Below are 112,656 nucleotides of genomic sequence, written 5' to 3'. Positions count from 1 at the left end.
ATCATGTCAAATGGCGATGCAGGTGAGAAAAGCGTGCCGATGGGTGAAGGTTTTGCCGGTAAGGTCTGGCGGGATTATCTGGGTAACCGTGAAGAGACGATTACCGCCGACGAGCATGGCACAGCGGTCTTTGCCTGTAACGGTGGCAGCGTCAGCGTCTGGGTCATCGCAGAATAAGTTAGCAGCAAAATTAGGGATGCAGTAAAAACGAAAACCGCCCCGGCAGACAAGTGCGTGAACGGCACTCTACCTGTTGGGGCGGTTTTGCTATGGATCGACTGTTATGACTTCGCGTTATTCTCGGTAATCGCCGTGCGCAACAGTTGCGGTTCGATGTTCTGAATCACGGCGGCTTTTGGCTGCTTTGCGACTTCTTCCAGTGCCTGCTGACACTCTACTGTCGGACGCGCCACTTTGCGCAGAGTCATCCTGTCGTAGCTCAGCTCGCCATTATCGACCACCAGCGGCATCACCCGCATTTTACGTGTTACATTCACATAATCGCCATTTAATCGGGTCAGTTTGCCCGGCTTCGCGATCACCCGCATCCACTGACGGCAATCCAGCGTGCTGCCATCGGCATTAATGATCAGACTGGCTATCGCCTTGTCGCTGATCAGGCTGCTCTGTGGGCCGACGGTTTGCCAGGTCCCCTGCAGATCAGCAGGTGCCGGTGTCTGCACCGCATTTTCATAATCGTTGATTTGCGCACAACCACTCAATGCCAGCGCGGCAATCAGCATCCACTTTTTCATATTAAATCCCTAAGATCACGTCAATGGCGGCTACGTTATAATTTTTCCACCGCGTTACGCAAGATATCTGGATGTTAAGACGCCACACAGACGATGATTGCGGCAGAACGAAACCCGTAGTGAGGTCTGCATAAAGCATTTTAACCGGAAAATTGTTGGCGAAGCAGGTTCATCTCTTATCTTTGCCACGCCTGACAAGCAGGAGACAACCCGCTACACTGACGCGCTGCAACAGACTTTCAGGAATATGAATATGAAAACGCCAGAAGCTTACTATGCCCAGGCTCGCGAGATGTTTTTTACCGCGCATCCAGACTTTCAATCCGCACTTGACGAATTAACTGAAAGCGATGCCCGCGCCGCCAACCTGTCATTGCGCCAGCTGCGCGAATGGCATGCCGAACGTATCTATGCGGCCTTTTTGCGCCAGAAGAATCTGGATGGAATGATCTTCTCCATTCAGCTCGCTGAGCCAGATAAAGCGGTGGCGGCTGAAGCGATCGAGACTTATCTCAAATCTCACGCTGAATCATTGGGTATGAGCTGGGAAGAATTTTGCATTAAAAACGAATTGTAATACGCGCTGCTGAGAAGAGGCCTGCAAAGCACAACGCCTGCCAGCATAAAGTAGCGGAATAATGTATACCCGGTTAAAAGAGTAGTGACTTCTCTGCGGGATTCAGGTCGTCACTTTTCCTGAACGACCCCTGCGCCTGCACTGCCTCTGAAGATGTTGATGGATATCCATCTCCAGAGGCGAATTTTTCCTGCCCTACTCTCTCTCTTCCGTTGCTTTACCCTTCACTTCGACATAACTTGCCACAGCCAGCAGACGATTAATGTGCGTCAGCAGCAGATCAACATCCGATTGCAGAAACCCGGTCGACGATTGTGAAGCCGTAATGATGGCATCCTGCACCGTTTCTGAAATGGTCAGCGAGTTGTCCTGTTTCGCCTGCACCAGCAGCGCTGCAACCAGCAGGGACTGCGCTTCAAGCTGCGCCGTCAACTCTTTTGCATCGACATCCATCTTTGCCAGTTTTAGCAGAATATCTATTACCAGTTGTCGCATCGCGGACCTCCTGAAAAGTAAGCCGTCATTATGTCGTGATGCGTGCGCATTTTTCCAGTTGAAGATCGTGTTTAACGCGACATAAAAATTTACGCGAAATCACGCGTCACGCCTTGCTACTGTTTTTATTTACAGTATTATATGTCAGCGATTTTGCCCTGAATGGATTGCCATCATGTTTGTTGAGTTGATTTATGACAAGCGCAACGTTGCCGGTTTACCGGGTGCCCGCGAGATGATTCGTGAGGAGCTGGAAAAGCGGGTGCATCGGGTGTTTCCTGACATTGAAGTTAAGGTCAAGCCGATGGAACGTAACGCGATTGATACTGATTTGAGTAAGAACGATAAAGCGACGGTTGCGCGGATTGTTGAAGAGATGTTCGACGAAGCGGAGATGTGGCTGGTGGCCGATTAATCCTTTACCGGCCACCGCATCAGTTAGCGGGAGATGACTTAGCTCTCCTGCTCGCTGTGATTAATTTCAATCTCAATGTCCTGGATAGCCGCATCCAGATCTTCCAGCAGTTTACCCTGCTTATTAAGCAATGCATCGATACGGTCGGCGTTAGTCTTATCTTTATACTCACCGGCATCAAACGCTAACCAATGACTGGAAAGCGTTTCGGTGTTAGTCTGGGCATAGTGACGCATCTCTTTTAGCTGAGACGTCACATCACGCAGATAGTCAGTTTTGGTCTTGGTTTCTGTTGAATCGCTCATGCTAAATTTCCTTCTGGTCAGTTATCCAAAGTGGTTAGGCTTAGCGGTTCATCGACCGGCCAATCATCGGGCCTGCATTCAGGTACAAAATGTTGCCCGGAGATTTAAAACTAGTCGATAATAGCGAAGCCGCACTAAGAATAATCGGAAGTTACGGTGTCTGGCCCGGTTTTGCGGACGTCTGGTTGTCTTCAGAAACGACCTCTTTCACTCTACTCAGTGTTTTATCAGCGGTACGATCCGGTATCACATCAAGCTTATGTTGTAATGCTGTGACCTTATCCGTCAGCACCTCGACCCTTTCATCACGTCGTGCCGCTATTGCCCGGTAATCCGCCCTAATCTCCTCGACTCGTTTGTTTGCGGTATTACTGACAAAAAGAAAAATAATCGTCATCAGGATGCAAATCATCGAACAACTGAGAAGAATGCAGCCGAGGATAACTTTACGCCTGTATGATATTGGAGCCCTGGTATTATCAATCATTGCCATTGCTGCGATCCTCCAGAGTTGAGATAAGCCGATCAACTTCATTACGAAATTTGTCGTTTTGATCGGTTTCGGTCATTGCTAGCAAAATCCCTACCGCATTCTTGATTAACCGAAGATCGGTTTCGAGTGTCGAGATTCGCCGCAAATTCCTGTCGTGCCGTTCGCGTAATTCATCGTTTTCCTCCCGTATCAGCAGGTTGCTCTCTTTCAGCAACACCACCTGCTCTTTGTAGCTGGTAATAATTTCGCCGCCCGCTCGGTTACTGGTTACGATTGACGCGATACCCGCCAATAACGGTTTCCAGAACAGTGCTGCTGCGCCTCCACCCAGAACTAACGCTCCCATACTGGTAATCAGACTACTTTCCATGCCATACCCCTTTTTCCGGTTAGGTCGCTGGAACATATTGCGTGCTGAAAAGCCACGTCCTCCGCTTGAAATTTAAGTTTACTTAAATACCATGCTTAAGTATACTTAAATCACTTTCAACCAATATGTCAAGCTTATGAAAAACGAAACGCTGGGTGACCGAATCCGCCTCCGACGGAAATCACTGCAATTAACGCAGAAGCAATTGGCACAACAGGTAAAAGTGTCCCATGTAGCGATTTCGCAATGGGAAAAAGAGGAGACGCTTCCGCGCGGTGAGAATCTGCTACGGCTCGCCGAAGCGCTGGGTTGTGCCCCGGCTTTTCTGATAGATGGGGATGGCCCTGTTTTCAGCGAAAGTGCTTATGGCGGTCTTCACCAGATTCCGCTGCTTAATCAGCGTGATGTGACACGATGGCTGACGGATGACAGTTCAGTCCGACACGAATTGCTGATGCACAACGATATGGCGCTTTCACAACAGAGCTTTGCCTTTCGTGTAGAAGAACAGGCAATGATGCCCGCGATTGTGCGGGATGATGTGGTGATCATCGATCCGCAAGTTTCACCCCAGCCTGGCGATAGCGTGCTGGCATTACAGCAGCAGATTGCTCTGATCCGTACCTGGCGGCAACGTAGTAGTGAAGGTGGCGTTACGCAGTTTGAGCTGGCCCCCATTAACATCAACTTTCCTGAATTGCATTCCAGTCGGGAGAACCTGAAGCTAATTGGTACGGTGGTGGAACTGCGCCGCTACCGGCAGTCATAAAAAACCCGCCAATGCGGGTTAATTTTTTATCGTACAACAGTGCACAGCGTCCGGGTCTGGTAACTACAGGGCGTCGGTGAGTTGATCCACGACCACATTGCCCTGCAGATCGGTCTGCATAATGCGGTAGTTCACTGGCCATGAGCGGCGGGTACTGAGTTTATCGAACAGTGTGACACCGCCTTTTTTAACGCCCTGACGGTTAACGATAATCCACTCGGTCACCTCTTCCTGACCACTATTTCTCAGGCTTAGGGAGCGTTGTTCAATTAACTGATCTTCTGCTTCAATCTTTAAATGGTCTCGTAACATATTTTCTATCTCCTGGTAACGGAGGCCACTATATGCTTTTCATTAATCAGTTCAATCGAATTTATTTATCGATGTTTTTATCGACCTGGAATGTGACCTGTCGCAAGCGATATGGCAAGTTTGTCCATTTCTGCATCAGGAATTTCCCGTTAGCATGGAGCTGCTGTACACCAAAACTTCGAAAGATAACATGTTCAGTATCAGAGAAACTCCGATTAGCCCGCTTCTGGCGGGCTTTTTTTTGCCTTTAATTCAATGCTAATGCGGGATCTCAGGGCTGGTCTAAACTTAAACGACTGGGACAACAGGAGTGAATTATGTTTAAGCACAATACGAATGAAGAACGTAAGAAAGAAGGTGATGTCAGCAAAGGCCTGCCCGAAGCAGCACCTAACGCCGGTAATGCGTATGAGGAAGATGATCATCCCGCCACCGATGCACCAAAAGACCATGGTGAAGTGCCGCGGAAAAATGATGACAGTCAGGATGATAAAAAAGATCCCTACAAAGCAACCTGAAGGACGAGAGGCGCGCCCGGTGGGCGCGCTGGTCAGCATCAGGATTTAATAAAATCAGTCAGCTGATGCTGATGTGTAACCAGCCACTCAGGAAAATGTTCAGCGGTAATCGGCACTATTTCCATCCTTCTTGGGCAATTCCAGATATCAATGTTGTTCTCAACGCAGCGCCGGATATGATCCGGGTTATTGAATTCAGGACAGTTATGTTCGGTATGTGAAATCGACGCCATTTTTTCACTTATGCGTTCATCGCTCATCACCCATGAAAAATGCCATCCTCCATCCTTAATGACTTTCGTTCGCCAGCCGAGCCATTTCCAGCGCCACCAGCTGTCGCGTATGGGTGTTCCACGGCGCTTAACGTTGCGCAGTAATTCCGGTTGTCCCATGAAAAAGGTTCGTAATGTTTTAAACGTCACCATTTTTGCCAGTGTAACACAACGCGGTGTACCGTCATTGTTCAATACACGTACATTATATTTAAAATTGAAATATTGCTGGTGCAATGTTGTACAGAGGTGACGATGGCTAAAGGCTTTAATCGCTTCAGGTCGGGGAATTTCATCGACGTCTGACACAATAATAATATCATCATCCTGCGCGCCAGCCAGACCTGGCATAATCTGATTCCGTGCAGTGGATTCATTCTCCCAGGGATCGGTCTCGCCCGCCTTAACCAGAGAGCTATTCGACTGAAAGGCGTGCTGATAAAATACTGGCGCAATATCGTTGACGACATAAATAATTTTATCGCGAAAACGGTCGAATTTCTCAATGTCAAAATTAAGCTTGCATCGGCGTTTACCCGTAAAGGTATAAAGCGATTCAACAATGACAAACCGGTCAACAACATGCTCAAGCGTGTTCAGACGCATTTCAAGCAAAACATCTTCATCGTAGTATAAAAAACAGTCATAAATCATAGTCATCAGAGGCACTTAAGTAGAAAATTTTCATCAGGAAACCTCTGTCTGGAAGGCATAACAGAGTTGAACCACCTGTTTGTAAAGGCGGCTTGGTTATACCTGATAGAGGCTGCAATTTACTGAGTGAAATTTCCGTGTTTATAGTAAGCGGGCTAACAATATAACCGCGCAATAAAAAAATGTTAAAATTCAGGAATATCCAATGCTTGTTTATACGGCAGAATGTTACATTTACTTAGCCAGGCTGGCAATATTAAGCCCCTTTTTTGAGTAGAAAAGAGCGATACAGCGGATATCCGGATGTTATTGGTCTACAAAATCATGATGGTTTAGCTGATGAAAATGATAACTATTGCCCTGAGCATCACTTTGCTGATCGAATGCGTGCAAAAGTGACGGGCTGGTTGTATCCGGAACCTAGTGCGCCTGTTTAAAGGCCCATCCTTCTCAGGTTGAGTCTTGCCTACGCGAAGTGGCACAGAATCGAAATCGCTTCTTAGAACAGTATGATTACCTGTCGAATCGCATGAAACGATTTTATTTAGTGCATGATAATGAAACGGTGGTCTGGGTTGACATTGCATGGTCAGTCATCATCAGACCAGTGCTACATTTTAGTATGATTCAAAAGTACCTGATATATGCGAATCTGTTTCAGCAATGATCGCCAGGTGCAAAATGTCTCGTTAACTTCATCGCCTGAATGCTTGGGGTAAAATCAGATGCTCAGATGAATAAAATGTAGTTAACAGGTCAGAAGGCGCACAAGCTTTAGCGAGACAACCTGCTTTATTCCTTATTAAACGGCAATTATCAGCATTACTTCAGGACAGCGATAACCTCATTTTTTGCAGTGATAACTCAACTTATTTAGCCACCTCGCAGTCATATTTGCCCCGAATACGAGTCTGACTCTGGCTGGTGCGGAAGATTTCCGCTCTCAATAATCCTTTACAATGGCACGTCGTCTGCTCCATCCTCAGCGCTTTGCTGTTTCTCACCCGCAGTTTGACCGTGGCGTTGTCGTAATTCCCCTTTTTTTTGCAAGAGTCACTTCTGTGTTTCAGCACGTTACCCATTGACTTAAAACCAGCCACTTTTGTCTGGTTTAATTTAGAGCGACCCACATTGCGTGGTGGCTAAGGTTGGCACTCATAAGCTCATTAATGACGTTACGCAGATGAGTTTTTAATTATGAGGTGGCGTCCTGCTGATAGGTAATAAGTCGGCAGCACCGAAATATGATTTCCTCATTGCACGACTCTCAGTAATGAGCAGCATAGTCAATGACGCCTGCATTATCGTCAGTACAGGATCACATGCTCAGTGAAGAGAGCGGCATTAATAGTGACTTTTCAGTGCGCTTATCTTCTTACAAGTAGTAGATTTCCAAACGATAAAAATTCAACTACGCCTGCATATTCATAATTTCACTTTGCAGTTTTGCAGGGGCTCATTGATTCAGGCTGATTAAAGGTTTATCAGAAGCATACTGCAAGGCAGATTTTTCTCATTGGTTAAATACAACATGTTTTGCGGTATTTTTTGTGCTTCATGTATGCTGCGAGCTACGGTAGCGACATTTCTGCTTAATTAGATCGTCGGCCGGTACTAATCGTCATCGTCATCGTCCAGAATTGTCGCTGTTACTTTATCCAACACGATGATACATTCAAGCCCCTCCCTGTAGAGAGTTTAAACATCCCTCGTAATAAACCAGAATCGAATAGCTTGCCAATCATGGGATAGCTATAAAACTGGAACATAACCTCGTCGCCGGGCTTCATTTTCACGCTGCGGTCGACAATGACAAACCCACCAGGCGTCGGAACGCGCTTGACGAATGAGGTCCGAAACTCTCTTCTGCATATTCAGCGTTCACTTTACGTACCTCATGCTTCTCAGCTCCCACATTTTTTTCTCGCCACCATCAGCAACGAGTCAAAAGAAGAAAAGCTTATAGCACTTAATTCAGCTGTTGCACTCCTCAACAGGCCAGTGATAATTGTACTTTTCGAGCGCTAATCGAAAGTCATCAGTTGTCACTATCCGCCGGCTTTAGGCGTCCAGTCTGAACTCATATTTGAAAGCCGCTGTTATTTCATAATCGCCTAGCATAGGGTTGCTCTGAAAACCACTGTATTTAAAAACAGGAGCCTTTAGTCATGTTTTGGCAAGCCACTGTGGTTGGGATTTTTGTAAAGTTGACTCTGGCACAGAGTTAAGTCTGGATAAGCAAAGGGTGAGTGGTTAAGCGTTAGCCACTATATCCCGTAATCTGCTCAGATCGACGTGGCATACCTTTTCCCCATCGCTGGGGCTTTTTTATGGGCTAAAAAAGCCGTATAGTGAATCTAAATCTTTACGTATGGAATAATTGATGAACGAGATTAAGCCGTTAACTTCAATCAGGGGATTATTTGCACTATACGTTGCAATCTATCATATCTTCCCAAGAACAAATGCATTCTTAAGTAATGGGTATCTATCTGTAGATTTATTTTTTGTATTGAGTGGCTTTATAATGAGCTATGTTTACAAAGTTAAATTCTCATCCACAATTAATATTAAAACATACCTAACATATCTTAATGGTAGATTTGCAAGAGTTTATCCTCTTTACGCATTTATGATAATTTTGACAACCTTCTTTTATTTTAAAAATAAAATACCACTCCCAAACACCACTGAATATATTATTCTTTTTTCATTCCTTCAGTCTATAATGGATGTGACTAACAATTTAATCCCCCACGCTTGGTCCATCTCGGTTGAGTTTATTGCTTACCTTACATTCCCTTTTGCCATATTCTTACTATCAAAAAAACATGGAATTATCTCTCTTGTAGTGATAACTGCATCAGCATTCACTGGCCTTTACTTGGCATCATTAAAAGGCTATTGGGGTCCACTGGATGTTGTCGGTGGGAAATTTGCTATCGTACGTTGCCTTAGCGATTATGTACTAGGGATAGTCAGCCTCTTTGTATTTCAAATGGTAAAGGAGAAGTTTAAATGGATCACTTTAGAGATTGCCCTTATCTTTTCAATTGCGTTAGCATTTACCACTTTGAATTTCAGAGGTTACGATCTTCTCGTTGTTGTATTCTTCACTATAATGATCCCTCTTCTGTCAGCATCTCAAGGCATAATATATAAACTTATGTCTTTATCCCCGATAGTTTATCTTGGTGAGATATCTTACTCAATTTACCTTATCCACTACCCGCTTTGCCGCAGGTTAAGCTTTATTCCAGCATGGTTCCACAACAAATTACCTTTTATCGATTTTAATTACATTGCATTGATAATAACAATTTCAATATCAATCCTTACATATCACTTTATCGAAGTTCCCTTCAGGAAATTTATTAGAGGTTCGCCAAAAAGAACTAACGTTAGGGTTTGAGAAAGCAAGCAATGTTAGGTATATAGGACAAATCAGGCTGTTAAGCTGATTGTTATAATCCCGCTAGCTTTGAGTAAATGGCTTGTTAAATGCAGCGTCTATTTTATGTTAGCAAGGCATAAAAACACCTGTCAAATTGACCTGACCCAGAATTAGATAAAACCTTCAGTTAGTAATGTCGATTGGTTTTTCTTCATATTTCCCGTTTCGCCAGTCCGCTGCACATTCAGCTGGCGTCTAGTAATCCAACGATAAATGTGGGCGGCACTCGGCACTCGTTATAGTCCTGCCGCCAATCATTAATGATTTCCGGGGATGAAGAATATCGCTGAGTCAGTATTCATTCAGGCATTCATCCCGAAAGCGACTGTTGAGACTCTCAATAAATCCGTTCTGTGTTGGCTTACATGGGTAGGTAAGTCGCAACTCCACACCATGTTCAAAGGCCCATTGATCGAGCGCGCTGCAGGTAAATTCCGGGCCCTGATCGGTTCCTATCGTCGCCAGATAGCTTTGAGACAGCGCGATGCTGTCCAGAATACGCGTGACCTTAACGCATGAAATACCGAATGCAGCGGTGATTGTCAGACACTCCTTTGTGTAATGATTCGCACAGATCAGGCACTTATTACGATGGCTGCAGGCAAGTGCATTCATGACAAAACTCATCGACCATGTCAGGTCCGGCGCATCCGGGCGAAGAAGCAGAAGCCGCTCAGTCACCAGACCTTTACGACGTCGTCTGCGTTTCACACTCAGGTTGTTAAGGTGGTAAATGCGGTATACCCGCTTGTGATTGACGTGAAGGCCCTCCCGACGTAATAAATGCCAGATGCGTCGCTAACCAAAACACCTTCGTTCGAGTGCCAGTTCTGTGATACGCCATGATAAATGTGCATCAGCCGCCGGACTACGGGGCTCGTTGCGGCAGGTCGATAGGGACAAACTTGTAAGCATGCAGGCACGACGTTGCGACAGATCGGTCGCATCACACATATACTTAACGGCTTCCTGCTTCTGCTTTGTCGTCAGTACTTTCACCCCAAAGCCACCTGAAGTACCTCCTTATCCAGCATGCCTTTGGCCGGGAGCATCTTAAGCCGGGCGTGCTCTTCATCAGGCGACTTCAGCCGCTTAACTTCGGGCTCTTCCATGCCTCCATACTTATTTAAGCCAGGTGTAAAACGTGGAATCGGAAATGGCGTTATTACGGCAGAGCTCGCGGGCAGAGACTCCGGCTTCGGCCTCGAGGAAAATACTGATGATCTGTTCGTCGGAAAAGGCTTCTTCATGGGGATGTCCTCATGTCGCTTATGAAGACATTATTAACATTGGGGTGTACTAATCAACGGGGAGCAGGTCATCGATGATAATCATCGAAGATTTCTTTTACCTTACGGCATCAAGCTCGCTTTCAGTTCTTACCACTAACTCGTTCATAGCTAATTTCTCAATGTCAAATGATTCACAACACCTAAGAGATATCATAGGCTATTTGGCATAAAAGTTAACACTCTATCATCAGGCGCAATCGCAAATGCACCTTGTGATCACGCTGCAAGTGACTAGTGAGAATGACTTAAATTAGAGTTGTAAGCGGGGAAGGAGTTGTCGTGCTTATAGAAGAAAAGTTACCCACACCATTTAATGCTTCCATGTATACAGAGTTCAAGCGCTTAAGCTCATTATAACACCACGCTATCAGGACTAATCGACATTGCGGAGAATCGTCCCTCATCAATAAATGTCGCAATTCAGAGGTTAGTTCTGAAAACGGCCTGCCATCTGCTTCTATCAGCAACTTTATGGCTTGGTGTTTCAAAACAATGTCGGCCCTAATGATGCCAAGTTTTTGGATGCGATTTTCCACGTTTGTATCCCATACGATCACATAATCACGCAATCATACAATTAAGAATCATCTCATTGAAAGTGTTTTATCATAAAAAAGATATAACCCCCCCCCCCCATCTTTCTTGCATTTTGATTTGCAAGGAAATTAATACCGGATTTAACTAGAGTTTTATTTTCATTAGATACACAAGGTATATTTTCCTGCTTACTTTAACCATTACTCTCTGATGTATGCTGGAGATAGTTCAATTGCACGGTGATTGTGGAGATTCGCTCTCTGAGAGGGAAATAATCACGTTAAGCGGAGTCGTTAAGTCTGTCGGCGACATCATCGCCCATACTTCTGGTGCCAGAGGCGGATTGTTTCAGACAGCTGGCGTTGAGCTGCAGCCGGCGCTTGCCAATAGAAACATCATCATGCAGCTGATCGATAATCGCTTCAGCATCTGCTAACTCCTTGGTGTATTTCTCATCGAGGGTGGTCACATCATACTGCCGGGTCTGCATGTCGGTGATGGTGTCTTTTGCCAGTTTGAGGTTAATGGTTGCGGTGTCATGCTGAACTTGGTAGTCAATGGCATTGCAGCGGTAATAAAGCGCGAATGCTACTGACGTGGCTAAGAGCAACAGAACCAGCAGAACCAGCAGAACCAGCAGAACCAGCAAGATGAGCATAGTGGAAACTTTAGCCTTTAAGCTAACCAGCACTCTCCGCCAGACAACTTGAGCGCTCCATGACGCGACGGTTCATTAATCCCCGTCATTTCTGCCCGCCAGCATAAATCCAGCGGCGCAGCTCATCGCATGCTCCATCGACATCATCCAGTTCAAGCGCTTTAACAGCGTGGGTTTGAAGAACGCGCTGGAGTCAACGGTGTAAGTGAAGCTTTAGAGCGCAGCACGCTGATATACTCCCACCGGCACTTTCACCAGACCGTCTACCGACTTTTTAACCAGTTGCATATCATTCCATAGCAGCCGATCACATTTGTGGTCGGTGTACTTCTCCCCCTTATGATGTCGGTTCCGGTGTGACCATTGCAGACAGTCCTGACGCCAGCCACATCTTTGTAACGCTAGTATATCCTGCCCTCAACTCCATCCTTTTGACCAAGGAATACTGTAGCGATAGCAATAGCTCCGCCACCCGCGACAGCGATCAGCTTATTGCGCAAGCTGTTTGACAAAGCCATGGGTCATTCCTCGTTGATGTCTGCAGCGGTGGGCAATCGCTGCAGGACTTTAATCTGCGCTACCGTAATGCCACGAGTCTAGTTTATTTCCTGAACAGCCAGGCTTGCACGCCCACTTACCTGCCAAGATTATTTCACCCACCGCTTTATTAATTTCAAAATCAGCCATCTAGCTAAGATTCATCTTTAGCTCCACATTGGGTTATTATACTGACAACTCGGCTTTGGCTCTTCACGAAACTCAGGCAGCAAGACATTCTTTGCTACAGGCGTGGGTCTGCTGAGTTTTGATATTACGGGTGGCGTAATGGGAAAGGAGTTCGGCGGTTTTTCGGTGTCTACAGGGTCATGAGTGAATCTTGTTTTCATGGCGATTCCTTACTTTTGAGAGCAGGCTATCCACTATCGCCATGTTGTAGTTGCGATCAGACCCAACGCTGACCATTCCCATGCGGTAGTGGTAGTGGTAGTCATGGTCAGTGCTGCCAAACTACTGGCGATTAATCTAGATGGCTTCGGTCATATTGTAAAAAGCGACGTAAGCGTTGCCACTTTTTGAGGTAGTCATTGCGCACGCGCGGTCGATTATTTCTTTCGGTACATGCCATTCTCCATCAGAAAGCAAGTCCATAATTTCAATAGTTAATTTACACATCCTGTTATCCCTAAGTTTCTAATACTCGAAGTCTGCGGGGATAGTCAGCGCTAGGCCGAACTGCGCACACCACCGCTTACCCTGATTCAGGAAGAAATGCATCTCGCCTTTATCAAGACTGGATGTGTGTCGGAGTTCCCATGTGCTGACCTTCTCGCCTGTAATAAATTGGGTATATTCGACCTGCTCACAACCCAGATAAATTTTCTTGAGGTTCTGCTTTAACCACTTTAGCGTGGCCTCAGTGCGCCCGGACTTAATCAGGTATTCACTGATTTAGTCTTACCACATGTGAGAAAGGGAGTTCTAGTTGAAACTGCGTTTTTCTTTCCAAGGCTTCAAGATAAGCCGATAACAATCGCCGGATTCGAGCAGAGGTGACGCTGTTGCCCGATGGCATTGAAATTTGATCAGTGAAGCTTTATGCCCTTTTTTGGTATCTCCATAGCATTACTGGTATGATCGGCAGCTGCCTAACTTAAGGTTACAAAAGAAATTAAAGCGTTGCGCTATACAACCAATAACATTATCAAAAATCATTTTAAAATACATTTCAGGAGCTCCAATGTCAGTGTCAAAAGATTTTCTGATGTCAGTTTATGAAAGATGTAATGAACACATAAAAGAGCAGTCTTCTAAAAGAGATCAAACCATCGCTTTCTATCTTGTTATCTTGTCGTTTTACATTGGTTCATATGCATCATTCAGCAAAATGATATCTAGCCAATATTCAGCAATATTTTTAAATTTAATCATATGTATGATTGGAGGAATGACAATAAGGACCCTCTCTGGATTGCGATCCTGGCAAATGCAATACACCGACTCAGCTCTAGCACTTAACAAAATACTTGCAAGGGATAAGCTTGATTTTGGTGATGTTAATCAAAGCATCAAAGATTTTTTTCAGAAACAGAACCAAAAATATAGCAATATGGATTTTGAGGGGATGTTAAAAGGCATTGAAAATAGAGTCATATTTTGTATAATTCTAATCTCAGGATTCCCGACTGCTATACTTGTCAAAGAGATTTTTTCACTATTTAAGGTTAATAATGATTTCTTGACCGCTTCCGTCAAGGTATTGATGTATTGTACGTATATCTTATACTATCTCTATAATACACGTAAGATTATACGCCGCTCTGCTAACCAACCAACTTGGATAGTCAATTTTGAATAAGGTTATTTTCGAAAACAATATGCTATTAGTTTCAATTGATAAACTGAGGTACCTTAAGCTGCATCAAAAAAATGGTGGTGTTGTAATAATCCCCTCCTTCAAAAATAAATATGCAATTATTCAACACTCTAGAAATGGTGAGGTTTTATATGAATTTCCCCGCGGATTTCTTGAGTTTGGTGAAACCCATTTAACTGGCGGCGAAAGAGAACTGAAAGAGGAACTGAATTTAGAATCTTCTAACAGTTGTTTACTTGGACAGCTATTGACCGACTCAGGATTAATCTCAGATAACATCCAAGCAATCCTTTGTGAAATAGATGATATAAGCCACCTATCCCTTCAAATGAATGAAGGGATCGTGGGCTGTAAATTCCACTCACGCAAAGAGATATTTAATATGATAAAAAAAGATTTAATAAAAGATAACTTCACCCTATCATCATTTTTGTTATTGATTGCTAAAATATCAAATTGAAATTACTTGTGGAGACTGAACAAAAAATATTACTGCTCTTTGTAAGGTGAGTTATTAAGGCGCATGCATGAGTAGATATTATACTTTCCTGATAATTACTCATGCTGCCTTCCGATTTTATGATCAAATTGCTGCTAAAACTCAGCATCAATAATTAGGTCGTGCGCCTCACGCGTCAGCATGTCGATAGCGTCCAGAAGCGTACGGAACTACTCTGGCTTAAGGTCGCGTTTCATAGCCAGGTCGATGATTGCCTGATGCATAGCGTTGATGTGATTAGCAGTTGGGTTACCTGAGTCAGGCTGCGCTCTCCATTCCCTCAAATCAGAAGGAAAATGCCCGATCTGCCATGGCATCATGATATCCAAGACGTGATGGGGTCAGGCTGTGTTTGTCACCATGAACCCTGCTATACAGAAGCTCAAAGCGGATGTGATTCATCTTAGTCATGGTGGCCACCTTTCAGACCCAAGCGGCGACTAATATCGGCGAGGTGGTTCAGTGCCTTTACGTTACCAGTCGGGATGTGGAGTTGAGGTCTCTGTTTGCGAGGCGGCGGGATGATTTCGCCAGCTTCAATGCGGCGGGAAATCATGCGCAGCTGATCACCCAAGCGCTTACGACATTCAGAATCCCTCAGGTTGAATGATCGCATCTGGTTGTAGACCGCTGTCACCATGGGGAAACAGGCCGGGCGATATCAGAAAACAATACCGACCAGCTATCACTCATCAACACGAAAATGAGCGATCTTGTGCTACATACGTGCTCCACGAAAGTGGCAATATGATAAACCTCAACAGCTTCAGACAGTTACCTGCCTAAACCTGCATATTCATAATTTCGCTGTACGCCGACACCAGTTTGTTCCTGACCTGAATCCCCATCTGCATTGAGATTGAAGACTTCTGCAGATCGACCATCACATCATTCAATGCGATGCCGGGTTTCCCCATTTCAAAATCCTGCGCCTGGGTGCGTGCGGTAGTCTGCGTCTCGCTGATCTTATCCAGCGCCGCTTTCATGGTCGCGCCGAAATCGATCTGATTGGGTGCTTCACTGCTGCGATTACTGGCCTGCAGTGAGGTCGCCTGTAGCTGCTGCAGTACGCCGTCAATTGCCTGAATGGACATGAACGATACCTTTTAAAGAGGGTGACATTTTTGATGTGAGCAAAAGTTAGCACGTTGTCAATGAGACAAAGCCGCTAAATAACATCAAAAACCCTACCTTATCCAGCCATCGAATTTTGCTTATCACCTAATAATGCCTGGCATTGAAGTGGAAATTTTATCTACGCAGGTCAGGGAGTCTGTTTTGCCATCTCAACTTACCCGGTCAATTACGTCAGGCAGGAAACGGTCATGAATGCGAGTACAGCCGCCACAACAGAACAAGAAAAGAAAGGCTTCGGTGACCTGTTAGCTCGCCTGCGCGCAAATCCGCGTATTCCTTTAGTCATCGCCGCGGCTGCTGTCATAGCAATCGTGATCGCGATGGTGCTCTGGGCGAAACAGCCATCTTATAGCGTCCTTTATAATAACCTCACTGATGAGGATGGCGGTGCCATCGTCACGCAGCTGACGCAGATGAACATTCCCTATCGCTTCGCCGAAAACGGCGGCGCATTAATGGTGCCTGAAGCGAATGTGCATGAGCTGCGTCTGCGTCTGGCTCAGCAGGGTCTGCCGAAAGGCGGCTCGGTAGGCTTCGAGCTGCTGGATAAAGAGAAGTTCGGTATCAGCCAGTTCAGCGAGCAGGTTAACTACCAGCGCGCGCTGGAAGGCGAACTGGCGCGCACCATCGAATCGCTGGGCCCGGTCAAAAGTGCCCGTGTTCATCTGGCGATGCCTAAACCAACCTTATTTGTGCGTGAGCAGAAAGCGCCCTCCGCCTCTGTCACCTTAACGTTGCAACCTGGCCGTGCGCTGGACGAAGGCCAGATTCAGGCCATTGCCCACATGGTCTCAAGCAGCGTCGCCGGTTTACCGCCGGGCAACGTGACGGTGGTCGATCAGACCGGACGCCTGCTGACCCGTTCTGATTCTGCCGGTCGCGATCTGAATGACGCGCAGCTGAAGTACTCCTCTGAAGTTGAAGCGCGTTACCAGCAACGTATTGAAGCGATCCTGAATCCGATTCTTGGCCAGGGCAATGTGCATGCGCAGGTTACCGCGCAGATTAACTTCGACACTGCCGAGCAGACTGACGAGAAATATCAGCCTAACGCTAATCCGTCGAACTCAGCGATTCGTTCGCGTCAGACTAGCACCAGCGATCAATCAGGCAGCCCTTATCCGGGCGGCGTGCCGGGCGCACTTTCTAACCAGCCGGCGCCAGCCAACACCGCGCCGGTGACGACGCCGAACAACAATGCAGCCAACGGTCAGGCCGCGAATGGTCAGAATAATGCGGCGAACAACGCCAGCCAGACCACCAGCACTGCACCGGCCAGCTCAGGCCCGACGAATTCACGTCGTGATGACACGGTGAACTACGAGCTGGATCGCACCATCCGTCACACCAAGGTTAACGTCGGCGACGTACAGCGCCTGTCGGTTGCGGTGGTGGTGAACTTCCGTGCAGATGATAAAGGCAAAGCCGTTGCGCTGAACGAACAGCAACTGAAGCAGATTGAAGACCTGACCCGCGAAGCGATGGGCTACTCCCAGAGCCGTGGCGACAGCATTAACGTGGTGAACTCGCAATTTAACACCACTGAACCTGTGACCACTGATTTGCCATTCTGGCAACAGCAGTCCTTCTTTGATCAGCTGATGGATGCCGGTAAGTGGCTGCTGGTTGCTCTGGTCGCCTTCGTCCTCTACCGCAAGATGGTTCGTCCGCATCTGGTTCGCAAGCAGGCCGCAGAGAAAGCCGCTGCTGAAGCCGTTGCCGCCCGCGCCGCTACTGATCAGCCGCAGGAAGAAGCCTTTAATGTGCAGCTCAGCAAAGATGAGCTGGATCAGGAACGTAAGTCAAACAACCGCATGAGCGCAGAAGTGATGAGTCAACGCATCCGCGACATGTCAGAAAACGATCCGCGCGTCGTCGCGCTGGTAATTCGCGAATGGATGAGTAAAGAGCTATGAGTCTGACCGGAACCGAAAAAAGCGCCATCCTCATGATGACCATTGGTGAAGAGCGTGCTGCGGAAGTTTTCAAACACCTGAATCAGCGCGAGGTGCAGCATCTTAGTGGTGCGATGGCCAATATGCGTCAGGTGTCGCACAAACAGCTGACAGAGGTGCTGCGTGAGTTCGAAGCGGATGCTGAGCAGTTCGCGGCACTGAGCCTTAACTCTAACGAATACCTGCGTTCGGTGCTGACCCGGGCGCTGGGCGAAGAGCGCGCCTCCAGCCTGCTGGAGGACATTCTCGAAACGCGCGACACCACCAGCGGCATGGAAACGCTCAACTTTATGGAGCCGCAGGCTGCCGCCGACCTTATTCGCGACGAGCATCCACAGATCATCGCGACCATCCTGGTCCATCTCAAGCGTGCTCAGGCGGCCGATATTGTGGCGTTGTTCGACGAACGTCTGCGTCACGATGTGATGCTGCGTATTGCCACCTTTGGCGGTGTCCAGCCAGCTGCGCTGGCCGAACTGACCGAAGTGCTGAATGGCCTGCTGGATGGTACCAACCTCAAGCGCGCGAAGATGGGCGGCGTGAGAACGGCAGCCGAGATCATCAACCTGATGAAAACGCAGCAGGAAGAAGCGGTTATCGAAGCCGTACGCGACTTCGATGGCGAACTGGCGCAGAAAATTATCGACGAGATGTTCCTGTTCGAAAACCTGGTGGAAGTGGACGACCGCAGCATCCAGCGTCTGTTGCAGGAAGTGGAGTCCGAGCAGCTGCTGGTTGCACTGAAAGGTGCCGAACAGCCACTGCGCGAGAAATTCCTCAAAAACATGTCAGCCCGTGCGGCCGATATCCTGCGCGACGATCTGGCCAACCGTGGTCCGGTTCGTATGTCGGCAGTGGAAAACGAACAGAAAGCAATCCTGCTGGTGGTTCGCCGCCTGGCCGAATCTGGCGAGATGGTGATTGGTGGTGGCGAGGAAACGTATGTCTGATGCATTTTCTGCCCGCCCATGGCAGCTGTGGCAACCCAATGATTTAGGCCGTTTTGATGCGCCTGAACCGGAGTTGCAGCCAGAAATTTACGACGCTGAAGATGGCGATGGCGTTAATGAGCAGCAACAGCAGCTTGAACGTCTGCAGCAGCAGATGCGGAAAGAGGCACAGAGTCAGGGTTACAACGAAGGTTATCAGCAGGGTGTGACCGAAGGTCAGAAAGCGGGCTATGACGCCGGTTTTCAGCAGGGTCTGGCCGATGCCCAGCAGCAGCAGGCGCCCCTTCAGGCGCGGATGCAGCAGCTGGTAACGGAGTTCCAGAACACGCTGGAATCACTGGATAGCGTGATTGCTGCCCGTCTGATGCAGCTGGCACTGGAAGCGGCTCGCTCGGTCATTGGTCAGGCGACAACGGTAGATGGTACCGCCCTGCTACGCCAGATTCAGGGATTACTGCAGCAGGAACCAATGTTCAGCGGCAAACCGCAGCTGCGTGTTCACCCGGATGATTTACAACGTATTGAGCAGACCCTGGGTCCGACGCTGGATCTGCATGGCTGGCGTCTGATCGCTGACAGCACCCTGCATCCTGGCGGCTGCAAACTCAGCGCAGAAGATGGCGACCTGGATGCCAGCGTCGCGACGCGCTGGCAGGAACTTTGCCGTCTTGCTGCACCTGGAGAAATTTAATGACCACCCGTCTGAATCGCTGGCTTAGCTCGCTCGACGCCTTTGAGAAACGGATCGCCCAGGTGCAGCCGGTGCGCCGTTATGGCCGCCTGACCCGCGCCACCGGCCTGGTGCTGGAAGCGACTGGCTTACAGCTGCCACTGGGTGCGACCTGTGTGATCGAACGCAACGATGGCAAAACCATCAGTGAAATCGAAAGCGAAGTGGTGGGATTCAACGGGCAGAAACTGCTGATGATGCCACTGGAAGAAGTGGACGGCATTTTACCGGGTGCGCGTGTCTATGCGCGCCAGAACGGTGAGAACCCGCAGGCAGGCAAACAGATGATGCTGGGCCCGGAACTGCTGGGCCGCGTACTTGATGGCAGCGGTCGACCGCTGGATGGCCTGCCGTCGCCGGATACCGGCTATCGCGCACCGCTGAACACCCCGCCGTTTAACCCGCTGCAGCGTACGCCGATTACCGACGTGCTGGATACCGGCGTGCGGGCAATTAACGCCCTGCTGACGGTCGGTCGCGGACAACGTATGGGCCTGTTCGCCGGTTCTGGCGTGGGTAAAAGTGTGCTGCTCGGCATGATGGCGCGCTACACCAAAGCCGACGTAATCGTGGTCGGTCTGATTGGCGAACGTGGCCGTGAAGTAAAAGATTTTATCGAGAACATTCTCGGTGCTGAAGGCCGTGCCCGTTCAGTGGTTATCGCCGCGCCGGCCGACGTGTCACCGCTGCTGCGTATGCAGGGTGCCGCTTACGCCACGCGCATCGCGGAAGATTTTCGCGACCGCGGCAAGCATGTGTTGCTGATTATGGATTCCCTGACCCGTTACGCCATGGCGCAGCGTGAGATCGCCCTGGCAATCGGTGAACCGCCCGCAACCAAAGGCTATCCGCCGTCCGTGTTCGCCAAACTGCCTGCGCTGGTTGAGCGTGCCGGTAACGGCATCGACGGCGGGGGCTCGATCACTGCCTTTTATACCGTTCTGACCGAAGGCGACGATCAGCAGGACCCGATTGCAGACTCGGCGCGCGCCATTCTCGATGGCCACATCGTGCTGTCGCGCCGGCTGGGCGAAGCGGGTCACTATCCGGCCATCGATATTGAAGCCTCGATCAGTCGTGCGATGACGCATCTGATCGATGAGAACCATTATGCACAGGTGCGCCAGTTTAAGCAGTTGCTTTCCAGCTTCCAGCGAAACCGCGATCTGGTCAGCGTCGGCGCCTATGCCGCCGGCAGCGATCCGATGCTGGATAAAGCGATCACGCTCTATCCGCAGATGGAAGCTTTCCTGCAACAGGGCATCTTTGAGCGCAGCGATTACGACGACGCCACCCTGCATCTGCATGCGCTGTTTGGCCAGTCACGATAATTAACGCAAGGTAACGGCAATGAAAACTGCAAATGCCATTGATACGCTGCGCGACCTCGCGGAGCAGGATCTCGAACGTGCCGCCATCTATTTAGGCGATATGCGTCGCGGCCAGCACGCCGCAAACGAGCAGCTGACAATGCTGCTCGATTATCAGGATGAATATCGCAACAAGCTCAACGACGATATGTCATCCGGTATCGCCAGCACCCGCTGGACCAACTATCACCAGTTTATTCAGACGCTGGAAAAAGCGATTGAGCAGCATCGTAACCAGCTCAATAACTGGAATCAGCGGCTGGAGCAGGCGCTGATCAACTGGCGCGACAAACAGCAGCGGCTGAACGCTTATCAGACGCTGATAACGCGTGCAGCAGAAAATGCATTACGACAGGAAAACCGTCTCGATCAGAAACGGATGGACGAATTTGCCCAACGGGCCGCATCGAGGAGAGGCGAATGATTACGCTGCCAAATATTGCCATGAAAGCGTCGGTTAAAACCGACGCGGAACCATCAGTTTCAACTGATCTTGCAGCGGGTGAAGACGCGCTGCCTAAGGACTTTCTGACTGCACTGGGGAACCAGCTGCTCGGCCTGGCTAAACAGCATGGGAAAGTGGCGCAATCCGCTGACGCCAAAGCAGAAACAGCCGAAGATACCCGCGTAAAAGCCCCCCTCAATGCACTGATGGCGGCGCTGGATAATCCTGCTGCGCTGACCGCCCTGTTTAAACCGGAAAATATTAAAGCTGGGTCAAAATCAGCCGATGATAAAGACAAGCCGGACGTGGCACCCTTAAGCGCCACTGACATGCAAAATGTGCAGGCGTTGTTCGCCATGTTACCCGGTGCGGTGACACCGACAGCGACGCCTTCGAACCCAGTCAGCAGTGAGGCGGGCGAGCTGATTGCCCAGACCGACACCGGCCGGAAAAGTCAGACGTCGCTGACGCAACTGCTGAGCAGCGCACAGCCGAGCCACGAAGCAGGTGACGATGAGAAGGCTGAAGTCAGAAGCGACGCACAAAGCAAACCTGCCGTCACGACTTCCGCCAGCCAGAGCAACACCGCCGCGCAGAGTGCAACAGGCAATGGCCTGACGCTTGATAGCAGTTTTCAGCAGGCACTGAGCAATATGGTTAAGCAGGATGATCATGCGATCAAAGCCAGCACCAGCGATAGCACGATCAACGCGATGCCCGTCGCCACCGCCAGCAGCCTGCCCGCCGCGGTGACCGCCTCCGCGACCATCAGCACCCCGTCAACGCCAACGCTGAACTCACAGCTGGGCAGCGGCGAGTGGCAACAGGCGCTGAGTCAGCAGATTGTGATGTTCACGCGTAACGGCCAGCAGAATGCGGAATTGCGATTACATCCGGCAGACCTTGGCGCTATCCAGATCAGCCTTAAACTGGATAACGACCAGGCACAAATTAATCTGGTTTCCGGCCATAGCCACGTCAGAGCGGCACTGGAAGCCGCAATACCGCAGCTGCGCAGTGCGCTGGCAGAAAGCGGTATTAACCTGGGCGAGAGTCAGGTGAGCAGTGACAGTTCCGCGCAGGGCCAGCAATTCCAGCAACAACAGGAGGCGCGCCGCGATGGACAGCACGGCCGCTTCTCCCTCACCCAGGACAGTGATACCGACATTACGCCGATTGCCGTTCCCGCCGCCCTTCAGGCTCGTGTTAGCGGCAACAGCGCCGTCGATACTTTCGCCTGACAGCGGCAAACGCTGAAGGTAAGCGTAAAACCCGCGTCTTTTCTACCCATTGGTTTGACTTAAGACGCGGATAATCTGTCCCGTGAGCCGAGAGGCTTGCCCATAATTCACAGGAAGTAACTGCAACCATGTCTGATAACGCGAAAGCAAAAGGCCGCAAACGTAAACTCTTAATACCAGTGTTGCTCATTGTGACGCTGGCTGCTTGCAGCGCGGCAGGCTATGCAGTCTGGCGAATGATGAATAAACATGAGGGCGATAAGCCTGAGGTGGCGAAAGTTGAACCGCCTCCCGCTCCGGTCTTTTTTGCACTTGATACATTTACGGTTAACCTGGTCAATCCCGACAACGATCCCGACCGCGTGCTTTACGTAGGCTTTACCCTGCGTCTGGCCGATGAGGATACCCGGCGTCGGTTGAATGACTATCTGCCTGAGGTGCGCAGCCGTTTGCTGCTGCTGCTCTCGCGTCAAAGCGCTGCGGCGCTGGCGACAGAGCAAGGAAAGCAGGCGCTTGTTGAACAAATCAAACAGGCGCTGACACCCCCGCTGGTAAAAGGTCAACCTCCGCAGGCTGTAAGCGACGTGCTGTTTACTGCCTTCATTTTGAGGTGAATCAATGGGCGATAGCATTCTTTCCCAGGCTGAAATTGACGCCCTTTTAAACGGCGACAGTGGCAGCGCGGAAGAAGAAAAGAAACAAAACGGACCGGAAGGCGATATTCGTCCTTACGATCCGAATACCCAGCGCCGCGTGGTGCGCGAGCGTTTGCAGGCGCTGGAGATTATTAACGAGCGTTTTGCCCGTAGTTTCCGTATGGCGCTGTTCAACCTGCTGCGCCGTAGCCCGGATATCAGCGTCGGGGCGATCAAGATTCAGCCGTACCATGAGTTTGCCCGCAATCTGCCGGTGCCAACCAACCTGAACCTGATCCACCTGAAACCGTTGCGTGGTACAGCACTGGTGGTGTTCTCACCAAGCCTGGTGTTTATCGCTGTCGACAACCTGTTTGGTGGCGACGGACGTTTTCCGACGAAAGTTGAAGGCCGTGAGTTTACCCATACCGAGCAGCGCGTTATTCGCCGCATGCTGAAGCTGGCGCTGGATGGTTACAGCGACGCATGGAAAGCCATTTATCCACTGGACGTTGAGTATGTACGTTCAGAGATGCAGGTTAAGTTCACCAACATCACCACTTCACCGAACGATATCGTGGTTAACACGCCGTTCCAGGTGGAGATTGGTAACCTGGTGGGTGAGTTTAATATCTGCATCCCGTTTTCAATGATTGAACCGCTGCGCGAGCTGCTGGTGAACCCACCGCTCGAAAACTCTCGTCAGGAAGATAACCACTGGCGCGACAACCTGGTCAAACAGGTGCAGCACTCTGAGCTGGAATTGATTGCTCACTTTGCCGAAACCTCACTGCGTCTGTCACGGATTTTGCAGCTGAAACCCGGTGATGTGCTGCCGATTGAGAAGCCGGAACGCATTATCGCCCATGTCGATAGCGTCCCGGTCTTAACCAGCCAATATGGCACGATGAATGGTCAGTACGCGCTCCGTGTCGAACACCTGATTAACCCGATTTTGAATTCGCTGAACGAGGAACAGCCCCATGACTGACAGTAATAAACCGTCTGACGATATCTCTGCGGACGATCTGTGGGCTGAAGCGATGAATGAGCAGGTCGGCAGCAGCAGTGCGCCGCAGACCGACGACGTCTTCAAATCATTCGACAGCGCCAACGTTGCTGGATCGCTGCAGGATATCGATCTGATTATGGATATCCCGGTGAAACTCACCGTGGAACTGGGTCGCACCAAAATGACCATTAAAGAGCTGCTGCGTTTAACGCAGGGTTCGGTGGTCTCCCTGGATGGCCTGGCAGGTGAACCGCTTGATATTCTGATCAACGGCTACCTGATCGCTCAGGGTGAAGTTGTGGTGGTGAACGACAAATATGGCGTGCGCATCACTGACATCATCACCCCATCTGAACGTATGCGTCGTCTGAGTCGCTAAGAGTCACATTATGAATAGCCAGAATCAAACGCTGCAACCGGCTGCACCGCACGCTCAGGCGATCTCAACCGGCTCTATGCTGGCTCAGGTCAGCAGCGTATTAGCCGTGATTATCTTATTGATTCTGGCCTGCGCCTGGCTGGCGCGCCGTGTCGGCTTCGCGCCGAAAAAGGTCAGCAGCCAGGAGCTTAAACTCACCGCCAGCGTATCGGTGGGCCAGCGTGAGCGGGTGGTGATTATCGATACCGCCGATGCCCGTCTGGTGCTGGGCGTCACCGCACAGCAGGTTACCCATCTGCACACGCTGCCGCCGGGTGAACCGGTCGCTGTGACGCCGGTGAACAGTGCGCCACAGGATTTTCGTCAGCTGTTACAGAACCTGGTTAAACGTCCCGGAAAACCACAATGATGCGTCGACTGCTTCCTCTACTGCCACTGCTGTTACTGGCACCGGTTGCCCATGCCCAGCTGCCGGGCCTGGTGAGCCACTCACTGCCGAACGGCGGTCAGAGCTGGTCCCTGCCGGTTCAGACGCTGGTTTTTATCACTGCACTGACCTTTATTCCGGCCGTGCTGCTGATGATGACCAGTTTTACCCGCATCATCATCGTGTTTGGCTTACTGCGTAACGCCCTTGGCACGCCCTCGGCGCCGCCTAACCAGGTACTGCTTGGACTGTCGCTGTTTCTGACCTTCTTTATTATGGCGCCGACGTTCGACAAAATTTATCAGGACGCTTATCTGCCATTCAGTCAGGACAAGATCAGCATGGATGTGGCGATTGATAAAGGCGCCCAGCCACTGCGCGAATTTATGCTGCGTCAGACCCGCGAAGCCGATTTAGCGCTGTTTGCCCGTCTGGCGAATACCGCCCCGATTGCCGGCCCTGAAGCGGTGCCGATGCGCATTCTACTGCCCGCCTATGTCACCAGCGAGTTGAAGACGGCGTTCCAGATTGGCTTTACCGTGTTTATCCCGTTCCTGATCATCGATCTTGTGGTTGCCAGTGTGCTGATGGCACTGGGGATGATGATGGTCCCGCCAGCGTCTATCGCGCTGCCGTTTAAACTGATGCTGTTTGTTCTGGTCGATGGCTGGCAACTGCTGGTCGGTTCACTGGCGCAAAGCTTCTACTCCTGATCCCCCTTTTCTTACCGGAGCAACATATGACACCCGAATCAGTAATGGTAATGGGACAGGAAGCGATGCGCGTCGCCCTGATGCTGGCCGCCCCGCTGCTGCTGGCAGCCCTGGTCAGTGGCCTGCTGATCAGCCTGATCCAGGCGGCGACGCAGGTCAACGAACAGACCTTATCCTTTATTCCTAAGATTCTGGCCGTTGCCACCACCGGTATCATTGCCGGTCCGTGGATGCTGAATCTGCTGCTGGATTATATCCGCACCGTCTTTACTAACCTGCCATACATCATCGGCTGATGATTACTCTCGATAGCAGCCAGCTGGTTCATTGGGTCAGCCAGTTCTTCTGGCCTCTGGTGCGCATCATGGCATTATTCGCCACTGCTCCCATCCTCAATGAACGATCTATCAGCAAGCGTGTCAAAATCGGTCTGGCGGTGATGATCACCTGGCTGGTCATGCCGCTGTTACCGGCTGTTAATGTGACGCTGTTTTCACCTCCCGGCTTTCTGCTGCTGATTCAGCAGATGCTGATTGGTATTGCCCTCGGCTTCACCATGCAGTTCGCGTTTGCGGCTGTGCGCCTTGCCGGGGAAGTGATTGGTTTGCAGATGGGCATCTCGTTCGCCACCTTTTTCGATCCCGGCAGCCGCCTGAACATGCCGGTGCTGGCCCGTTTTCTCGACATGCTGGCGATGCTGCTGTTCCTGAGCTTTAACGGGCACCTGTGGCTGATTTCGTTGCTGGTAGACAGCTTTCACACGCTGCCGATTGGCGGTGAGCCGATAAATGCCAACGCGTTTATGGCGCTGGTGAAGTCGGGCGGATTAATTTTCCTTAATGGCATGATGTTAGCGCTGCCCTTAATCGTTTTGTTACTCATGGTAAATCTGGTACTGGGTTTGTTAAATCGTGTTTCACCACAGTTATCAATCTTCGCAATTGGCTTCCCTATTACCTTATCAGTTGGAATTTTAACCATCAGCTTGCTGATGCCCCTGCTAGCCCCGTTCTGTGAACGTTTGTTCGGTGAAATTTTTGATTTACTCGCCCTGTTCCTGACAGAACTATCCCGTCCCTGAACGTTAAGTTTCTAACTATCTTTGCATAGCGACACTTAAGTATCACAAAACCATCCATGCATCTTCAGAACCATGTTTTCAAGAATGCAACTAAGGAAATTCTGATAAACGTGCGCAGAGTCTGAAAATAATTCTTATTAAACCGGGCTTCGCGTATTTTAGTCGGGTGGTTCACAGAAGCGGTCAGACTGTGAATGTGCAGGCAAAACCGGCAAAACACTGTATTTACACGAAAAAATTCTTTAAGTGATTTTTCTTGTTAAAAAATGTTTTTTCCGGCATTGTCAACGCACGCTGAGACATCACACTTTCGTAAAACAAATGCTTTTGAGAATTGTCCTATCAGAAAACGCTTTGTTTTCGCGGATAGTGATACAGCTCTCAAAAATGCGTTTTACTGCTTCCGACATTTCACTGGCACTCCCCCGCCATGGTCGGAGAGTGTGTGACGTCATGGCGGCACAAAATTTTTGCAGAACGGGTCAGGGATGAAGACTTTTATGGGCGGTTGCCTGTTGCCAAACTGCACGAGCAGAATAAAAAGTATCTAAGAAATCTCTCTCGTACCGCAACGCGTATTCATCGTTGATTTAAACGGATAACAAATTGGTGAGGGTCGCTATTATGCCAACTATTATTATGGATTCCTGCAACTACACACGCCTGGGATTATCAGACTATATGTCTTTAAAAGGAGTTAAGAAGAAAAATATCTCTTCTGTCTCCGATATTGAGCAACTACAGCAGAAATGTGAGCAATTAAATCCTGGTGTCGTCTTTATTAATGAAGATTGTTTCATTCATGAGTCAGATTCCAGTGAACGTATTCGCAGTATTATTACGCAGCATCCGGACACGCTGTTCTTTATATTCATGGCGATTAGCAATATCCATTTTGAGGAATATCTCTACGTTCGTAAGAACCTGATTATTACATCAAAATCGATGAAGACATCGACCCTGGACTCCTTACTCGGCACCTATTTGCAGAAGAAGCTTAACCAGTCTGCACGCATCTCTTCAGGCATGGATGTTCATCCATTAACGTTGAGCCAGACTGAGTCAAACATGCTGAAGATGTGGATGTCAGGTCATGATACCATCCAGATCTCAGATAAAATGCAAATTAAGGCTAAAACAGTATCGTCACACAAAGGTAATATTAAACGCAAAATCAAAACCCATAATAAGCAGGTTATTTATCATGTGGTGCGTTTGACCGATAATGTGACCTCGGGTATTTACGTTAATATTCGCTGAACGTAAATCCTGAAGAACCGGCCGCTATGGCCGGTTTTTTTTTGCACTAAATTGCGATCCATGTCTCATTCTTACTGCTAACCTTTTTCGCTCTTTTGCCGATGTTATGCCTTATAACAACAGCCTCAAGAGAGCAAGGATATGAACACTGCATTAGATAATGATGGACAGAAAAGCGCTGGCATCTGGCAAAATCTCCGCCTGGTGCCGCTGTTTAGCCTGATCTTCGGCGGCATTTTGCTGCTGTTCGCACTCTGCATTGGTGTCGCCAGTTACTTTCTGATTTTAAGCAACCACTCACTTGATGATGCCACGGACGAAATTCAGGTTCGTATGGGCCTCTCTAACAGTTCAAACCACCTGCGCACTGCGCGACTGACCATTATTCAGGCCGGTGCCGCCGCACGTATCGGCGAAATGGACGATTTTCGTGCCAATATCACCGCCGCTGAAAAACGTATTCAACAGGCAAAGCAGGGGTTCGCGGTCTATATGGCGCGTGTAGTGAAGACGCCAGCAGACGTTGAACTGGACGCCACACTGCAGACCCGCTTCAACAATTACATCAATAAAGGCCTGATACCGATGATCGATTCCGGTAAACAGGGCAGTTTTGAGGGCATTATCGCTCAGGAGACGGACGTTACCCGCAAGCTGGATGACGAGTACAACGCGGTATTACTCAAAGCGATCAAGATTCGTACTGACCGCGCCAATGCCATTACCGCTGAAGCGGATCAGCAATCGCGCATCGGCTTTATCTCAATGGCTGTGGCGTTCAGTGCCGCACTGGTGCTGGTGCTGCTGACCTTTGTGTTCCTGCGCCGCGTGGTCATTAACCCCCTGCGTCAGTCTGTGCTGCGTATCGAGCGTATTGCGCAGGGCAATCTGACCTCCGCTCCCCTGCCCTTTGGTCGCAGTGAGATTGGTACACTGATCCACAATCTGCAGATGATGCAGCAGTCGCTGGTGACCACCGTCGGTACGGTGCGTGAAGGCGCAGTGGCCATTTATCAGGGTTCCAGCGAAATATCAGCGGGTAACACCGATCTCTCGTCCCGTACCGAGCAGCAGGCGGCGGCACTGGAGCAGACTGCAGCCAGCATGGAACAACTTACCGCCACAGTGAAACAGAACGCCGAGAATGCGCATCACGCCAGTCAGCTCGCCGCGGATGCCTCAGGCAAAGCGCGCAGCGGAGGCGATCTGGTCAATAATGTCGTGAAAACCATGACCAATATTTCCGGCAGCTCGAAGAAAATCGCTGAGATCACCAATGTCATTAATAGCATTGCGTTCCAGACCAATATCCTGGCGCTGAACGCGGCGGTTGAAGCGGCACGGGCTGGTGAACAGGGACGTGGTTTTGCGGTGGTAGCGAGCGAAGTGCGAAGTCTGGCCCAGCGCAGTGCGCAGGCTGCTAAAGAGATAGAATCTTTAATAGCGGAGTCGGTTACGCTGATCAATGACGGTTCGCATCAGGTCGGCGCGGCCGGGAACACGATGGGTGAAATTGTAGAAGCAGTCCGTCGCGTCACAGACATTATGTCAGAGATTGCCGCAGCGTCGGATGAACAGAGCCGCGGCATTCAGCAGGTGAGCCAGGCGGTTACCGAGATGGATAACGTTACCCAGCAGAACGCCTCGCTGGTGGAAGAAGCTTCAGCCGCAGCAGCCTCGCTTGAAGATCAGGCCGGTAAATTAACACAGGCGGTGGCCGCATTCCGCCTGCACGATTCCCCCGCTACCGCAGGTGTGGCTCCACGCGCTGCTGCACCACTCAAAACACCGGCACTGGCAGCACGTCCTGCGCTCGCCACCGGTACTGATAACTGGGAAACCTTCTAAGGTCATCGCCAGTCATCCCTGGCGGACGACGACTGCCGAGGGATGACCAACAGCAAAAAGCCGCGTTCCGGTATACGGAAACGCGGCTTTTTTATTGCGCGTCAGGTTCAGGAATCCTGGCAAGGCTCTACAAAAATGCCATCCGGCTGGTTTGTTTCATTAAAAAACCAGATACCCAATGGGTAATCTTCCAGCGCCACTAAAAACATAGTGCCTTCATTGAATGGCTCCATAGCCAGAATGTTGCCTGTGCGACGGGGGCCGCCATCGGTTTTAACGCTGACGCGGTCATTTACCTTCATTTCGGTTCTCCAGATAATATCCTGAATACAGTCTAAACGAAGAACCGTGCCAATGCAGCGCGTTACCGGCGGGCAATAACCCAGACGGCGTGAATGATGCCCGGGATATAACCACAGATCGTCAGCAGGATGTTCAGCCAGAATGCGCCGCCAAAACCAACCTGCATAAACACGCCCAGTGGCGGCAGCAATATCGCAATAATAATTCGTAAAATGTCCATAACCATTCCTTTAGGTATTGATAAAAATCAGATTTATTATCAACTATAGCTGAATCTGCTCTGTCAGGACAAAAAGTCAGGTAAATCTGAGTAAGGATAAAGTTTTGCAGTATCTTAACGTTTTACCGCAAGATTTCTTACGCGACTCGCCTATACACTTCTCTGACTGCATCAGCCCAATAGGTGCAGCCAACATGAAAGTAACAAGGATTTTGCCCGCGCAGCGCGGGCTTTTTTTTGCCTGAAATTTGCCCGCCCCCGCCTCTCTGCATCAGGTTCTATACTCAATATTCTGTTTGCTCTCAGGAGTCAGAAAATGAAAGACGAAATGCAGCACAGCGAGGGTCAGCCGTCAGATTTACAGGTTGATATCGAGGGTTTACTAACGGCTATTCAGGCCAGAACGTCTGGAGAGATTCGGGAGTATATGGATCAGGACCAGCAGCCACGGGTGGAAGTTGAAGGCCGGGTTTTTCACTCCTACACCGAACTGGCAGAGGCGTTTGAGATCGACATTTCGAATTATCGCGCCTGAGAATTTGATGGCTGAAATCGATTTCAAAAAAATACCCGGCGGGAAGGCCGGGTAAAAAATTCATTCGTTACACCAGGGAATTCTTAACACCTCTGCAGATTACCCTATCCCTGAATTGAAACAAGCATCAGATATGCACATTTTTGCAACATGTCAGACAGATATGGAAAAAATGTTACCGGAAACACCGCGCCAGCTGGTCATTGCGCCCCCGCACACTTCATGCATCCATCTGGTTATTGCGACCTGGTTTTAAGAATTATCCTGGATTTCAGGCCAATGGCACAGGAAAAAAAGTGTGAGCCATATTCAACTATAATATTGAAAAATCGCCGCTTTAGTCGCGAACGTGATGAAAGGAGCCTGTAAATGCCCGATCTCCACCAGCCGTTAATGGTTATTACCGATCTGGATGGTTCACTACTAGACCATCATACCTATCGCTGGGATGCGGCCACCGAGTGGCTCACCACCCTGAATCACCATGCGGTTCCGCTGGTGATCTGTTCCAGCAAAACGGCAGCCGAGATTATTCCGCTGCAAAAAAGGCTCGGCATCAGCGGTTCGCCGTTTATTGCTGAGAATGGCGCCGTGATACAGACACAGGATCAACAGCGGATTCGCCTGCCTGATAATACGCTGACTTATGACAACCTCTGTCTTCGTCTGGCTGCTTTAAAAAAAGAATTTCGCTTTACCGGTTTTCATGACTTCTCTGATCCGGAGGTTGCCTCAATGACTGGATTAAGCGAAGCAGAATCAGCGCTGTCCCGTCAGCGCGACGCTTCTGAAGTCATTGTCTGGCGCGACAGTGACGAAGCCTTTGACCGTTTTCATGACACACTGCGCGCTGAAGGTCTTGCGCTGACCCAGGGCGGGCGTTTCTGGCATGTCCTTCCCGCCGGGGGCGGTAAAGGCGAAGCGCTGCGCTGGCTGCTGGATCACTTCCCCGGAGAGACACGCACCACAATCGGTCTGGGCGACGGGCCTAATGATGCCCCGATGCTGGATGCGGTTGATTATGCAGTGGTGATTAAAGGCTACAGTAAAACGGCGGTGACACTCAGCCGGACAGACCCTGCTCAGGTTTATCACACGGCTCATCATGGCCCTGAGGGCTGGCGTGAAGGGCTGGACTATTTTCTGACTCAATCTTAATAAGCTGCCCACGGGCATTAAAAGGATGATGCGATGAGTGACTTTTACCAGAATGGCGTAATCACTAACTTCCACAACCTTACCCACCGCAGTGTGGAGTCGCTGGAAAAAGAGATGGTACGCTTTGCCCGCAAACGCAAAATGGGGCTGATCCTGCCATCGCTATTTTCCGAACTTGAAGGCCCGGCGCTGACAAAAATCGTTGATGAACTGGCTAAAGTGCCTTATCTGGATGAAATCGTGATTGGTCTGGACCGCGCCGACCGCGACCAGTTCCTGTTTGCCCGGGAATTCTTCTCCCGTCTGCCGCAACGGCATCGCATTCTGTGGAACGATGGCCCACGCCTCAAGGCGATCGATGCGGAGCTGGATAAAGAGGGTCTGTCACCCACCAATCCGGGTAAAGGCCGCAATGTCTGGTTTTGTACCGGTTATACCCTGGCGTCGGACCGCACCAGCTGTGTGGCATTGCATGACTGCGATATTGTCACCTATGAGCGCGGGATGCTGGCCCGTCTGCTTTACCCGCTGGCAAACCCGGCGTTTCAGTATGAATTCTGTAAAGGTTTCTATGCGCGGGTTGCGGATGGCAAGCTTAATGGCCGCGTAGGCCGTCTACTGGTCGGGCCGCTGCTGCGCTCGCTGCAGAAAGTCTATGGCCATTCTGAATATCTGGATTATCTGTCGAGCTTCCGCTATCCGCTCTCCGGCGAGTTCGCTATGCGAACCCATGTGCTGAACGGCATTAAAATCCCCGGCGACTGGGGGCTTGAGATTGGTGTGCTGTCTGAGATTTACCGTAACTACACCACCCGTCAGTCGTGCCAGGTGGAAATCGCCGATAATTACGATCACAAGCATCAGCCTCTGGCGGAAGATGATGGCACCGGCGGCCTGAAGCGTATGAGCAGCGATATCGTCCAGTCACTGCTGCGTAAGCTCGCCACCATGGGTGTGCCACTTACCAGCGACTCGTTTCGTGTGCTGAAGGCAACCTATTACCGTAATGCGCTGGATATGATGGAGACCTATAACCACGAGGCGGCGATGAACGGGCTGAAGTTTGATCAGCATGTGGAAGAGGCAGCAGTAGAGATGTTTACCCAGTCCATTCTGGAAGCGGGCCAGGCTTTTATTGAGCGACCTAACGATAAGCCGTTTATACCGAGCTGGAGCCGTGTCCAGTCTGCTTTCCCGGACGTGCTGCAGCGTATCTATCAGGCAGTTGAAGAGGATAACGACGGGAATGTCTGAAACAGGACGGCACAGGGACGTGCCGGGCCATCAATAAACTTTAAGCGGGCCTGGCGGGTCACTGGACCCACAGGCCTGTATGCTATTAGCTCGCCAGTTGCTCAGGATTCAGGGCGCTCAGCTCATCACTACGAAAGGCTTCACTGCGCACAGCATAACCGTCGTACCAGCGGCATTCCACCATGCCACTCGCGAAGCCGGTCACCACCATCGTCTGTCCCTGTTCCTTGTGCTGCACTTCTTCACTGATTGCGAAAACCATATTGCGCTCCTTTGATTACCTGTGTGTTATTAACCTGAGTGACTATTTTCTTTATAGCAGGCGAAGAAGGTTCCTGCCTGTTAAGGCACGCAAAAAAAGGGCAAATTCGGAATTAATCAGCTGGATATGCGGAAAATAAAAAAAGCGGATAAAAACTTATCCGCTTTGATGAAGTCTTGACGCTGACGTCAGATTTTACAGCCTTCGCAATCGGCTTCGTCGCCGAGATCATCCGGCACTTCGCTGGCTTTTTTCTCCGCTTTCGCTTCAGCCTGCTCAAGTTGTGCGTCGATATCAAATTCAAACATGTCGTCGTTCATCGTCATTCTCCTGACCGTAAATCACAGTGCGCTTTATACCGATTTTCCGCGCACTCTGGCAATAAGGTTAACCACTAACAGCACGATCGACCCAATGATAAAACCAAGCACCAGGTTTGCGCCATTACTCAGGAGCATGGCGATCCAGCCGTTAAAGCCGCTGCTGACTTGCCCGATGAGGTGATGCAGCGGTGCAATGCCATGCACCACGATGCCACCACCCACAAGGAACATCGCGATGGTGCCGACCACTGAAAGAATCTTCATCAACCAGGGCGCTGCAGCCAGCAGCACGCTGCCGATGCCCTGCGCAAGCCGCGAGGTTTTTTCACGCAGCCAGAAGCCAAGGTCATCAATTTTCACGATGGCGGCCACGATGCCGTACACGCCAATGGTGACCAGAATCGCGATGCCCGCCAGAATAATCACCTGGTTAAGCAGCGGTGCGTCCGACACAATCCCTAAGGTAATCGCGACAATTTCAGCAGAGAGAATGAAATCCGTGCGCACCGCCCCTTTGATCTTCTTCTTCTCGAACTCTGCCGCATTCTCTTTAGCCAGTGAGTCAAGTCGCTGCTTGCGCGCTTCCGGTGATTTGCTCTGCTTATCCTGTTGTAGCGTGTGCATGACCTTTTCAACGCCTTCGTAACAGAGATAGGCCCCGCCAATCATCAGCAGCGGCGTGATAAGCCAGGGCGCAAACGCAGAGATGACCAGCGCCATGGGCACCAGGATCAGTTTGTTGAGGAACGAGCCCTTGGCAACGCCCCAGACCACAGGCAGCTCACGATTGGCTTTTACGCCGGTGACCTGCTGTGCATTCAGCGACAGATCGTCGCCCAGTACGCCAGCGGTTTTTTTTGCCGCCACTTTCCCCATGACGGAAATATCGTCCAGAAGTGTTGCAATATCATCAAGTAAAGTCAGTAAACTGGTGCCTGCCAAAATTCTTATCCTTAGTCTGGTTCGTTATGTTGACAACATGGGCAGCGCTCAATTTCCGTAACGGTCATCTCTGCGATGCCCTCACAATCCCACTCCACCCGTACCGTCTCACCTGCTTTGCCTTCAGCATGCAAATATTTGCTGACCGGGCTTTCGGTCATGCCGGTAATCTCCTCCGTGGCAATAAGCCTGTCACCGCAGTAGACCCGCGCAGTCGCTTTGGTGTTAACCATCCGCTCGTCACGAATCTGATAGAGGCGTTTTACCGTCAGTTTTATGCTGCTCATTTAGGCTCCTGGCCACGGAGAAAGCGCAGATCTAACCAATTATGTTCCTGATTAGCAATCAGCGTTGTAATGATGAATACCCTGATGGTCGACCTCGGCACTCTCCGACATCGCCATCAGCCACTCCTCCAGCCGCTCCAGCAGATCCTGATCCGTCAGGCGCAGTTTGCCCCGTAGCGCACACTCCCAGATGATCAGTACTTTCCAGCCGCCCTCCTGCAGCTGGCGCACATAGCGCCGATCACGTTCAACATTGCTGTTGATTTTGCCGGTCCAGAACTCTGTTCGCGTCGCCGGCATCTTAAACAGATAGCAGTGATGGCGATGCCAGAAACAGCCATGAACGAAGATGATTGCCTGCTGTTCTGTCAGAACGAAATCAGGCCGACCCGGCAGGTTTTTATCCTGCACGCGAAAGCTGAATCCCCGGTCTTTCAGCAACAGTGCAATACGTTGCTCAATGGCCGTATCCTGAGCGCGAATAGCACGCATATTTTTGCTGCGCGTTTCGCTGGAGTGAACATCAGCCATAACCTCTCCTTTTTTGCTGGTTCTGTAACTTTAGTCTGCGCCACGAAAAGCGAAAGCTGTCGCCGGATGAGTTCGGAGAGTATGCCGCAAAAACAGAACTTTCCGGGGCGCTGGCACGGGGCACATCCCGGCAATTTCCTCATAGCGTCTGGAGTGATAGCATAGGCGCCTTACTGTTAAGGAAAAACGCATGCATTCCGCCGCTCTCGCTGCCCCACTCTCTGCTGCACCCTCATCTGCTGACGCGTCTGAGCTTGTTCAGCAGGTGCTGGCAATCTATTCAGTTCGTGATCTTACGGCCCGCCTGCATCAGGCAGGGTTTTCCTGCTGGACGCCATCACTGCTGAACCGGATCCGTCAGGGTAAAAGCGCCTTGCCGCCGTTGTGCGAGGCGGAGCTGTCGCTGCTGCAAAGTCTGCTGCCGACCCGACCGGCCCATTATGATAATCCTGAGTTTCGTTTCATCGATCTTTTTGCCGGGATTGGCGGCATTCGTAAAGGATTCGAGGCAATTGGCGGCAAGTGCGTCTTCACCAGTGAATGGAATAAAGAGGCGGTTCGCACTTACAAAGCCAATCACTACAGCGATCCGCTGGAACATCACTTTAATACCGATATCCGTCAGGTTACCCAGCCGGAAGGTCTGACCGATGACGACGCGATTTACCGCGCGATTGATGCGGCGATCCCTGATCACCAGGTACTGCTGGCGGGTTTTCCCTGTCAGCCCTTTTCGCTGGCGGGCGTCAGCAAGAAAAATGCGATGGGACGCGCGCACGGTTTTGAGTGTCAGGTGCAGGGCACGCTGTTTTTCGATGTCGCCCGTATTCTGGCCGCCAAGAAACCGCCCTTCTTTGTGCTGGAGAATGTGAAAAATCTCAAGAGCCACGATAAGGGCCGCACCTTCGCCATTATCATGGAGACGCTGGATGAGCTGGGCTATGACGTGGCCGATGCCGGAGCCGGTAGCCCGGATGCCAAAGTGATCGATGCGCGTCACTTTCTGCCACAGCATCGCGAACGCATTGTGCTGGTCGGTATCCGCCGCGACCTGAAGAAGCAGGACTTTACGCTACGCGACATTCGCCGTTTCTATCCGGCGCAGGTGCCCAGCCTGCAGAGCCTGCTGGAGCGCGCGCCAGACGACAAATATATTCTGTCGCCGGTGTTATGGCGCTACCTCTACCAGTATGCGAAAAAACATAAAGCGAAAGGCAATGGCTTTGGTTTTGGTCTTAACGATCCGCATAATCCTGATTGCTGCGTGCGGACGCTGTCGGCGCGGTACTATAAAGATGGCTCAGAAATTCTGATTGACCGCGGCTGGGACAGCGCTGTTGGCGAAGCAGCGTTTCAGGATGCAGACAATATGGCACGACGGCCCCGTCGTCTCTCCCCGCGCGAGTGCGCCCGTCTGATGGGCTTCGATGTGCCTGGCCGTGAGCCGTTCCGCATTCCGGTCTCGGACACGCAGGCTTATAAACAGTTTGGGAACTCGGTGGTTGTGCCGGTGTTTGCGGCAGTCGCGCAGCTGCTGCTGCCACATATACGTCAGCTGAAATCGTAATGGTTCTGAAATAAAAAAACCCGTCCTGCGACGGGTTTCTGTTTTATTTCTTCTTCTTGCTCTGTTTCTTGAGCAGCAGACGAATCTGCTTCAACTCGCTGGCGCTCAATCCATCGGATTTCACGTCACTGGCACCTGATCCCTCAGTCCCCTCTTCGGTGATGTCCTGATTATCAATCGCCGGATGGGGATGCGTTTCCAGACTGGCCTGCAAACGTTGCACAATTTCCTGACTCATTGAAATCTGGTTTTCCAGCGCCAGCTGTTTAATCGTTTCTTTCAACTCAGGATCAATTTTAATTGTTAAATTAACAGTTTCGGTCATCGGGCAGCTCCTTTTTGTTATCGCTACACGCTACCGGATGCCCGTTTCGATTAATATACTGTCATAAAAATTTAATATTCAGTTTTCAATGGGGTGAAGTCACGCAGTACGCCCTCATCCAGCCCCACCAGATTGCCCTGCAGTTCGGCATAAAGTTTCGCCATGTAGCGCACCAGGAAATCGGCGTTATGCTCAGCTAACATGCGGCCGGTTTCGGTGTGCATGGTTTCCGGCAGGCGCAACAGCTTCTTCTGGAAATGGTCCAGCGTCCACTTAACATCATTCAGCTCACGATCTCTGCCCAGCGGGTCCTGACTGTCAAATAACGGACGATTCAGCGCACCCGCCGTGTAAAAAACGCGCGCCAGTCCGATTGCGCCCAGTGACTCCAGCCGGTCAGCATCCTGGACGATTTTAGCTTCCAGTGTCTGAGGCGGTATGCCAGCACTGAAACTGTGAGTTTTAACGGCATGCATCACCGCATCAATCTTCTCAGCAGGGAAATCGAGAAAGTCCTGCTGCAGAATGCGCTGGGTTTCCGTGGCGGCATAGGTTGAGGCGAGATGACGTTCCGGATGATTTTTTGGCAGATTAACCACATCGTGAAAATAACAGGCGGTGAGCACTACCAATGGATCAGCGGGTGTACCCGTCATGATTCGCTGCGCGCTCATCCAGACGCGCCGTAAATGGGCAATATCGTGCGCGCCGTCGTCGTGGATCCAGTTCGCCTGAAACCAGCTTTCATAGCGAGATTGCCAGAGTGTGAGTGACATAGTCTATCTCCCTGTAGTGACCGACAGCAGATTCTCTGTCGTGTTCAGTGCACGAACGGCAAGCCATCATAGCGACTGGCTAATGACACTTTTTTTACAGTGCTGTTGAAAAGAGCGGCGCTGCCAGTTTTTCGGGCAGAAAAATGAGATCTGGATCATCTGTATAGCATCTCTGTTACACAATAACCGCAATTTCGGCGGTTTTCAGCCTTTCCTCAGTGAATTGCTGCTAAGAAAATTAGTTTAACAGCTGTAATGTTTTGTCGATGTTTAACCGATAATACAGACCCTGTTTAACTTTTTTTTGTCACGTGTTTAATTGTAAAACTGTGCACAAAAGCAGGCGAAAAAGTCTGAAAAGGTTCCTATTTTTATCGTTATAACGTACTGTATCAGGGCTAATCGTCGTGTTGCGTCCATGATATCTAAAGCGTTGGTGCGCTTTTTGCATTTTGCGTTTTTTTAATACCCAACGTGACAACTTTAAAGTGACTGTCAGGCGACAAATTATTAAGCAAAATGATTTAAAGCTTTTATGATGACTCTGAGATGTGACGTGAATGGATGTTTACAGCAGTAACCGGGTTCTACTAATAAAAAAGAGGTAATCAATGAAAGAACGGCCGATTCTTTTTTCCGAACAGCGTGTTCGTGCCCTGTTGGTTGGCCAGCAAACGCAAACCCGGCGCATTATGAAAACTCAGGCTTTCGGTCCGGGACAGGATCATCACGAGGGCGTGCACGCCTTCGATGTGAGTGCTAACCATCTGCACGGCTACAAAATGATGTCGATGGCTGACATCAGCTATCAATGCCCCTATGGCAAACCGGGTGACATACTCTGGGTGCGTGAAACCTGGCGTGGCCCAATGGTGCCAGAGAGCGATCTGGCCGAATATGAACGTGACCCGACGCCGTTTCGCCTGCCGGAATATTGCCAGTATCGGGCCGACAGTAATGAGCTGGGTCAGCATGCACTGAGTACGCCAGAGGCCGAAGAGTTTGGCTGGCAGACCGCCATCCATATGCCTCGCTGGGCCAGCCGTATCAACCTCGAAATTACCGGCGTCCGCGCGGAGAAAATTCAGGACATCAGTGAAGATGACATCCGGGCAGAGGGCGTACAGACCGATTCGCACTTCCTGAATAACTTCTTCACCATGAACGCCAACTCAGAATCGCCTAAAGAGGCGTATCGCAAAGCCTGGGAAAAACAGTACGGCGCGACCAGCTGGGAAGTGAATCCCTGGGTCTGGGTCATTGAATTTCAGCGCATCGAACGCAACTAATGCTTTAGCCCTGCGCTTTGCGGGTTGAATCACAGACAACGGTCGCGCTAACGGGTTGAATAGACAGCCTTCAGCCCTGTAGCCAGCAACTGGTGCCAGCATTCGATGCTGGCATTTTTATATCTGCCGCGTCAGGATAGTGAAATAGTCCGATTCTGTGCGGGAGTTGCGATGTTTAAATGGCCCTGGAAAACGCATGACGACATGCTGGCTACATTACCGTGGCAGCAGGGTCTGGCACAGCCGGTATTCAGCCTGCTCAGCAATGACGAGCAACAGGCGTTGGTTGAGCTGGCAAAGCGCTTTCTGCAGCAGAAAAAACTGGTGCCTCTCGAGGGTGCACAGCTTGATGAACTGCGCAGCGTGCGCATCGCCCTGCTCTTTTCTCTGCCTGTCCTGAAGCTGGGTCTGGAGTGGCTGGACGGTTTTCACGATGTGCTGATCTATCCCGAGCCATTCGAGGTCGACGATCACTGGCAGGATGAGCATGGGCTGGTTCACAGTGCGCCTGCCGTTCACTCAGGACAGAGCTGGACACAGGGACCGGTAGTCCTCAACTGGCTGGATATTCAGGACTCCTTTGACCTCTCCGGCTTTAATCTGGTTATTCATGAGGTGGCACATAAGCTGGATGCGCGCGGCAGTGGTTACACCAGCGGTGTTCCGGTGATACCGCTGCGAGACGTGGCGCAGTGGGAAAAGGATTTGCGTGCCGCGATGGCAGAAATTGAGAGTGAGGTCGAGCTGGTGGGCGAACAGGCTGCCACTATTGATCCTTATGCCGCCAGCGATCCGGCTGAGTGCTTCGCTGTGCTCTCAGAATATTTCTTTACGGCCCCGGTTCTGCTGGCAGAACGCTTTCCCGCCATGTATCAGCATCTGCGACAGTTTTATCAGCAGGATCCGCTGACCCGGATCGCTACTGACACGGCGCAAACTGCTTAAATCCCGATCGCTTTGCGTTAAACCTAGCCAGTTGAATGATAATGTATTTTTTGCTGTTGACACCTTAGAGCGACGCCGTTAATATTCGCCTCGTTCAAACGATTCCTCTGTAGTTCAGTCGGTAGAACGGCGGACTGTTAATCCGTATGTCACTGGTTCGAGTCCAGTCAGAGGAGCCAGAATTAGAGAAAGCAGATATCTTCGGATATCTGCTTTTTTGCTTTATACCCGTTGGATATCCCTTCCTTCATATTTATCCCCTTTCAATTAAAAACACGTCATCCCACACCCTTTTTCAGATATGCATTTTGGCAATGGTTGTTCCATTTCATTATTGGCCAATAAGCGGTAGATGCCGTTATGGCACAAACTTGTCTCAAAGAAAAAACGCCGGGCTTTTTAGATCTGAGATTGATACTCGTGGCGTAAGAGACGTTCAGGAGACGTCATTATTGTTTTGCCTGAGTGCATTTTTGCCAAATTGAACCTCTACTCATCAACGGACTCAGCCTCTCAATCCCCTTGCGTAAAAAAGCCCGCTCAGATTACGGGTCTTCAAACACACAAAACACAACAACCACTATTTTTCATGATAGCGATGCACAGCCGGATAATATTCCAGCCCATACAGCTGGCTCAGCGGCAGCAGCAGCTCGACATTGATATCATGCCCATGCTGACTCACTCCGGGGCCACTCAGCAGCTGTTCAAACCAGGCTATCAGTTTCTGTTTCATCTCAGGTTCTCCGCATCGGTTTATAACCTGAGTAAACCTGTTTGTGCGCGCAATCTGAAGCAAAAATTTCTGCGCTGCTTATGCCGGAGATGGCATAAGCAGCCTGCCCGGCTGATTAGTCAGCGCCAGAAACAGGTCTGTTACTGCGTAATCAGCGTCACCCAGTTCGCGCCTTTACCAGCAGGTGCTTCAGCGACCCGTTTCAGTTCGCCGCTGGCAGGATCGATAGCGTAACTGCCAATCACGGCACTCTTCTCGCCGCTGACGATCAGCCATTTGCCCTTTGCATCGATAGCTATACTGCGCGGCTGTTTTTCAACCGGCCAGCTGCCGATTAGCGTTAACTCACCGGATTGTTTATCCACCCGGTAGCCGCTGACGGTGCTGGAGGTGCGCTCGGTCACGTAGATAAATTGCCCATCCGGCGTAATTTTGATGTCTGCCGCCCAGATGCGCGGTGTCGGATCGCTGTAACCCGCCGGGCGCTGCTCGCCATGCTGCAGGTTATATTTCTTCGCCACCGCATTTGGCCAGCGTTTCAGCTCTGACAGCGAGCCATCCGCTGCACGTCGGAATTGCGTGATGGTGCCGCTCATCTCCGCGAGGTTGTAGAGAAAACGATTATCTGGTGAAATCACGGAATGTCGTGCGCCGCTGTTTTTCTCGCCCTGAACAAAACCGGTGCCCAGTGGCGTGATGGCCCCGTCACTGGCAAAGGTATATTGCAGCACCCGATCCGCGCCAAGATTGCCAACGTAGAGTGAATGGTTAGTGACGTCGGTAATTACGGAATGGGCATGGGGCCCGGTTTTCACTTCGCCCGTGACCTGCGCGGTCACAATCCCTTTGTCATCAATCCGGTTGCTGGTGACGATATCGCTGTCATAGGAGGCGGCCAGCAGATAGCGTCCGCTCTTATCAGTGGTAATCCACGGGAAGCTGGCTGCAACCGGCGTTACCGCCAGTTTCTGCAAATCACCCTGCGGCCCGGTAACGCGCCAGCTGATGATCGAATAAGGCGGACTGCGCAGCGCACCATAGAGATGTTTACCATCCGGGCTGGCCGCCAGCGGCATGATTTTTTTTCCGGCCGGCGTATCGCCCCACCATTTCAGGCTGCCGTTCGCCTCACTGAGCTGATAGCGGGAAACGGTGCCGGATTCAGCATTCGACACATAGACAAAGGTTGTCGCCCACAGCGGGCAGCTACACAGCAGCGGCAGAAGTGCCAGCGCCGTTTTGAGACGGATCATAGGGTCACCTTGATAAGTAGTCTCTGCGTCAGTGCGCAGCAGGCATTACGCTAACCCCGTCTGATGAGGCTGGCTTTGTGCAACTGTCTGAATTTAGGACCAGAAGTCTGGAGATGTGACGGAGATGTTATTTTTTGGGGCGGGAATGAGATTTAACGCCTCCCCCAGAATCAGGGAAGGCGTAAGCAGAACGCTAACCGGTTTTGGCGATCATCTTCCGGTAGCGATCGAGCCACTTACCGCTATTGAGCCGCCACCAGAAGAAGATGCCGCGCACCGTCCAGTCGAGGAACATCCCCAGCCAGACACCGGTGACGCCCATCCCAAGCACAATGCCGAGCAGATAACCGGCCACCACACGGGCGCACCACATGCTGAACATTGAGACATACATGGTGTAACGCGCATCACGCGCGCCCTTAAGTCCGGCGGGCAGCACCCAGGACGCGGCCCATAGCGGCATAAAGAGCGCGTTAAGCCAGAGCAGGTGCTTCGTTACGTTTATCACCTCCGGATCGCTGGTATAGAAGCGGGCCAGTAACCCGGCCAGCGGTACGGTCAACAGCGCTATCGCACTCAGACATGCCGTCGCCAGCCAGAAAACATGCCGCACCTGGCGTTCCGCCTGGAACACCTGATTCCGGCCTAATCGTGTGCCGGTAATAATGGTGGATGCAGAGCCCAGCGCATTGCCCGGCAGGTTGATCAGGGATGCAACAGAGAACGCGATGAAGTTACCGGCAATTTCACTGGTGCCCATCCCTGCCACAAAGACCTGGGTCAGGAGTTTGCCGCCGTTGAACAACACAGACTCGATACTGGCAGGCACACCTATGCCTAAAACTTCCATCAGGATGCTGCTGTTCCAGCGCCGGAAATAGCTCGATAGCGTGATTTTCAGCGAGGCGTTAAAGCCGATCATCAGCACGTAAATCACCGCGATCGCCCCGATATAGCGGGTGATGGTAAGTCCGAGTCCGGCCCCGACAAAGCCTAAACCGTCCCACGAGAAGCAGCCATAAATCAGCACGCTACTGATGATGATGTTCAGGATGTTCATGCCGCCGTTAATCAGCATCGGAATTTTGGTGTTGCCTGCACCGCGCAGCGCCCCGCTGCCGATCAGTGTGATGGCCGCAGCCGGATAGCTCCAGGCGGACGTCTGCAGATAGCTCAGCGCCAGTTCTTTCACTTTGGGATCGGCTGCACCGGCGATCGCATCGACAATCAAATGACCCCAGAACTCAATGGCGATCACCAGCACAAAGGCAAGTATCGTCATCATAGCCAGCGACTGTCGCGTGGCGGCGCGGGCGCGCTTCCCGTTGCGTTTTGCCAGGCTGAACGCCACCACCACCGTGGTGCCGAGATCGATGGCGGCAAAGAATGAGATGATCACCATGTTGAAGCTGTCAGCCAGGCCCACGCCTGCCATCGCCTCTTTACCCAGCCAGCTGACCAGGAAGGTGCTCAGAACGCCCATCAACAACACACAGGCGTTCTCGAAGAAGATAGGCACTGCCAGTGGCGATATTTCACGCCAGTAGAGCGTGCGATAAGAGCGGCGTTTTGGATACCACGCCGTGCGCCTGATCGCCTGCATCACTGCTACGCCGGGATTTTGCAAAGGATTACCAAATCAGAAGTGACTGGATAGGAGATCTAATGATGATAGGGGGCTGAGAAATATGCAAAGTCTTTCCGGCGCAAATTAATCATGGTTACAAACTTTTTAATCCCGTTACGGCAGATTCTGCCTCACCGCCCTGTCCGCTGTAGCAATTCTGATTATTTACCTGACGTTATGATAGATTACCGCCGGCTTGCATAAGGCTGCTTTACGGCGCATTCGTCATCCGTAACGCAGTTAATGACGGCTAATCATCCTGTCTGATAGTAAAGATTTACTTAACGGACCTCAGTGCGACTGACTCATCCTTAAAACCGTACTGCTCAGATTTCCCGCTTCGTTAGCGCGAAAAATCAGCAATCACAGATTCTTCACCAATCTCTGCAGCAAACCCGCTAAGCTTGGGGCAAATTGCGGAAAAAAATGGAAGGAGAAACCATGCCGACACTACGGAAAAACCTGACCAGCCAGCAGGCGCTGGATGAACTTGAACGCCTCTACGACAGTGCCGTTGATGCGCTGCGTGCGGCGATTAAAGTCTTCACCGAAAACGGCACGCTGCCGGATGAGGCCGATCGGGCAGCGGGACTGTTTGTCTACCCCGAGCTGCGCATCACCTGGCACGGCGAAGGCCCGCAGCAGAACCGCACACGTGCCTGGGGACGTTTTACCCACACCGGCAGTTACAGCACCACCGTCACCCGTCCGGCGTTGCTGCGTCACTATATTGCGGAACAGCTGGCAATGCTGGAGAAGGAGTATCAGCTGGAGATTGACGTGGTGCCGTCCAGCCAGGAGATCCCCTATCCTTACGTGATCGACGGCTCCGATCTGTCACTGGATCGCACCATGAGTGCCGGTATTGCACGCCACTTCCCGACCACCGAGCTGTCACAGATTGGCGATGAGACCACCGACGGTCTGTTCCACGCTGACGCCAAATTCCCGCTGTCGCATTTTGACGCACTGCGCACCGACTTCTCGCTGGCCCGCCTGCGTCATTACACCGGCACCAGCGTGGAGCACTTCCAGCCGTTTGTGCTGTTCACTAACTACACCCGTTATGTTGACGAGTTTGTGCGCTGGGCGATTGAGCAGGTACGTGATCCCAATACCCCTTACGACAGCCTGGCCTGTGCCGGCGATGTAGTGCTGACCTCGGACACCGCCGACAGTGAGTCGATGCTTTCTGATCTGGCGTGGAAGAAGCACCAGATGCCAGCCTGGCATCTGACTTCGCCGAATCGCCGTGGTATTACGTTGATCAATATCGGCGTCGGCCCGTCGAATGCTAAAACCATCTGCGATCATCTCGCGGTAATGCGCCCTCACGCCTGGCTGATGATTGGTCACTGTGGCGGTCTGCGTGAGAGCCAGCGAATTGGCGATTACGTGCTGGCCCACGCCTATCTGCGTGACGATCACGTGCTCGACAGCGTGCTTCCGCCAGACATCCCGGTGCCTAGCATTGCCGAAGTGCAGCGCGCGCTCTACGACGCCACAAAAGCTGTGAGTAATATGCCTGGCGAAGAGGTGAAGCAGCGTCTGCGTACTGGCACCGTGGTGACCACTGACGATCGCAACTGGGAGTTACGTTACTCCGCGTCGGCTCTGCGCTTTAACCTGAGCCGCGCCGTCGCAGTCGATATGGAGAGCGCCACTATTGCCGCGCAGGGTTATCGCTTCCGTGTGCCGTATGGCACGCTGCTGTGCGTTTCGGATAAGCCGCTGCACGGCGAGATTAAGCTGCCTGGTCAGGCGAACCGCTTCTACGAAGGGGCGATTTCGGAGCATCTGCAGATTGGCATTCATGCGGTTGAGTTGCTGCGCGCCGAGGGTGATAAGTTGCATTCGCGTAAGTTGCGGACGTTCAATGAGCCGCCTTTCAGGTAAGTTTTTCGCCGCTGGCGAGGGGGAGTGTTCGCTGCGCGAACGGGCGGGCTGCGGAGCTGGGGCTGGTGTTAGTTCGCTGCGCGAACGGGCTATGAGAGGGTTTCGTTCGCCTGGCGGGCTGCGTACGCTAAAGCCAGGGTGTTCGCTGCGCGAACGGGCTATGAGAAGGTTTCGTTCGCCTGGCGGGCTGCGTACGCTAAAGCCAGGGTGTTCGCTGCGCGAACGGGCTATGAGAAGGTTTCGTTCGCCTGGTGAGCTGGCCAGTTTCAGTTACGCCTCTGCAGGCGACCAACAAGGGGGCGCCAGTCGCCGCGCCCCCTTGACCCCGGGCTCCGGCCTGCTTCACCGCCGCTTCGCGGTTCCTTCGCTTCTTCCGGATTTCTTACGGACCGGCGGGACGCGCCCTCCCTGGCGCGAACCCGCCTCTTCGCGGCATCCCTGCCGCTCGTCCTGAAATCCCTCATCCGCTCAGCGGTTCTGACGGCCTCCCTTCCCCGCTTTTATCTCTTCTGTTTGTGTTGGTTACGTCATCGCTGTAAGTCCGGAGGATTGTCTGCGGCTCTCTGCCTGGCAGGAAGAATGGCTCTTCACCCTATCAAATGTTGCCTCTTCTTTTTAATGCTGGTGCATTGCCGCTGATGGTTTTCAAAATTAGCTTTGGCTTTCAAACCACCAGACAACGCTATGTCCGATAAAAACCAGGATATTAAAGGCGGGGGTTTACCTGAGGCATCCGAAGCGCTGAGGAACAACCGGAGGCAAGGATGAGCCGACAGGACGTCGGCGAAAGGACGGAACGCGCCAGGGAAGGCGCGTCCGGACGGTCCGCGGGCCGCAGGGCGTGACGAAGGCACCCCGCAAGGCGGGGCGCGCAGGCTGCCGGACGCCGGGATTGTTAAGGGGCGGGCGTACGCCCCTTAACGCGTCCGCCTGCACAGGCAACCTGAAACTCCCCACCGCCTGGCGGGCGTAACCCGCTCAGTGGGCAGGCACCGCGCAACGTAATCTTCTCAATATGAACACGCCGCAAAGCGAGACCCGCTCAGTGTCAACCCGCTGCAAAGCGAAACCAGTGCAGCTCTTCCCCCGCTTTCAGCGGCCTGAACTCCCCCACCGGGCAGGAAACCTACCGGCTGGGGTTTCCCCGAGGCATCCGAAGCGCTGAGGAACAACCGGAGGCAAGGATGAGCCGACAGGACGTCGGCGAAAGGACGGAACGCGCCAGGGATGGCGCGTCCGGACGGTCCGCAGGCCGCAGAGCGTGACGAAGGCACCCCGCAACGCGGGGCGCGCAGGCTGCCGGACGCCGGGATTGTTAAGGGGCGGGCGTTCGCCCCTTGACGCGTCCGCCTGCACGGGCAACCTGAAACTCCCCACCGCCTGGCGGGCGTAACCTTCTCAGCGTAACCCGCTCAGCGCCAGCCCGCCGCAAGGCGTAACATCCCTGCCGCCAGGCAACAGCTAAGCACTCAGCCATCCCAGCTTAATCACAAACAGAATCGACAGAATCACCAGCGCCGCATTTATCTCTTTCACACGACCGCTCAGCAACTTCACCAGCGTCCAGGTAATGAAACCAAACGCAATGCCGTTAGCAATAGAATAAGTCAGCGGCATGGTCAACGCAGTCACGGTGACTGGCGCAGCGGTAGTAATATCTTTCCAGTCAATATCAGCCAGACCGGATGTCATCAGCACAGCCACAAACAGCAGCGCAGGTGCGGTGGCATAGACCGGCACGCTGGAAGCCAGCGGCGAGAAGAACAGCGCCAGCAGGAACAGCACACCTACTACGATCGCCGTCAGGCCGGTACGGCCTCCAGCACTCACACCCGCCGCCGATTCCACATAACTGGTGGTGGTCGAGGTGCCGAGCAGCGAACCAAACAGTGCAGCGGCACTGTCGGCAATCAGCGCACGGCCCATCTTCGGCACGTTACCCTGCTCATCAGCCAGACCGGCACGTTTGGTCACGCCCAGCAGTGTGCCGGTGTTATCAAACACATCGACAAACAGGAAGGCAAAAATCACGCTGACCAGGCCAACGTTAAATGCCCCGGCAATATCAAGCTGCAAAAAGGTCGGTGCAATCGATGGCGGAGCTGAGAAAACGCCCGCGAACGGCGACAGGCCAATGCCCATGGAGATAAAGGTCACCAGCAGAATGCCGATCAGCACCGCACCGGTTACGCGGCGTGCTTCCAGCACCACGATCACCACAAAGCCCAGCATTGCCAGCAGCGGGCCGGGTTTAGTCAGATCGCCAATACCCACCAGCGTCGCCGGGTTATCAACCACGATGCCTGCCCCTTCCAGCGCAATAATTGCCAGAAACAGCCCGATACCAGCGCCAATCCCGGCACGCAGCGGCAGCGGGATACTGGCAATAATCCACTCACGAATCTTAAACAGTGACATCGCAAAGAAAATCACTGCTGAGAGAAACACCGCACCCAGCGCAATCTGCCACGTGTAGCCCATATGCAGCACCACGGTATAGGTGAAGAAAGCGTTCAGTCCCATACCCGGCGCCAGCGCAATCGGATAGTTGGCAATCAGCCCCATCAGCACACAACCAATCGCCGCCGCCAGACAGGTCGCGACAAATACCGCGCCCTTGTCCATGGCGGTTGCGCCCAGAATGCTCGGGTTCACAAACAGAATATAAGCCATCGCCAGGAAGGTGGTGATCCCGGCGATAATCTCGGTACGAACCGTCGTGTTATGTGCTTTGAGTTTGAATAGTTTTTCTAACATCATCATCTCTCGATACAGGAGACAGGAGTCTCACTTGCCAAAGGGGTTTGCATGCTGATTTATTCTGTTTCCGGGACATTGTCCTGGCCGCTGCATACTTGCTTGCCAGAACCGCCTGAAATCCCTGTGTAACCTGTTGGCCTAAGCAATTGCCATGCCACCCGCCGACGCAATCGATTACCTGGCAGAGCCGGCCACGCCTAAGAAGATTCCGAATCAAAACAGGGCGCGATTATGGTGCAATGCACCGATTCCGCGCAATCGTTTTCCTGCGGCAAATGCGTCACCCTGAAAAACTCTGCGCCAGCGCACGCTTCCGCACTCTCACAGGCGAAGCTGGTCACGTTTCAGCACGCTGCCTCAGCAACCATTTCTGGCCTGTGTAGACTCCAGAATTAACTCCTTCGTAACATTGAGGCCGCGCCATGAAGCCAGCGATTTTGGTGGTGGATGATGATCCTGCTGTCTGCGACGTCCTGCAGGATGCGTTAAGTGAACATCTGTTAACTGTCTACAGCTGTCATCAGGGACGCGAGGCGCTCTCCATGCTCAGCGAACACCCGGAAATTTCGCTGGTGATGCTGGATATGATGTTGCCCGATACCAACGGATTGCTGGTGTTGCAGCAGCTCCAGCGTCAGCGGCCGGACGTGCTGGTGATTATGCTGACGGGCATGGGTTCGGAAGCGGAGATGGTCGTGGGTCTGGAGATGGGCGCAGATGACTATATTGCCAAACCTTTTAATCCACGCGTGGTAGTGGCGCGCGCCCGTGCAGCACTGCGTCGCAGCGGACGCATTGCGCAGGCTCACCCCGAACAGGCGGGCTGGCGTTTTGGCGGCTGGCAACTGGACGATGGCCGCTGCCAGCTGTTTAATCCGCAGCATGAACTGGTGCCGCTGACCCAGGGAGAATACAGCCTGCTGCACGCGCTGGTGCGCCATGCCCGCAAAGTACTGACCCGTGATCAGTTGCTGGAGCTGACCCACAGCGAAAGCCTGGACGTATTTGACCGTACCATCGATGTGCTGATCATGCGACTGCGCCGCAAAATCGAAACTAACCCGCATCAGCCCGACCTGATTCGCACCATTCGCGGGCTGGGCTATGTCTTTTCCGCTGACGTGATGAAACCCGAAGCCGCGCTACGCGCCAGCCAGATCGCCTGAATCACTTTACCCGGCCTGCGTTCCGCTGGCCGGTACTCATCCCTCATAACTTCCGCCATAGGCGCGCGGCACCAGATCGACCTGCGCCTCTCCGCTCTGAATGACGGTGAGAATCGTTTCAGCCACGCGCTGCGGCGTATGCGCAATTGCGGCGCTCTGCTGTGCCTGCGCAATCGCAACGTCCTGCCCCGATTTCACCGACTGGTAAAATTCCGAGACGGTCATGAATGGATAAACAGCAGATACCGTTATCCCGGCGTCCGCCAGTTCCAGCCGTGCCACGCCGGAGAGCATATTCAGTCCCGCTTTGGAACTGGTATAGGCCGCCGATCCCGGCCAGGTTGCCAGGGTTGCACCGGAACTGACGTTGATAATGCACCCCTCGCCCTGCGCCCGCATCTGCGGGATCACCGCCTGCATCATCATCAGCGGCGCGATCAGATTCAGGTCGAGCAGCGCTCTGAACTCGCTTGCAGCAATCTCCTCAACCGCCGCGAACAACCCCTGCCCGGCATTGTTGATTAACACATCAATCCGGCCAAAGCGTGCTATCCCCTGCCTGACAGCATCTGCAATCTGCTCTGGCTGCGTCACATCGCAGGCCACAGCCAGTGCTTTGCCTGATTCTCCCACGAGGGCAACCAGGCGGTCTTTGCGTCGTGCCAGTAAAATAACCTGCGCACCCGCCTCCAGCGCCGCACGCGCGGTGGCTTCTCCGATGCCCGACGATGCACCGGTAATCATAATCACGGCGTTCTCAATTCTCATGTCATCCCCTCCAGTAAAATGGTCAGAGAGCGAGAATAATCCTCAGCCGATTGTGCGGCGGCTGTAATCCTGCCTAAAATTTGCCTGTTACTGCTTTTCTCACTCTGCACACGGCAACCGCCGGAGAGGTGTCCCATAAACAGGCTTGATGCGATAAGAGATGAAATGCTGGCATGCACGGCTGATGAACTCACGGCGACGGCGATTCCGCGCGTGGATTTTTACCGCGTCAGTCAGCCGATGCCCCTGCCGCCGGAAATCTATTCGCCTTTCGTCAGCCTGATACTGCAGGGAGAAAAAAGGCTGCAGATGGGCGAACGCTCTCTCCGCTATTCCGCCGGAGAGATGTTCACGGCGTCGTTCGACCTGCCCGCCACAGGCGAAATTACAGAGGCCAGTGAAATCTCACCTTATCTGGCGGTGCGCCTGACACTGGATTTCACTGCTATCAGCGAACTATTGCATCAGATGCCCATGACCGATGCGCCCAAAACAAAGAGTGGCATGTCAGTCAATCGGGTGGATGAGGCGCTGGTGGATGCCTGGCTGCGGATGGTGCGCCTGATAGCAAAGCCTGGCGAGATTAGGGTGATGGCGCCGTTAGTAGAGCGCGAGATTCTTTATCGGCTGTTGCTGAGCCCACAGGGCGGTTTACTGCGTCAGGCAGCAGAGGTGAACGGGTATTTCGCGAAGATCAGAAAGGCGCTGGTCTGGTTGCGTACACACTATGCCGCCGCGCTTCGTATTGAGGATATGGCGGCGATTGCGGGCATGAGTCTCTCAGCCTTTCATCGTGGTTTCCGGGCCAGCACCGGACTTTCCCCGCTGCAGTATCAAAAACATCTCCGGCTTTACGAGGCGCGCAAGACGCTTATGTTACGCCCCGGTAATGTCGCCGCTGTTGCGGCAGATGTGGGCTACGAAAGTCTGACGCAGTTTACCCGTGAATATGCACGCCTGTTCGGTGAGCCCCCCGCCCGCAGTATCAGAAAACTCAGGCTGAATAACGCTGAACACCTCGCGAAATCATTGAGGTGAACACAGCGCACGCTCAGCGCGGCCTGACGCCGTGAGGCCGGCAATGTTGCACTGAGATTTTGCACTGAGATTGATTGAAAAGATTCAGGGAATGAACGCAATAAATGCGGCTCAGAGAAAGGCATGCGCATAGTCATTACACAGCAGCCAGCGCGGCGCTTCATCCTCATCCAGCGGGTTGAAACGGGCCAGCGGTGTCAGAAACACATTGTCGTTCTCGTCATCATTGGGCATCGACACTTCGCCCACCAGCACGTCACCAAAGCCGCTTTCGCCCCAGAAGCTGTGCCAGATCCCCGCCTCCAAAGTCACACTTTCACCCGGTGAAAGCCGCAGCTGTGTTCCGGCCCCATGGGTCTGTCGCATGCCATCCAGCGACACCACCACCGGCGAGTCGGCCAGCCCGTCTCCGTCGCGGTTATGCAGTTCAACAATCAGGTTGCCACCACCGCGATTGATGATGTCCTCCATCTTGCGCGGATGGTAGTGCATAGGTGTCAGTTGCCCTTCACGTACGTGCATAATTTTTTCGGCGTAGGGTTTATGCCAGGGCTGTCCGCCAGGGGAGCCATTACGCAGAGTAAACAGCGTCAATCCGGTCTGAAAAAAATCAGCCGCACCAAAACTGGTGAGATCCCAGCCCAGCCGCAGCGCCAGAATCTCCTGTATCACTTCACGATCCTGCGCGCGCCACTGACGGATGCTGTAATCGGCCCAGGACGGAAGATGCACATCCTGCTGCCGGAAAAATTCGCGGGTATGTTGCAGGTAGTCGTTAACCTCTGAACGTTGCATATTGGCCTCCTGAATGCGGCACCCGAAGGTGCCGCTCTAACGCTTATTTCACCGTCCAGCCCTGATAGCTGCCGATATTATTACGATCAATCAGCTTCACCGGGATCAGCACAGGTTTATCCGGAGCCGGTTTGCCCTGCAGAATGTCATAGCCAATCTCAACCGCTTTGGCAGCCATCACCTGCGGGTCCTGAGCTGGCGTGGCGACAAACAGTGAGTTTTTACGCTTCAATGCCTCTTCCCCGTCCGGCGATCCATCGACGCCCACGATAAAGAACTCGCTGCGCTGCGCCTGTTTCGCCGCTAAATCCGCACCGATAGCCGTCGGATCATTGATGGCAAATACCGCATCAATTTTTGGATTAGCCGAGAGCAGACCGGTCATCACTTCCAGTCCGCCTTCACGACTGCCTTTGGCGTTCTGGTTGGAGGAGAGCAGCTTGATGTCCGGATGGGTTTTCAGCTCGTTCATGCAGCCTTCCACACGGTTCTGCACGGCAGAGACAGGCGGTCCGTTGATGATCACCACATTGCCTTTGTTCTTCAGACGGTCAGAGATATATTTACAGGCCATTGCGCCTGCCTGGGTGTTATCGGAGGTGATGGTCGCATTCGCGCCATCGGCTGCCACGTCAACCGCGACCACTACGATACCGGCGTCACGCGCCCGTTTAACGGCTGGGGCGATCCCTTTTGAGTCGGCGGCGTTGAGGATAATCATGTCGACTTTTGCTGCAATAAAGTTATCAATCTGGCCGACCTGCTGACCAAGATCGTAACCGCTGGAGACCAGCGTGACGTTAACTTTATCGCCCGCCAGCTGACGCGCCTTCATCTCTGCGCCTTTAGTGATCTGCACGAAGAAGGGGTTAGCCAGATCGCCGACCGTTACGCCGATAGATTTGAGTTCTTTTGCCTGAGCCAGGCCGGTGCTGAACAGCGTTGCCGCCAGCAGCCCGGTTACAATCGGATTAAAACGCATAGACCTTCTCCTGCTGTTTTCAAGGTGCCAACCACTTAATGGCGTTTTTTAGGTGGCGGAGGCCAGATAACGCATCCGCCCTTTTAAGCCTCAACTCACATGATGACGGGTACGGTATTTGTCGATCAGAACGGCGATGATGATCACTGCGCCTTTGATCACCAGCTGCCAGAAATAGGAGACACCCATCAGCGTCATGCCGTTATTCAGCGTGGCGATAATCAGTGCGCCAATCAGTGTGCCGGTGATGGTGCCGATACCACCGACAAAGCTGGTGCCGCCGAGAATCACCGCGGCAATCGCATCCAGCTCATAACCGACGCCCAGGTTGCCGTTGGCGCTGTAGAGCCGCGAGGCACTCATCAGCCCGGCCAGCCCCGACAGCAGGCCACTCATGCCGTAGACAAACAGCAGCACGACGCCAACCTTGATGCCCGTCAGGCGTGCAGCCTGGATATTGCCACCGACGGCGTAGATATGGACGCCCAGTGTGGTGCGACGCAGGATGAACCAGCAGATGGCAATCACCGCAAAGGCAATCACAATCAGCCACGGCACCGGCCCGAGATAGCCGTTGCCAATCCATTCAAAGTTAATATCGGAGTTGATCACCGTGGTGCCGTTCGCCAGCAGATACGCCGCTCCGCGCAATGCGGTGTAGGTACCCAGCGTGACAATAAAGGGGGGCAATCCGGCCCAGGCGACCAGGATGCCGTTGAACAGCCCCATCACCAGACCCGCGCCCAGCGCCATCGGAATGGTCAGGGAGGCGAGCATCGGGTCCAGCGACGCCACCAGCGCCACCACCGCCGTGGTGCCCAGCATCGACCCCACCGACAGATCGATACCGCCGGTGAGGATGACGAAAGTCATGCCCGCCGCCAGCACAATGTTGATCGACGCCTGACGGGTAATGTTGAGCAGGTTGGCTTCAGTAAAAAAGTTTGGCGTGACGAAACCAAATACCGCCACGATCAGGATCAGAATCGGCAGGATACCCACCGTTTGCAGCAGATCGCCCATCAGGGCGCGTTTCAGCGTCGGCGCTTTGGTGCGGGCCAGTTGTGTCATGGTGGTCTCCTTAGATTTCGCCTGTTGACGCGCTGTGCGCACCGGTTGCCAGCGTCATAATATTTTCCTGACTGATGTGGCTGCCCTCCAGCTCACCGACGATGGTGCCTTCGTGCATCACGTAAACGCGGTCACTCATCCCGACCACTTCCGGCAGTTCGCTGGAGATCATTAAAATCGCCACGCCCTGCCGCGCCATCTCCTGCATCATGCGGTAGATCTCGCTTTTAGCGCCGACATCGACGCCGCGCGTCGGCTCATCCAGAATCAGGATGCGCGGGCCAATCGCCACCCAGCGCGAGATCAGCAGCTTTTGCTGGTTCCCGCCGGACAGACCGCCCGCCCGGACCTGAGCATGCGGAACACGAATATTGAGTGAGGCGATCGCCTCATTGGCGATGGTCTGCCCTTTGCGTCGGTTGAGCATCCCGTAACTGGCGTCACGTTCCAGCGTCGCCATCACAATATTCTCCTGCGCGGCCATCTCCAGAAACAGTCCCTGCTCTTTGCGGTTCTCGGTGAGGAAGCCGATGCCGCGCGCAATCGCATCACGCGGCGAATGAATGGTGACCTTCTCACCGTCGATCCAGATCTCGCCCTCTTTCGGCTTATGTACGCCGAAGATCAGCTGCGCCAGTTCGCTGCGACCGGCGCCTACCAGCCCGGCCAGCCCGACAATTTCTCCGGCCCGCACTGCCAGACTGCTGGGATGCACTTTGCCGCCATCAGTAAGGTGATTCACCGCCAGCCGGATGTCGCCTAAAGGGATCGCACGGTCTTTGTTAAACAGGTCGCTGAGCGGGCGTCCGACCATCATCCGCACCAGTTCACTGGCGTTAAGCTGGTCACGGGTCAGGCTGCCCACATATTGCCCATCACGCAGCACGCTGACGCGATCAGACAGCTCATACACTTCCGCCATGCGATGGCTGATGTAGATAATCGCCATGCCTTCGCTGCGCAGCCGTTTGATTAGTGCAAACAGCTGTTCGGTTTCGCGGTTAGAGAGCGCGGCGGTCGGCTCATCCATTACCAGAATGCGGCTGTTGCGCTGCAGCGCACGGGCGATCTCCACCTGCTGCTGCTCGGCGATGCTCAGACGACTGACTAAATCCCAGGCGCTGAACTGTGCGCCGAGCCGATCAATGACCCGCTGCGCCTCTTCAGCCATCTGTCGCCGCTTCACCAGCCCGCCAGGCGCAATTTCGCTACCCAGAAAAATGTTCTCTGCCACCGTCAGGTTGGGTGCCAGATTGATCTCCTGATAAATCAGGGTAATCCCGGCAGCCAGCGCCTCTTTCGGCCCTTTCAGTGCCCAGGGCTTACCTTCAATTAAAATTTCCCCGCTGCTGGCGGTATAGGCACCGGCCAGAATCTTCATCAGTGTGCTTTTACCCGCGCCGTTCTCACCCATCAGTGCGTGAACCTCACCGGGCCAGACCGTGAGATCGACACCCTTCAGGGCATAAAAATTGCCGAAGCGTCGGGTAATTCCCCGCATTTCCAGTATTGGTGTGGCTGTCATCGCCTCGCTCCTGCGGACTGTGGATAGCCGCCAGTAAAACAACGCCAGATAAACGGAAAATGTCAGCGGCCGTTCATATTTGTCATAAACGCCTGACATCACGCTCCTATACTCGGCGCATCGTTGCAGTGATTAAGAGGTCGTGGGATGCAGCGCAGTTATCCGTGGCAGGCCGGGGCGCGTGGACGCCTGTTGATGTTCAATCTGCTGGTGGTGTCAGTCACGCTGATGGTAAGCGTGGTGGCGATCATCGGCTTTCGTCATGCCGGGGCAATTCAGGAGCAGGCGCAGGCGCAGACGCTGGCAGATATGAATGGCAGCCTGGCGCTGGCGCGCGATACCGCCAATGTGGCGACGGCGGCCGTGCGGCTGTCGCAGGTGGTCGGGGCACTGGAGTATCAAAGCGAATCGCAGCGCCTGCAGCAGAATCAGCAGGCGTTGCAGCAGTCGCTGAGCCTGCTGGCCAGCGCACCGCTGGCGGCCCGTCAGCCGGAGCGCATCGCGCGGATCCGCGCCCGCAGCCTGATGCTGGAGCAGACGATTAATAGCCTGCTGCTGAATGGCCATCAGCGGCATCTGCAGCGCAACAACATGCTGAGTGATCTGTGGCAGACCCAGATTCTGCTCAGCCATATCAACCAGCTGGTGCAGCGGGAACAGCTCACACTGCCGGATGCCGCACTGCGTGAGCAAACCGAACGGCTGATCACCATCGCCATTCGCACACCCACGCCCATTGCCGTCATTGAACAGCTTCAGCAGGTGATGAATCAGTGGCGCACTGTGCCGCTGACGGGCGTCACGGGCGAGAACGTGCAGCGACTGCTGGCCACTCAGCAGCGCCTGCTGCCGCTGGCGGAGGCGCTGGAACAGAGCGACCTGGCGATCGCCTATGCCACCTACCGGATTAAAGCACTGGTGGCGATGCTGAATGACGATATCAATGCGTCAGTGCAGCAGGTTGCGCTGCAAAGTGAGGCGCGTACCCAGGCCACTCACCACGAACTTGATTCGATCATCGGCTTTATCGCGCTGTTTGTGCTGCTGGCGCTGGCGATTACCGGCTATGCCGGAATCTACATCTACCGCAATCTCGGATCGAGCCTGACAGCGATTGCCGGCGCGATGACGCGTCTGGCGCAGGGCGAACAGAACGTCAGCGTGCCGGGGCTGCAACGGCGTGACGAACTGGGTGAACTGGCGCGGGCCTTTAACGTCTTTGCCCGAAATACCGCCTCGCTGGCCCACACCTCACGGCTGCTGAAAGAGAAGAGTAACCAGCTGGAGTCCACCTTCCTGGCGATGCGCGACGGCTTTGCTCTGTTTGATCACAATGGTCAGCTGGTGGTGTGGAATGCGCAGTATGCCGAACTGCTCGGCCTTGCGCCGCGTGAGGTCCATCGTGGCGTCCACTATCAGCAACTGCTGGCCCCGCTGGCGGTGGATCTGCACGATCCCGGTGAGCAGCAGGAGATCCGGCTGGCCGATGGCCGTACGCTGGAGCTGCGTTTCAGTCCGATTCCGCGGCGCGGCATGGTCAATACCGTGCTGGACCGCACCTCACGTAAAACCCTGGAAGAAGCGCTCCAGCACAGCCAGAAGATGAAGGCGGTCGGTCAGCTGACCGGCGGGCTGGCGCACGACTTTAACAATCTGCTGGCGGTGATTATCGGCAGTCTGGCGCTGACTGAAGGCCAGCTGATGCCCGGCCCCCTCGCCACCCGCATTGAGCGGGCGCGGCAGGCGGCCGATCGCGCCGCCCAGCTGACGCAGCGCCTGCTGGCCTTCTCGCGCAAACAGGCGCTCTATCCGCGCGCAGTGTCGGTGGTGACGCTGGTGGATAACCTGCAGGGCTTGCTTCAGCACTCGCTGCTGCCGGGACAGCAGCTGATTATTGATGCCCAGCGCCCCGGCTGGCCCGCCTGGATCGATGCCAGCCAGCTGGAAAATGCGCTGATGAATCTGGTGGTGAATGCGCGCGATGCCATGCACCAGCAAAACGGCGAAATCCGGCTGCGCATCTGGAATCAGCGTCGACTGGAGGGGGGAGAAAAACGTGACCGCGTCACAATTGAGGTGATCGACCACGGCTGCGGCATGTCCGCCGACGTGCGCGAACAGGTTTTCGAGCCTTTCTTCACCACCAAAGCGACCGGCAGTGGCAGCGGGCTTGGACTGTCCATGGTTTACGGCTTTGTGCGGCAGTCAGGCGGACAGATAGAACTGGAAACTGCGCCGGGCCAGGGCACCACGGTGCGTCTCTTGTTGCCGCGCGCAGCGGAAGCCGCCGTCATCGCCCCGCCACCGCCTGTGCCCGGTGAGGCTGACCTTGCAGCAGATGTTGAAGCGGCCAGTAACCGGCTGGTGCTGGTGCTGGATGATGAACCGGCGGTGCGGCAGACACTGTGCGAGCATCTGCATCAGCTGGGTTATCTGACGCTGGAGTGCGGCGACGGTGAAGAGGCGCTGGCGCTGTTGCGCCAGACTCCGGATATCGACCTGCTGATCAGCGACCTGATGCTACCCGGCGAGATTAACGGCGCAGAGGTGATCCGGCAGGCCCATCAGAACTGGCCGCAGCTGGCGACATTGCTTATCAGCGGTCAGGATCTGCGCCACCAGCCGGTCACGCTGCCGCTGTGTGAACGGCTGGCGAAACCCTGGCAGCAGGCACAACTGGTGCAGGCGCTACAGCGCGCCTGGCAGCGCAGCGAACGGCTTAACCGCGCGCAGCAGGCTGCCACAACGGCACCGGTTTCCCACTGATGTATCGCTTACGCAGGCGGCTGGAGATCACATCCATGACCATCACCACCACCACCAGGATCAGCGTCAGAAACATCACCACATCCCAGTTCCACAGGCGCATGTTCTCGGCGTAGACCAGACCGACACCACCCGCGCCGACAAAGCCCAGCACCGCTGCCGAGCGGGTATTGGATTCAATCTGGTAAAGGCTCAGCGCCAGAAACTGCGGGAATGACTGGGTAAAGATGCCGAAGCGGTGTTTCTGCAGACTGTTGGCGCCCACGGCACTCAGTCCGCGACCTGGCGATCGCTCCACCGCTTCGTGCCCTTCGGCGTAGAGTTTGCCGAGCAGACCGACATCCTGCAGGATAATCGCCAGCACCCCGGCCAGCGGCCCCATGCCGACCGCACGCACGAATATCAGCCCCCAGATCGCCATGTCGATGCCGCGTAACACATCGAACACACGGCGCATCAGAAACGCCAGCGGTTTTGCCGCGCCATCGTGCATGACGTTGCGTGCCGCCAGAAACGAGAGCGGCAGCGCCAGCAGCGAGGCGGTCAGCGTCCCGGCGAACACAATGCCTAAAGTGATCCCGACCTGCGAAAAATAGTAGCCAAACGGCCAGTTCATGAAGTCATGCCAGACAAACATTCGCAGGAAATAGCGTCCAAGTTGCTGGCAGCCCATCAGCAGGCGCGACCATTCCAGGCCAAATACGGAAAAGAAAAAGAGATAGTAGAGCAGCACCACCAGCGCCATCAGTCCTATGCGGCGCAGATAGCGCGGCTGCGCGGCAAAGAGTTCACGATGCTGCTGCTTCATTAGCGTGACATCAGGTACGTGGCTCATCATGTCCGATCTCCTGTCACACGGCGACGAAGCTGGCCAGATAGCGTATCCAGCAGCAATACCACAATCAGAATCAGCAGCAGCGTGATACTGACCTGATCGTAGCGGTCCAGTTTGATATTGGTCATCAGCTCCTGGCCGATGCCGCCCGCGCCAACCAGCCCGAGGATGGTTGAAGAGCGGAAGTTAATTTCCAGTCGCATAAAGCTGTAAGAGAGAAAGACCGGTTTCACCTGGGGCCAGAAGGCGAAGCGCATCCGCTGCAGCTTGCTGGCGCCACAGGCGGCCAGGCCGCGCACCGGCTTGTCGGATGCCGACTCAATCGCCTCATAAAACAGCTTGGTCAGGCTGCCCACGGTGTGCAGCGCCAGCGCCAGAAAGCCGGGGATCGCCCCGATGCCAAAGGCCATCACAAACATCACCGCCCACGCCAGTTCCGGCATGGTGCGCAGAAAGGCGACAAAGGCACGAATGGTCATCCGCACGCTGACCGGCGTCTGGGTGTTGTCGGCGGCGAAAAAGGCCAGCACCGCGGCCACGGCCACCGCGACCAGCGTCGAAGCCAGCGCCAGCTGCAGCGTTTCCCAAATCAGTGGCAGCTGAATCGGCAGACGGTAGCCCCAGTAGGCCAGCGAACCTTCGGTTTTGCCATCGGCAAACAGCAGCGGCAGATGCAGCACCGGGAGGATTTCATGCAGATAGTCAAAAAAGTGCGGCAGCGACTGCCAGACGGTGAGCAGATTAAATTCTGCCACCCTGCCCGCCGCCAGATAGAGTGCCACCAGCAGCAGTGACCAGAGCAGCGTGTCACGTTTCTGCTGGCGTCGGATGCGTTGGTAGTAGTGTTCGAATTCGGTCAAAGGAGGATCTCCGGCGCTAAAGCAGCGGGACGCAGGCGGGGTTGCCGCGTCCCGCTCTCCCCGCCTCGACGGGGAAAGTCAGGGCACCGTCGGCCTTAGCCGCGGCTGCCTTTCATCAGGTCACGTTTCATATCGATGATGTTTTTATAGTCAGCGACCGTCGCCTCACCGATATGCTGTTCACCACCCACGGCTTTTACGAAGCAGGCGTGATCGTCCTTATCCAGTTTTTTAATCGCCGACACCACTTTCGCTTTGAAGTCAGCGGGCAGCTTGTTGCTGACCAGCACCGGGCCGTTAGGGATCAGCGGCGACTGCCAGATGATGCGGATCTGCTTCATCAGGTCCGGATGGTCCATGCGGATCAATCGGCCAAAGGCGCCAGAGGTGTAACCGCTGTTGTAGTCACCGACCAGGGACGTCCAGGTGACTGCGCCATCAAACTGGTTATTCAGCACGCCCAGGATGTCCTGCTCATGACCGCCAGAGAAAGTGACGCTGGAGAAGAAGTTGTTATATTTGTCATCCACCGTGCCGCCGAACATCTTCTTAAACGCCTGGTTTGGCATCAGGAAGCCGGACGTCGAATCGGGATCGGCCATACCGAATGATTTGCCTTTCAGGTCTTCCAGCTTTTTATACGGGCTGTCCGCTTTAACGATGACGACAGAGTGGTAGCCACGTGACTGATCTTTGTCATCGACGACAATACCCACCACATCCACCGCTTTCGGGTCCTGAATGTAGACCGACGCAAACGAAGCCGGTGACATGCTCAGCACCATATCGATCTTGCCGCCCAGCAGGCCCTGAATCACGCCGGAATAGTCAGAGGCGTTGCGCATCTGGGTATCCACACCCAGCTCTTTATCCAAGAAGGTTTTTACACACTGATTATCGCCAATCTGCTGGGTGGCGTTCTGCCCGCCCATAATCCCCAGATTAAGCTGTTTCGGCGCATCCGCTGCGCTGACACCAAACGCCATGACACTGGTCAGAAGTGCTAAAGAAGTCAGTTTCATTCGGAATTATTCTCTTGCTGTGGACGTTAATGGATTTGGTTAAGTTCATCGCCGTACAGCTGGTGCAACAGGCTGTCGGTGAGTCGGGAAGGATGGCCATCAAACAGCACGACACCGCGCTGAATGCCAATAACCCGGGTGCAGTAGCTTTTGACCAGCTCAATCGAGTGCAGGTTGACCATCACGCTGATGCCCTGCTCGCTGACCTGGCGCAGCACATCCATAATGCGTTTGGTATTTTTAGGGTCGAGTGAGGCCACCGGCTCATCAGCCAGCAGGATTTTGGGGTTCTGCATCAGGGCGCGGCAGATCGCCACGCGCTGCATCTGTCCGCCTGAGAGATTTTCGGCCCGCTGCAGCGCCTGCGGCAGCATGTTCATCCACTGCAGCAGTTCGATGGCGTGCGCGCGGTCCTGGTCAGAAAAGATTTTGAAGAAGGATTTCAGCGTGCTGGTCTGGCTCAGGCGGCCCAGCAGCACGTTGGTCAGCACGTCGAGGCGCGGCACCAGACAGAAATCCTGAAAGATCATGCCGCACTGACTGCGCCATTCGCGCAGCTGGCGGCTGTTAAGCGTGACCACGTTACGATCTGCTTCGCCCTGATGCAGACTGATAATCGCACCGGACGTCGCGTTAATTGTGCCGTTGAGCATGTGCAGCAGTGTCGATTTACCCGCACCAGAGCGGCCAATCACCGCCACCAGCTCACCGGCGTGCAGGTCGAAACTGACCTGATCCAGCACCTGCGTGTCGCCATAGGCTTTACTCAGTTTCTGCACCGACAACACTTTTTGTCCGCTGAGGCTGGCCGGTGGCAGATCGTTGTCGACCACCGTTTTCAGAAGTGCCTGTGCCATGGTGTTCTCCGTCATCGCTGATTGCGTTCTGCCGGTTATTAAGGCGTGACGCGATGAACACGAGATGACAGCCAGATGATCAAACCGTGACAGGCCAGTGCGCGCCGCACAGCAAAGTCTGGCCGTCGCGGGCTGGCAGCACGCCTTCTGGCAACGGGTTTTCGGCTAACCAGTTATCCATCTCATGACTGAGGTGAGTGAGCCAGGTCTGACGCGGCTTGAGCCTCTCTGCTATCGCCAGCGCCTGGGTCAGATCATTGTGATTTCGAGGCTCTGCACGGGGTGGATCGTTGCAGTCAATCACCAGTTGATCCAGCGGCTGGCCGCGCAGGAAGTCGGCGGTGTCGGGCGGCAGTCCGCAGGTATCACACAGCCAGGCGAGCCGGGTGTCATGCCAGTCAAACAGATAACCGTGCGTCAGCTTTGAATGCTGCAGCGGCAGCGGCGTAACCTGCAGCTCGCCAAAGGCATGCGCCACAAAAGGGGTTAAAGCGGGACGGAAATCCAGCAGGCCAGGGTGTTTGTAGAGATCGTCACAGCCACGCGGATCGGGCGGTCCCCAGACCGGAATCGGCGCGCCCACGCCCCAGCGCAGCGCAAACAGGCCCTGAACATGATCCATGTGATAATGCGTCAACAGAATGCGGGTCAGCGAGCCAGGCGGAAAGCGTGATGCCAGCAGCGGCAGACCGGCATCCAGCAGGATGCGTTCGTGGCCAGACTCAATCAGCGCACTGCAGGGCGCCCGTGCATGAGTGCTGTTACGCTGCGCCCGCTGACAGGCGTGACAGTCGCAGCCCGGCAGCGGCGCGGCAGTCACACCGCCAGTGCCAAGAAAAGTGAGTTTCATGGATGCGCTCCTGGTCGCGTATATCGCTGCCGGGCGCTTACTGCCCGTGCCGGAAAAGTCGATCTCATTGATGCGCCTCCAGTATCTGGCGAAGCTGGCAGACGGTTTCCGCCAGCGCGCCGTCGTTGCTGAGTATCAGACAGCCATCGGGCTGCGGCTGGGCGGCACGCGCCAGCCGCCGGGCAATCTCCGCCTCATCTTCCCGTCCACGCTGACGCAGCCGCGCCGCCAGCACAGCGGGCGACACCTGCAGGCAGACCGGCAGCAGCTGTGAGCCAAAGCGGGCCTGCGCCTGAGCCAGATGCAGCCGCGACCCGTTCACCACCACATTCTGTCCACGCAGCAGCCACTGTTCTGTCTCACAGCCAATGCCGTAGCGGAAACCGTGCGCTTCCCAGCTCACGGCAAACAGACCGAGCGCGGCGCGGCGGGCAAACTCCGCCTCGGTGAGTGCCACATGGTTTTCACCGCCCGCATCGGCGGCGCGGGTGATGTAGCGATGGGCGATCAACAGTTTTGGCGGCGGTGCCTCCCGCAGCGCATCCAGCAGGCTATCCTTGCCGGAGCCGGAGGGACCGGTGAGCCAGATCAGCCGCGCCATCAGTACACCTGCCGGCCTTTGCTCCAGACGTGCCGCACGTGCGGGTAGCCGTGTGCAGTGTGCGCCAGCACCAGGTCGGCGCGGCAACCTTCCGCGATGACACCGCGGTCCTCCAATCCTAATGCGCGGGCCGGATTACAGGTCACCAGCGCGATGGCCTGCGCCATGCCCAGGCTGTTGCGCTCGTCATCCGCCAGCCGGAACGCGGCATCCAGCAGGCTGGCCGGGTAGTAATCGGACGACAGAATGTTCAGCAGGCCGTGTGACGCCAGTTCCCAGGCGGCGACGTTGCCGGAGTGCGAGCCGCCGCGCACGATGTTGGGCGCACCCATCAGCACCTGCATGTTGCGATAGCGTGAGGCACGTGCCGCTTCCAGCGTGGTCGGAAACTCCGCAATGCGGCTGCCTGCCGCATGGGACTCTTCCACATGCGCGGCGGTGGCGTCATCATGGCTGGCAATGGCGATGCCATGTTCCCGGCACAGTCCCGCAATCGCCTGACGATTGGGCTGTGACCACGCTGCCGCAAGGGTGAGCTGGTCATGCTCGAACTGATCCATCTCGGCGTCATTAAGCTGATATTTGCCCTGATAATATTCGCGATATTTGGTCAGCGACGCGTACTGACGCTGGCCCGGCGAATGGTCCATCAGCGATACCAGCGCCAGCTCAGGCGTGCCCATCAGCGCTTCAAACAGCGGCGCAGTGGTAGGATGCGGCAGTTCACAGCGCAGATGCAGCAGATGCTCAGCCCGGTTCAGTCCCTTGCGGTTGCTGTCGCGGATGGCGTCGATCATCTTGCTGAGGTTATCCAGCCGGTGCCCGCCGTCGCGCACATCGCCCACGCCGATCGCGTCCAGCACCGTGGTAATACCGCTGGAAACCATCAGCGCATCGTGGCTGCTCATCGCCGAGTGTGCGGGCCAGTCCACTTTCGGGCGCGGGGTGAAAAACTTGTCGAGGTTATCGGTGTGCAGTTCCACCAGACCTGGCAGCAGCCAGGCACCTTCACCATCCAGCGCACCGGGCTGCTGGCTGGTGGTTTCGCTGAAGCTGCTAATGCGCTCATCGCGGAACTCCAGTGACCCGCTGACCACTTCGTTTTCCAGCACCAGTCTGACGTTATTGATGATCATGCCTGCACTCCTGTGTCGATCGGGTGCATCAGGTGCAGCCGGTCGGCGACCCGCTCGCGCACCGCCCGATCGTGAAAAATACCGACGATGGCGGCACCACGTGCGCGCGCCTGTTCAATTAAGCTCACCACCGCCTCACTGTTGACGTTGTCGAGCGAGGCAGTGGGTTCATCCAGCAGCAGCACCGGATAATCGGCGATAAAGCCGCGTGCGATATTCACGCGCTGCTGCTCACCGCCAGAAAAGGTAGACGGGGCGAGCGACCAGAGACGCTGCGGCACATTCAGCCGGCTGAGCAGTTCGGCGGCCCGCGCTTCGCAGAATTCTCGATCAACGCCGCGCTCCAGCAGCGGCTGCATCACAATCTCCAGCGTCGGCACGCGTGGGATCACCCGCAGAAACTGGCTGACCCAGCCCAGCGTGTCGCGCCGCAGGGCGATAATCTGGCGCGCTGATGCCTGCGCCATGTCGATCCATTCACCCTGATGTGCAACCCGGATATGACCGCTGTCGGGCTGATAGTTGCCGTAAAGCGCGCGCAGCAGCGTGGATTTGCCACTGCCGGAATGACCGTGCAGTACCACGCATTCGCCCTCGCCCACCGTCAGGCTGGCGTTGTGCAGCACCGGCAGCGCCGCGCCGTTCTGGTTGTGCAGCACAAAGGTTTTACACAGATTTTCTACCCGCAGGCGCGGAGTGAGCGTTGTCATTTAATTGAGCACCGAAGAGACCAGCAGTTGAGTGTAAGGATGATGAGGATCGTCCAGAACACGGTCAGTCAGACCGCTCTCCACCACCCGTCCCTGTTTCATCACCAGCAGGCGATGCGCCAGCAGTCGCGCCACCCCGAGATCGTGGGTGACAATCACCACCGCCAGATTCAGCTCGCGCACCAGGGTGCGCAGCAGATCCAGTAGTCGCGCCTGCACCGAGACATCCAGCCCGCCGGTCGGCTCATCCATAAACATCAGCTGAGGCTGCGTCACCAGGTTGCGGGCAATCTGCAGACGCTGCTGCATCCCGCCGGAAAAAGTGGTCGGCAGATCGTCGATGCGACTGGCATCAATCTCCACCGCCTGCAGCCAGCGGCTCGCCTCGGCGCGGATGTCGCCATAGTTCCGCTGGCCGGTCGCCATCAGCCGTTCGCCAATGTTACCGCCCGCGCTGACCTGCGCACGCAGCCCGTCCATCGGATGCTGATGCACCACGCCCCACTCGGTGCGCAGCAGGCGACGGCGGTCGCTTTCACTCATCTCATAGAGGTCGCGGTTCTGATAGTGAATGCTGCCCTGCTGCGGCGTCAGACGGGCCGACAGGCTCTGCAGCAGCGTGGTTTTACCGGAGCCGGACTCGCCGACAATCCCCAGTACTTCGCCAGGCCAGAGATCAAAACTGACCTGCTCAAACCCTTTGCCCGGCGCATAAAGATGGGTGAGCTGGTTCACCGCAAGCAGCGGCTGTTCACTGTGCATGTTGCTGTTCCTGCTGCTGATGGCAAAAGTCGGTGTCGGAGCAGACAAACATCCGCGTTCCCTGATCGTCCATCACCACCTCATCGAGGTAGCTGTGGCGCGATCCGCACAGCGCGCAGGGTTCATCCCACTGCTGAACGGTGAAGGGGTGATCGTCGAAGTCCAGGCTCTCCACGCGGGTATAAGGCGGCAAGGCGTAGATGCGCTTTTCACGCCCGGCCCCAAACAGCTGCAGCGCAGGCATCATGTGCATCTTCGGGTTGTCGAATTTGGGAATGGGCGACGGATCCATCACGTAGCGATCGTTAACCCGGACCGGATAGGCGTAGGTCGTGGCGATATGGCCGTAGCGGGCGATATCTTCATACAGCTTCACCTGCATGATGCCGTACTCCTCCAGCGCATGCATGGTGCGGGTCTCGGTTTCGCGCGGTTCGATAAAACGCAGCGGCTCAGGAATCGGCACCTGGAATATCAGGATCTGGTCTTCCTCCAGCGGCGTTTCCGGGATGCGGTGCCGGGTCTGGATCAGGGTGGCATCGGCGGTGCGTTCGGTGGTTGCGGCCCCGCTGACCCGCTTAAAGAACTGACGTATTGACACCGCATTGGTGGTGTCATCAGCGCCCTGATCGATCACCTTCAGCACATCCTGATCGCCAATCACGCTGGCGGTAATCTGGATGCCGCCTGTACCCCAGCCGTAAGGCATTGGCATCTCGCGTCCGGCGAACGGCACCTGATAGCCGGGGATCGCCACCGCTTTCAGGATGGCGCGACGGATGGTGCGTTTGGTCTGCTCATCGAGATAGCCATTGTTATAGCCGGTGAGTTCAGCCATGGTTGCGCTCCTGATAATCGTGCTGCAGCTGTTTCAGCAGTTCCAGCTCAGCCTGGAAATCGACGTAGTGCGGCAGCTTGAGATGCGAGACAAAGCCCGCGGCTTCGACGTTGTCGGCGTGCGACAGCACAAACTCTTCGTCCTGCGCCGGGCTGGTCACGCGCTCATTCTGCTCGCGGCTTTGCAGCGCCCGATCCACCAGCGCCATCGCCATCGCCTTGCGTTCGGCACGGCCAAACACCAGCCCGTAGCCCCGGGTAAACTGCGGTGCGGCATCGTCACGGTGAGCAACGCCGTTGACCATTTCACATTCGGTCAGCAACACTTCCCCAATCTCCAGCTCAAAGCCCAGCTCTTCGGGACAGATGCTGACGCTGAGATAGCCGGTGCGGATCTCGCCGGCAAAGGGATGGGTGCGGCCATAGCCGCGCTGGGTCGAATAGCCCAGCGCCAGCAGAAAACCTTCATCGCCGCGCACCAGCTGTTGCAGCCGTGCAGCGCGCGAAGCAGGAAAGCGCATTGGCTCGCGGGTGATATCAACCGGCTCGCTGCCGTCATCACTCTCGGCGGTGGCCAGTCCTTCTTCAGTCATCATGCTGAACATGTGCGGACACTGATCCGGCACCGAACGGTCGTCACGCGGCGCGGCAGGCGTTTCACCGTTTGCCAGCAGGGTGAAGTCGAGCAGACGGTGGCTGTAGTCATAGGTTGGCCCCAGCACCTGGCCGCCCGGCAGATCTTTATAGACCGCCGAGATGCGGCGTTCGATGCGCATCGAACCGGTCGCCAGCGGCGTGCTCTCTGCCAGACGTGGCAGCGTGGTGCGATAGGCACGCAGCAGAAAAATCGCCTCGACCAGATCGCCACTGGCCTGCTTAATCGCCAGCGCCGCCAGTTCAGGATCGTATATTCCGCCTTCGGTCATTACCCGATCCACCGCCAGCCCCAGCTGCTGCGCCACCTGATCGCAGCCGAGTTCCGCTACTGCCCGATCGCCCCGTCGCAGATCGGCCTGTAACTGATGGGCATTAGAGATGGCTTTTTCGCCCCCTTTCACCGCGACATACATCAGCACACCTCCACAACGGTGGTGCGCGGCACGGCCATGATCGCTTCGCCACAGGTGAAGATCAGATCCACGCCCTGCGGGAACGGATGCGGACGGGTGCGCAGATATTCCAGCACGCTTTCCGGCAGCTGTGGTGCAATAGCACGGGTTTCCCGCAGGCCAGGGCCGGAGAGGCGCAGCGTTAATCCGCCATTCAGCGACGGCACTTCGATAATCAGCGTGGTGCTTTTCTCCGGCGACATATTGTCACCCGCCGCGAACTGCGTCGGATCGGGCTGTGCTGTTGCATGGCTCAGGGCGAACGGTGCGTCCTGCTGCGTAGTGATGGGTGCACCGGTATGGAAGCGCAGATTGTTACGCAGCTGTTCATTGTCAATTTGCGCATCCAGCCAGACCGGACTTTCCTGATCGACCAGCGTCAGCAGCAATGCTGTGGCCGCCGGTGACAGTGCGCCCCAGCCCTGCTGCAGCGGCAGCGAGACCATCACGCCCGGCTCGCTCATCGCTTTCAAAATACGGCGAAACGCACGCTGCGCATCCGCGACCGGATGGTTAAAACTTGCCAGTAAAGTCATCAGTTATCTCCGCGAACCAGCGTAAAGAAATCTACTTTGCTGCTGGCGATTTCACGGGCGCGCAGCTGTCGCTGCTCCTCGCGCCACGCCGCCAGCGGGGTAATAATCTTCTCTTCCAGCAACTGCCGGGTTTCCGGCTGCTGCAACAGCGCATCCAGCAGGGCGCAGCGTTCGGCATGGGCTTTGTCGCGCCCCAGCAGATAGCTGTAACCCAGGGTACCGTCGCTCAGTTGCACCACCGCACGTGTCACCGTGGCATCGCCCATGACAAAGCGTTTGCCGGTAGCGCCCATCCGCGCCTGGAGTCGCGTCAGCCCAATCTCTGCCGGACGGACCAGGGTGAATTCGGGCTGGAGGCTAAGCGCCTGCCAGTGCGCTTCAAGCAAGGCGGCGCTGCTGTGCGCCAGTACCGACAGCCAGCGCTGGCGATCTGTTTGCTGTTCCATTAGTGCTCCAGAGTCAGTTCGATCATGTCGCCGCGCGTCAGGCTGACGGAGTATTCCGCCACCGCGCCATCACTGGTTTTGTTGAGCGTCCGCACGCAGAGCAGCGGCGCATGCAGGGCGATGTCGAGCTGCCGGCACTCTTTGGCCTGCGCCCGGCGGGTGCTGATACGCGTCTGAGTGCGCACCAGCTGTTTGCCGGTGTGTTCCACTAAGAAGTCGTGCAGCGAGCCGCTGTTAAATTGCTGAAGCTGCGGCCACCAGCTGAGGTCGGCGAGGAAATGATTAATCAGGCAGAGCGGCACGCCATTGGCGCGGCGCAGGGTGCGCAGATGAATGACGTTGTCGCCCTCTTTCACGCCCAGCGCATTGGCGACGTCGTTGCTGGCCGGACGCAGTACCGCCAGCAGCCGTTCGCTGGTCGGGTGACTCCCCTGCTCCATCAGGTTCTGACTGAAGCGCGCCTGGGCATGCAGCGGATAGTCATAAGGACGCATCAATACCAGGATGCCAACACCGTGACGGCGCTGCAGCAGCCCTTTGTGCACCAGCTCATCGACAGCCCGGCGCAGCGTGTGGCGGTTGACCTCGTAGTGATCGGCCAGCTGCTGCTCGGAAGGAAGATAGTCGCCGCAGCGGTAGCGCTCTTTCAGCGCCTGCTCCAGTTGTGCGGCAACAGCCTGATAGACAGTGGTCGGATGTCTGGATAACTCCATCACGATGAAATCCTCACGGGTTACAGAGTGGGAACGCAGTGATAAGACGCTGCGGGATGGTGTTAGCCTGAAGGGATCAGATGACAGAACGGTGACGGGGGAGTGAAGGAGTGGTGAATGTAGGGGCGTCTACCCTATTAGCGGGACGGTTTCACGCCGGATGCCGTGATTCAAACCAGGGCGTAATGAGCATATGCGGGATTGCCAGTGCGGCCAGTACAGCAAACAATGGCTGAATTCCCGCGTTGTCCACAGGATGCATCACCACAATGGTTCCCGCAGCCAGCAGAAGAGCCGCCGTCAGTACCGGCCAGGTGGCTTGCAGGTAGCGGAGATAGCTGGTGCACTTCAGCTGATCGCGCCGCTGTCGGGTTTGCGGCAGCGCATGTAAAATTAAGAATCCCATTGAAAAACCGACGAAAGGTGGAAGCAGTAACAACGCCAGTGTACCCGTCAGAAGACGCCTGTCCTGACGAACGAAACCCGCAAAAATAAGCCCTGACGCACAGAGTCCCCCTGTAATGGCAATGCCCACAGCAAGAGCGTCCGGCATTGAAAATCCTGGTGCCGCCTCATGCAGAATTGCGCTAAATGCCTGCAGATGCAGTGTCGCTGGGGCCGCTATCATACTTATCCCCCGCGCCAGACGTTCGGGGCTGCGTCCATCAGGGGCGTCTTCAAGCGCAAAATGCAGGGCAGATGCCAGAAGAAAAACGGGCAACGCCAGCGCCGGAGCACCGTGCCACCAGAACAGACAGATCAAGATGACCAGTCCATAGGCGGCAAGAAACGGGAACTGACGCTCGCGTTTAACGACGTCAAGATCGCTGGCACCGTGTGCCATGCCGATAACGCCAATGGCCAGGGTCGCAAACAGCACTTGCCCCGCAGGGGGGCTGAAAGAGGCAGCGAGCGCTGCCCCCCAGAGTCCTGCCCAGCCGAACCGCACCTGGGCTGTCATCTCCTCACAGCACCAACAGGCGTAGTATGAGAGAGCGCTTTTTTCATATTAGCCGCAGCGTAGAAGGCGTAGAAAACTTTAGCGATAATATCCAGAATCAGGAATGCCTGAACAGATGTCGCATCAGTGATGACACTGAGACCTTCCGGACCGACCAGAAAAACGATCGGATAGATAAACCACACGAGGGTCAGCAAGGCTACATTCTTGTTGTAGGCACCTGCCAGCGCGTTGCCTCGCGTCGCGGCCAGTGCGCGCAGTGGCCCCCAGAGCAGATAAACAACGCCCAGAAATGCCGCACACGACCATGAATACCACACCCATTTCGCGACAGGATTTTCCGCCAGGGAAGAGACCAGGCCGGTGATAATCATCATCACATCCAGCACAATGATGGCAGTCAGAAAGCCGCCCATTTCTCCTGGTTTACCCTGTTCATGGAAAGCCAGCATGACCAACCCGGCCAGTAAGAGAGGCGTGGTGATGGACCAGTCAGCGTAACGCGCCAGGTACACTATCGTGCCACTGTCCAGCGTGAGATTGCCAAACCCAAACGCCATGGCCAGATAGGCTGTGGCGGCAATAAACGGCACTGACGCGTGCACGAGTGTATGGTGACCAAAGGGATATTTCTTATCACCGGTCACGTAAATAATCAGTGACGCAATGGCCATGACCGAAAACCCAATCATAAATGCGGTTTGATCCATTTTACTCTCTCCTGTGCTAAAACGCCGGTATGGTGCCAGCCCTGCCGCTATGAATTAGCGTTAATAAAAGACGGTTATATTCGTTCAACGAATATGCTGTCAGTATATGGCGATATAGATAATTTGCCCGGCGAGCGAAATTTACACTGTTAATTTTAAGCAATCTGATTAAATTAACGTCTTTTACTGGCCTTCTGAGCGTCACATAAAAAAACCAATGTAAAGTTATGTTTCTCAGCGTTTCGCTTTCCTACCAAACCTTCCATATAGCCAGGATTCTTACACGCATAACTCTTTGATTTAATTGAAATATAATATTCTGAAAATCAGAACTCTTTGCCCCTGCATAAACTGACAAAAATGCAAAAATTTTATTTTTGAGTGGTAAATCTGAAACCAGCCGTTATGAAAACGGCGTCGTGTGACGCTTCACATTGGCGAAACGGCATTAATAAAATCGTTTCTGATTCTCTATGATTGATAATAAAGGGATGAACAGAGAATGAAAATTTTGCGTATTATTTATTCAGGCTCTAATAAGCAGCACATCAGGAAACGGAAGTTTTTCACAGTCAGAATCTATCCCTAATCATGATTACATTCTGTCTGTGAAAAGGACAACGGGCATTAGGGTGTACACTGGAACGACCTAAAGCCGCACGTAAAGGAGAGAATATGTACGGACCGGATCCGGCCAATCCCCATCCAATGGAAGGCTTCCCACAGGTTTGTTTTATTAAAAACAGGGTGAAAAACCCCAACATCATTATCGGTGATTTTACGTATTATGATGACCCTGAAGGCGCAGAAAACTTCGAGCGCAATGTCCTTTATCACTTCCCGTTTATTGGCGACAAACTCATTATTGGAAAATTTTGCGCTATAGCGAAAGGCGTTCAGTTCATTATGAATGGGGCTAACCACAGCATGGCAGGGTTCTCCACTTATCCGTTCTACATCTTCGGAAACGGATGGGAAGCAAGCCAGCCTCACGCCAGTGACCTGCCTGATAAAGGCGATACAGTGATTGGCAATGACGTATGGATTGGTTATCAGGCGCTGATTATGCCAGGCATTAAAATCGGTAACGGCGCGATCATTTCGTCACGTTCTGTCGTCACGTCGGATGTCCCGGCATATTCGATTATGGGGGGTAATCCAGCCAGGGTTATCAGGCAGCGTTTTAACGATGAGACCATATCGATACTCGAGAAGCTGGCCTTGTGGGACTGGCCTGTGGAAAAGATTACCCAAAACCTCCCGGCAATCCGCTCTGCTAATGTTGAAGCCTTGCCAGATAAATAGCTGTGCAGAATTACCCACGTTCGCTGCGGGCAAAGGGTGATGCGCATTCGTAATGTGTATGGATAATTGCGCGCAGCATGCTCTGCAAACATGTCAGCATTTAACGCTGGAGCGCGGATTTAAACAGGAGTCGTTATGCTGTACATATTCAGTGGCCTTCCCGGTTGTGGAAAAAGCACGGTCGCTAAAATGTTATCTGAAAAATTAAAAGCGGTGTATTTACGCGTCGATACGATCGAACAGGTACTGCGTAATGAATCAGCAGCGTTCAGAGAGATGGGCCCTGAAGGCTATTTCATCCTCTATGCGCTTGCGCGGGAGAATCTCAGACTGGGACTACCTGTTGTCACTGACTCAGTAAATGATCTTAATCTGGTGCGAGATAGTTTTCGTGATATCGCACTATCATCAGGTGTTCCCTTTCTGGAAATCGAAATCCTTTGTTCGGATCCGGAACAGCATCGGGCTCGTGTAGAGAACAGAATCTCAGAAATTCCTGGCTTAAAAGTGCCTGAATGGCAGGCCGTCATGGATCGTGATTATGAACCCTGGAGAAGGGATCATCTGCAGCTGGATACCGCAAAATTATCGCCTGCTGCGTGCGTCGATAAAATTCTCAAAGCGAGCCTTCCGTTTTGAGCGCATTTAGCCCGCATCCTTGACGGCAATAAATTTTTTTTGACCCTCAGGCTGCACCCTGCCCTACACGGGATTGAAACCGGTAAAACAGGGCCAGCCACGCTATCTTCTCAGCCTGTGCGTTAATAAACGCTGGCTGAAGCCGGATTGGCTCAGAGCTTAAATGAGCTGACCTCTGTCAGCAGCCTGCCCGCCTGCTGACTCAGTGAGCCCGCAGCGGCAGACATCTGCTCTACCATTGCGGCATTCTGCTGCAGATTGCTTTCCATCTGCGTGACCGCAATGTTCACCTGGTCGATCCCATAACTCTGCTCTTTAGAGGAAGTATTGACCTGATTAATCAATTGCGTCGTTTCATCAACAACACTCAGAGCTTCATTCATTCGCGACGTCACATTCGCTGCGTATACCACGCCTTTATCCACATTCTGGATTGCTTCTTCAATCAGACCCCGGATATCCTGGGCTGCTACAGAAGAACGCTGTGACAATGAGCGGACCTCGCCGGCGACCACGGCAAACCCCTTGCCCTGCTCCCCGGCACGGGCGGCTTCCACTGCAGCGTTAAGCGCCAGAATGTTGGTCTGAAACGCAATGCCATCAATAATGGAGATAATTTCTGAAACCTTATTTGAAGAGACAGAGATATCGTTGATGGCACTTGTTAAATCATTCAGCTCACGGTTGCTATGGTTGACGATGGATTGCACTTTACCGATGAAGTTATTCGCCTCTGTCGCGTTATCCATATTGTGTTTCACGGTGGCCGACAGCTCGTTCATACTGGCTGCGGTTTGCTCAAGTGAAGAAGCCTGAGACTCTGAGCGTGATGACAGATCATCATTGCTGTGAGCGATTTCCTCTGACGCCGTATCCACCTCTTTGCTGGCATCCCGGACGCCTGACAGAACCTCCCGAAACTTAGTCACAAGGGCATTAAAACTGCCAGCCGTTGCGCCCAGTTCATCTTTTTTATTGAGATTTACCCGAAGAGTCAGGTCCAGGGTTTCCTCGATGGTTTTCATGGTGCTCTGTAAATTCTGCAGGCCTTTTCTGATATAGCTCAGGACAGAGTACGAAGAAAGGGCTGTCATTAACACCGCAGCTGCAATAATGCTGCTCAGAAGCCATAACGTATGCAGATACTCGGCATGATTTTCCGCTGCAAATTTGTTGGCAACCTGATAGTTATAAGCCAGGATGTCCTTCAGATTCTGGCTTACCACAACCGATGCCGCCGCTGTCTCTCCCTGATCGGAAACCATAGCCCTGGCCGCATCAATGCCGCCGGTCTGATAAACGCCCACCATCTTATTCACTTTCTCGAGATAGACGCCGAAATCCTGAATAGTCTGGCTTATCAACTGGCCGTCGTTATCGTCTGTAATCAGGTGAGATTTATAATAATCCATTGCCTCGCGCGTTTTGGTCAGATATTCCTTTGCGGTGACCATATGCTTTTCAAATATCGCTTTATCGGTAACCAGAAGACCCATCAGTATCTGCCGTCTTGCTTCTTCACGAAGCTGAGAGATTTCACTGATTTTGTTAATGCTGGGCAGAGAGTTGGTCGCCACATACTCGAACCGATCCTGTGCGCCGCCCAGAGAGCGGATACTGATAATGCCCAAAAAAAGCAGCGCCAGAAGTGTAAAGGTAAAGACCAGCGTAAGTTTCTTTAAAATTGTCATGAGAGGTTACCCGAGGGAGATGTCAAGATACCTTTCTTTTATCGGCTATCCTAAAACACACTTTATGGTCAGACGGTGAAACTAAGCAGTTATTGTTATGTTTTTTGAGAGATATCGAAGTTTGCACTCATTACGATAATTGACCTTTTCCGGATAATCCGGCGACGCGGCACGACCGGCGACGCCCGTACATGACGCGACACCATGAGAGGAAAAAGCGAGAAACGCTGGCATATCACTGCCGGACACCATAGAGTGGAAAAAAGCTAAAAATCACGTGCAGGTTATAACCTGTCCCTTAAGCGGCTGTTTGAATTAATAAAATTACTGTGAAAAATGGGCCGCATCAGCCTCGGACCCGCTGAATACATCAAAATACTTACTGATATCTGTCAGCGATTTCACAGGCTTGCTTATCCGGACTGATACAGCTTACAGCCGGTAATGCGTTCAGCCACCGGGTCAGCCGTACCCTTTCCCTATGCTCGTCTGAACGAGCCTCGTTGCCAGGAAGATTGAGGATCACAGGAATAAATCTGAATGTTTGTTGCTACAGTAAATCGGGTGCGCCCGATCATTAATGCAGTGCGGAGGTTAACCACGTCCTCTTCAGATCAACCTCTCATCGCACGCAAAATTCTGTCGCCAGGGATTGTAGCAACCCGTTCACTCTCATTTTGTGGCGAACGGGTAAGTGAGCAGGCTGACTGCGCCTGCTATTTCGTTTTGCAGGATGCAGTCAGGTTCTTCATCTAACAACAGACATAGTTGGGCAATGACTTTTGCACGGGTGACTGGCTCGCCATCATAAAAAAGAGCCTCCACCGCCTTACCAATGTGAACATGCAGTGCATTAACGGCGTTATCGTCACACATTTACCACCTCCGATGACATAAACCCGAAAGGAGACCACCGGATGCCAGAAACGACGTCGGGCGGCCCCTCAGAATGCAGGACAACGATGATCAGAAGGTTTCCCAGTTTGCTTTCGACGCCATCAGGGATACTGAGGGTTGTACGTTGCGCCTGGTGGTCTGCGCCCTAGGTGTAAACGCCCCAGAAGACGGCACACGGAAAACGGAAACGGTTTTTTCAAGCTCAAGCGCCTGCTCTTCGAGACTGCTGGCCGCAGCAGAAGACTCCTCAACCAGCGCAGCGTTTTGCTGGGTTGTACTATCCATTTCCGTCATGGCCTGTGCAATCTGGGTAATGCCGCGATTCTGTTCGTCTGATGCAGCGGCAATTTCACCCATGATGTCCCTTACCTGCGTCACGGACCTGACGATACCCTCCATTGTCACGCCGGCGCGGTTTACCAGCTCAGTACCGTTACTCACTCTGTCCAGTGATTCCCGAATCAGCACTTCTATCTCTTTTGCGGCCAGTGAACTGCGCTGTGCAAGATTGCGCACTTCGCCTGCCACAACGGCAAAGCCCCGGCCCTGCTCACCTGCGCGCGCGGCCTCTACTGCCGCATTCAACGCCAGAATATTCGTCTGGAAAGCGATACCGTTAATAACGGTGATGATTTCGCCGATTTTGCCTGAGCTCTGACTTATTCCGCCCATTGTGGTTATCACCTCACTGATGATTTCCCCGCCGCAGCTGGCATTATGCGACGCATCCGTGGCCAGCTGACTGGCGTGATGGGCGTTCTCCGCATTCAACTTAACGGTGGAGGTTAATTCCTCCATGCTGGCAGCCGTCTCAACCACGGCAGCCGACTGCTGTTCTGTGCGCGATGAGAGGTCGGTATTTCCTGCTGCAATCTCAGACGAGGCGCGGGCGACGTTATTCACCCCATCCCGGACCCGGGAGATGATGTTACGCAGGCTCTGGTTCATGGCACCCATGGCAGTCATCAGTTCGCCAAGCTCATCAGTACGGGAACTGGTTATTTCGGCGGTCAGGTCACCTTCAGCGATACGCTGTGCCGAAGAAAGCGTCTCTCTCAGCGGAACGGTGATGCTGCGGGTCATTCTCCAGGCAATCAGGAGACTGAGAGTGATACAGACAAGGGTGGCAAAACCAATCTGCCACAGTGCGGTATGCATGTATTTCTGAGCCTGTTCAGACTGAAAGAACGCGAGGTCAGTGATTGACTGATTCAGTTTTCCCGCAGCTGCGGTCATTTCATCTGAGGCGCGTTTTTCGACCTGCACTGACTGGAGATAATTATTTAACAGCGTGGTGCCTGAGGTGGTTTTTTGCGCCACATCGGCCAGAAGCGCACCGAGTGAGGTGTCAGCGAGACCACTAAGCTGACTGACGAGTGGTGAAAAACCATCTTTGATTTCGTTAAACTTATTCAGTGTGGAAGCATCTGGCCCATGCATGAACGCCTGAACATAAAATGCAGCCTGTTCAGTTTTGAGGCTGAGAGCCAGCAGGGGTGCAGTAAGGTCTGCCGGGACATAAGCCTGTCGGGCAGCCAGTTTTTCCGCCACTGACGTCAGTCCGAGAGCCTGAATATCATTCAGAGAAAGGGCTGCACTGTGGTTGCTTGCGAGAAAGTGCTGACGCTTTTCCTGATACTGAGCCAGAGCAGTATTGAGCGCAGAAAGCTTTTCACGACCGCCTGTTGACCAGGAATATTTCTCAAGATTTTTGTACAAAGCAGACAACTGATTCATCGCCTCACCGTTGAGTTCGATGAATTTAGTGTCGCGGGTGTACTGAAATAGCGTGCGGTTCAGCCTCGCTTTCGCCAGTGCATCAACCATTTGTACCGTGACGTCGCGCTTTTCCGAGTTATCCTGGATTTTTAAAAAACAGAGGGCAGCAAGGACTGATATAGCCAGTGACGCCAGTATAACCAGCAAAAAACCCAGAGTAAGTTTCCTGCCTATATTGAGTTTTGACACTTTTTTTATAATATTCATTTTAATAATCCTGGTGTTGAAAAGTACCTGAGACTGACATTTCCTCAGGGTTACGTTACATATCGGCATAGCGACGATATTTATTAGAGCCACTTTCATCACCCGCCTTTAAATAATGATATTTATTGATGCAGATCACCTCTCTTAATATTCGTATCTGGCCGTGTAAATTAAGACCCTGATAATTTACCGGGTTATCATTCAGACTCTAACCTGAAAGGCTCTGGTGAAAAAAAAGCGATAAACTATTCCGCAGGCTTCTGATTTTGTAATACAAATTAAAAGGCATGAGACGGAATAGCATGTTAAATGAATAAATAGAGAGAAATAGCCGTCAGATCTTAAGGTTTTATTAAGCTTTGTGTTTTTACCTGGAAAGGTATTACCGGAAGGACAGGGACAAAGGGCATTTCAGCCTTCTTGTTTTCCAGAATAAGAATACGAGGTCAACGCGTTACTTAATTTTGTAAGCAGCCGATTATGCAAATGAAAAATCATTAACAGGCCTGCTTTAACATTCAGTCCGGAACCTGCGGGAGGATCTTTTTTCCAGCACGTGCATCAGGGCTAGCGGCTGCCCATCAGCTTTTCAACTTCTTCGGGTTTGTCATGCACACCAAAGCGGTCAACGAGAGTGCGGATCGCCCCGTTCATGCCTCTGACGTCCACTTCGGCACCTTTGACGGCGGAACTTAATTACGATGCGGTCCAGCACGCTGACCGACGTGATGTCCCAGAAATGGGTGAGCGACACGTCGATGACCACGCGATCCAGCGCCTCGTGGAAGTCGAAGTGATGGATAAACCGTTCAGCCGAGGCAAAGAAGACCTGCCCGGTTACGGTATAGGTGCGTGTCTCGCCCTTCAGCACCGAGGAGACCGCCATAAAGCAGGCCACTTTGGTGGCAAAGTTCAGCGACGCAATCAGCACGCCGGCCAGTACCCAAACGCCAGATTTTGGGTGGCCACCACCACGGCAACGGTCGCTACGCTGCGCTGGATGACTTTTTTCGGCAACAGCGCAATCTGGCTGATTGTGCAGCAGGGTGCCACTGACCTGCCGCAGACGATCGTGAGCGATCAGACGCTGGCACTGTTCAACTTCCCTGAGCACTTCCCCTTCAGCTCGCTGCTCTCCTTTATTGCCATGGCGATGGTGGCCGTGCTCTTTGTCACCTCTGCGGACTCAGGCGCCAGTGTGGTCGATACGCTGGCATCGGGCGGCACCGACAAGCCCCCCTGTCGGTATGGCCTGTTTAAGGCTTTACGCGTTGACGCCTGTTTGCAACAGTAAACGCCGTTCCGCACCTCAAAACCCGCTATTCAGCTATTTCCCTTGCTGACTTTTCACCCCCGCTATCCGTCAGTGACGCCCTCACCTGTGGCAGGCTTTCCGGGTAATTCTGCTGAATAAACTCAATCATCTTTTCCCTGACGTAACAGCGCAGATCAAAAGCGATTGGCGAGTTCTGGGCAGTCATCAGCATCCTGATGGTCATGGTTTTTTCGGTGGTATCCGTCACCTGAAGTACAGACGTTTCCCCATCCCAGAGTTTGGTTTCACTCAGGACTTTTTCAAACTGCCTGCGCAGCGGCTCCAGCGGCATGGAGTAATCCACGTAGAGAAATACCGATCCTAAAATCTGGGCATTATTACGCGTCCAGTTCTGAAACGGATTCTCAGTGAAGTAAGTAATTGGCAGCACCAGACGGCGCAAATCCCAGATGCGCACCACCACATAGGTCAGGTTGATCTCCTCAATCCAGCCCCACTCTTTTTCCACCACCACCGCGTCATCAATTTTGATAGGCTGGGTAAAGGCGATCTGAATACCGGCAAACAGATTAACCAGCGACTTCTGTAAGGCGAAACCAATAATGATACCGGCAACACCTGCACCGGCCAGAATAGTGGTGCCGAATTTACGGACGCCAGGAAAGCTCAGCAGTATCAGTGAAATGCAGAACAGTACCAGGATGACAATAACCACTTTTTTGACATAGATAATCTGCGTACGAATTTTTCGTGCACGAAGATTATTCGAAATATTAATGTCATAGCGGATATAGAGCATATCCTGCGCCACATTGGTCAGCCGTATCAGGACCGAACAGAATGACATAATAATAAAGACGTTGATGATGTTAGTGATTAACTCAAGCGACTCAGGGTGAAAGTTAATGTAGTTAATCCCGACATTGATCATTAATAGCGGTACGAAAAAGAACATGGACCCGCTAAGGTGCTTCTCAAGGGATTTGAACAGCTTTCTGTCGCGACTCTGCCAGTAGCGGATAAAGGCCAGCAGGATAAGCCGGGCCAGGAAGCCCACGATAAACGAAAGCGAGACGAGTAATACAACAGGCACCCATGACGGGAAACCAGATAACTCACCGAATAACAATGGCATTATTTTCCCTTATAGTCAGCTGGCAACCTCAGGCTGTCAGCGAAGTGACAAACTCAGTAACCGTTGTCTGCACGGCTATCCGTTCGTAACACATTTAGCGCCCATGAGTATGAACCATCGCAGCGAAGTTGGCAGGAAATGCGCGATGATACGGCAGATTTACCTCAATGGCCCAAGCGAGCGGTCGGACTATCCCGCCCGGCGTAGCGGAAAATTCAGTAGCAAGTATTGAATCGATGATGAAGCTGGGTCAGCCCATGGGCCTGGTGGTCACAGCAGAAGGCGTGGAAACACAGGGGCAGATGTCTGCACTGGCGGATGCAGGCTGTAATCAGCTCCAGGGCTATCTGTTCAGTCAGGCGGTGCCCGACCTGAGACGCTGATGAAGAGAGCTGCGCCAGACAGTCGGTATCATCGCCTGACGGGATAGCCTGAGCAATTTGTACGCTCAGGTTATCCGCCAGAAAGACTAACTGCCCAGGCTATCCAGCAGTGCGGCAGAGGTGGCAACCGCGCCAAAGATGCCGCCCTGCATATGGATCATACTCAGCGCCGCCTCATGATGACGCCGCTCCGTTGCGGCACAGCAATCAGATAACACCAGACACTCGAAACCGCGATCGTTGGCTTCACGTAGCGTGGTATGAACGCAGACATCGGTGGTTATACCGGTGAGAATCAGATTACGTATGCCACGACTGCGCAGTATCAGCTCCAGATCGGTGGCGTAAAATGACCCCTTACCTGGCTTATCAATCACGACCTCATCCGGCAACGGGGCCAGCTCCGGAATAATCTCCCAGCCTGGCTCGCCGCGCACCAGAATGCGGCCGCACGGTCCGACATCGCCAATGCCGGCATTCATCCGTCTCGAACGCCACCGTTTATTGGCGGGCAAATCGCTGAGGTCGGGCCGATGCCCTTCACGGGTATGAATAATCGGAAACTGCCGGGCGCGCATCGCGGCCAGCACCTGCTGCAACGGGGCGATGGGTGCGCGGGTCAGGCTGACGTCATAGCCCATGCTATCGACATAGCCGCCGACGCCACAGAAGTCGGTCTGCATATCAATCACAATTAACGCCGTGTCAGCCGGGGTGAAACTGCCGTCAAAAGGCCAGGCGTAAGGGGTTGAATTAACGCTGTAATCGGGCATTGCTGTTCTCCATTACCGGGCGCGGCATGCGCATTTTGCTGATCACGCTGTAGCTGATGGCGGCGGTCACCAGACCAATCACTGCTTCACCGAACTGCGGGAAAGCCACATGAGCGATCACCGCACACAGGCTACCTATTGCCCAGGCGGCAAACGCTGTACCACGGAATCGCTGAGCCGGACGCTGCTCACTGATGCGCGCCATAAAGATCAAATCCACAATCATCACAGCACCAAATGGTGGCACCACGATCCCGAGCAGGCTGAGCCACTCCAGGAAGTAAGACCAGACGCCCGCCAGTGCCAGCGCGCCACCAATGGCGCCGAGGATCAGCGTCCACAGACGCATTTTGCTGCTGAACAGATGACTGAAACCCACTGCGCCGTTGTAGAGGCAGTGTGTGCAGACCGATCCCAGATTGATAAAGACAAACAGGCAGGCCACCACCGACAGGATGGCACTGTGCCCCATCAGCATCGGCAGGAAGTTACCGCCATTGGTCAGCGGATCCACCGCCGCGCCCACGGCTACAATTACCACGCCGAACAGATACGAGATGACGTTCGCAACCGGAAAAGCGGAGAAGGCAGCGATGACCGCCGAGCGTCCATTCTTCGACCAGCGGGTAAAGTCAGCGGTCATGGTGCCGGAGTCGGCAAAACCGGCCACCACCATGGTGACGGCGGTGCCCATGCTCATTGCGCCGGCGGCGCTGGCGCTGCCTTTCCACTGCGTCACCACGGAGAAGTCGTGCTGTTTGCTGATCAGCCACAGTGCCACCATCCCGAGCACCACAAACAGCGGCGCGGCGATCATCCCCAGCACGGACAGCGCCCGCACGCCCAGGAACGTGATGCCGGTGTAGAGGATCATGGCAAAGGCCGTCACCGCCAGCGCATTCCAGCCGAAGGTCTGATTAATCACCGTGCCGGTAAGGCCGGTCTGGAAGGCATACCAGCCGATCACCACCGTCGAGAGAAAACCCGAGACCAGGATGTAGCCTTTGCTGCCAAAGGTGCGTCTGGCCTGTAAAGCAAAGTTCATCCCGCTGTTACCGGCGTACCAGCTCAGCGCGCCGACATAGGCGAACAGCACCAGGTTGCCCAGCAGAATGGCGATCAGCGCGGGCCAGAAGCCCAGATGCCAGGTAATGATGCCGCCAAACAGCGCATTGGTGAGGATCATCGGGAATCCAAACCAGACCGCTGAAACAGAGCGGGTTGAATGACGATGCGTCAGCGGCACCGGCTCATGTTCAAATTCCTGCTCCAGCGCAGGTGTGTCAGACGTTTTCATTGGGCGATTCCGGGTTGAAGGTGATTCCACGGCTGAATGCGCTCGAAAGCGGCACTGGCAGCCAGCACTAAAGCATCATCAAGATGACGACCAACAATCTGCATACCGACCGGCAGGCCGCTGGCGGTGAAACCTGCAGGCACTGACGCGGCGGGCTGGCCGGTGAAATTGAACGGGAAGCAGAATGAGAGCCAGTGATCGTTGCGAACCATGCGACTATCAATGATCTCCGGTCCCTGCATTCTCAGCGGAAACGGCGGCACGGCCAGCGTCGGCGTGATCAACAGATCAAAGCGCTGCATAAAGCGCCACAGGCTATTGCTGACCGCTTTGCGGGTGGCGATGGCATCGGTAAAGTTCTCTGCCCGCCAGTCGCGCTGTAACATAGCGACCAGATGCGGTGACATTGTGCTGCCCTGCTCCGCCATCATCTGGCGCATGCCGGTGAGATCACTTTCCATCGCCACCAGTGCGCCAAAAGCGGCTGACGGATCCGGGAAGCCAGGATCGGCCAGCTCCAGTTCCGCACCGATTTCAGCAGCAAATCGCCTTACCGCCGCGCTGACAACAGCGCGGACTTCCGGGTCAACGGCCACATAGCCAAAATCTGCGCTGAATGCGATACGCAACTTGCCAGGCAGATGTTCTGGTGCACCCAGCCAGTCAACGTCGCTGCAGGGGATCGAGTGGCGGTCCCGCATATCCGGTCCTGCCATCAGTGACATCATCAGGGCGGCATCGCGCACGCTGCGCGTCATCGGCCCGATATGCTCCAGCGACTCCCAACTCGACACGCCGGGATAGCGTTCATCACGACAGCCGGGCCATAACGGCACCCGCCCCATCGACGCCTTGAAGCCAAAAATGCCGCAGTGCGCCGCCGGAATACGCACTGACCCGCCGCCATCGCTGCCCAGTGCAATCGGGCAAAGGCGTGCCGCCACCGCCGCCCCGGAACCCGCGCTGGAACCGCCCGGCGTCATCGCCAGATTCCAGGGATTACGTGGCGACGGAAAAAGCGGATTGTGCCCGACGCCGCTGTAGCCGAACTCCGGCGCGGTGGTTTTACCCAGCAGAATGGCGTCGGCGGCCAGTAGCCGTTCCACCGTGATGTCGTCATCTTCCGGTACGAACTCTTTGTATGCTGCTGAACCGGAGGTAGTGCGGACGTTTGCGGTGCAGATGAGATCTTTTACCGCCAGCGGCACGCCTGCCAGCGCGCCCAGTGTTTCTCCCCGCGCACGTCGGTCATCTATGGCTTTAGCCTGTGCCATCGCAAGCTCGGGTGTCGGGGTGCAAAAGGCCTGCACCGTCGGTTCACGCTGTTCCATCCTCGCCAGCGCCGCAGCGGTCAGTTCGCAGGCTGATACTTCCCCGTTGCGGATCAGAGCGGCCATCGTGGTGGCATCGTCGTCTAAAAAGGAGTCAAACATGGGTTACCTCGCCAAAAGTGTACCCATGAGCTAGTGCATGAAGCGTGCCAGATAGCCGCGAACTCAAGGGGCTGGGTCAGGGATGCGAGGTGGAATACGGGCTGGGATACAAGATCGAATTCTTATGGTGTCAGAAGCGGGTCGCTGTTTATTTTTTCAGCACAGTGATGGCGCAGGGCTGCGCAATAAGGGTGCGTGCCAGGTGAATGGTTTGTGGGCTGGCTTACAGAACGGTGTTGTTAATGCGCAACAGCGGCTGAAATGCTGGAATGAATAACCTCACTTTTACCATGGATGTTTGACGGTGCTGAGCAGGAACTGAAAAATCGAGTTTCAGGGATTCATATGTTACGGCAGGGATGAGAAGTGCGTATTGAAGAAGATATTTATCTCGAAAACTACGAAATCAGACGAAAAAGATTTATTTATGACCGCCAGATTTATCACAGCTACGTTTTTGTTGGCGGCAGCGAAACTTACACTGTCATCGTTGGCGACCGGATAGATGAACAGACCTTTACCCGCATCGGATATCGGATGCCACCCGGTATCTCCTTTCCTGTTAACGGGCTGGCTGAGGTCTGTTTTGACGTGTGCGATGGTCTGGAGTGCATGAGCGATTTTCGCCACATCAGCATTCCCGGATTAGGTAGTGCAGTCGTTTTAAAAAGTGTAGTACTTGCGTTAATGGCACACCATGAAAGCTTCTCTATCGGCGGTTTTGTTTTCCAGCCTGCGTCTGGCGAGATCGTTGAACGCAATCGTCCGACTCCTCTGGAAGAGATCTACGACGCCATGCTTGGGTTAAAAAATGAACTACGCTACAATCGCCGAACAGGGTTGCCGAAGAAAGCGCCGCAACCTTTAATCCCGGACTGTTTCCAGGCTTATAAAGTAGTGACTACAGGGAGAGCTTGCTATGTCGTTTTATGATACACACGATGAAACAACCCCTTTAGCTCCGGTTGAAACCCGATATAAAGAGTTAAGGGCACTTTTGATTGCAGAGTGGCTGGCCCGGCCCGATCTGCCCGCCATTAAAGCTCAGTTAGCTCAGGCGAGAAAACGTTCGTCATCTGCCCTGTTGCGCCGCAAGCTGAAAGAACTGAATGCGCGCGACATGCAGGAAGCAAAGATTCCCGATTAGCACTCAAAGGCCCGATAAACGGGCCTTTCGTATTTTAATAGCTTCTGGTTCACCCGCAGGCGGCTTCCCGCCACCCACAATTCACCTCTATTCCGGAAAATCCGTCTCCACCGACGTCTGTTTCCACGCGTCTATCTCAGCCAGACGCTCTTTGAGCTTACCTGTCACGGCGTCATGGCCCCAGGCACCCATCACCAGATGACGTGGCGGGTTTTCATGCTCGGTAATAGCAATCATCGCCGCGGCGGCCCGCGCCGGATCGCCCTTCTGAGTGCCGCTGTATTCGGAGGTCGCTTTCATCCGCGCGGCGGCGGTCTCCGCATAGTCTGGCAGCGTGCTCGGCGTCTGATGCAGTGAGCGTCCGGCCCAGTCGGTGCGGAACGGACCTGGCTCAACACAGGTCACGTGAATGCCCAGCGGACCGGCTTCAAGCGCCAGCGAATCGGACCAGCCTTCCACCGCATGTTTGCTGGCAGAGTAGTAGCCTGAGCTGGCAAAACCGATTAAGCCTGCCACTGAGGTAATGTTGATCACGTGGCCGCTACGCGCCTTTCTCATTGCGGGCAGCACGGCGCGGGTCAGGGCAAACAGACCGAAGACGTTGGCATCAAACTGCGCGCGGATTTCGCTTTCCACACCCTCTTCCACTGAGCTCTGATAACCGTAACCGGCGTTGTTTACCAGCACATCAATGGTGCCGAACGTGTCCAGGGCCGCACTCACGGCCTGGTCAATACTCAACTGCTGCGTCACATCCAGCGCTACCGCCAGTGCGTTGTCGTGTCCCTCAACCAGATCGGCAATGGACGCGGTATCACGCGCCGTCACAACCACCTTAAAGCCACGCGCAATCGTCTGCTGCGCCAGTTCACGACCAAAACCGGTCGAACATCCCGAGATTAACCAGACAGGGCTGGAATGAGCAGTCATAACAAGACTCCCGTTGAGAATGATGAAGGGGTTTAAGACCCGGACGCGAGGGCATCCGGGAATAAAGGTTAGTGAGACGCGACCGCCCCACTTAGCCCTTAATGCTTTTTATGAAACAGCTGACTGGCGGTGTCGCTGATGATTTGCGCTGCGCCGCGATCGCCCTTCACCATCGACGCCATAAAGGCTTTCGCCTGCTTGAAGGTGATGTGTGGCGGTAATGGCGCGACTTCCGGATCGGTTTTCACCTCCAGTAATACCGGGCGATCGGCGCTGAGCGCACGCTGCCAGGCACCTGCCAGATCGTCAGGGTTGTCGACAAAAATACCGACCATTCCCAGCGACTGCGCAAACTCAGCGTACTTCACATCCGGCAGCTGTTGTGACGCGTCGAAGCGAGGGTTACCCTCCATCACGCGCTGCTCCCAGGTGACCTGATTCAGATCCTGATTGTTGAACACGCAGACAATCAGGCGCGGATCGGCCCACTGCTGCCAGTATTTCTGAATAGTGATCAGCTCGGCCATGTTGTTCATCTGCATCGCACCGTCTCCCACCAGCGCCACCACCGGTTTTTCCGGGTGAGCAAATTTCGCGGCAATCGCGTAAGGCACCGCCGCGCCCATACAGGCCAAACCGCCGGAGAGTGACGCGCGCTGTCCCTGCTTCACCCGATAGTCGCGGGCAAACCAGTTGGCGCAGGAGCCGGAATCCGAGGTGACAATGGCGTTGTCCGGTAACTGAGGTGACATCTCCCACACTACCCGCTGCGGATTGACCGGATTAGCCGGTGCCATGGCACGCTCTTCCATCAGCGTCCACCAGTCACGTACCTGAACCGCAATATCCTCCTGCCAGCTGCGATCCGCTTTATGCTCCAGCAGCGGCAGCAGCGCGCGCAGCGTTTCTGCCGCATCGCCATGCAGGTTCACTTCGCTGGGATAGCGCAGGCCCAGCATGGCGGGATCGATGTCTATCTGCACCGCACGCGCCTTGCCCTCTTCCGGCAGAAATTCCGTCCACGGGAAGCCGCTGCCAATCATCAGCAGGGTGTCGCAGTTTTGCATTAAATCGGATGAAGGTTTCGTGCCGAGCAGGCCAATCGAGCCGGTAACAAACGGCGCGTCGTCCGGCAGCACATCTTTGCCCAGCAGCGCTTTTGCTACTCCGGCACCCAGCACATTGGCAACCTGCACCACCTCAACGGCGGCGTTGCGTGCGCCCGCACCGATGAGAATCGCCACTTTTTTACCGGCGTTAAGCACGTCGGCAGCGCGTTGCAGGTCCGCTTCGTAGGGGATAACTTTGGGACGCTGATAGCCGCTGCCGGAATGGGTGAAGCCATGCAGATGCTGCGGCGGCTGCCACTCTTCATCCTGAATATCTTTAGGGATGATGATCACCGCCACGCCGTTTTGCGCTTTGGCAATGCGCACGCCACGATCCAGCAGATGGCGCACCTGTGTCGGGGTCGAAGCTTCCTGAACGAAGTTAGCGACGTCCGAGAAGATGCGGTCCAGGTTCATCTCCTGCTGATAACTGGCTCCACGCGCAGTCGCTTCTGCCTGTCCGGCAATCGCCAGCACCGGCGCATGGTCCATTTTGGCGTCATAAAGCCCGGTCAGCAGATGGGTTGCGCCCGGCCCGCCAGTTGAGAGACAGACGCCCAGCTCCCCAGTAAACTTCGCGTGCCCGGCCGCCATAAAGGCCGCCATCTCCTCGTGCCGCACCTGAATAAATTCGATGCCGTCACCTTTAGCGTTAGCGCGCTGGATAGCTCCCAGCACGCCGTTAATCCCGTCACCTGGATAGCCGTAGATGCGTGTGACGCCCCACTCTTTCAGGCGCTGGACAAAAAAATCACTGGTTTTCATGCTCATCGTCGCGTTGCCTTCATAGTCCATGCAGACTTAAAGCGTAGTCGACGATGCGCACTCTCCGTTAATTGTTCGCCATGGCCGGGTATCGCTGATGCAAATCACTGAATATTTGATTCATATCCGCCGTTTCGCCTATCTCCGCTACCGCCCGGAATACCTGGGTTTTCAGGAAATGACGCCAGCTGACCGGTGCGCCTGCCAGAAAAGCGGTCAGCAACTGGTAACGCTGAGGGGTCCAGAGCGTTTCAAAGCGATTCCGTGCCTCGCCGTGCTCAAAATGCTGCGCAGCGCGTTGCGGCATCGCGGCGCGAAGGCGCGCTGTGGCTGACTCATCCACACCGTCATCAACGATCACTACGCCATACTGCGCCCGGGCTGCTGCGACGCTGAGATAACCACAGCGCACATCCTGCATGACCGCCTCAGTCTCGCGCTGTGACGGCAGGCCATAACCGCCCGCGCCAGGGCCCCGCACTTCGACCACGTCACCCGGCTGGCAGTGGATTACGTCTGTGTTGCCGTGATTGATAACCTCGCCATTGCGCCGGGTGCAGAAGTAAGAGAGCGCCCCGTTCTGCCCGCCCACCAAGCCCGCCGAGGCAAACACCGACCGGTTACGGTTGCGCGCGGTAATCGTGGTGTTGGGCGAGAAAATCTCAAATGCCATTTCGGTCGCTAAGCCGCCGCGATAGCGACCTGGGCCGGCGCTGTCCTGAGCCAGCCCGTAACGATGAAAACGGATCGGGACTTCCGCTTCGTTGATCTCAATGGGCGTGTTTTTCAGGAAGGCAGACAGCCCGCCAGAGCCGTCAGGCCCGTCATGACGCGGCGTACCGCCCGCGCCACCACCCACTGGACCCAGAGAAGCAACCACGCTGCGGTTATGCGTCTGCGTGCGGATGTTCATGATTGAATTACCGCCCGGTGAATTGGCGGGAAGACGGTCCGGCATCGCCAGCGAGAAGACGCCGATTGTCGCAATCTGCGACAGTGCACAGGTCAGCGAGCGCATCCCCACCGCCGCCGGTGCTTCACAATTCATCACCGTACCCGGCGGCAGGATCGCCCGGGTCGGTCGCAGTGTTCCCGCGTTCAGCAGCAGCGAACGATCCAGTGTGGAGAGCACATAAGTGACGCCCACCAGCGCCAGCGGATGCCGTTCACGGCCGCCGGTCGGCATGTTCAGTGACGAGGCCAGCTGCGGGTCGCTGCCGGTGTAGTCCAGCTCCAGCTGATCGCGCTGCACCCGCAGTGTAATGGCGATACGGCAGGGATAACCGCCCTCGCCATCTTCATCGGCGTAGTCGGCATAAAAATACTCCCCATCGGGAATGGTGCTGATAATGCTGCGGGCCTGTGCTTCGGCGTAATCGAGAATCTCTTCTATGCCCTGTAAAAAATCGTCGATACCAAAACGGGCGATAATGTCGTGGATTTTACGCTCACCGACGTTAACTGAAGCCAGCTGTGCTTTGAAATCACCCCAGTTCTGGTCCGGCACCCGCACGTTGAGCCGCATGATGCTGGCGACCTCTTCATTGAGCTGCCCCTGCCGCATGATTTTCAGTGGCGGGATGCGGATCCCCTCCTGCACGATATCGGTCAGCGAGCGCGACAGTGAGGCGGGCACCGCGCCGCCGACGTCGGTGTTATGAATGTGCCCCACCACGAAGCAGACAATTTCGCCCTTGTAAAACACCGGCTTCCAGATGTGGATATCGGGCGAGTGCGTCGCCACATTGCCGGCGTAGGCGTCATTAGTAATGCAGATATCGCCGTCGGCGTAATCGTCAATCAGTGCCAGTACTGGCGCATAGTCGATGCCGCTGTACCAGGGTGCGCCAAAACTGCGCGGCGAGGCAAACGCCAGTCCGGTGCGGCTGACAATCTGGCAGGAGAAATCCTCCGTCTCTTTAACAAAGGTGGAGTGCGCGGTACGCATCAGGGTAAAGGCCATCGCATCAGCAGCAGCGGCGCAGTAGTTCGCCAGGATTTGTAAGTTACGTCCATCAATCGCCATGTTATGCCTCGTTCGCCGTGATCAGCAGGTTACCAAAGGAATCGACCGTCACGCCCATACCGGGCGGCACGCAGGTGGTGCAATCGTTCTGCGCAATGATGACCGGACCCCGTAACTGATGGCCGGCAAGCAATACGGTTCGCAGCACCACATCCACCTGATGCCATGCGCCGTCGATCCATGCATCGGTCTGTTTCAGCACTGGCACCGGTTCTGTCGCCGTTGCGAGCCGGTTAATCACCGGTTTTGGCGTGGGTGAGGCGATCACCAGCCGCAGGTTAATCAACTGCACCGGTGCCTGCGGGTCACTGTGACCAAACAGCTGCTGATGCTGGCGATCAAAGGCGTCATGCAGCGCAGTGAAATCTGCCTGCGTCAGCCAGCTCGCCTCCAGCGGCACGTCGATTTCAAACGACTGTCCGTGATAGCGCATATCCGCGCTGAACTGCAGGCTATAGGGCATGTCGCTGCCGTGCTCCTGCGTCAGCCAGTTGCAGGCGCGCTGCTGCAAGGCTTCGGCTTCACTGGCTAATGTGTCAGCCAGCGCAGGCGTCAGGTCGCCGTAGAGTGTGCGGATAAAATCGTTGCGGATGTCCGCTACCAGTCCGCCTAATGCGGAGAGCACGCCTGGCGTAGGCGGAACAATCACCCCTTTCATGTTCAGTTCGCGGGCAAGAAAACAGCCCATCATCGGGCCCGCTCCGCCAAAGGCGAGGAACCAGAATTCACGTGGGTCGAGGCCAAAGCGGGACAGCAGGCCACTGGTGTCGCTGTACATGCTGGAGATCGCCAGTTGAATAGCGGTTTCCGCGGTTTCCTCGACCGAAATAGTGAGGGCATCGGCCAGGGGCTGCCAGGCCGCCCGGGCGGCGGCAACATCCACCGTCACGGCGTTATAACCCAACGCACCGTGGCCCATCATGCCGCAGGCGGCAAAGGCATCGGTGGCCGTCGGCTGTGTGCCGCCGCGCTGGAAGCAGACCGGACCCGGCAGCGATCCGGCACTGTCTGGTCCCATCTGCAATACGCCCTGCCCGTCAATCCACGCCAGCGAGCCGCCGCCTTGCCCCACTGAGGTGACGGCGACAGAAGGAATAAAGATCGGGAAGTCGCCGATGATTTCGCCGTTGCCCTGCGCCACTTTGCCGTCAATGATCACCGCTACGTCGGCGCTGGTGCCGCCAATATCCAGGCTGAGGATTTTGTCAAAACCGCAGGCGCTGGCCAGATAGCTGGCCCCGATCACCCCGGAGGCGGTGCCCGAGAGCACCATCTGGACGCATTCGCGTTTCGCCTGCCCGACGCCCATTACCCCACCGTTGGATTTGGTGATACGCGGCGGCGGCTTTACGCCAAGCCGTTTCAGCGCCTGCTCAAAGGATTCCAGGTAGTGAATGACCATCGGCTGCACGTAGGCATTAATGGTGGCGGTGATGGTGCGTTCATATTCACGAATAATCGGCCAGATGTCAGCGGAACAGGAGGTCAGCAGCTCAGGCGCGACTTCCTCAATAATCGCTTTTACTGCTGCTTCATTATGCCGGTTGCGATAGCTGTGCAGCAGCGACACGACAATACCCTGACAACCTGCGGCGCGTGCCTGCTCAATGGCGTCCAGCACGCTCTGACGATCAGGCGCGTGCAGCACATTGCCGTGGGCGTCAATGCGTTCGCGGATGGCAAATACCCGGTCGCGGGTAATCAGCGGTGCGGCACGCCGGGAGAAAAGATCATGGATATGCGGAATTTTCAGCCGCGCCAGCTCCAGAACATCGCAGAAGCCCTCGGTAGCAAACAGTGCCAGCCGCACACCGCGCCGCTGGATCACCGCGTTAATCCCTACCGTCGTGCCGTGGGTAAAGTAGCCAATCTCAGCGGGATCAATGCCCTGATGCTGCTGAAATTGCGTCAGCCCGGTCTCGATTTCGCTGCCAGGTTTGTCCGGGCGTGACAGGACTTTGAGGGTATGGATCTGGTTCGTTTGCTGGTCCAGCACGGCGAAATCAGTAAAGGATCCACCAATATCCACGCCAACGCGGTATCGCATATCGGGTTAACTCCAGAGTTATGAGAGCGGAAATTCCATCAGCGTCTCGGGATGCTGCACAACACGCCAGCCGAGTCGCTGGTAGACCTGATGGGCATCCTGGGTTGAAAGCATCCAGCGGTGTACCGTTTGCAGCTCCGGATGTTCACGGACGCAGGTCGCCAGCCAGCTGCCCAGCCCGTGACCGCGCCAGTTTTCATCAATGATCACGTCGCACAGCCAGCCAAAACGGGTGTAGTCAGTGATCAGTCGGGCAAAACCTATCTGAGTCTGCTGGTGATAAAGACCAAACGGCAGCGAACCGGCAATCGCCCGCGTGGTTTTGGCCTGCGGCTGACCTTTGGCCCAGTAGGACTTCTCCGCCAGCTGAATATGGATCCAGGCAAGGTCCAGCCGCTGGCGATCGGTAGAAATGGTGAACATATCGCGCTGCCACTGCTGATCAGCAATCTGTAATGAGTCCATGGCAACTCCTTGTATCGGTTGAAATCATTTTAAAAGGGTTCGCACGACGGTTGAGGCTGTAGCGCGCCCTGAAACCGGGTGCAGCCACTGAATTTTGTAACGGAAAAAAATTTTATGCTGAGGGAAGATTGGGCAGATTAAAGCGGTATAGAGGTAACGGGATAACGGGTCAGGCAGGCAGCCAAAAAGCGGGATGGGTGTGACGGCCCTCTCTCCGGTGGACGCAGGAGAGAGGCAACGCCGGGCAGACATTTATACGCCGAACTCCACAGTGTGCTTCCCGATGAGCGATCGTAACGGCACGCTGCTTTTCATGATCGGGGATTTAATCACGATATAGCTGAAGTACTTATCAATGCCGATCTGCGCATCCAGCATCTTCTCAATCACTTCCTGATAATGTTCAATGCTGCGGGTAATAAAGCGCAGCAAATAGTCATAGCCGCCGGTGATCAGATGGCACTCCATCAGCTCATCGACGTCGCGCATCGCACTTTCGAACTTCATAAAATCTTCGCGGCGATGGCCTGACAGGGTGACTTCGGTAAAGACGGTCACCGAATCGGTAATGCGGGTGAGATTAATGTGCGCTTCATAACCGGTGATAAAGCCAGCCTGTTCCAGACGTTTGACCCGTTGCAGACAGGGACTGGGCGAGAGACCGACGGCGTCGGCGAGGTTAACGTTGCTGATACGGCCATCTTTCTGGAGTTGCACCAGGATGTTGATGTCGATGCGGTCAAGTTTCATTAAGCCGTTCATAGCACCCCCCTCATTGTCAGAGCCTGTTGGGCCAGGCGCTTAATCAAATGTTCAGAACCTCCCGAAGATATAACACGCTTTACCGTAAACGCGCCAGCGCTTCGCAGTGGTTATACCAGCGGGAGGCTTTCAAATTATTCTAATAAAATCAATGAGGAATGCAGATTTAACCCAACCGGCCCGTGGCGCGGGCCAGCGCAATATCAAAGATATGCAATGCCTCTTCCAGTTGTGAGTCGGTCGTGACCAGCGGCGCCAGGAAACGGATGGTGTTGCGATGCAGGCCGCATTTGATCAGCAGCAATCCTTCCTGGCAGGCGCTGTCGAGGATCTTCTGGGTAAGCGCCGCATCGGGACGCCCCGTTTCGAAGTCGAGAATTTCCACCGCCTGCATAAAGCCCACGCCGCGCACATCACCAATGCAGGCATATTTGTCCGCCAGTTGTCGCAGACGGGCGTTGAGCTGTTCGCCGAGCTGACAGGAACGCTGTAACAGGTTCTCATGTTCAAACAGATCCAGTACCGCCAGCGCCGCCGCACAGCCCAGTGCGTTGCCGCCGTAGGTGCCGCCTAACCCGCCTGGCGTTGGCGCATCCATGATCTCTGCACGGCCAACCACACCGGAAATCGGCAGACCGCCGCCAAGGCTTTTCGCCAGGGTAATTAAATCCGGTTTGATCCCCAACTGCTGGAAGGCAAACATGGTGCCGGTACGCCCAAAGCCGGATTGCACTTCATCGCAAATCAGCAGAATGCCGTGCTGGCTGGTGATACGACGCAGCGCCTGCATAAAGGCCGGTCCGGCTGGCAGGAAGCCGCCATCGCCCTGTACCGGCTCGATGATAATCGCGGCCACACGCTCAGGCAGGATCTGCACAGCGAAGAGCTGATCCATCGCTTTCAGGCAGTCCGCTTCGGTGATACCGTGCAGCGGGTTCGGGAATGGCAGACGATAGATGTCGCCAGGGAACGGACCAAAGTTCTGTTTGTAAGGCGCGGACATACCGGTCAGGGTGACGCCCAGCAGGGTACGCCCATGAAACGCACCATCAAACGCAATGATGCCGGGCCGCTGGGTGTGCGAGCGGGCAATCTTCACCGCATTTTCCACGGCTTCGGCGCCGCTGGTGAAGAAGACGCTTTTGAATGCCTCATCGCCGCCGACCAGTTTGTTCAGCCGCTGTGCCAGTTCAATGTAGCCCGGATAGGCCACCACCTGAAAACAGGCGTGAGAAACCAGACCCAACTGCCTGGTGACCGCATTGACCACCGCAGGGTGATTGTGGCCGACGTTCAGCACGCCGATGCCGCCAACAAAGTCGAGATAGCGATTGCCCTCCACATCCCATACTTCACTGCCTCTGGCGCGTTCGATCACCAGCGGATGGGCGGTCACTACACCGCGCGGCACATTCTGCTCACGTGCATCCAGTAACAGGCTGTTATCGGAATATGCTTGCTGCTCTGCCATGACATTCTGCATTTTAAACCCTCATCCACGTAACGTTCGGTTGGCTCAAGTATCGCAACCTGCTGGTTTCTTACGCTGCCGTAATTCCCCAGGCAGCGGCATTTCCTGTCAAAATCCCGCTGCATTCAGCAGGGAAATTTCTCTGCCAGCGCCTGACGAATCAGGGCGACAAAAACGTTAATGCCATGGGGGATCAGCGCATCATTGAAGTCGTAAGCGGCATGGTGCAGCGGCTTGCAGGGTGCCGATCCCAGCCACAGATAGGCACCGGGGCGCGCCTGCAGCATAAAAGCAAAATCTTCTGAGGTCAGCGCGGGCTGTGGTGCGAGGTCAGCCGGGATGCCCGCCTGCTTTAGCGCCTCAAGGGAAAACTGCGCTTCCGTTGCGCTGTTGATCGTCGCCGGGTAGTAGCGCCGATAGCTGACCTCTGCCTGCAGGCCGTGTGCGGCGGTGATGTGCGCCGCCATCTGGCGCAAACGCGCTTCAATCGTATCCTGTGCAGTCGGGCTGAAGGTGCGCACCGTGCCGGTGATGTTCGCCTCTGCCGGGATCATGTTGTGTGAAAAGCCACCCTGCATTCGGGTAACGGTGAGCAGCGCGGTTTCGCATGGGTCGAGTGCGCGTGAAACCAGGGTATTCAGCTGCACCACCAGCTCACTGGTCGCAAGAAGCGTATCGCATGTGAGATGAGGCTGCGCAGCGTGACCGCCGCCACCCAGCACCCGAATATCAAAGCGGTCGGCTGCCGCCATGATGGCGCCGGGCCGGGTCTGCACCTGACCGAGGGGCAGTTCAGGCCAGTTATGAATGGCGTAGACCGCCTCACAGGGAAAGCGGCTGAAAAGGCCATCCTCGATCATCGCCTTTGCGCCCGCCTGCCCCTCTTCGGCAGGCTGAAAGATAAAGCAGACGCTGCCGTCAAAGCTGACGTCGCGCGCCAGTTTTTCGGCGGCCCCCAGCAGCATCACAGTATGACCGTCATGGCCGCAGGCGTGACTCACCTGCTCTGCCTGGCTTTGCCAGTCTGTGCCGCTCTGATCCTGCATCGGCAACGCATCCATATCGGCGCGCAGGCCGATCATGCGGTCACTGCTGCCCTTTTTCAGTATCCCGACCACGCCGGTTTTACCGATGCCGCGATGCACCTCCATGCCCAGCTGTTGCAGGAAATTCGCCACCATCTCGCTGGTGCGCTGCTCCTGAAAGCCCAGCTCCGGGTGCGCATGCAGATCGCGGCGCAGTGCCACTAAATGTTCCATCTTAATATCCTCGCGAACGGTCAATTTCACCGTGCAGCGGTTCGCCACGCTGGTAGCGCCGCAGGTTTTCCAGCAGTGCCGCAATGGCGCTCTCATTCTGCGTCTGGCTGGCGATGTGTGGGGTGAGCCAGATGGCGGGATGGTGCCAGAACGGATGGCCCTGAGGTAACGGCTCCGGATCGGTGACATCAATCACGGCAGCAAGGAGCTGACCGCTCTCCAGCGCGTCGAGCAGATCGTCATGGTTCAGTTGCGGGCCGCGACCGGCCTGCACCAGCGCCGCGCCCTGGGGTAACTGATTAAACAGGGTGTGGTTCAGCAAACCCCGCGTCGTGTCAGTCAGCGGCAGCAGGCAGATCAGAATCTCGCTGTGCGCCAGGAAATCAGCGAGCTGATCAGCGCCGTGCCAGCAGCGTACGCCAGGAAAGTGGCGTGGTGTGCGGCTCCAGCCTGCGCAGTCAAAACCCAGCGCCACCAGTTGCGCTAACGCGGCCTGACCCAGTTCGCCCAGCCCCATCACGCCGACCCGCCGCTGCGAGGCGGGTAATGCCGCGTGTGCCAGCCACTGCTGCTGGCGCTGCTGATGAAAATAGCGCGGCATATCACGATGCAGCCCGAGCACCGCAAAGGTGACATATTCCACCATGCCCTGCGTCAGACCCGGTTCGATCATCCTGATTACTGGCAGGTCGGGCGGCAGCGCACTGAAGTCAAACTGATCGGCGCCGGCACCCACCGAGAAGAGCAGTTTCAGGTGTGGAAACCGCGCCGGAATGTCTGCCGGAGGCTGCCAGGCAACCAGCGCCTCAACCTGGTCTGGATCACCGGTCTCTGGCCAGATATGCAGGTGAATGTCAGGTGCATGTTCTGCCAGCCAGCGCTGCCAGATCCGCCCACGTTCAGGCTCCGATTTATAGACGATATGCATCAGGCCATCGCCTGCGTCATCAATCCAAACGCCTGCATACCCTGCGGTGTCCAGGGCGTGCCGCGCACCATTGTGGTGGGCGCATCGACCTGAGGAATACCGAGAGAGGTTAGCCAGGCAGCCATCGGCAGCGCGGCGTCGGTGTCGATTCGCAGGAATTCACCCTGTAACGACTGCATCAGCGAGGCGACCAGCGCCTGCGCGATCGCAAAGTCAGCGGCGATTACCGGGCCAATTGCCCAGCCGTGCCCAAAGCGGCGCAGGCTGGCGAAGCCCTGAATCTGCTGTGATGCGTCCTCTAAAATCACCGTCTGACAGTCGCGCAGTAAATGCGCAATAAGCGCCGGGCGATGCATACCGTGTGCCTGCTGATCCAGCGTCACCAGCGTGCTGTGATCGGCCAGTGTCGCCGGGCGCAGCTGGCATCCCGCCGGGATCACAACGTCTGGCAGCGTGGTGACTTCACGGGTCTGGTGCTGACGAATCTCACCACAGCTGACAAACCCGAGCTTTTCATACAAGCCTTTGCCCATTTCAGTGGCGTGCAGACGCACGTTGTAATCCGGTACTTTTTCCAGTTGCGCCAGCATCAGCTGTTTGCCGAGGCCACGCCCCTGCTGCTGGTTATCGACAATCACCAGACCCAGCGTGGCGGCACTGTCGCCCCAGCGCCAGAGCACGGCACTGCCGATCAGCCTGCCCTGCTCTTCAATCACTGTGCCCTCGCCCAGCTGCAGCGCCAGCGCCCAGTCTTCGCGTCGGTGGGGCCATTTCAGTGCCTGCGTCATGCTGAAGCACGGGTCAAGATCGTCTGGCGTCATTGCGCGTATTGTCAGGCTCATTAAAACTCTCCTTACATCATGCCTGGTGTTTCAAGTCCGCTGCCGTCCACCAGACGGCTGTAGCGGTACGGCGTTGGATCAACGATAGGGGTGGCTTCGGTGGCAAGATCCGCCGCCAGTCGACCGGCTCCCGGTCCGATACCGAAGCCGTGGGCGCTGTACCCTGCAGACAGCACCAGCCCCGGCAGTTTCGCCACGGTAGAGATCACCGGAATTGCGTCCGGGGTACTGTCGATCATGCCGCCCCACGACTGCGCCAGCCGGAGGTTCGCCAGCGCCGGGTATTCACGCCGCATCGCCGCCAGCCCCTCTTCCACGATTTTTGCATCGGCGGCCGGATCGAGAATGCGCATGCGCTCAAACGGTGACTCGCGGTCAAATGCCCAGCCACCCATCGCCTCCGGGCCGTTGAAGAACGGCGACAGCCCAAGGTTCAGGGTGAGATTCTTGCGGCGACTTTTAAATGTGGGATAGAACTGACGAGCGTAACGCAGCCCCTGAGCGCCTGGCTCCAGACGCCCGCGACCCGAGACGGAGACGGTGTAACTGCCATCCATCTGCGGCCGGCAGGCAAAGCCCGGCGTGTAGAGCGGCATGGCGATCGCCTGCTCGATAGGCTGAGTACGGAAAGCGGTGCCAATAACGTTGCCCAGCGGCAGATCAATGCCATGACGACGGCAGAACATCGAGGTCCACGCTCCGCCGGCACAGATAACCCGGCTGGTTTTGATCAGACCGCGTTCGGTCCAGACGCCGCTGACACGGCCGCCAGCGATATCCAGCCCGCGCACCGCACACTGCTGAAACAGCATTGCGCCTTTTTTCAGCGCGCCCGCCACCAGCCCAGGCGCAGCGAGGCGCGGTTCGGCGTGACCGTCGGTCGGCGCTGAGAGACCGCCCCGCCACGGAGTGGTGCTGCCCGGCGTCATTGCTTTGGCCTGCTCCGCCGTGAGAATTGAACTGTTTACGCCATAGCCTTTAGCCATCTGGATCCACTTATCCCAGGCCGCAATGTCCGACTCTTCCTGCGTGGCGTAAACCAGCCCGCTGCGGCGGAACCCCAGCTCTTCGCCGGTTTCATCATTTAGCTCACCCCAGCGTTGCAGCGCATAAATAATCAGCGGCAGTTCGCGCTCATCGCGGTTCTGCTGACGACACCAGCCCCAGTTGCGGCTCGACTGCTCTGCCCCTACCAGGCCTTTCTCAATCAGCACAACCTTCACTCCCTGCTTTGCCAGCTCCCAGGTGGCTGCGGCACCGGCAATACCGGCGCCAATCACCACCACATCGGCGGAATCAGGGAAATTCGCACTGTCCTGTACATAACGAATGGGTGCAGGCATAACACAATAACCTCTGTTGTCAGTATCGGGTCTGGCGCAGGGCAATATTGCCGCTGTGCGTAAGTACGTCGCCTGCGCAATGCATCACTGCTCTGCAGGCGGGTAAATCAGAGCACGCTAACTCACTCTGCTTTTAAAATCTCTTCATGCTCATCCAGCCAGCCCTGACGCAGCTCCGGCACCGCGCGCTTCAGCCGCTCGAAATAGAGTTCACTGGTCGGCTTGTCGTAGTCGTTGCGCGCCAGCTGGGTGACGATGCGACCGCTCTTCATTACCACAATTTCGTCGCACACCGCGCGAACGGCATGCATGTCGTGGCTGATAAAGATCACCGAGAGCCCCAGCTCACGGCGCAGCTCGCTGATTAAGTCGAGTACGGCGGCGGCAACCACGGTGTCCAGCGCCGAGGTCACTTCATCACACAGGATCAAATCCGGTTCAGCCGCCAGCGCACGCGCAAGGTTGACGCGCTGCTTTTGCCCGCCAGAAAGTGCCCAGGGACGCCGCCACAACACGTTGCGTGGCAGCTGTACCAGATCCAGTAGCTGATAAAGTCGCTGCTGGCGGGCCGAACCACTCAGGCCGTGAAACAGCGTCAGCGGTCGCGACAGGATACGTTCGACGCTGTGGGCCGGATTCAATGCGGTATCCGCCATCTGGAACACATACTGAATGCGCCGCAGCTCGTTGTCAGGGCGTTTTTGCATATCGCCCGCAATGTAGTGGCCGTTAAACAGGATGTGGCCGTGACTGGGGGCATTAAGTCCGGCAATGGCGTGCGCCAGGGTGGTTTTGCCCGAGCCTGATTCACCGATAATGCCAATCGCCTGTCCTTTCCACAGTTTGAGGTTGATCTCCTCCAGAATGCGCACTTTCGAATGGCCGTCGCTGCCGCGCGGGCCATAACCTGCGTTGAGGTCGCGCACCTCCAGCAGCGGCTGAATATCGGCAGCAGCCGGGCACCAGTTGCTGGGCCGCTCTTTCTGCCGCGCGGCGTCCATCAGTAAGCGGGTGTACTCCGCCTTTGGCGCGCCAATCAGATGCGCCGTGCTGCCATACTCCGCCATTTTGCCGCGCAACAGCACCAGAATCCGGTCAGCCATCTGTGCCACCACGGCCAGATCGTGACTGACGTAAATCGCGGTGACGCCACGCTGCACCACTACGCGGCGAAACGCTTTCAGCACTTCCACCTGGGTGGTCACATCCAGTGCGGTGGTCGGTTCATCGAGGATCACCACATCCGGATCGCCAATCAGCGCCATCGCCGTCATCAGACGCTGTAGCTGTCCGCCCGATACCTGGTGCGGAAAACGGTCGCCTATCGTCTCAGGATTGGGCAGCGCCAGTTCGCGGAACAGGCCTATGGCCTTCTCTTTCGCCGCTTTGCGCGTCAGGGTGCCGTGAATAACTACGGGCTCAATGACCTGGTCGAGAATCTTCATGCCCGGATTAAACGATGCCGCCGCGCTCTGGGCGATATAGGCGACTTTGTTGCCGCGAAAGGCGCGTAACTGGCCCGGCGTCAGGCTGTTAACATCGGTGCCAGCAACGTGAATGTTACCGTCGGCAATGCGGCAACCGCTGCGGGCATAGCCCATCAGCGCCATGGCGATGGTGGTTTTACCTGAGCCGGATTCGCCTATCAGCGCCAGCACCTCACCCTTCTGCACGGTAAAATGAATGTCGGAAACCAGGTCAATCTCTTCGCCGCGATCGGTCTGCGCGGTGACGCGCAGTTTATCCACCGATATCACTGGCATGGCGGTATGTGGTGTCACGTTCATGCTCCCTCCTTCGCCAGCGTCATCGGACGCATCGCCTGAAGGCTGTCAATAAACAGGTTGGCGCCAATGGTCAGGCTGGCAATCGCCAGCGCGGGCATCAGGACGGCAGGCGAACCGTCAAATAGCCCCTGCATATTTTCACGCACCAGCGTGCCCCAGTCGGCATACGGCGGCTGAACGCCCAGACCGAGGAAACTCAGCCCGCTCAGCAGCAGGACGATATAGACAAAGCGCAGGCCAAAGTCCGTCAGCATCGGGTGCACCATGTTAGGCAGGATGTCGTGAATGGCGATATACCAGCGGCTTTCGCCCCGCAGCCGTGAAGCCCGGACGTAATCCATGCTACGCAGCGAGCTGGCCATGGCAAAAGCGATACGAAATGCACCCGGCCAGTAGGTGAAAACCGCCGTCAGGATCAGCATCGGCAGCGAGGAGCCAAATACCGCGACGATCATCAGCGACAGCACTTTGCCTGGCAGCACCAGCAGCGCGTCATTGACACGGCCCAGTAACTCCTCCAGCCAGCGTCCCGTGACCGCGGCCAGCAGAGCCAGCAGCGTGCCGATCAGACTGGCCAGCAGCGCCGCACTCAGTGCCAGGCCGATAGAGAATTTCGCGCCGTAGAGAATACGGCTCAGCATGTCGCGTCCCAGATAGTCGGTGCCCAGCAGGTTATCCGCCGTCAGGCCACCCATCAGCGGGCCGCCGCCGATGTCATCAATGCTGTGTGGCGCCAGCGATGTGCCGAATACCGCCATCAGAAGCCAGAACAGCGACATCATCAGACCCAGCCGACCTGACCAGGAAAGAGACTGAAAGAAACGCCAGGGCAACAAGAGAGTATTCATGCGCTTCTCCATTTCGGGTTAAAGGCGATAGTCAGAATGTCGGCCGCCAGCAGCAGCACCAGATAGCAGGCGGCGAACAGCATCACGCAGAGCTGCACCACCGGCAGGTCGCGGTTACTGACCGCATCCACCAGCTGGCTGGCCAGACCGGGATAGCTGAAGATGGTTTCGATGATGATCACTCCGCCAAACAGATAGGAGAGACTGAGTGAAATCGCGTTGGCGATAGGGCCGACCGCATTGGGCAGCGCGTGGCGCAGCACGGCGCGGAGCGGCGACACCCCTTTCAGCAGCGCCATCTCCAGATAGGGGCTGTCGAGCTGATTGATAATGGCGGCTCGCGTCATGCGTGCCATCTGCGCCACCAGCACGCAGCAGAGTGTCAGCACCGGCAGCGCGTATGCTTTGAGGTAGCTCAGCAGGTCGCTGTCCGGACTGCCGAACGACATCGCCGACACCCAGTGCAGTTTGACGGCGAAAATCAGCACCGCCACGGTGGCCACCAGAAATTCCGGTACCGCAACCGTCGCCATCGTGCCGATAACCAGTGCCCGATCGAGCCGGGAACCGCGATTCATCGCCGCGATGATGCCGATGATCAGCGCCATCGGCACGCAGATCAGCGTGGTGATACCCGCCAGTTCAAAGGTGGCGGGGATACGCTGCGCCACCAGCTGCGAGACCGGCAGATGGCTGGCAAACGAGGTGCCGAAATCGCCCTGCACCATGCCGGTCAGCCAGTGGATATAGCGCATCAGCAAAGGCTGATCGAGACCCAGCTGCTGCCGTAACGCCGCCACCGTTTCCGGCGTGGCGTTCTGGCCGAGGATCATCTGTGCCGCGTCACCCGGCAGCAGGCTGGTGATGAAAAACACCACCGCCGAGACGATAAGCAAAGTCAGGATGCCGGCGCCAATCCGCCGGGCAATCAGGAACATCATGTATCGGTTCATCGGCGTACTCCTTAAAAGAGCCTGTTGGGCCAGGCGGGGATCAGGCTGACAGCCACGCAAACTCATGGAAGCGATAACCCATCATCATGCCCGACGGCCAGGCCTCTACCCCTTTAACCTTCCTGTTATAACCATCGGTGGAGCTGATAAAGGTGGGGATAATCGTGCCGCAGTGGTCATAGATCAGGGCCTGCATGTCGCCATACATCTGCTTGCGTTTTGCCTGATCGCGCTCACCGCGTGCGGCGACCACCAGCTGATCAAACTGGGGATTTTTCCAGCCCGATTCGTTGTTCGGGGCCGTAGAGAGGTAGAACTGAGAAAAGAGCATATCGAGCGTTGGACGCGGGTTTATCGAGCCATATCCGATCGGATCTTTCATCCAGTGCGAAGACCAGTAACCGTCATAGGGCACGCGGCGTACTTTCACGTTGAGACCCGCCCCACGCGCCATCTGCTGAATCAGCTGTCCGCCTTCGTTGGCGCCTTCGATATTCGGCGTAGTGATGATCTCTACTGTGGAGCCTGTCATGCCTGCCTTTTTGATATGAAATTTCGCTTTTTCAACGTCGAGCGGGCGCGGCTTGAGGTCGGCGTTGTAAAGCGGATGCCACGGCGGAACCGGGGTGTCATTACTGACGTCGCCGTATCCCTGCAGTACCGTTTTCACCAGCATTTCGCGCGGCTGCAGGTATTTCATTGCCAGCACGAAATCTTCGTTGTTACCTGGCTTAACATCGGTGCGGATGATCAGGTTGGTATACATGCCCGATTTACTCTCCAGCACACCAAATTCATTGCTGCCTTTAAGGCGCTTGCAGTCAGCGGCGGTCAGTGTCGACACTATCTGCAGATCGCCCGACATCAGGGCATTGACGCGTGCCGCACCGTCGGTGACACCAATCAATTCCACCTCATCCAGATGGGGCAGTCCGGGCTTGTAGTAGTTGGGATTTTTCGTGCCGATGGTGCGCGTCCCCGGCATAAACGTTTTGCAGACAAAGGGACCAGTGCCGATGCCTTTGCTGAAATCGGTGGTGCCATCCTTCACAATTAAAAACGGTGGCGTTGCCAGCATGTAAGGGACATCGAAGTTGGCACTGTTGAGCTCCAGCTGCACCTCATTGTCATTCACCGCACTGAACGATTTAAACTGATCGGCCAGCTTAAAAGCGATAGAGGCGATGGCAGGATCTTTGTGGCGGCTGAGCGAGAAGATCACATCTTTCGCGGTCAGCGGTTTGCCATCGTGAAAGGTCACCCCTTTACGCAGTTTGATATGCCAGGTGATGCCGTCGCTGGATTCAATCGATTCGGCCAGCGCCGGTTTCGCCATCAGGTTTTTATCCAGTTCGGTCAGGCCGCTGTAGAACATAAACTGACGGGTGTAATCCGCACTGTTGTTACTTTTGGCAGGATCGAGCGTGTCGGTGGCTGACGCATTCGACATCGCTGCCCGCAGTTTTCCGCCTTTAACCGGCTTGTCATCCGCCAGTGCTTTCCCTGAAAAACCGATCAGGCCGCTGCTCATCGCCGCGCCCGCGGAGAGGATTTTCATCAGGCTGCGACGTGACAGTGAGCCTTCAGTGATCATGCGCGTCAGTGCCGGATTTATCGCATCAGCATCGTTATTATCAAATTTACTCATCTCTCTACCCTCAATAGTCAGGCGAACCGGGAATGATGTTCTGGCGGTGCTGGTGACCTGGCGGCCAGCACCCGACGGGACGTTATGAAAGGCGATCCTTTGCTTTGTAATAGAGTCCTGCGAGCGGTAAAAACCATGGCTTGCCGTGATAACCGGGTAGCGCGGGCCATGTGTCGCGCTGCCAGGGATTTTCAGTGCGCTTTTCGGTCAGCAGATCGGCCATCACCCGCCCCATCCACACCGACATCTGCGTGCCGTGACCGCTGTAGCCCAGCGAATAGAACAGGCCATCCTGTTCGCCCGCGTGCGGCAGACGGTCGGCGGTCATGTCAACCATGCCGCCCCAGCAGTAATCCACCGCTGCCTGGCCTAACTGCGGCAGCATCTGCGTCATGGCGCGGCGCAGGATCTCGCCGCTGCGCGAATCGGATGTCGGGTTGCTGACGGCAAACCGGGCACGGCCGCCAAACACCAGACGGCTGTCAGCAGTCGTGCGAAAGTAGTTGCCGATATTCAGCGAGGTGACGTAAGTCCGATTGTTGGGCAGCACCTGGCGCAGCAGCACCGGGTCCAGCGCTTCGGTCACCACAATAAAGCTGCCGACCGGCACAATGCGGCGCTGAAACCAGGGGAAAGGACCGACGTTGGAGCAGCCGGTCGCCATCAGGACTTTATCCGCCACAATGGTGCCCTGCGCCGTGTGTATCCGGTGCTGATAGCCTTTGAGTCGCTCTAACTTCGTTACCGCGTGATGCGGAAAAATCTTCGCTCCGCTTCGTGCAGCGGCTTCAGCCAGCCCGACGCCAAACTTACCCATGTGCATTTGACCGCCCCGTTTCTGCAGCAGGCCGCCGTGGAAATCGTCGCTGGCGATCTCGTCGCGCACCGCCGTTTTGTCGAGCAGTTCGATCTCCGGGTCTACGGTGCGACGCATCAGTTCATACGCCTCCCGCAGTCCGGCCACGTGCGACGCTTTGCTGGCGAGCTTAAGCTTGCCGCACAACCGGAAGTCACAGTCGATGGCTTCATCCTGGATCAGTTGCTGGACATAGCTCACCGCATCGTCGAACGCCCGATAGAAGCGGCTGGCCTGTTCCAGACCCTGACTTGCCACCAGCGAGGCGAAGTTCTGCGCTACACCGGTGTTGCAGTGGCCGCCGTTGCGCGCCGAGGCCTGGCTCATCACGTCACCACTCTCCAGCAGCACCACACTGATGCCGCGGCGCGCCAGGTTAAGCGCCGCCGAGACGCCGGTGAAACCGCCACCAATCACTACCACGTCCGCCTGTGCGGGCAGCGGTTCGCGGGCGGCGCCGGTAAAGGCGGGAGCGGTGGCCTGCCAGAACGATTCCAGTTTCATGGGGTGTTCCTCAGAGTCCGACGACGCCAGGCAGGCCGCCGATATCTTTGATTTCGGTGTACTGGTAGTACGGATTCGCCGGTTCATGGCCGCGATTGACCCAGACCTTGTTTTTGATGCCGAGATCGTAGGCGGTCATCAGGTCATAGCGGAAGCTGGAGGAGACATGGAGAATCTCCTCCGGGCCGCAGCCGAGCTTATCCAGCATGTATTCGAAACCTTTCATCTGGGGTTTATATGCGCCCGCTTCTTCAGCCGTGATGGTCAGGTAGATGGGTGCACCCAGACGCGGTTCATGGTGTGGGATCAGGTCTTTCATCGAATTGGTCAGCAGCACCAGCGGAAACTCCTTAGCCACTTTTGCCAGCCCGGCGGGCACATCAGGATGCGGTCCCCAGCTGGCGCAGTCAGTGTAAATAAAGTCGCTGTCGGCTTTGCTCCACGTCACGCCCCACTTTTTGCAGGTGCGCTGAATCGCATTACTGACCACGTCGTAATAGGGTTTCCATGCGCCGAGCACCTCATCCAGCCGGTAGCTGGAAAAGTCGGTAGTAAAGGCATGCATTGCATCCGGGTCGACGCGGTCGCTGAAACAACGCTCCGCCGCGCCAGCCATATCGAAGCGAATCAGTGTGCCGTAACAGTCAAACGTGATGAATTTCGGTTTAAACAGTGCCATGTAACACCCTCGTCATTGTCAGTTGCGCTTAGAAATCGATGAGTACACTTTTCTGGCGCTGGCAGGCCTGAAACGCCTGACGCCCTAAATCTTTACCAATGCCAGAACCCAGAAAGCCACCGGTTGGAATAATGAAGTCGCCGGAGCGTCCATAGCGGTTAATCCAGACGGTGCCCGCCTCTATGGCACGCATCGCCCGCATGGCACGAGGCAGGCTCAGCGTGTGCACGCCGGCACAAAGGCCATAGGTGTCATGGGCGGCCATCGCCAGCCCCTGCTCTTCGTCGTCAAACGTCTGTACTGTCAGCACCGGACCAAAAATCTCCTGCTGCACCGCCGGGTTATCCTGCGCCACGTGGCTCAGCAGTGTGGGCTGCCAGAACCAGCCGTTGTCGGTGTCGGCAAAACGCTCTCCGCCCACCAGCACTTCTGCGCCCTGTGCTTTTGCTGCCTCAATGACCGAGCAGACTTTGTTGCCCTGGCGTTCGTCGATCAGCGGCGCATAACGGCTCTCTTCCTGCCACGTGACGCCCGGTTTAAGTTCGCGGCAGAGCTGGGCCAGCCGCTCAACCAGCGGATCGGCGATATTGCGTTGTACGATAAGACGGGTGCCCGCCACGCAAGCCTGCCCGCCGTTGGCGGTAAAGCCGCGCAGAATGCGCTGAGCCAGCACCTCAAGGTCACCCGCGTCATCGAATACCAGTTGCGGACTCTTGCCGCCCAGCTCCAGTGTCACGGGTTTCATACCGTGCTGCGCGGCATCGCTCATGATGCGTTTTCCGGTCACGGTCGAGCCGGTAAAGGAGACTTTGCGCACCAGCGGATGGGTCACCAGCGCGCTGCCGGTCACCGCGCCACTGCCCTGAACAATATTCAGCACGCCCGCCGGTAAGCCCGCCTGGATCGCCAGTTCAGCCATACGCACGGTTGAAAACGGGGTCAGTTCAGAGGGTTTGAGCACCACGGCGTTACCCGCCGCCAGCGCCGGTCCGCATTTCCACGACGCCATCGACAGCGGAAAATTCCACGGGGTAATCGCGGCGATGACACCATAAGGTTCAGCAATCAGCATGCCGAGACTGCTGTCACGGGTTGGAAAGAGGTCACCGCTGTATTTGTCGGCGCATTCGGCATAGAAGCGAATCGCTTCGGCGGTGAACGGAATTTCATGCAGCACAACGTCGCTGATTGGACGGGTCGAACCCAGTGCTTCCAGCTGAGCCAGCAGCGTGTCCTGCTCAATCAGATCGGCCCAGCGGCGTAACACGCGACCGCGTTCGCGCGGCGGACAGCCGGACCAGCCGCTGGTTTTCAGCGCCTGATGCGCAACAGTGACAGCGCGATCAACATCCTGCGGCGTCGCGTCCTGCAGCGTGGCATAGACCCTGCCATCCGAGGGACGTTTTACCTCAAATGATGCGCCCTGGCTCTGGCAGTGCTGGCCGCCAATATAATGGCCAGCCGGAAGAGAAACTTTTTCAGGGTCGAAACTTAACATGGAAAAATCCTTATTTGTTACACCCATCAGTTGCTGTTTTATTAGCGTTTTCACTGGCCGATTTCTGTGGCGTTAATAAGCTAATGCAGAAAGTATGCCAGCCGGGCAAAAAATAAAAATGCGTTTAAAACAGCGCAAAAAAATTTTCTGCCGTATTGCCGGGGGATTTTTTGCGGAATTGCCGAACAATTAAACAGATGATTTACTTCACAAAATTTATGCGCCCTGCTGGTGCAACCTGCACGGAAATTGCACCAAAGCGGATATTTGTGACCAGGCCGCTCATTCTTCGATTCCTGACTCACCGTTTACCGACGTGCCTCACATCCCGGATAAATTCTTTAAATTTTTAAAGACTATTATTTGACGCCGAAGAATTCAGGTTGCGCATCAGGCAAAAAAAAACGCCAGCCGGATGATCCGGCTGGCGTTCTCTTAATATTTAATTACAAACTGCCAATGTGAAATGTTTTCTGTTCCAGATATTCATCAATTCCGTAGCGGGACCCTTCACGCCCTATACCGGAGAGTTTGACGCCGCCAAATGGCGCGACCTCCAGGGAAATAGCGCCGGTATTAAAGCCGACCATGCCAAACTCCAGCGCTTCCGCCACCCGCCAGGCTCGCCGGATATTCTCGGTAAAGAAATAGGCGCCCAGGCCGTAAGGCGTGTCATTCGCCATCGCAATCGCCTCCTCTTCATCATCAAAGATAAACAACGGCGCGACCGGGCCGAACGTCTCTTCATGGGCGATACGCATACTGGACGTGACCTCACCGAGCACCGTGGGCTGCACAAACGTGCCGTTGCCCTGGCTGATGCCGCCGGTCAGCAGCGTTGCCCCGTGACTGAGCGCATCGTCGATATGGCCGTTCACTTTCTCGACAGCGCGGCTGTTGATTAGCGGGCCTATGGTGCTGTCTGGCGCAAAGCCATCGCCCACTTTCAGGGTGGCAACGGCCTCCAGCAGTCGTGCGGTAAAGCGCGGATAGATACTTCGCTGCACCAGAATACGGTTAGCACAAACGCAGGTCTGACCGGCGTTGCGGAACTTACTGAGCATGACGCCGGCAACCGCAATTTCAATATCTGCATCATCAAACACGATGAGCGGCGCGTTGCCGCCCAGCTCCAGACTCAGGCGCTTTATGCTGTTGGCGCTCTGCTGCATCAGCAACTGGCCGATTCGGGTGGAGCCGGTAAACGAAATTTTGCGCACCGTGCGACTTTCAGTCAGCGCCGCACCAATCTCCGTGGGCAGCCCGGTCAGTACCTGCAACACGCCCGACGGGAATCCGGCGCGCTCTGCCAGCACGGCCAGGGCCAGCGCCGAGAGCGGTGTCAGCTCCGAAGGTTTAACGATAATCGGGCAGCCGGCGGCTAACGCCGGAGCAACCTTGCGGGTGATCATTGCAATCGGGAAGTTCCACGGCGTTATAGCCGCAGTCACCCCGACAGGCTGTTTCAGCACCAGGATGCGGCGGTCCTCGCTGGGTGCAGGAATGGTGTCGCCGTAGATTCGACGCGCCTCTTCTGCGAACCATTTCACAAAGCTGGCGCCGTAGAGCACCTCGCCCCGGGCTTCCGCCAGCGGTTTGCCCTGCTCGGCGGTCATGATGATCGCCAGGTCATCAGCATGTTCGACAATCAGCTGATGCCATTTTTCCAGCAGCGCGGCACGGCTGGCATTGGTGGTTTTGCCCCAGCTGATGCGCACCGTTTCTGCATAGGCTATCGCCTGCTCCGTCTCCGCCCGGCCCAGCGCCGGAATGGTGGCCAGCGTTTCGCCCGTAGCGGGATCGATAACCGGCAGCGTGGCGCCCTGATGCGCATCCTGCCAGCGTCCGGCAAAAAGCGCCTGCTGGCGCAGCAGATCGCTATCGGTAAGTTTTAATCGCGACATAACATCCCCTCGTGGTCAGTTAATTCCACTTTATCGTGCCGGGTCAGCGCAGGATGTTGTTGTGCGGGGTGAGAAAGGTGAGTGAAATAGTTTTTCGCGGTGTTTTGAAATTTTATGCCGTGCATAAACAGCCGCGCATCCGGCTGGATGCGCGCACTTTAAATCTGGAAGTCGATAACCGGTTCATCGTCGTTGCTGTAGGAGAGCGCCTGACGTTTGATCTCTTCCAGTGACAGGTTGGCGTTGCAGAGTTCCAGGAACTGCCAGACGTAGTTACGCTGCAGCTGACCGCGTTTGAGGCCGAGCCATACGGTGCTGGCATCGAACAGATGCGTGGCATCCAGGCGTTCCAGCTCTTCATTCTCTTCGGTTTCACACGCCTGGTCGGCCAGGATCCCGACACCCAGACCGAGTTTTACGTAGGTTTTGACTACGTCTGAGTCCTGGGCGCTGAGCACGATATCCGGTTTCAGGCCCGCCGCCTGGAAAGCGCGGTCAACCCGTGAACGTCCGGTAATGCCCTGTCGATACGTGATGAGAGGATAGCGGCTGAGCGTACTCAGTGAGACCGGCTGGTTCTGTACCAGCTCATGTCCTTTCGGCACCAGCAAAGCGTGATGCCAGCTGAACCAGGGGAATGCCGCCAGACTGCTGTTATTCACCAGCATTTCACTGGCGATACCGATATCTGCTTCACCCGCCAGCAGCATGGTGACGATTTCCTGTGGCGATCCCTGATTCAACTCAAGACGGACGTTGGGATAAAGCTGACGGAACGCTTTAATCACTTTCGGCAGGCTGTAGCGCGCCTGAGTATGGGTGGTGGCGATAGTCAGGATGCCGCTGGTTTCATTGGTAAAGACATCAGCCAGTCTTCTTACCTTTCCTGCTTCATCCAGAATGCGTTCGGCAATTGTCAGCAGTGCTTTGCCCGGTTCGGTCATGCCCAGCAGGCGCTTACCGCGACGGATAAAGATCTCCACGCCCAGCTCGTCTTCCAAATCGCGAATATGGCGGCTCACACCCGACTGGGAGGTAAACAGCGTATTAGCGACTTCCGTCAAATTAAACTCACAGCGGGCCGCCTCGCGGATGATTTTAAGCTGCTGGAAATTCACGATATTTACCTCCCTTTACATAATCTGATTCGTTGATGGTAAGAACAATTATTGATAACTGGAAATACTTAAAAATTTGGCTTTATGACTTTAGGGAATAAAGGGTGGGAGTGTTCGCTGCGCGAATGGGCTGAGGTGCACGCAGGTGCTGGGGGGTGTTCGCTGCGCGAACGGGCTGGGGTGCACCTGGGTGCTGGGGGGTGTTCGCTGCGCGAACCGGCGCTGAGAAGGTTTCGTTAGCCTGGCGGGTTGGGGAGTTTCAGTTACGCCTCTGCAGGCGACCAACAAGGGGGCGCCAGTCGCCGCGCCCCCTTGACCCCGGGCTCCGGCCTGCTTCACCGCCGCTTCGCGGTCCCTTCGCTTCTTCCGGATTTCTTACGGACCGGCGGGACGCGCCATCCCTGGCGCGAACCCGCCTCTTCGCGGCATCCCTGCCGCTCGTCCTGAAATCCCTCATCCGCTCAGCGGTTCTGACGGCCTCCCTTCCCCGCTTTTATCTCTTCTGTTTGTGTTGGTTACGTCATCGCTGTAAGTCTGAAGGATTATCTGCGGCTCTCCGCCTGGCAGGAAGAATGGCCTTCTACCCTCGCTGATATCTCTTATTTTTGTGTCGGGTACGTCATCGCTGTAAGTCTGAAGGATTATCTGCGGCTCTCTGCCTGGCAGGAAGAATGGCTCTTCACCCTATCAAATGTTGCCTCTTCTTTTTAATGCTGGTGCATTGCCGCTGATAGTTTTCAAAATTAGCTTTGGCTTTCAAACCACCAGACAACGCCATGTCCGATAAAAACCAGGATATTAAAGGCAGGGGTTTACCAGAGGCATCCGAAGCGCTGAGGAACAACCGCAGGCAAGGAGGAGCCGACAGGACGCCGGCGAAAGGACGGCTCGCGCCAGGGATGGCGCGTCCGGACGGTCCGCGAGCCGCAGGGCGTGACGAAGGCACCCCGCACAGCGGGGCGCGCAGGCTGCCGG

The 112,656-nt window shown here is 54.9% G+C and carries 109 protein-coding genes, 1 tRNA gene and 6 pseudogenes (1 of these 116 only partly in view); 40 read left to right on the top strand and 76 right to left on the bottom strand.

All coding sequences use genetic code 11. The features are described 5' to 3' along the window. A protein-coding gene (amyA, locus tag IAI47_RS08125) for an alpha-amylase (protein WP_008926856.1) crosses the window boundary here: on the top strand, positions 1-177 show its final stretch. It extends 1,305 nt beyond the left edge of the window; 177 of the gene's 1,482 nt are visible here — the last part of the coding sequence; the start codon falls outside the window, past its left edge; the stop codon is at positions 175-177. A 104-nt stretch (positions 178-281) separates the two neighbouring features. Here the strand turns inward: amyA and yedD are convergent, their stop codons facing one another. Beyond that, a complete protein-coding gene (yedD, locus tag IAI47_RS08120) occupies positions 282-755 on the bottom strand; it encodes a lipoprotein YedD (protein WP_008926857.1) in 474 nt (157 codons plus the stop codon). Between the two features lie 253 nt (positions 756-1,008). Between yedD and IAI47_RS08115 the strand changes: the two genes are divergently transcribed. After that, entirely contained in the window at positions 1,009-1,332 is a 324-nt protein-coding gene (locus IAI47_RS08115) for a DUF6388 family protein (RefSeq protein ID WP_008926858.1), read from the top strand. A gap of 195 nt (positions 1,333-1,527) precedes the next feature. On the opposite strand, the gene iraP is transcribed toward IAI47_RS08115, so the two are convergent. After that, positions 1,528-1,827: an anti-adapter protein IraP gene (gene iraP, locus IAI47_RS08110; protein ID WP_003854510.1), complete on the bottom strand. Its 300-nt coding sequence runs from the start codon at positions 1,825-1,827 to the stop codon at positions 1,528-1,530. A gap of 175 nt (positions 1,828-2,002) precedes the next feature. Between iraP and IAI47_RS08105 the strand changes: the two genes are divergently transcribed. Continuing rightward, entirely contained in the window at positions 2,003-2,242 is a 240-nt protein-coding gene (locus tag IAI47_RS08105) for a DinI-like family protein (RefSeq protein WP_003854508.1), read from the top strand. A gap of 38 nt (positions 2,243-2,280) precedes the next feature. Here IAI47_RS08105 and IAI47_RS08100 read toward each other — a convergent pair whose 3' ends face one another. From IAI47_RS08100 to IAI47_RS08090, 3 genes are all read right to left on the bottom strand, one after another. Then, positions 2,281-2,547: a hypothetical protein gene (locus tag IAI47_RS08100; RefSeq protein WP_003854505.1), complete on the bottom strand. Its 267-nt coding sequence runs from the start codon at positions 2,545-2,547 to the stop codon at positions 2,281-2,283. Positions 2,548-2,698: 151 nt separating this feature from the next. After that, entirely contained in the window at positions 2,699-3,040 is a 342-nt protein-coding gene (locus tag IAI47_RS08095; protein WP_008926859.1) for a hypothetical protein, read from the bottom strand. After that, a complete protein-coding gene (locus IAI47_RS08090) occupies positions 3,027-3,410 on the bottom strand; it encodes a hypothetical protein (protein ID WP_008926860.1) in 384 nt (127 codons plus the stop codon). Before IAI47_RS08090 ends, IAI47_RS08095 begins: the two co-directional genes overlap by 14 nt. A 136-nt stretch (positions 3,411-3,546) precedes the next feature. On the opposite strand from IAI47_RS08090, the gene IAI47_RS08085 reads away from it, so the two are divergent. After that, a complete protein-coding gene (locus IAI47_RS08085; protein ID WP_008926861.1) occupies positions 3,547-4,179 on the top strand; it encodes a helix-turn-helix domain-containing protein in 633 nt (210 codons plus the stop codon). A 63-nt stretch (positions 4,180-4,242) separates the two neighbouring features. Here the strand turns inward: IAI47_RS08085 and IAI47_RS08080 are convergent, their stop codons facing one another. Beyond that, positions 4,243-4,491 (bottom strand): hypothetical protein, encoded by a 249-nt coding sequence (locus IAI47_RS08080; protein ID WP_008926862.1) that lies wholly within the window; start codon positions 4,489-4,491, stop codon positions 4,243-4,245. A gap of 317 nt (positions 4,492-4,808) precedes the next feature. On the opposite strand from IAI47_RS08080, the gene IAI47_RS08075 reads away from it, so the two are divergent. After that, positions 4,809-5,009, top strand: coding sequence for a hypothetical protein (locus IAI47_RS08075; protein WP_003854493.1), 201 nt, complete (start codon positions 4,809-4,811; stop codon positions 5,007-5,009). 38 nt (positions 5,010-5,047) lie between these two features. Here the strand turns inward: IAI47_RS08075 and IAI47_RS08070 are convergent, their stop codons facing one another. After that, the gene (locus tag IAI47_RS08070; RefSeq protein ID WP_008926863.1) at positions 5,048-5,935 is read right to left on the bottom strand and encodes a benzoate transporter; all 888 of its coding nucleotides are present in this window, start codon (positions 5,933-5,935) and stop codon (positions 5,048-5,050) included. A 2,383-nt stretch (positions 5,936-8,318) separates the two neighbouring features. On the opposite strand from IAI47_RS08070, the gene IAI47_RS08065 reads away from it, so the two are divergent. After that, positions 8,319-9,347 (top strand): acyltransferase, encoded by a 1,029-nt coding sequence (locus IAI47_RS08065; protein ID WP_008926865.1) that lies wholly within the window; start codon positions 8,319-8,321, stop codon positions 9,345-9,347. A gap of 165 nt (positions 9,348-9,512) precedes the next feature. Here IAI47_RS08065 and IAI47_RS08060 read toward each other — a convergent pair. From IAI47_RS08060 to IAI47_RS22015, 5 genes and pseudogenes are all read right to left on the bottom strand, one after another. Continuing rightward, positions 9,513-10,613, bottom strand: a pseudogene (locus tag IAI47_RS08060) (IS3 family transposase). Between the two features lie 833 nt (positions 10,614-11,446). After that, positions 11,447-11,530 (bottom strand): hypothetical protein, encoded by an 84-nt coding sequence (locus IAI47_RS22165; RefSeq protein ID WP_370581732.1) that lies wholly within the window; start codon positions 11,528-11,530, stop codon positions 11,447-11,449. Next, entirely contained in the window at positions 11,499-11,876 is a 378-nt protein-coding gene (locus tag IAI47_RS08055; protein ID WP_008926868.1) for a lysis system i-spanin subunit Rz, read from the bottom strand. The genes IAI47_RS22165 and IAI47_RS08055 overlap by 32 nt, the downstream gene beginning before the upstream one ends. 85 nt (positions 11,877-11,961) lie before the next feature. Continuing rightward, a pseudogene (locus IAI47_RS22020) lies at positions 11,962-12,394 on the bottom strand (lysozyme). A 673-nt stretch (positions 12,395-13,067) separates the two neighbouring features. Continuing rightward, a pseudogene (locus tag IAI47_RS22015) lies at positions 13,068-13,444 on the bottom strand (hypothetical protein). A gap of 170 nt (positions 13,445-13,614) precedes the next feature. Between IAI47_RS22015 and IAI47_RS08050 the strand changes: the two are divergent. Then, positions 13,615-14,232 carry a hypothetical protein gene (locus IAI47_RS08050; protein ID WP_008926871.1) on the top strand — a complete coding sequence of 206 codons (618 nt, stop codon included), beginning with the start codon at positions 13,615-13,617 and terminating at the stop codon, positions 14,230-14,232. Further along, entirely contained in the window at positions 14,225-14,710 is a 486-nt protein-coding gene (locus tag IAI47_RS08045; RefSeq protein WP_008926872.1) for an NUDIX hydrolase, read from the top strand. The genes IAI47_RS08050 and IAI47_RS08045 overlap by 8 nt, the downstream gene beginning before the upstream one ends. Positions 14,711-15,152: 442 nt before the next feature. On the opposite strand, the gene IAI47_RS08040 is transcribed toward IAI47_RS08045, so the two are convergent. Beyond that, positions 15,153-15,365 carry a hypothetical protein gene (locus tag IAI47_RS08040; protein ID WP_255527165.1) on the bottom strand — a complete coding sequence of 71 codons (213 nt, stop codon included), beginning with the start codon at positions 15,363-15,365 and terminating at the stop codon, positions 15,153-15,155. Positions 15,366-15,531: 166 nt separating this feature from the next. After that, positions 15,532-15,843 (bottom strand): flagellar hook-basal body complex protein FliE, encoded by a 312-nt coding sequence (gene fliE, locus IAI47_RS08035; RefSeq protein ID WP_003854485.1) that lies wholly within the window; start codon positions 15,841-15,843, stop codon positions 15,532-15,534. Between the two features lie 231 nt (positions 15,844-16,074). On the opposite strand from fliE, the gene fliF reads away from it, so the two are divergent. The 15 genes from fliF (at position 16,075) to IAI47_RS07960 (ending at position 29,932) form a co-directional block, all read left to right on the top strand. Next, positions 16,075-17,802: a flagellar basal-body MS-ring/collar protein FliF gene (gene fliF, locus IAI47_RS08030; RefSeq protein WP_008926873.1), complete on the top strand. Its 1,728-nt coding sequence runs from the start codon at positions 16,075-16,077 to the stop codon at positions 17,800-17,802. Then, positions 17,799-18,791 carry a flagellar motor switch protein FliG gene (gene fliG / locus IAI47_RS08025; protein ID WP_008926874.1) on the top strand — a complete coding sequence of 331 codons (993 nt, stop codon included), beginning with the start codon at positions 17,799-17,801 and terminating at the stop codon, positions 18,789-18,791. The genes fliF and fliG overlap by 4 nt, the downstream gene beginning before the upstream one ends. Then, positions 18,784-19,482 carry a flagellar assembly protein FliH gene (gene fliH / locus IAI47_RS08020; RefSeq protein WP_008926875.1) on the top strand — a complete coding sequence of 233 codons (699 nt, stop codon included), beginning with the start codon at positions 18,784-18,786 and terminating at the stop codon, positions 19,480-19,482. The genes fliG and fliH overlap by 8 nt, the downstream gene beginning before the upstream one ends. After that, entirely contained in the window at positions 19,482-20,852 is a 1,371-nt protein-coding gene (fliI, locus tag IAI47_RS08015) for a flagellar protein export ATPase FliI (protein ID WP_008926876.1), read from the top strand. The genes fliH and fliI overlap by 1 nt, the downstream gene beginning before the upstream one ends. Before the next feature lie 19 nt (positions 20,853-20,871). Next, complete coding sequence (gene fliJ / locus IAI47_RS08010) at positions 20,872-21,315, top strand: flagellar export protein FliJ (RefSeq protein ID WP_003854478.1); 444 nt, start codon at positions 20,872-20,874, stop codon at positions 21,313-21,315. Then, positions 21,312-22,577: a flagellar hook-length control protein FliK gene (locus IAI47_RS08005; RefSeq protein WP_008926877.1), complete on the top strand. Its 1,266-nt coding sequence runs from the start codon at positions 21,312-21,314 to the stop codon at positions 22,575-22,577. The genes fliJ and IAI47_RS08005 overlap by 4 nt, the downstream gene beginning before the upstream one ends. A gap of 128 nt (positions 22,578-22,705) precedes the next feature. Beyond that, positions 22,706-23,191, top strand: coding sequence for a flagellar basal body-associated protein FliL (fliL, locus tag IAI47_RS08000; protein WP_008926878.1), 486 nt, complete (start codon positions 22,706-22,708; stop codon positions 23,189-23,191). Positions 23,192-23,195: 4 nt separating this feature from the next. Continuing rightward, positions 23,196-24,203, top strand: coding sequence for a flagellar motor switch protein FliM (gene fliM / locus IAI47_RS07995; protein ID WP_003854473.1), 1,008 nt, complete (start codon positions 23,196-23,198; stop codon positions 24,201-24,203). Continuing rightward, positions 24,196-24,603, top strand: coding sequence for a flagellar motor switch protein FliN (fliN, locus tag IAI47_RS07990; RefSeq protein WP_008926879.1), 408 nt, complete (start codon positions 24,196-24,198; stop codon positions 24,601-24,603). Before fliM ends, fliN begins: the two co-directional genes overlap by 8 nt. Before the next feature lie 10 nt (positions 24,604-24,613). Continuing rightward, entirely contained in the window at positions 24,614-25,012 is a 399-nt protein-coding gene (gene fliO / locus IAI47_RS07985; RefSeq protein ID WP_003854470.1) for a flagellar biosynthetic protein FliO, read from the top strand. Then, positions 25,012-25,743 carry a flagellar type III secretion system pore protein FliP gene (gene fliP, locus IAI47_RS07980; protein WP_031593200.1) on the top strand — a complete coding sequence of 244 codons (732 nt, stop codon included), beginning with the start codon at positions 25,012-25,014 and terminating at the stop codon, positions 25,741-25,743. The genes fliO and fliP overlap by 1 nt, the downstream gene beginning before the upstream one ends. A 26-nt stretch (positions 25,744-25,769) precedes the next feature. Continuing rightward, a complete protein-coding gene (fliQ, locus tag IAI47_RS07975; RefSeq protein ID WP_003854466.1) occupies positions 25,770-26,039 on the top strand; it encodes a flagellar biosynthesis protein FliQ in 270 nt (89 codons plus the stop codon). Continuing rightward, positions 26,039-26,824, top strand: a complete 786-nt coding sequence (fliR, locus tag IAI47_RS07970; RefSeq protein ID WP_008926880.1) for a flagellar biosynthetic protein FliR — start codon at positions 26,039-26,041, stop codon at positions 26,822-26,824. The genes fliQ and fliR overlap by 1 nt, the downstream gene beginning before the upstream one ends. 624 nt (positions 26,825-27,448) lie before the next feature. After that, the gene (rcsA, locus tag IAI47_RS07965) at positions 27,449-28,084 is read left to right on the top strand and encodes a transcriptional regulator RcsA (RefSeq protein ID WP_008926881.1); all 636 of its coding nucleotides are present in this window, start codon (positions 27,449-27,451) and stop codon (positions 28,082-28,084) included. 141 nt (positions 28,085-28,225) lie between these two features. Continuing rightward, on the top strand, positions 28,226-29,932 hold the full coding sequence (locus IAI47_RS07960; RefSeq protein ID WP_008926882.1) for a methyl-accepting chemotaxis protein: 1,707 nt from the start codon (positions 28,226-28,228) through the stop codon (positions 29,930-29,932). A 107-nt stretch (positions 29,933-30,039) separates the two neighbouring features. On the opposite strand, the gene dsrB is transcribed toward IAI47_RS07960, so the two are convergent. Together dsrB and IAI47_RS07950 are read right to left on the bottom strand one after the other, a co-directional pair. Further along, entirely contained in the window at positions 30,040-30,234 is a 195-nt protein-coding gene (gene dsrB / locus IAI47_RS07955) for a protein DsrB (protein ID WP_008926883.1), read from the bottom strand. Between the two features lie 62 nt (positions 30,235-30,296). Continuing rightward, positions 30,297-30,455: a YqaE/Pmp3 family membrane protein gene (locus tag IAI47_RS07950; RefSeq protein WP_003854456.1), complete on the bottom strand. Its 159-nt coding sequence runs from the start codon at positions 30,453-30,455 to the stop codon at positions 30,297-30,299. Between the two features lie 316 nt (positions 30,456-30,771). Here IAI47_RS07950 and IAI47_RS07945 point away from each other — a divergent pair, with 316 nt between their 5' ends. From IAI47_RS07945 to IAI47_RS07935, 3 genes are all read left to right on the top strand, one after another. Then, on the top strand, positions 30,772-30,990 hold the full coding sequence (locus tag IAI47_RS07945) for a DUF2525 domain-containing protein (protein ID WP_008926884.1): 219 nt from the start codon (positions 30,772-30,774) through the stop codon (positions 30,988-30,990). 369 nt (positions 30,991-31,359) lie between these two features. Then, a complete protein-coding gene (locus IAI47_RS07940) occupies positions 31,360-32,148 on the top strand; it encodes a mannosyl-3-phosphoglycerate phosphatase-related protein (protein ID WP_008926885.1) in 789 nt (262 codons plus the stop codon). 33 nt (positions 32,149-32,181) lie between these two features. Next, the gene (locus IAI47_RS07935; RefSeq protein WP_003854447.1) at positions 32,182-33,402 is read left to right on the top strand and encodes a glycosyl transferase; all 1,221 of its coding nucleotides are present in this window, start codon (positions 32,182-32,184) and stop codon (positions 33,400-33,402) included. An 85-nt stretch (positions 33,403-33,487) separates the two neighbouring features. Here IAI47_RS07935 and IAI47_RS07930 read toward each other — a convergent pair whose 3' ends face one another. The 5 genes from IAI47_RS07930 to IAI47_RS07915 form a co-directional block, all read right to left on the bottom strand. Beyond that, the gene (locus IAI47_RS07930) at positions 33,488-33,664 is read right to left on the bottom strand and encodes a YodC family protein (protein ID WP_003854445.1); all 177 of its coding nucleotides are present in this window, start codon (positions 33,662-33,664) and stop codon (positions 33,488-33,490) included. 188 nt (positions 33,665-33,852) lie between these two features. Beyond that, a complete protein-coding gene (locus IAI47_RS22010; protein WP_003854444.1) occupies positions 33,853-33,984 on the bottom strand; it encodes a hypothetical protein in 132 nt (43 codons plus the stop codon). 33 nt (positions 33,985-34,017) lie between these two features. Next, positions 34,018-34,929 (bottom strand): DUF808 family protein, encoded by a 912-nt coding sequence (locus tag IAI47_RS07925; RefSeq protein WP_008926886.1) that lies wholly within the window; start codon positions 34,927-34,929, stop codon positions 34,018-34,020. An 11-nt stretch (positions 34,930-34,940) separates the two neighbouring features. Beyond that, complete coding sequence (locus IAI47_RS07920; RefSeq protein ID WP_003854439.1) at positions 34,941-35,216, bottom strand: hypothetical protein; 276 nt, start codon at positions 35,214-35,216, stop codon at positions 34,941-34,943. 51 nt (positions 35,217-35,267) lie between these two features. Continuing rightward, positions 35,268-35,747, bottom strand: coding sequence for a very short patch repair endonuclease (locus IAI47_RS07915; protein WP_003854438.1), 480 nt, complete (start codon positions 35,745-35,747; stop codon positions 35,268-35,270). Between the two features lie 190 nt (positions 35,748-35,937). On the opposite strand from IAI47_RS07915, the gene dcm reads away from it, so the two are divergent. Continuing rightward, on the top strand, positions 35,938-37,314 hold the full coding sequence (gene dcm, locus IAI47_RS07910; RefSeq protein WP_008926887.1) for a DNA (cytosine-5-)-methyltransferase: 1,377 nt from the start codon (positions 35,938-35,940) through the stop codon (positions 37,312-37,314). A 43-nt stretch (positions 37,315-37,357) separates the two neighbouring features. Here dcm and IAI47_RS07905 read toward each other — a convergent pair whose 3' ends face one another. Together IAI47_RS07905 and IAI47_RS07900 are read right to left on the bottom strand one after the other, a co-directional pair. Next, positions 37,358-37,639, bottom strand: coding sequence for an Arc family DNA-binding protein (locus IAI47_RS07905; RefSeq protein WP_008926888.1), 282 nt, complete (start codon positions 37,637-37,639; stop codon positions 37,358-37,360). 71 nt (positions 37,640-37,710) lie between these two features. After that, positions 37,711-38,415 carry a phosphohydrolase gene (locus IAI47_RS07900; protein ID WP_003854432.1) on the bottom strand — a complete coding sequence of 235 codons (705 nt, stop codon included), beginning with the start codon at positions 38,413-38,415 and terminating at the stop codon, positions 37,711-37,713. A gap of 611 nt (positions 38,416-39,026) precedes the next feature. On the opposite strand from IAI47_RS07900, the gene IAI47_RS07895 reads away from it, so the two are divergent. The 3 genes from IAI47_RS07895 to IAI47_RS07885 all read left to right on the top strand — a co-directional run bounded on the left by IAI47_RS07895 (position 39,027) and on the right by IAI47_RS07885 (position 40,828). Then, complete coding sequence (locus IAI47_RS07895; protein ID WP_003854430.1) at positions 39,027-39,704, top strand: hypothetical protein; 678 nt, start codon at positions 39,027-39,029, stop codon at positions 39,702-39,704. Positions 39,705-39,875: 171 nt separating this feature from the next. Continuing rightward, the gene (gene mtfA / locus IAI47_RS07890) at positions 39,876-40,649 is read left to right on the top strand and encodes a DgsA anti-repressor MtfA (RefSeq protein ID WP_008926889.1); all 774 of its coding nucleotides are present in this window, start codon (positions 39,876-39,878) and stop codon (positions 40,647-40,649) included. Between the two features lie 103 nt (positions 40,650-40,752). After that, positions 40,753-40,828 (top strand) — tRNA-Asn (locus tag IAI47_RS07885). A 401-nt stretch (positions 40,829-41,229) separates the two neighbouring features. On the opposite strand, the gene IAI47_RS07880 is transcribed toward IAI47_RS07885, so the two are convergent. The 3 genes from IAI47_RS07880 to IAI47_RS07870 form a co-directional block, all read right to left on the bottom strand. Continuing rightward, complete coding sequence (locus tag IAI47_RS07880; protein WP_003854427.1) at positions 41,230-41,385, bottom strand: hypothetical protein; 156 nt, start codon at positions 41,383-41,385, stop codon at positions 41,230-41,232. Positions 41,386-41,525: 140 nt separating this feature from the next. Next, positions 41,526-42,638 (bottom strand): beta-propeller fold lactonase family protein, encoded by a 1,113-nt coding sequence (locus tag IAI47_RS07875; protein ID WP_003854426.1) that lies wholly within the window; start codon positions 42,636-42,638, stop codon positions 41,526-41,528. 193 nt (positions 42,639-42,831) lie between these two features. Next, positions 42,832-44,241 carry an EmmdR/YeeO family multidrug/toxin efflux MATE transporter gene (locus tag IAI47_RS07870; RefSeq protein WP_003854424.1) on the bottom strand — a complete coding sequence of 470 codons (1,410 nt, stop codon included), beginning with the start codon at positions 44,239-44,241 and terminating at the stop codon, positions 42,832-42,834. A gap of 465 nt (positions 44,242-44,706) precedes the next feature. On the opposite strand from IAI47_RS07870, the gene IAI47_RS07865 reads away from it, so the two are divergent. Then, on the top strand, positions 44,707-46,161 hold the full coding sequence (locus IAI47_RS07865; RefSeq protein WP_008926890.1) for an AMP nucleosidase: 1,455 nt from the start codon (positions 44,707-44,709) through the stop codon (positions 46,159-46,161). Positions 46,162-47,622: 1,461 nt separating this feature from the next. Here the strand turns inward: IAI47_RS07865 and IAI47_RS07860 are convergent. Then, complete coding sequence (locus IAI47_RS07860; protein WP_223138353.1) at positions 47,623-48,921, bottom strand: NCS2 family permease; 1,299 nt, start codon at positions 48,919-48,921, stop codon at positions 47,623-47,625. A 422-nt stretch (positions 48,922-49,343) separates the two neighbouring features. Here IAI47_RS07860 and IAI47_RS07855 point away from each other — a divergent pair, with 422 nt between their 5' ends. Further along, positions 49,344-50,087 carry a response regulator gene (locus IAI47_RS07855; protein ID WP_003852465.1) on the top strand — a complete coding sequence of 248 codons (744 nt, stop codon included), beginning with the start codon at positions 49,344-49,346 and terminating at the stop codon, positions 50,085-50,087. Positions 50,088-50,123: 36 nt separating this feature from the next. Here IAI47_RS07855 and IAI47_RS07850 read toward each other — a convergent pair whose 3' ends face one another. Further along, positions 50,124-50,855 (bottom strand): SDR family oxidoreductase, encoded by a 732-nt coding sequence (locus tag IAI47_RS07850; RefSeq protein ID WP_008926892.1) that lies wholly within the window; start codon positions 50,853-50,855, stop codon positions 50,124-50,126. 165 nt (positions 50,856-51,020) lie between these two features. On the opposite strand from IAI47_RS07850, the gene IAI47_RS07845 reads away from it, so the two are divergent. Further along, positions 51,021-51,893, top strand: coding sequence for an AraC family transcriptional regulator (locus tag IAI47_RS07845; protein ID WP_003852463.1), 873 nt, complete (start codon positions 51,021-51,023; stop codon positions 51,891-51,893). A 111-nt stretch (positions 51,894-52,004) separates the two neighbouring features. Here IAI47_RS07845 and IAI47_RS07840 read toward each other — a convergent pair whose 3' ends face one another. From IAI47_RS07840 to IAI47_RS07825, 4 genes are all read right to left on the bottom strand, one after another. Continuing rightward, a complete protein-coding gene (locus IAI47_RS07840; RefSeq protein WP_008926893.1) occupies positions 52,005-52,688 on the bottom strand; it encodes a D-lyxose/D-mannose family sugar isomerase in 684 nt (227 codons plus the stop codon). Between the two features lie 43 nt (positions 52,689-52,731). Next, positions 52,732-53,670: an ABC transporter substrate-binding protein gene (locus IAI47_RS07835; RefSeq protein ID WP_008926894.1), complete on the bottom strand. Its 939-nt coding sequence runs from the start codon at positions 53,668-53,670 to the stop codon at positions 52,732-52,734. Positions 53,671-53,760: 90 nt separating this feature from the next. Continuing rightward, positions 53,761-54,741, bottom strand: coding sequence for a ribose ABC transporter permease (locus tag IAI47_RS07830; protein ID WP_008926895.1), 981 nt, complete (start codon positions 54,739-54,741; stop codon positions 53,761-53,763). A 10-nt stretch (positions 54,742-54,751) separates the two neighbouring features. Next, positions 54,752-56,266 (bottom strand): sugar ABC transporter ATP-binding protein, encoded by a 1,515-nt coding sequence (locus IAI47_RS07825; RefSeq protein WP_033743533.1) that lies wholly within the window; start codon positions 56,264-56,266, stop codon positions 54,752-54,754. Between the two features lie 147 nt (positions 56,267-56,413). Here IAI47_RS07825 and IAI47_RS07820 point away from each other — a divergent pair, with 147 nt between their 5' ends. Next, complete coding sequence (locus tag IAI47_RS07820; protein WP_008926897.1) at positions 56,414-59,032, top strand: ATP-binding protein; 2,619 nt, start codon at positions 56,414-56,416, stop codon at positions 59,030-59,032. Here IAI47_RS07820 and phnE (IAI47_RS07815) read toward each other — a convergent pair. From phnE (IAI47_RS07815) to IAI47_RS07740, 16 genes are all read right to left on the bottom strand, one after another. Beyond that, the gene (gene phnE, locus IAI47_RS07815; protein ID WP_008926898.1) at positions 58,986-59,870 is read right to left on the bottom strand and encodes a phosphonate ABC transporter, permease protein PhnE; all 885 of its coding nucleotides are present in this window, start codon (positions 59,868-59,870) and stop codon (positions 58,986-58,988) included. The two genes, IAI47_RS07820 and phnE (IAI47_RS07815), sit on opposite strands and share 47 nt — an antisense overlap. Then, positions 59,867-60,727, bottom strand: a complete 861-nt coding sequence (gene phnE / locus IAI47_RS07810; RefSeq protein WP_187961267.1) for a phosphonate ABC transporter, permease protein PhnE — start codon at positions 60,725-60,727, stop codon at positions 59,867-59,869. The genes phnE (IAI47_RS07815) and phnE (IAI47_RS07810) overlap by 4 nt, the downstream gene beginning before the upstream one ends. Positions 60,728-60,822: 95 nt before the next feature. Then, complete coding sequence (phnD, locus tag IAI47_RS07805) at positions 60,823-61,749, bottom strand: phosphonate ABC transporter substrate-binding protein (protein ID WP_008926899.1); 927 nt, start codon at positions 61,747-61,749, stop codon at positions 60,823-60,825. A gap of 26 nt (positions 61,750-61,775) precedes the next feature. Beyond that, on the bottom strand, positions 61,776-62,606 hold the full coding sequence (gene phnC, locus IAI47_RS07800) for a phosphonate ABC transporter ATP-binding protein (RefSeq protein ID WP_003852452.1): 831 nt from the start codon (positions 62,604-62,606) through the stop codon (positions 61,776-61,778). A gap of 79 nt (positions 62,607-62,685) precedes the next feature. Further along, positions 62,686-63,456 carry a phosphonate metabolism protein PhnP gene (gene phnP / locus IAI47_RS07795; RefSeq protein ID WP_008926900.1) on the bottom strand — a complete coding sequence of 257 codons (771 nt, stop codon included), beginning with the start codon at positions 63,454-63,456 and terminating at the stop codon, positions 62,686-62,688. A 64-nt stretch (positions 63,457-63,520) separates the two neighbouring features. Next, entirely contained in the window at positions 63,521-64,057 is a 537-nt protein-coding gene (gene phnN, locus IAI47_RS07790) for a ribose 1,5-bisphosphokinase (RefSeq protein ID WP_008926901.1), read from the bottom strand. Next, positions 64,057-65,193 carry an alpha-D-ribose 1-methylphosphonate 5-triphosphate diphosphatase gene (gene phnM, locus IAI47_RS07785; RefSeq protein WP_003852448.1) on the bottom strand — a complete coding sequence of 379 codons (1,137 nt, stop codon included), beginning with the start codon at positions 65,191-65,193 and terminating at the stop codon, positions 64,057-64,059. The genes phnN and phnM overlap by 1 nt, the downstream gene beginning before the upstream one ends. After that, positions 65,190-65,903, bottom strand: coding sequence for a phosphonate C-P lyase system protein PhnL (gene phnL, locus IAI47_RS07780; RefSeq protein WP_003852445.1), 714 nt, complete (start codon positions 65,901-65,903; stop codon positions 65,190-65,192). The genes phnM and phnL overlap by 4 nt, the downstream gene beginning before the upstream one ends. Next, positions 65,904-66,665 (bottom strand): phosphonate C-P lyase system protein PhnK, encoded by a 762-nt coding sequence (gene phnK, locus IAI47_RS07775; protein WP_008926902.1) that lies wholly within the window; start codon positions 66,663-66,665, stop codon positions 65,904-65,906. Next, positions 66,655-67,503, bottom strand: a complete 849-nt coding sequence (locus tag IAI47_RS07770) for an alpha-D-ribose 1-methylphosphonate 5-phosphate C-P-lyase PhnJ (protein ID WP_008926903.1) — start codon at positions 67,501-67,503, stop codon at positions 66,655-66,657. The genes phnK and IAI47_RS07770 overlap by 11 nt, the downstream gene beginning before the upstream one ends. Next, positions 67,496-68,572 carry a carbon-phosphorus lyase complex subunit PhnI gene (locus tag IAI47_RS07765; protein WP_008926904.1) on the bottom strand — a complete coding sequence of 359 codons (1,077 nt, stop codon included), beginning with the start codon at positions 68,570-68,572 and terminating at the stop codon, positions 67,496-67,498. Before IAI47_RS07765 ends, IAI47_RS07770 begins: the two co-directional genes overlap by 8 nt. Then, positions 68,572-69,147: a phosphonate C-P lyase system protein PhnH gene (phnH, locus tag IAI47_RS07760; protein WP_008926905.1), complete on the bottom strand. Its 576-nt coding sequence runs from the start codon at positions 69,145-69,147 to the stop codon at positions 68,572-68,574. Before phnH ends, IAI47_RS07765 begins: the two co-directional genes overlap by 1 nt. Beyond that, positions 69,147-69,593 (bottom strand): phosphonate C-P lyase system protein PhnG, encoded by a 447-nt coding sequence (gene phnG, locus IAI47_RS07755; RefSeq protein ID WP_008926906.1) that lies wholly within the window; start codon positions 69,591-69,593, stop codon positions 69,147-69,149. Before phnG ends, phnH begins: the two co-directional genes overlap by 1 nt. Beyond that, complete coding sequence (gene phnF / locus IAI47_RS07750; protein WP_003852432.1) at positions 69,593-70,306, bottom strand: phosphonate metabolism transcriptional regulator PhnF; 714 nt, start codon at positions 70,304-70,306, stop codon at positions 69,593-69,595. The genes phnG and phnF overlap by 1 nt, the downstream gene beginning before the upstream one ends. A 151-nt stretch (positions 70,307-70,457) precedes the next feature. Further along, positions 70,458-71,267, bottom strand: a complete 810-nt coding sequence (locus IAI47_RS07745; protein ID WP_008926907.1) for a Brp/Blh family beta-carotene 15,15'-dioxygenase — start codon at positions 71,265-71,267, stop codon at positions 70,458-70,460. After that, positions 71,264-71,977, bottom strand: a complete 714-nt coding sequence (locus IAI47_RS07740) for a bacteriorhodopsin (protein WP_003852428.1) — start codon at positions 71,975-71,977, stop codon at positions 71,264-71,266. Before IAI47_RS07740 ends, IAI47_RS07745 begins: the two co-directional genes overlap by 4 nt. A 675-nt stretch (positions 71,978-72,652) precedes the next feature. Between IAI47_RS07740 and IAI47_RS07735 the strand changes: the two genes are divergently transcribed. Together IAI47_RS07735 and IAI47_RS07730 are read left to right on the top strand one after the other, a co-directional pair. After that, positions 72,653-73,282, top strand: coding sequence for a Vat family streptogramin A O-acetyltransferase (locus tag IAI47_RS07735; protein ID WP_008926908.1), 630 nt, complete (start codon positions 72,653-72,655; stop codon positions 73,280-73,282). Between the two features lie 135 nt (positions 73,283-73,417). Then, positions 73,418-73,921 (top strand): AAA family ATPase, encoded by a 504-nt coding sequence (locus IAI47_RS07730; RefSeq protein ID WP_008926909.1) that lies wholly within the window; start codon positions 73,418-73,420, stop codon positions 73,919-73,921. Between the two features lie 152 nt (positions 73,922-74,073). Here the strand turns inward: IAI47_RS07730 and IAI47_RS07725 are convergent, their stop codons facing one another. From IAI47_RS07725 to IAI47_RS22005, 4 genes and pseudogenes are all read right to left on the bottom strand, one after another. Next, positions 74,074-75,612: a methyl-accepting chemotaxis protein gene (locus IAI47_RS07725; protein ID WP_003852423.1), complete on the bottom strand. Its 1,539-nt coding sequence runs from the start codon at positions 75,610-75,612 to the stop codon at positions 74,074-74,076. Positions 75,613-76,284: 672 nt separating this feature from the next. Further along, a complete protein-coding gene (locus tag IAI47_RS07720) occupies positions 76,285-76,488 on the bottom strand; it encodes a hypothetical protein (protein WP_003852422.1) in 204 nt (67 codons plus the stop codon). A 90-nt stretch (positions 76,489-76,578) separates the two neighbouring features. Further along, positions 76,579-78,495: a methyl-accepting chemotaxis protein gene (locus tag IAI47_RS07715; RefSeq protein ID WP_008926911.1), complete on the bottom strand. Its 1,917-nt coding sequence runs from the start codon at positions 78,493-78,495 to the stop codon at positions 76,579-76,581. Between the two features lie 567 nt (positions 78,496-79,062). Beyond that, positions 79,063-79,485: pseudogene (locus IAI47_RS22005) on the bottom strand (STAS domain-containing protein); the annotation flags it as partial. Here IAI47_RS22005 and IAI47_RS22000 point away from each other — a divergent pair. Further along, a pseudogene (locus IAI47_RS22000) lies at positions 79,484-79,759 on the top strand (BCCT family transporter); the annotation flags it as partial. The pseudogenes IAI47_RS22005 and IAI47_RS22000 sit on opposite strands and share 2 nt — an antisense overlap. Positions 79,760-79,814: 55 nt before the next feature. On the opposite strand, the gene IAI47_RS07705 reads toward IAI47_RS22000, so the two are convergent. After that, positions 79,815-80,906 carry a mechanosensitive ion channel family protein gene (locus IAI47_RS07705; protein ID WP_003852412.1) on the bottom strand — a complete coding sequence of 364 codons (1,092 nt, stop codon included), beginning with the start codon at positions 80,904-80,906 and terminating at the stop codon, positions 79,815-79,817. A 200-nt stretch (positions 80,907-81,106) separates the two neighbouring features. On the opposite strand from IAI47_RS07705, the pseudogene IAI47_RS07700 reads away from it, so the two are divergent. After that, a pseudogene (locus tag IAI47_RS07700) lies at positions 81,107-81,289 on the top strand (EAL domain-containing protein); the annotation flags it as partial. An 86-nt stretch (positions 81,290-81,375) separates the two neighbouring features. Here IAI47_RS07700 and IAI47_RS07695 read toward each other — a convergent pair. Genes IAI47_RS07695 through IAI47_RS07685 form a run of 3 tightly spaced genes read right to left on the bottom strand, consistent with a single transcriptional unit; the run spans position 81,376 to position 84,792 of the window. Then, positions 81,376-82,062, bottom strand: coding sequence for a cysteine hydrolase family protein (locus IAI47_RS07695; RefSeq protein ID WP_008926914.1), 687 nt, complete (start codon positions 82,060-82,062; stop codon positions 81,376-81,378). Beyond that, on the bottom strand, positions 82,043-83,359 hold the full coding sequence (locus IAI47_RS07690) for a cytosine permease (RefSeq protein ID WP_008926915.1): 1,317 nt from the start codon (positions 83,357-83,359) through the stop codon (positions 82,043-82,045). Before IAI47_RS07690 ends, IAI47_RS07695 begins: the two co-directional genes overlap by 20 nt. Then, entirely contained in the window at positions 83,356-84,792 is a 1,437-nt protein-coding gene (locus IAI47_RS07685) for an amidase (protein WP_008926916.1), read from the bottom strand. The genes IAI47_RS07690 and IAI47_RS07685 overlap by 4 nt, the downstream gene beginning before the upstream one ends. Before the next feature lie 366 nt (positions 84,793-85,158). Here IAI47_RS07685 and IAI47_RS07680 point away from each other — a divergent pair, with 366 nt between their 5' ends. Together IAI47_RS07680 and IAI47_RS07675 are read left to right on the top strand one after the other, a co-directional pair. Continuing rightward, on the top strand, positions 85,159-85,725 hold the full coding sequence (locus IAI47_RS07680) for a hypothetical protein (RefSeq protein WP_008926917.1): 567 nt from the start codon (positions 85,159-85,161) through the stop codon (positions 85,723-85,725). Then, positions 85,712-85,939, top strand: a complete 228-nt coding sequence (locus IAI47_RS07675; RefSeq protein WP_003852400.1) for a hypothetical protein — start codon at positions 85,712-85,714, stop codon at positions 85,937-85,939. Before IAI47_RS07680 ends, IAI47_RS07675 begins: the two co-directional genes overlap by 14 nt. 87 nt (positions 85,940-86,026) lie before the next feature. Here IAI47_RS07675 and IAI47_RS07670 read toward each other — a convergent pair whose 3' ends face one another. The 20 genes from IAI47_RS07670 to cbl form a co-directional block, all read right to left on the bottom strand. Continuing rightward, positions 86,027-86,869 (bottom strand): oxidoreductase, encoded by an 843-nt coding sequence (locus IAI47_RS07670; protein ID WP_003852399.1) that lies wholly within the window; start codon positions 86,867-86,869, stop codon positions 86,027-86,029. A gap of 98 nt (positions 86,870-86,967) precedes the next feature. Continuing rightward, positions 86,968-88,749 (bottom strand): thiamine pyrophosphate-requiring protein, encoded by a 1,782-nt coding sequence (locus tag IAI47_RS07665; RefSeq protein WP_003852397.1) that lies wholly within the window; start codon positions 88,747-88,749, stop codon positions 86,968-86,970. Between the two features lie 61 nt (positions 88,750-88,810). After that, entirely contained in the window at positions 88,811-90,769 is a 1,959-nt protein-coding gene (locus IAI47_RS07660; protein WP_187961266.1) for a hydantoinase B/oxoprolinase family protein, read from the bottom strand. Between the two features lies 1 nt (position 90,770). Beyond that, entirely contained in the window at positions 90,771-92,816 is a 2,046-nt protein-coding gene (locus tag IAI47_RS07655) for a hydantoinase/oxoprolinase family protein (RefSeq protein ID WP_008926919.1), read from the bottom strand. Between the two features lie 18 nt (positions 92,817-92,834). Further along, positions 92,835-93,281, bottom strand: a complete 447-nt coding sequence (locus IAI47_RS07650) for a GNAT family N-acetyltransferase (RefSeq protein ID WP_003852392.1) — start codon at positions 93,279-93,281, stop codon at positions 92,835-92,837. Between the two features lie 252 nt (positions 93,282-93,533). Further along, positions 93,534-94,043 carry an Lrp/AsnC family transcriptional regulator gene (locus IAI47_RS07645; protein ID WP_003852391.1) on the bottom strand — a complete coding sequence of 170 codons (510 nt, stop codon included), beginning with the start codon at positions 94,041-94,043 and terminating at the stop codon, positions 93,534-93,536. Between the two features lie 166 nt (positions 94,044-94,209). Next, complete coding sequence (gene gabT / locus IAI47_RS07640; protein ID WP_008926920.1) at positions 94,210-95,526, bottom strand: 4-aminobutyrate--2-oxoglutarate transaminase; 1,317 nt, start codon at positions 95,524-95,526, stop codon at positions 94,210-94,212. A 113-nt stretch (positions 95,527-95,639) separates the two neighbouring features. Then, the gene (locus IAI47_RS07635) at positions 95,640-96,773 is read right to left on the bottom strand and encodes a M20 aminoacylase family protein (RefSeq protein ID WP_008926921.1); all 1,134 of its coding nucleotides are present in this window, start codon (positions 96,771-96,773) and stop codon (positions 95,640-95,642) included. 1 nt (position 96,774) lies between these two features. Further along, a complete protein-coding gene (locus IAI47_RS07630; protein ID WP_008926922.1) occupies positions 96,775-97,701 on the bottom strand; it encodes a glyoxylate/hydroxypyruvate reductase A in 927 nt (308 codons plus the stop codon). Next, complete coding sequence (locus IAI47_RS07625) at positions 97,701-98,543, bottom strand: GNAT family N-acetyltransferase (protein ID WP_003852382.1); 843 nt, start codon at positions 98,541-98,543, stop codon at positions 97,701-97,703. Before IAI47_RS07625 ends, IAI47_RS07630 begins: the two co-directional genes overlap by 1 nt. Positions 98,544-98,554: 11 nt before the next feature. Then, positions 98,555-99,886, bottom strand: a complete 1,332-nt coding sequence (locus IAI47_RS07620) for an FAD-binding oxidoreductase (protein WP_003852381.1) — start codon at positions 99,884-99,886, stop codon at positions 98,555-98,557. A gap of 122 nt (positions 99,887-100,008) precedes the next feature. Beyond that, on the bottom strand, positions 100,009-101,673 hold the full coding sequence (locus IAI47_RS07615) for an ABC transporter ATP-binding protein (protein WP_008926923.1): 1,665 nt from the start codon (positions 101,671-101,673) through the stop codon (positions 100,009-100,011). Further along, complete coding sequence (locus IAI47_RS07610) at positions 101,670-102,521, bottom strand: ABC transporter permease (protein ID WP_003852377.1); 852 nt, start codon at positions 102,519-102,521, stop codon at positions 101,670-101,672. The genes IAI47_RS07615 and IAI47_RS07610 overlap by 4 nt, the downstream gene beginning before the upstream one ends. Then, positions 102,518-103,474 (bottom strand): ABC transporter permease, encoded by a 957-nt coding sequence (locus IAI47_RS07605; RefSeq protein ID WP_003852376.1) that lies wholly within the window; start codon positions 103,472-103,474, stop codon positions 102,518-102,520. The genes IAI47_RS07610 and IAI47_RS07605 overlap by 4 nt, the downstream gene beginning before the upstream one ends. Before the next feature lie 40 nt (positions 103,475-103,514). Then, positions 103,515-105,122, bottom strand: a complete 1,608-nt coding sequence (locus tag IAI47_RS07600; protein WP_008926924.1) for an ABC transporter substrate-binding protein — start codon at positions 105,120-105,122, stop codon at positions 103,515-103,517. 82 nt (positions 105,123-105,204) lie between these two features. After that, entirely contained in the window at positions 105,205-106,482 is a 1,278-nt protein-coding gene (locus tag IAI47_RS07595; RefSeq protein WP_008926925.1) for an FAD-binding oxidoreductase, read from the bottom strand. Between the two features lie 10 nt (positions 106,483-106,492). Further along, a complete protein-coding gene (locus IAI47_RS07590) occupies positions 106,493-107,161 on the bottom strand; it encodes a haloacid dehalogenase type II (protein WP_003852370.1) in 669 nt (222 codons plus the stop codon). A gap of 28 nt (positions 107,162-107,189) precedes the next feature. After that, positions 107,190-108,659: an aldehyde dehydrogenase gene (locus IAI47_RS07585; RefSeq protein ID WP_008926926.1), complete on the bottom strand. Its 1,470-nt coding sequence runs from the start codon at positions 108,657-108,659 to the stop codon at positions 107,190-107,192. A 446-nt stretch (positions 108,660-109,105) separates the two neighbouring features. Continuing rightward, positions 109,106-110,563, bottom strand: coding sequence for an NAD-dependent succinate-semialdehyde dehydrogenase (locus tag IAI47_RS07580; RefSeq protein ID WP_008926927.1), 1,458 nt, complete (start codon positions 110,561-110,563; stop codon positions 109,106-109,108). A 158-nt stretch (positions 110,564-110,721) separates the two neighbouring features. Further along, complete coding sequence (cbl, locus tag IAI47_RS07575) at positions 110,722-111,681, bottom strand: HTH-type transcriptional regulator Cbl (RefSeq protein WP_003853203.1); 960 nt, start codon at positions 111,679-111,681, stop codon at positions 110,722-110,724. Positions 111,682-112,656 lie beyond the last annotated feature (975 nt).

It is taken from the genome of Pantoea sp. MT58, assembly GCF_014495885.1.
In the GTDB taxonomy this organism is placed as follows: domain Bacteria; phylum Pseudomonadota; class Gammaproteobacteria; order Enterobacterales; family Enterobacteriaceae; genus Pantoea; species Pantoea eucalypti.
Note: the sequence above shows the minus strand (reverse complement) of the source record. Positions and strands in the feature narration are given on the sequence as shown.

What these genes read in the sequence shown, in the direction of transcription:
- IAI47_RS07850 (WP_008926892.1), bottom strand. Translation starts at nt 50,855, where the DNA reads ATGAGAATTGAGAACGCCGTGATTATGATTACCGGTGCATCGTCGGGC.
- IAI47_RS07685 (WP_008926916.1), bottom strand. Translation starts at nt 84,792, where the DNA reads ATGTTTGACTCCTTTTTAGACGACGATGCCACCACGATGGCCGCTCTG.
- IAI47_RS07715 (WP_008926911.1), bottom strand. Translation starts at nt 78,495, where the DNA reads ATGAATATTATAAAAAAAGTGTCAAAACTCAATATAGGCAGGAAACTT.
- IAI47_RS08105 (WP_003854508.1), top strand. Translation starts at nt 2,003, where the DNA reads ATGTTTGTTGAGTTGATTTATGACAAGCGCAACGTTGCCGGTTTACCG.
- IAI47_RS07735 (WP_008926908.1), top strand. Translation starts at nt 72,653, where the DNA reads ATGTACGGACCGGATCCGGCCAATCCCCATCCAATGGAAGGCTTCCCA.
- IAI47_RS07945 (WP_008926884.1), top strand. Translation starts at nt 30,772, where the DNA reads ATGAAAGACGAAATGCAGCACAGCGAGGGTCAGCCGTCAGATTTACAG.
- IAI47_RS08115 (WP_008926858.1), top strand. Translation starts at nt 1,009, where the DNA reads ATGAAAACGCCAGAAGCTTACTATGCCCAGGCTCGCGAGATGTTTTTT.
- IAI47_RS07620 (WP_003852381.1), bottom strand. Translation starts at nt 99,886, where the DNA reads ATGCCTGCACCCATTCGTTATGTACAGGACAGTGCGAATTTCCCTGAT.
- IAI47_RS07655 (WP_008926919.1), bottom strand. Translation starts at nt 92,816, where the DNA reads ATGCGATACCGCGTTGGCGTGGATATTGGTGGATCCTTTACTGATTTC.
- IAI47_RS07605 (WP_003852376.1), bottom strand. Translation starts at nt 103,474, where the DNA reads ATGAACCGATACATGATGTTCCTGATTGCCCGGCGGATTGGCGCCGGC.
- phnL (WP_003852445.1), bottom strand. Translation starts at nt 65,903, where the DNA reads ATGACAACGCTCACTCCGCGCCTGCGGGTAGAAAATCTGTGTAAAACC.
- IAI47_RS07615 (WP_008926923.1), bottom strand. Translation starts at nt 101,673, where the DNA reads ATGAACGTGACACCACATACCGCCATGCCAGTGATATCGGTGGATAAA.
- IAI47_RS07665 (WP_003852397.1), bottom strand. Translation starts at nt 88,749, where the DNA reads ATGAGCATGAAAACCAGTGATTTTTTTGTCCAGCGCCTGAAAGAGTGG.
- IAI47_RS07875 (WP_003854426.1), bottom strand. Translation starts at nt 42,638, where the DNA reads ATGATCCGTCTCAAAACGGCGCTGGCACTTCTGCCGCTGCTGTGTAGC.
- IAI47_RS07870 (WP_003854424.1), bottom strand. Translation starts at nt 44,241, where the DNA reads ATGCAGGCGATCAGGCGCACGGCGTGGTATCCAAAACGCCGCTCTTAT.
- IAI47_RS07915 (WP_003854438.1), bottom strand. Translation starts at nt 35,747, where the DNA reads ATGGCTGATGTTCACTCCAGCGAAACGCGCAGCAAAAATATGCGTGCT.
- yedD (WP_008926857.1), bottom strand. Translation starts at nt 755, where the DNA reads ATGAAAAAGTGGATGCTGATTGCCGCGCTGGCATTGAGTGGTTGTGCG.
- IAI47_RS07930 (WP_003854445.1), bottom strand. Translation starts at nt 33,664, where the DNA reads ATGGTTTTCGCAATCAGTGAAGAAGTGCAGCACAAGGAACAGGGACAG.
- fliL (WP_008926878.1), top strand. Translation starts at nt 22,706, where the DNA reads ATGTCTGATAACGCGAAAGCAAAAGGCCGCAAACGTAAACTCTTAATA.
- fliO (WP_003854470.1), top strand. Translation starts at nt 24,614, where the DNA reads ATGAATAGCCAGAATCAAACGCTGCAACCGGCTGCACCGCACGCTCAG.
- IAI47_RS07895 (WP_003854430.1), top strand. Translation starts at nt 39,027, where the DNA reads ATGAAAGAACGGCCGATTCTTTTTTCCGAACAGCGTGTTCGTGCCCTG.
- IAI47_RS07695 (WP_008926914.1), bottom strand. Translation starts at nt 82,062, where the DNA reads ATGCCCGATTACAGCGTTAATTCAACCCCTTACGCCTGGCCTTTTGAC.
- phnM (WP_003852448.1), bottom strand. Translation starts at nt 65,193, where the DNA reads ATGATCATCAATAACGTCAGACTGGTGCTGGAAAACGAAGTGGTCAGC.
- fliE (WP_003854485.1), bottom strand. Translation starts at nt 15,843, where the DNA reads ATGTCCATTCAGGCAATTGACGGCGTACTGCAGCAGCTACAGGCGACC.
- IAI47_RS08050 (WP_008926871.1), top strand. Translation starts at nt 13,615, where the DNA reads ATGTCAGTGTCAAAAGATTTTCTGATGTCAGTTTATGAAAGATGTAAT.
- IAI47_RS07865 (WP_008926890.1), top strand. Translation starts at nt 44,707, where the DNA reads ATGCCGACACTACGGAAAAACCTGACCAGCCAGCAGGCGCTGGATGAA.
- IAI47_RS07765 (WP_008926904.1), bottom strand. Translation starts at nt 68,572, where the DNA reads ATGTATGTCGCGGTGAAAGGGGGCGAAAAAGCCATCTCTAATGCCCAT.
- IAI47_RS22010 (WP_003854444.1), bottom strand. Translation starts at nt 33,984, where the DNA reads ATGAACGACGACATGTTTGAATTTGATATCGACGCACAACTTGAGCAG.
- IAI47_RS07720 (WP_003852422.1), bottom strand. Translation starts at nt 76,488, where the DNA reads ATGTGTGACGATAACGCCGTTAATGCACTGCATGTTCACATTGGTAAG.
- IAI47_RS08100 (WP_003854505.1), bottom strand. Translation starts at nt 2,547, where the DNA reads ATGAGCGATTCAACAGAAACCAAGACCAAAACTGACTATCTGCGTGAT.
- IAI47_RS07740 (WP_003852428.1), bottom strand. Translation starts at nt 71,977, where the DNA reads ATGGATCAAACCGCATTTATGATTGGGTTTTCGGTCATGGCCATTGCG.
- IAI47_RS07730 (WP_008926909.1), top strand. Translation starts at nt 73,418, where the DNA reads ATGCTGTACATATTCAGTGGCCTTCCCGGTTGTGGAAAAAGCACGGTC.
- IAI47_RS07745 (WP_008926907.1), bottom strand. Translation starts at nt 71,267, where the DNA reads ATGACAGCCCAGGTGCGGTTCGGCTGGGCAGGACTCTGGGGGGCAGCG.
- phnG (WP_008926906.1), bottom strand. Translation starts at nt 69,593, where the DNA reads ATGGAACAGCAAACAGATCGCCAGCGCTGGCTGTCGGTACTGGCGCAC.
- IAI47_RS07645 (WP_003852391.1), bottom strand. Translation starts at nt 94,043, where the DNA reads ATGAACGGCTTAATGAAACTTGACCGCATCGACATCAACATCCTGGTG.
- IAI47_RS07935 (WP_003854447.1), top strand. Translation starts at nt 32,182, where the DNA reads ATGAGTGACTTTTACCAGAATGGCGTAATCACTAACTTCCACAACCTT.
- IAI47_RS07590 (WP_003852370.1), bottom strand. Translation starts at nt 107,161, where the DNA reads ATGGCACTGTTTAAACCGAAATTCATCACGTTTGACTGTTACGGCACA.
- IAI47_RS08005 (WP_008926877.1), top strand. Translation starts at nt 21,312, where the DNA reads ATGATTACGCTGCCAAATATTGCCATGAAAGCGTCGGTTAAAACCGAC.
- IAI47_RS07960 (WP_008926882.1), top strand. Translation starts at nt 28,226, where the DNA reads ATGAACACTGCATTAGATAATGATGGACAGAAAAGCGCTGGCATCTGG.
- gabT (WP_008926920.1), bottom strand. Translation starts at nt 95,526, where the DNA reads ATGCAGAATGTCATGGCAGAGCAGCAAGCATATTCCGATAACAGCCTG.
- IAI47_RS07920 (WP_003854439.1), bottom strand. Translation starts at nt 35,216, where the DNA reads ATGAGCAGCATAAAACTGACGGTAAAACGCCTCTATCAGATTCGTGAC.
- IAI47_RS08040 (WP_255527165.1), bottom strand. Translation starts at nt 15,365, where the DNA reads ATGCGATCATTCAACCTGAGGGATTCTGAATGTCGTAAGCGCTTGGGT.
- phnK (WP_008926902.1), bottom strand. Translation starts at nt 66,665, where the DNA reads ATGCACAGTGAACAGCCGCTGCTTGCGGTGAACCAGCTCACCCATCTT.
- IAI47_RS07675 (WP_003852400.1), top strand. Translation starts at nt 85,712, where the DNA reads ATGTCGTTTTATGATACACACGATGAAACAACCCCTTTAGCTCCGGTT.
- IAI47_RS07820 (WP_008926897.1), top strand. Translation starts at nt 56,414, where the DNA reads ATGCAGCGCAGTTATCCGTGGCAGGCCGGGGCGCGTGGACGCCTGTTG.
- dcm (WP_008926887.1), top strand. Translation starts at nt 35,938, where the DNA reads ATGCATTCCGCCGCTCTCGCTGCCCCACTCTCTGCTGCACCCTCATCT.
- phnF (WP_003852432.1), bottom strand. Translation starts at nt 70,306, where the DNA reads ATGGAGTTATCCAGACATCCGACCACTGTCTATCAGGCTGTTGCCGCA.
- fliF (WP_008926873.1), top strand. Translation starts at nt 16,075, where the DNA reads ATGAATGCGAGTACAGCCGCCACAACAGAACAAGAAAAGAAAGGCTTC.
- IAI47_RS07840 (WP_008926893.1), bottom strand. Translation starts at nt 52,688, where the DNA reads ATGCAACGTTCAGAGGTTAACGACTACCTGCAACATACCCGCGAATTT.
- IAI47_RS07845 (WP_003852463.1), top strand. Translation starts at nt 51,021, where the DNA reads ATGCTGGCATGCACGGCTGATGAACTCACGGCGACGGCGATTCCGCGC.
- IAI47_RS07860 (WP_223138353.1), bottom strand. Translation starts at nt 48,921, where the DNA reads ATGATGTTAGAAAAACTATTCAAACTCAAAGCACATAACACGACGGTT.
- fliI (WP_008926876.1), top strand. Translation starts at nt 19,482, where the DNA reads ATGACCACCCGTCTGAATCGCTGGCTTAGCTCGCTCGACGCCTTTGAG.
- iraP (WP_003854510.1), bottom strand. Translation starts at nt 1,827, where the DNA reads ATGCGACAACTGGTAATAGATATTCTGCTAAAACTGGCAAAGATGGAT.
- IAI47_RS07880 (WP_003854427.1), bottom strand. Translation starts at nt 41,385, where the DNA reads ATGAAACAGAAACTGATAGCCTGGTTTGAACAGCTGCTGAGTGGCCCC.
- phnH (WP_008926905.1), bottom strand. Translation starts at nt 69,147, where the DNA reads ATGACTTTACTGGCAAGTTTTAACCATCCGGTCGCGGATGCGCAGCGT.
- IAI47_RS07905 (WP_008926888.1), bottom strand. Translation starts at nt 37,639, where the DNA reads ATGACCGAAACTGTTAATTTAACAATTAAAATTGATCCTGAGTTGAAA.
- fliN (WP_008926879.1), top strand. Translation starts at nt 24,196, where the DNA reads ATGACTGACAGTAATAAACCGTCTGACGATATCTCTGCGGACGATCTG.
- IAI47_RS07950 (WP_003854456.1), bottom strand. Translation starts at nt 30,455, where the DNA reads ATGGACATTTTACGAATTATTATTGCGATATTGCTGCCGCCACTGGGC.
- IAI47_RS08095 (WP_008926859.1), bottom strand. Translation starts at nt 3,040, where the DNA reads ATGGCAATGATTGATAATACCAGGGCTCCAATATCATACAGGCGTAAA.
- IAI47_RS22165 (WP_370581732.1), bottom strand. Translation starts at nt 11,530, where the DNA reads ATGTCGCCGACAGACTTAACGACTCCGCTTAACGTGATTATTTCCCTC.
- rcsA (WP_008926881.1), top strand. Translation starts at nt 27,449, where the DNA reads ATGCCAACTATTATTATGGATTCCTGCAACTACACACGCCTGGGATTA.
- IAI47_RS07595 (WP_008926925.1), bottom strand. Translation starts at nt 106,482, where the DNA reads ATGAAACTGGAATCGTTCTGGCAGGCCACCGCTCCCGCCTTTACCGGC.
- IAI47_RS07630 (WP_008926922.1), bottom strand. Translation starts at nt 97,701, where the DNA reads ATGCATATCGTCTATAAATCGGAGCCTGAACGTGGGCGGATCTGGCAG.
- IAI47_RS07725 (WP_003852423.1), bottom strand. Translation starts at nt 75,612, where the DNA reads ATGACAATTTTAAAGAAACTTACGCTGGTCTTTACCTTTACACTTCTG.
- phnE (WP_008926898.1), bottom strand. Translation starts at nt 59,870, where the DNA reads ATGATGAGCCACGTACCTGATGTCACGCTAATGAAGCAGCAGCATCGT.
- dsrB (WP_008926883.1), bottom strand. Translation starts at nt 30,234, where the DNA reads ATGAAGGTAAATGACCGCGTCAGCGTTAAAACCGATGGCGGCCCCCGT.
- fliJ (WP_003854478.1), top strand. Translation starts at nt 20,872, where the DNA reads ATGAAAACTGCAAATGCCATTGATACGCTGCGCGACCTCGCGGAGCAG.
- IAI47_RS08080 (WP_008926862.1), bottom strand. Translation starts at nt 4,491, where the DNA reads ATGTTACGAGACCATTTAAAGATTGAAGCAGAAGATCAGTTAATTGAA.
- IAI47_RS07610 (WP_003852377.1), bottom strand. Translation starts at nt 102,521, where the DNA reads ATGAATACTCTCTTGTTGCCCTGGCGTTTCTTTCAGTCTCTTTCCTGG.
- IAI47_RS08065 (WP_008926865.1), top strand. Translation starts at nt 8,319, where the DNA reads ATGAACGAGATTAAGCCGTTAACTTCAATCAGGGGATTATTTGCACTA.
- IAI47_RS07635 (WP_008926921.1), bottom strand. Translation starts at nt 96,773, where the DNA reads ATGGAACATTTAGTGGCACTGCGCCGCGATCTGCATGCGCACCCGGAG.
- IAI47_RS07625 (WP_003852382.1), bottom strand. Translation starts at nt 98,543, where the DNA reads ATGAGCCTGACAATACGCGCAATGACGCCAGACGATCTTGACCCGTGC.
- IAI47_RS07825 (WP_033743533.1), bottom strand. Translation starts at nt 56,266, where the DNA reads ATGACAGCCACACCAATACTGGAAATGCGGGGAATTACCCGACGCTTC.
- IAI47_RS07580 (WP_008926927.1), bottom strand. Translation starts at nt 110,563, where the DNA reads ATGTCGCGATTAAAACTTACCGATAGCGATCTGCTGCGCCAGCAGGCG.
- IAI47_RS08070 (WP_008926863.1), bottom strand. Translation starts at nt 5,935, where the DNA reads ATGATTTATGACTGTTTTTTATACTACGATGAAGATGTTTTGCTTGAA.
- IAI47_RS07705 (WP_003852412.1), bottom strand. Translation starts at nt 80,906, where the DNA reads ATGCCATTGTTATTCGGTGAGTTATCTGGTTTCCCGTCATGGGTGCCT.
- IAI47_RS07585 (WP_008926926.1), bottom strand. Translation starts at nt 108,659, where the DNA reads ATGTTAAGTTTCGACCCTGAAAAAGTTTCTCTTCCGGCTGGCCATTAT.
- fliQ (WP_003854466.1), top strand. Translation starts at nt 25,770, where the DNA reads ATGACACCCGAATCAGTAATGGTAATGGGACAGGAAGCGATGCGCGTC.
- IAI47_RS07660 (WP_187961266.1), bottom strand. Translation starts at nt 90,769, where the DNA reads ATGGCGATTGATGGACGTAACTTACAAATCCTGGCGAACTACTGCGCC.
- IAI47_RS07855 (WP_003852465.1), top strand. Translation starts at nt 49,344, where the DNA reads ATGAAGCCAGCGATTTTGGTGGTGGATGATGATCCTGCTGTCTGCGAC.
- IAI47_RS07670 (WP_003852399.1), bottom strand. Translation starts at nt 86,869, where the DNA reads ATGACTGCTCATTCCAGCCCTGTCTGGTTAATCTCGGGATGTTCGACC.
- IAI47_RS07770 (WP_008926903.1), bottom strand. Translation starts at nt 67,503, where the DNA reads ATGGCTGAACTCACCGGCTATAACAATGGCTATCTCGATGAGCAGACC.
- fliM (WP_003854473.1), top strand. Translation starts at nt 23,196, where the DNA reads ATGGGCGATAGCATTCTTTCCCAGGCTGAAATTGACGCCCTTTTAAAC.
- phnN (WP_008926901.1), bottom strand. Translation starts at nt 64,057, where the DNA reads ATGGCGCGGCTGATCTGGCTCACCGGTCCCTCCGGCTCCGGCAAGGAT.
- IAI47_RS07900 (WP_003854432.1), bottom strand. Translation starts at nt 38,415, where the DNA reads ATGTCACTCACACTCTGGCAATCTCGCTATGAAAGCTGGTTTCAGGCG.
- mtfA (WP_008926889.1), top strand. Translation starts at nt 39,876, where the DNA reads ATGTTTAAATGGCCCTGGAAAACGCATGACGACATGCTGGCTACATTA.
- phnC (WP_003852452.1), bottom strand. Translation starts at nt 62,606, where the DNA reads ATGGCACAGGCACTTCTGAAAACGGTGGTCGACAACGATCTGCCACCG.
- IAI47_RS08090 (WP_008926860.1), bottom strand. Translation starts at nt 3,410, where the DNA reads ATGGAAAGTAGTCTGATTACCAGTATGGGAGCGTTAGTTCTGGGTGGA.
- IAI47_RS07835 (WP_008926894.1), bottom strand. Translation starts at nt 53,670, where the DNA reads ATGCGTTTTAATCCGATTGTAACCGGGCTGCTGGCGGCAACGCTGTTC.
- IAI47_RS08085 (WP_008926861.1), top strand. Translation starts at nt 3,547, where the DNA reads ATGAAAAACGAAACGCTGGGTGACCGAATCCGCCTCCGACGGAAATCA.
- fliP (WP_031593200.1), top strand. Translation starts at nt 25,012, where the DNA reads ATGCGTCGACTGCTTCCTCTACTGCCACTGCTGTTACTGGCACCGGTT.
- IAI47_RS08075 (WP_003854493.1), top strand. Translation starts at nt 4,809, where the DNA reads ATGTTTAAGCACAATACGAATGAAGAACGTAAGAAAGAAGGTGATGTC.
- IAI47_RS07940 (WP_008926885.1), top strand. Translation starts at nt 31,360, where the DNA reads ATGCCCGATCTCCACCAGCCGTTAATGGTTATTACCGATCTGGATGGT.
- phnD (WP_008926899.1), bottom strand. Translation starts at nt 61,749, where the DNA reads ATGAAACTGACTTCTTTAGCACTTCTGACCAGTGTCATGGCGTTTGGT.
- IAI47_RS07830 (WP_008926895.1), bottom strand. Translation starts at nt 54,741, where the DNA reads ATGACACAACTGGCCCGCACCAAAGCGCCGACGCTGAAACGCGCCCTG.
- fliR (WP_008926880.1), top strand. Translation starts at nt 26,039, where the DNA reads ATGATTACTCTCGATAGCAGCCAGCTGGTTCATTGGGTCAGCCAGTTC.
- IAI47_RS07690 (WP_008926915.1), bottom strand. Translation starts at nt 83,359, where the DNA reads ATGAAAACGTCTGACACACCTGCGCTGGAGCAGGAATTTGAACATGAG.
- IAI47_RS07650 (WP_003852392.1), bottom strand. Translation starts at nt 93,281, where the DNA reads ATGGACTCATTACAGATTGCTGATCAGCAGTGGCAGCGCGATATGTTC.
- fliH (WP_008926875.1), top strand. Translation starts at nt 18,784, where the DNA reads ATGTCTGATGCATTTTCTGCCCGCCCATGGCAGCTGTGGCAACCCAAT.
- IAI47_RS07600 (WP_008926924.1), bottom strand. Translation starts at nt 105,122, where the DNA reads ATGAGTAAATTTGATAATAACGATGCTGATGCGATAAATCCGGCACTG.
- phnP (WP_008926900.1), bottom strand. Translation starts at nt 63,456, where the DNA reads ATGAAACTCACTTTTCTTGGCACTGGCGGTGTGACTGCCGCGCCGCTG.
- fliG (WP_008926874.1), top strand. Translation starts at nt 17,799, where the DNA reads ATGAGTCTGACCGGAACCGAAAAAAGCGCCATCCTCATGATGACCATT.
- IAI47_RS08055 (WP_008926868.1), bottom strand. Translation starts at nt 11,876, where the DNA reads ATGCTCATCTTGCTGGTTCTGCTGGTTCTGCTGGTTCTGCTGGTTCTG.